Here is a 113,603-nt window from a genome sequence, read left to right as displayed (position 1 = left end):
GCGCTGCGGGCGGAGCATCTCGGTTAGTGGATGTCGCCAAAGCGGACTCGGGAACAGCGACACGCATACGCGCGTTGGAAAGCGTGTGACGGCCCTCTGTCCGGAATAGCGCAAAAACAAGCAATTGGAGCGGTTGCGTGATGCATTGCACCACGCCGGCGACGAGCTATGGCGTGCGCAATATGTCGGCGCCCGCCTGCTCATCGAACAGCACGGCGCAGCCGCATTGCAGCGCGACTTCACTCAGCGCATTCGCGACCGTTTCGTCGGCCGAGACGAAATCGCCGGTCAGCACCCGCAATTCCTCCACGGCCCTGGCCATCGAAACCAGCCGCCCCGCGGCGCGGTCGGTCGAGCAGGCGTTGACGACGCAAACCAGATCGATCATTTCAAAGTTGCCCATGCCAGCCTCCGCACGCGGCGCCCTTCGGCCCGTCAACGCGATTGTGAGCGACAATGTTCCGGCGGATCGCGACCTCGCTTGACAGAGAGCAACGTTTGTTCTCTTTATGTTCGATATTCTACAACGTGGCAAGGAACCGGGGATGGAGCCCACCATCCTGCATGCCGATCTCGACGCTTTCTATGCCTCGGTCGAGCAGCTTCTCGATCCGTCGCTGCGCGGCAAGCCGATCGCGGTCGGCGGCGGCGTCGTGCTCGCCGCCTCCTACGAGGCCCGGGCCTTCGGCGTGCGCGGCGGCATGCCGGGGCGCAAGGCGCGCGAGCTCTGCCCGCAGTTGATCTTCGTCGGCGGCAATTTCCGCGACTACCAGCGGCTCGGCGACGCCGCGATGAAGGTGCTCGACGATTTCACGCCGCTGGTCGAGCGCATTTCCATCGACGAGGCCTTCGCCGATGTCGCCGGTTGCACGCATCTGTTCGGACAGCCGCGGGAGATCGCCTCGACCATTCGCCGACGCGTGCGAAGCGAACTCGGCCTGCCGATCTCGATCGGCGTGGCGCGCACCAAGCACCTGGCCAAGATCGCCTCGCAGGTGGCCAAGCCCGACGGACTGGTGGTGGTCGAGCCCGGCACCGAGATCGCCTTCCTGCACGATTTGCCTGTCTCCCTGATGTGGGGCGTCGGCCCGGCGACCAAGGCGCGGCTGGCCGAGATCGGCATCGAGACCATCGGCGAACTGGCCAGGACGCACAGCGGCGCGCTGGCGCGGCTGCTCGGCCCCGCCGCCGGCGAAAAGCTCGCCGCTCTGTCGTGGAACCGCGACCCGCGCAAGTTGGAAACACATCGCCGCGCCCATTCGGCCGGTGCCCAGTCGGCGCTTGGCCGCAAGCCGGCACTGGAACGCGTCTACATCCCTGTCCTGCTGCATCTGGCCGACCGCGTCGCCAGCCGGCTGCGCGCCAAGGCGCGCCCCGGCCGCACGGTGACGGTGCGCGTGCGCTTCGCCGACCTCAGCGCCGTCACCCGCTCGATCACATCAGACCAGCCGATCTCGGCGACGGTGATGCTGGCCGAAATCGCGATAAACCTGGTGCGCGGCGTGCTTGCCGACCATCCCCATGACAGGACGATTTCACTGCTGGCGATCTCGGTCTCGCATCTGGAGGAAAGCGCCGAGCTGCAGCTCGAACTGCCGCTCGGCCTCGCCGACGAAAAGCGCCGCCCCGGCACCAAAAAGGGGCTCGCGCGCTTCGACGCCGACCGCGCCATCGACAAGATCCGCGAGCGCTTCGGCAAACGGGCCGTCGGCTACGGCACCGTGGCGCTGGAGGCCGCCCGCTCCGTGCCCGACGAATTCAGGGAATTGGCGCAGAAGGAGCTGTGAGCGGCTGGAGTAAGATGCCAGGCGTGGCTCCATCGCCGTCCGGCACCGCCGGGGTCCGCGATGTTAAAATACTATCGCACTGGCGCAGCGCGCTCGTCACAGAGAGGCTAAAATTTCATTGCGACGGCGGTCGCATCGCTGCGCCGCCGGCGCGACGCCATGGCGTTCTTCACACTCTGATGGCGCGCAGGAAATGCAGGCCGAGCCAGTTGAGCGGGCCGCCTTCGATGCGCTCGAACCCTGCTTCCGCCAGTGGTCCGCGAAGGTGGTCCAGGTCGAACTGGCCATGCCGGCCGTGCCTTGCCGACGCATGTCTGCGCTCGCTTACCGGCCCTGCATAGTCGATCAGCAACAGCCGTCCGCCCGGGGGCAGGACACGCGCTGCTTCGCGCAGGCAGAGGCCGCGCCTCGCCTCAGGCACCATGTGCAGCACGGTCGTGAAGGTAACCACATCGAAGCGCCCGTCCTCGAACGGCAGCTTGGCCGCATCGGAATGGTGAAACGGGATCTCGAGGCCCGCCCGGCTCGCCTTGCGACGAGCCGCGGCAAGCATCTTTTCGGAAACGTCGAGGCCAACCACCGATCCACCAGGTTGCACCCGGCGCCAGGCTGAAATCGCCTGCGTGCCGGTGCCGCATCCGACATCGAGCAATTGGAAACCCGGCGCCAAACCGGCCAGGTCGAGCAGATCTTCCCGATAGGCCCGGTCCCGCCCGCGCGTGAGGATGAGAAGCAACAGGTCATAGAGGCGCGGAAAGCCGATGCCCTTGTTTGCTTGCGGGCCGCCTGCGCCCTGGGCCCGAGCAATGTGCGCTTCGCTTCGCAGATGGTGCATGTCCGTCGTCCTTTCCTTCAACGGTGCCGGGACCGGCCAACGCCGTGACAGCGTCTGCCGAACTGGCGAAACTTCGAAACAATAAGTATGATAATGGACATGCTGTCCGGGATTTCGACGGACGATGCGGACGGAACATCCATTACCGGACAATCCGCATCCATCGTCCCGGAAAAGCTTGCCTGGAGAGCGCTCCAGGTGTGCGACCTGGCAACGGAGGGAGCATGCCACAAAGGATTGACCGGCGGGCCGCCCGAACGCGCAGGGCTCTTCACGAAGCGCTGCTGAGGCTCATGCTGCGCAAGGGCTACGAGGCCATCCTGGTCCAGGACATCATCGACGAAGCCGATGTCGGCCGCTCGACGTTCTACGCGCATTATACCGGCAAGGAGGACCTGCTGCGCAGCGGGTTCCAGAGGCTTCGGGAGGAACTCAAGGAAGCACAAGCGCAGGTGGACGCGAGCGCCCGGGTGCCGAACGATACGCTGAGCCTCAGCGGGACCATGTTCGAACACGCGGCCCGCTACGCCGACCACTACCGGACAATGATTGGCGGGCGGGGCGGCGCCGTGGCGGAGAACGAAATTCGCCAGGCCTTGTCAGAAATGGTGCGGCAAGAGCTGCCCCCTGTCCTCTACGGCGATTCCATTCCGCGCGACTTCGTCGTGCAATTCATCGTCGGCGCTTTCATCACGACCCTCAATTGGTGGTTCGAGCGCAAGCCGAAACTGCCGCCGTCTCAGATCGATTCCATGTTCCGGAGCCTGGTGCTGGACGGGCTCGCCTCCTCGGTGGGCGAGCGCCCGCGGACAGGTCGGCTTGCCGCGGATGGCGGCGCGGACTGACGGGCAAGCTGCGCCGCGACTTGATGAACATGGCCTAGCGGGCAAGATTCGGAAAATAGCTCTGCGGACCCCGATCTCGAATTGGATAATGCCGCGCTGTCCGCTCATGCACTTGCAAGGGATAGCGCTCTTGGCTGGCCCGCTTCGGCGCTGATCGTGCCATCGACAGGATCCGTGAGCGCTTGGGCAGGCACGCCGTCGGCTACGGCACCGTGGCGCTGGAGGCCGCCCGCTCCGTGCCCGACGAATTCAGGGAATTGGCGCAGAAGGAGCTGTGAGCAGGAACGGCTGCGCACGCCTACGGGCTTCAGAGCCGCGCCGTGCCGAAAACCCGATCCCAGAATATCGACGTCACGCCGAAATTGACGTTTTCGTCGACATGATGATGCAGCGCGTGGCGGCGCTTGAGCGTGTAGAGATAGCTCGGATGGGTGGGATGCCAGTGATGGATCATGTGGTGGATGCTGATGTACCAGAGGTAGCCCAGCATCAGCCCGCAGCTCGCCGCGCTGGCGACCGCGAAATCCGAGATCATCCATAGGGGCAAGAACGCGACAAGCGCATGCACGCCGAGGCTAAGCCAGGTCGGCGTGCCCACCGGACTGCGCTCCTCGACATGATGGCGGGCGTGCAGATCCCTGATCCAGGGAATGTGGTGAAGGACGAACCGGTGCATGACATATTCGATCAGCGTCCACAGGCACAGGCACGCCAGCGCTGTCGCCAGCCAGCCTGGCGCGCTCTCTTCGCCGGCCTCGATAAGCCCGGCCACCGCCAGCACGGCGATCGCCAGCGGGTAAACCACGAAGTCGCTGTAGTATCCAATGAGACCTAGTTCCATCGGAGCAAGCCTTCAACGCCGAAGCGATAGATTGCCGAACGCGCGGGCGGGGAGCACCGCGGATGCGCCTGACATAGCGTCGCAATCACCTCGCGCAAGGTCGGCGGCAACGATTTGGAAGCAGTCAGCCGGCTGTTGCCCCTCGAAACCAGCCTCGCAACGAGCTGAAAAATGGCGGAACGCAGCGCAGTCTCTCGATCGCCGTCAACAGCGCGGCACCGTCGGCGTGGCCGCGACGGCGTGCTTCACATTCGATGATGCAGGAAATGCTGAGCACGCCCTCACGCGAACCGCGCCGCTGTCCACGCCCCACCCGCCGCGTTGGACTCCACCGCCGCAGCCACGAACTTCACGCCCCGCGCGCCGTCGACCACATCGGGCACCTGCGCCGCCCGAGCCGCATCGACGGCAGCGCCCGAACGATGCGCGCGGATGATGTCGGCGGCGTCGCGGTAGAAATTGGCGAAGGCCTCGATATAGCCCTCGGGGTGGGCCGCCGGCATGCGCGACACGCGCCGGCTCTCTTCCGTAGACCCATGGCCGCCGCGCACCAGCGTGCGGGTTTCCTCGCCATATCTGGAGAAGCGCAGTTCTTCCGGCCGCGTGCCCGACCATTCGAGCCCGGCCTTGTCGCCATAGATGCGCACGGAGAGATCATTATAGTGGCCGGGCGACGTCTGGCTGGCCAGGATCGTCCCGCGTGCCCCGCCCGCCCAGCGCACCAGCACATGCGCGTTGTCGTCGAGCCGGCGTCCCGGCACGGCGGTGAACAGGTCGGCCGACACGGTCTCGGCCTCGCGGCCGCTGATGAAACTCGCCAGGTTGAACGCATGCACGCCGATATCGGCCAGCACGGCCGATTGTCCGGCGCGCGCCGGGTCGGTGCGCCATTCCGCCTGCTTCTGGCCGTCGGCGTCGATCGGCCTGGTCAGCCAGTCCTGGATATAGGCGCCGTGCACGGAGACGATGCGGCCGAGCTCGCCCGCCGCGACCATCTCGCGCGCCTGGCGCACCATGGCGTAGCCGGTGTTGTTGAGGGTGACGACGAAGCGGCGATTTTTCTCCCGCGCCAGCGCCACCAGGGCTTGCGCCTCGCCCAGCGTCGTCGACAGCGGCTTGTCGCAGATCACATCAATGCCGGCTTCGAGAAAGGCTGTCGCGACCGGCGCGTGCAGGTGGTTGGGCGTGACGATGACGACCGCCTCGATGCCGTCCGGGCGCGCCGCCTCCGTTTTTGCCATCATGCGATAATCGGCATAGCTGCGCTCCGGCGCGATGCCGATCTCGGCGGCCGAGGCGGCGGCGTTCTCGGGGTCGGACGACAGCGCCCCGGCCACCAGCGCAATCTGGTCGTCGAGCCGCATGGCGAGGCGATGCACGGCGCCGATGAAAGCGCCCTGCCCGCCCCCTACCATGCCGACCCTCAGACGCTGGCGCGTCGATCCGTCCGATGTTGCGTAGACCATGTTTTCTCCTCCTGCGGATCACCTGTCGCGTCGTCATCCTATGGCGAAGCAAGGAGCGAAGCGACGCGCCGAAGACCATAGGATCCATTCCGTGATCTCAAAGCGCTGCCACGGTACAGAATTTTGCTCCGCTGCATCCCTTCGATGGATGTCGCGGCATGGATCCCAGGGTCTCCGCGACGCCGCTGCGCGGCTGCTTCGCCCTGGGATGACGAAGTGGCGGAGGCTCCGGCCAATCGTCTACCGTCGCAGCGAACAATCCATAGCGCCAGCCGCAGCTCTTCAACCGTCATCACTCCACCGGCCCCTCCAATCGAACACGATTTCCAATTTCCATATTGTAAAACGATCGTATCGCGCTAGCCTGAAATCATGAGCGGGGCGCGCAAATCATCCGGACCGCCGGTTGCCGACGAGGCGGCGACCCGCAAGCGCGGGCGCTCGCTGGCGACGCTCGGCTACATCCAGCCGCGGACCTATGAGGAATTGCGCGCGGTGCTGTCCTCCGGCACGGTGCATTTCCCCAAGCGGCTGCGCCAGGTCGCCATCTTCCTCTGGCAGCATCCGAGCGACGTCGCGCTCGGCACCATCGCGCAGGTGGCCGCGCAAGCGGGCGTGCAGCCTTCGACGCTGGTGCGCTTCGCCCAGATCTTCGGCTATGCCGGCTTTTCCGATTTCCAGGGCTTGTTCAAGGACCATGTCAAGGCGTCGTGGCCGGAAGGGCGCGGCCAGGAACGCACGGCGCCCGAAGCCAATGCCGATCTGCATTTCCTGCGCGGCCTGGTCGGCGCCTCGCAGGCCTCGCTCGGCCGCATCGAAGCCGGCTTCGATATCGAGAGCTTCGAGAAAATGGTGGCGCTGCTTTCGGCCGCCGAGCTGATCTACGTCATCGGCTCCAAGCGCGCCTTTCCCGTCACCAGCTATCTCTCGCTGACGTTGTCGCAGCAAGGCGTGCGCAATGTGCTGGTCGACAATGTCGGCTCCACCGCGCTCGACCAGGTCGGCTGCATCGACAGACGCGATGTGGTGTTAGCGGTCTCCTTCAGCCCCTACAATTCGATCACGCCCGACCTCGTCGCGGTCGCCCATGAGCGGCGCGCGCGGATCGTCACCATCACCGACAGCACTTTTTCTCCGCTGGTCAAGTTCTCGGACACCTGGCTGGAAGTGGTGGAACAGGACTTCGCAGGCTTCCGCTCGCTGGCGGCGTCGCTCGCCGTCGGCATGGCTTTGGTCCATGGCGTCGTGGCCCAACGGGCAGAATGATTGCGCGATTGACTAACGGGAACTGACATTCCATATTTCCAGAAATAGAAACTTTGTTCCGGGAGGAGGAATGGAGCTTCAGCTCGACGGCAAGATGGTGCTGGTCACCGGCGCGACGCAAGGCATCGGCCGGGCGGTCGCCGAAACGCTGGCGCGTGCCGGCGCCGGCGGCCTGCTGATCACCGGCCGCGATGCGAAGCGCGGCGATGCGGTGGCGGCGGACTTGTCGGCCATGGGCACGCCCACCGCCTTCGTTGCCGCCGATCTCGCCGATCCGCAAGCCCCTGCCCTTGTGGCGCAGGCCTGCATCGACCACTTCGGTGGCATCGACGGCCTGGTCAACGCTGCCGGCCTGACCGACCGGGCCTCCTTCCTCGATGCGACCCCCGACGACTGGGCCTCGCTGTTTGCCGTCAATGCCCGCGCCCCTTTCTTCCTCATGCAGGCGGCGATTGCCGACATGCGGAAGCGGGGCCAGGGCGGCGCGATCGTCAACATCCTGTCGATCAATGCCCATTGCGGCTCGCCCGAGCTCGCCGTCTATTCCGCCACCAAGGGCGCGCTGGCGACACTGACCAGGAACGCTGCCAACGCCCACCGCTTCGACCGCATCCGCGTCAACGGCATCAATGTCGGCTGGACCGATACGCCCGCCGAGCGCGTCATGCAGGCCGAGACGCTCGGCCACGGCGCCGGCTGGCTCGATGCCGCCAACGCCGCGCAGCCCTTCGGCCGGCTGTTCTCGGCGGAGGATGTGGCCAGGCTCGCCGTCTTCCTTCTCTCCGACGCTGCGGGACCGATGACCGGCGCGCTGATCGACCAGGAACAGTGGGTGATTGGAGCCAACCGGTGAGCACAGCCGCGCCCGAGACGCTCGGTCCGGCCTTGCTCGGCCGCCTGCCGGCGACGGTGCAAAAGCCCGACTACGACCGTGCCTTGCTCCAGGCAGGCATGGCGCACCTCGGCGTCGGTGCCTTCCACCGCTGCCACCAGGCCGAATACACCGACGACCTCCTGGCGCGGAGCTTCGGCCGCTGGGGCGTGGTCGGCATCAACATCCGTCCGCCGGCGCTCGCCGATACGCTCGGCCGTCAGGACGGGCTCTACACCAGGCTCATCCGCCAGGATTCCCGTGTCGAGGCCCGCGTCATCGGCAGCATCGTGCGCGTTGTCGACAGCCAGGCGAGCGCCATGCCCGCGCTCGAAGTGCTCTCCTCCCCGGACATCGAATTCGTGACGCTGACCGTGACCGAAAAGGGCTACTGCCATATACCGGCCAGCGGCGCGCTCGACCTCGACCATCCCGACATCGTCCACGATCTCGCAAACCCGCTGACGCCGCGCAGCGTGCCCGGCATTCTGGCGCGGGCGCTGGAGCAACGCATGGCCGCGCACGGCCGGCCGCTGACGCTGCTCTCCTGCGACAACATCCCGGCGAACGGCACCATCCTGGAAAATGTCGTGCGGACTTTTGCCGAACGGCGCGGCAACGGCCTTGCCGGCTGGATCGCGGCCAATGCCGCCTTCCCCTGCGCCATGGTCGACCGCATCGTGCCCGCGAGCACGCAGGCCGATCTCGACGGTGTCGAGCAGCTTTTCGGCTACCGCGATGGAGCCGTCGTCGCCGGTGAGCCGTTCCGGCAATGGGTGATCGAACAGAAATTCGCAGGGTGCGCGCCGCACTGGGACCTGGTGGGGGCAACCTTCGTCGACGACGTCACGCCATTCGAGCATCTCAAGATGCGTGTGCTGAACGGCGCTCAGACGACGCTCAGCTATCTCGGCGTGCTGGCCGGCCTCGAACACACTTTCGACGCGATTGCGGACCCGCTGCTGTCAGCCTTCGTGCGCCGCATGCTCGTCGAGGAGACGCTGCCAACGTTGAAGCCGGTGCCGGGCATGGACCCGTCAGCCTATGTCGAGCAGAGCCTTGGCCGTCTGCAGAATACCGCGATCCGCCACCGCAATCACCAGATCGCCACCGACGGCTCGCAAAAGATCGTGCAGCGCCTGCTCAACCCGATCCGTGATCGGCTGCGCGAGGAAAAAAGCATTGCGCTGCTGTCGGTGTCCGTCGCCGGCTGGATGGCCTATCTGATCCAGGCTTCATCCCGGTTCGGCCGGCGCTGGCCGGTGTCGGACCCCTATGCCGGCAAGATTGCTGGCATAGCGGAGGCAAGCGGACGTGACGTCCCGGCGCTGGCCGCGGGCATCCTGGCGATCGACGCCATCTTCGATCCCGCCCTCGCGGCCAACGACATGTTTCGCAAGGCCGTCACATCGGCGCTCGACGGGCTGTTGTCGGACGATCCGATGGCAACCGTCAGGCATGCATGCGCGCAACCGGCAGATGAGCGGTTGAAGCAGCCGGCACGATCTGCATAGTAGGAATCGGTCGTGAATTCACGACCAGGGGAGGCACTATGAGGCTTGGACTGCTCACCGCACCGTTCGCGGAGACGCCGCTCGACGCGGTCGCCGACTGGGCAAGCTCGGCCGGCTTCGAGGCGCTGGAAATCGCCTGCTGGCCGAAAGCCTCGGGCGCCACCCGCCGCTATGCCGGTACAAGCCATATCGACGCCGCCGCGACCTCGCCGGCGCAAGCCAGGGACATCGCGGCAAACCTTGCCGGCAAGGGGCTGACCATTTCCGGTCTCGGCTACTATCCCAACCCGCTGCATCCCGATGCCGCCCACCGCAAGACGGTGATCGACCACCTGAAGCAGGTGATCGTGCTGGCCGCGAATATGGGCGTGCCCTTGGTCAACACCTTCTGCGGCGGTGATGCCTCGAAGACCGTCGACGTCAACTGGCAGCACGCGCTCGAGGTCTGGCCCGACATCGTCGCCCATGCGCGCGACCACGGCGTCAAGCTCGCTTTCGAGAACTGCCCGATGATCTTCAGCTATGACGAATGGCCGGGCGGCCACAACATCGCCTATTCGCCGCTGGTTTGGCGCCGCATTCTCGAAACCTGGGGCGGCGATGTCGGCATGAATTTCGATCCTTCGCACCTTGTCTGGCAGATGATCGACCAGGCCCGCTTCATCAGGGAATTCGGCCCCTACATGCTGCATGTCCACGCCAAGGACCTGATGATCGATCATGATGGTTTGTACGAGCGCGGAATCCTTTCGTCTGGCATAGGCTGGCAGGTGCCGCGCATGCCGGGGCTGGGCGATGTCGGCTGGAACGGCTTCTTCTCCGGCCTTTACCGTGCCGGCTATGACGGCCCGATCATCATCGAGCACGAGGACCGGTGGTTCGAGGGCAGCGACGATAAGGTCAAGCGCGGTTTCCTGCTCGCGCGGGACGTGTTGCGACCTTTCGTGAAATGACGGCGGAAAACTGAAACGGAAACTTGAATTACGCCACCTGAATCTCTTTCTGCGCGGCGCGGTGTAACGACTTGGAATTGAAATGAAAATCAAAGTGGAGGAAATCTGAAATGAAGAAATACCTGACCATGGCGCCGCTGCCCATTGTTCCACTCCTTGCCGGCGCTGCCTTGCTGGCCTCGATGGGCGCCTCGTCCGCCGAGGGCAAATACACGATCGGCATCTCCAACACCGTGCAGGGCAATGGCTGGCGCGAGGAGATGGTCTGCGCCATGAAGGCGCAGGCGCTGGCCTCCGGCGAAGTGACCAAGCTCAACATCGCCCACCGCAACACCGACGCCGCCGGGCAGCTCGAGGACATCCGCAACCTTATCAGCGCCAAGGTCGACGCCATCGTCGTCAATCCGGCTGATCCCGCCGGCATCAAGGCGGGGCTGGAGGAAGCCACCAAGGCCGGCATCGTTGTCGTCGCCGTCGACCAGGCGGTCACCGAACCCTCGGCCTACATCATCTCCAACAACCAGGAACAATATGCCTATCTCGGCGCCAAATGGCTGTTCCAGCAGATGGGCGGCAAGGGTGAGGTGTTTTACATGCGCGGCGCCGCCGGCGCCTCGGCCGACAGCGACCGCGACAAGGGCTTCAAGAAGGCGCTGGCCGAATTCCCCGACGTGAAGGTCGCACAGGAAGTGTTCACCGGCTGGCAGCAGGACCAGGCCAAGCAGCAGATGCTGTCCTTCCTCGCCACCGGCACGCCCTTCAACGGCGTGTGGACCTCGGGCATCGACAACGTCATCGTCGACGCGCTGGTGGAATCGCAGGCGCCGATGGTGCCGGTCGTCGGCGCCGACAATGCCGGTTTCGTCGGCCAGCTGAATTCGGTCAAGGACCTCGTCGGGGCAGCCGTGACCAATCCCGGCTCGATCGGCGGCGCCGGCGTGACGCTCGCGCTCCAGATCCTCGACGGCAAGAAGCCGGCGCAGCAGACCGTTCTGGTCGAGCCGCAGCTCTGGGAAAACGCCACCGAGGAAGGCAAGGCCAAGCTGAAAGCCGCCGCCGATCCGTCGCTCAGCCCGGAATGGCCGGTCTCGATCTCGATCCCGGACTGGACGACGTACACCAAGGAGCAGATCGTGGCCTGTAAGGGCCCGGGCGAGTAAGCTGGACGAGACGCCCTTCTTCCTTCTCCCTTGTGGGAGAAGGTGGATCGGCGCGCAGCGCCGAGACGGATGAGGGGTGTTCCAGCGCAGTGAGACGTTAGCGTTCCCTGGAGCACCCCTCATCCGACCTCGCTTCGCCAGGCCACCTTCTCCCACAAGAGAAGGGAAGGCCGCCGCCGGAACTGCCAATCTCTCCCCTTGAGGGGAGATGTCCGGCAGGACAGAGGGGGGCGCCGTAGAGCGCCAACTCACCCGAATTATCGGCTCTATAAAATTCTTGAACAGATTCACCCGAGAACAACACGTTTTGACATCAAACCCGTTGCCGAAAAGCCCCCTCCTCGACGCCTCCGGCGTCGCCAAGAATTACGGCGCGGTTGCCGCGCTGCGCGACGCGTCGCTGTCCGTGCTGCCGGGTGAGGTGCATGCCCTGATGGGCGCCAATGGCGCCGGCAAGTCAACGCTGGTGAAGATCCTGACCGGCGCGGTTCCTGCCTCGGCCGGGCGCGTCCTGATCCGTGGCGAGGCGCGCGACATACGCTCGCCCGCCGCCGCGCGCCGCGCTGGCCTTTTGCCGGTCTACCAGGAACCGTCGCTGATCCCCGATCTAGACATACTGTCCAATCTGCGGCTGACCGGTACGCCCGTCGAGCCGTTCCGTGCCTGGGTGCGCGAACTCGGCATATCAGACCTCGACCTGCGCGACACCGCGCGCGACATTCCGCTGGCGGTGCTGCGCGTGCTCGACCTGGCGCGGGCGCTCGCCGTCGAGCCCGACGTGCTGCTGCTCGACGAGATGACCGCGGCGCTCCCCGCCAATCTTGCCGAAAAGGTGCTGGAAGTCGTGCGTCGCCAGGGCGACAGCGGCCGCGCCGTGATCTTCATCTCGCACCGTTTCGTCGAGATCTCGGCGCTCTGCGACCGCGCCACCGTGCTGCGCGACGGCGCGACCGTCGGCGTTCTCGACATCGAGCCCGGCGTGGAGGAAAAGATCGTCGAGCTGATGCTCGGCGCCCGCATCGAGAAGACCAAGATGGCCGCACGCGCCGCCGGCCAGGCCGCCACGTCGGCCCCTGCCCGCCCGCGTCTCGCCGTGCGCAATCTGCGCGTCGGCACCAAGCTCAACGACGTCTCCTTCGATCTCGCCGATGGCGAGGTCGCCGGCGTCGTCGCGCTCGAAGGCCAGGGCCAAGATGAATTGTTCGCCGCCCTTGCCGGCTCGATCAAACCGTCCGGCGGCACCATCGAGGTCGACGCCCAGCCGGCGAAATTCACCCATCCGATCGACGCCATCCGCGCCGGCATCGCCTATGTGCCGGGCGACCGCTCCGAAGCCCTCGCCATGCAGCGCTCGGTGCGCGAGAACATCGCGCTGCCCTTCAGCGCCGCCTTGCGCAACTGGGGGCCGATCGCCATGCGCAAGGAGCGCGCCACGGTGGCGAGCGCCATCGCGCGCCTCCAGATCGACACCCGAGCACAAGGCGAGGTGCAGCGCCTGTCCGGCGGCAACCAGCAGAAAGTGACCATCGCCCGCTGGATCGCGGCGGATGCCCGCACCATCCTGTGCTTCGACCCGACGCGCGGCATCGATGTCGGCACCAAGCAGGAAATCTATAAATTGCTGCGTGAGCTCGCCGGCCACGGCAAGTCGGTGCTGTTCTACACCTCGGAACTCGAAGAGGTGCAGCGCGTCTGCGATCGCGTCATCGTCATCTTCGGCGGCCGCGTCGTCGATATCTTCCCGGTCGAGGAGGCGGACGAGCCGGCACTGATGCGCGCCGCCTACGGCCTGCGGCGCGGCGCCAAGGCCGATGTCGGCATCTTGGCGGACCCCACAGCAAATGCCCCCGATGCACCGGAGGCGACGCCATGAGCCATCTCCTGCGCCGCCAGGGCTGGGTCGCCGGCCTGTTCGGCCTCCTCATCGTGCTGTTCGTCGTCACCAAGCTGATCCAGCCTGGCTATGGCAGCGGCGATTTCGGCTCGCTGGCGCGGGCCGTCTTGCCCTACGCCTTTGCCGTGGCCGCGCAGACCGTCGTCGTCATCGCCGGCGGCATCGATCTGTCGGTCGCCGCCATGATGGCGCTGACCAGCGTCACTGCCGCCTCGATGATGGCCGGCGCCTCGGAAGAATACGCGCTGTTCGTGGTGCCTTTCGTGCTGGCCATGGGTTTTGTGCTTGGCGCACTCAACGGCCTGCTCATTGTCGTCACCCGCGTCCCCGACATCGTGGTGACGCTCGCCATGCTGTTCGTGCTGCAAGGGGCGGCCCTTCTGGTGCTTGGCGCGCCGGGCGGCGCCGCCGCCGAATGGCTGAAGGCGATGATTTCAGGCACCGTGCCGATACCGGGCCTGCCGCAGAGCATCGACGCCTGGCTGCCGAAGGCGCTGCTGGTGCTGATCATCTGTCTCTGTATCGTCTGGATACCGCTGAGGCGCTCGCGCCTCGGCCTGTCTATCTACGCCATCGGCTCGAGTGAGCTGGCAGCGTTCCGCAGCGGCGTGCCGGTCAAGCGCACCCGCATCATCGCCTATGCGCTGTCGGGCCTGTTCGCGGCCATGGGCGGCCTGGCGCTGACCATGAGCACCGGCATCGGCGCGCCCATTCCCGGCCCCTATCTGCTCGCCAGCGTCGCGGCCGTGGTGCTGGGCGGCGTGGCGCTGGGCGGTGGCAAGGGCGGCCTGCTCGGCCCCATCGTCGCCGTCTTCGTGCTGCGCCTGGTGCGCACCGACCTCACCCTGCTTGCCATCGACCCCAACGTCACCGCCATCATCGAGGGTTTGATCATGGTCGCCGTGGTGATGTTCGGCGCGTTTATTACGATGCGGGGGCGGCAGTCGTGAGTGGTGCCGTGAGGCTGACGGAGCTGGATGTTAGCGTTCCTTCGCGCCCCCCTCTGTCCTGCCGGACATCTCCCCCACAAGGGGGGAGATTGGCAGTTTCGGCGCCCCTCTCATTTCTGCAACGTCGGAGATTGGCGAAAGCCGCGATGACAGCCAATCTCCCCCCTCGTGGGGGAGATGTCCGGCAGGCCAGAGGGGCGCGCCGTAGAGCGCCATTCCTCCCCAGCCTCGGCACCGGCCCAACCCAAGCACGAGCCACCTCATGAGCACCACCGCGATCACCCCTGTCCCCCTCGGCCGCCGCGTCAAACGCTTCATGGCCGACCGGCCGCTGATCCCGCTGATCATCCTGCTGGTCATCCTGGTTGTGATCTTGCAGATCCTGCGCCCCGGCATCGTCAACGAGCGCTGGATCGCCAACACCGTCAAATTCGCCATCCCCTTGGCGATCCTTGCCGGCTGCCAGACCATGACGATGCTGACCGGCGGCATAGACCTTTCGGTCGGCACGGTGGCGACGATGAGCGCCTTCATCATGGCTACGCAAGCCGTCAACCAGGACCCGGCCGTGGCCTTCCTCCTGGCGATGATGCCGGCGGTGCTGATCGGCCTGGTCAACGGCATCGGCGTCGGCGTCTTCCGCGTCCACCCGCTGATCATGACGCTGGGCACCAGCCTGATCGGCACCGGCTTCCTGCAGGTCTATCAACGCACGGTGATCGCCTCGGGCGCCAAGATCCCCGATTTCCTCGCCTGGCTCGGCACCGGCGTGACCGCAGGGTTTCCCAACGCGCTGCTTCTGTTCGTCCCCGTCGCGGTGCTGATCGTCTTCGGCCTCAACCGCACCGGCTTCGGCCGCCTGCTCTATGCCGTCGGCGACAATGAGCGCGCGACCCGCCTTTCCGGCGTGCGCTACTGGCAGGTCATCACCGCGCTCTACGTTCTCTCCAGCCTGCTCGCCGGCATCACCGGCCTGCTCTATATCGGCTTGATCAAGGCACCTTCCCTGTCCCTTGCCGAACCGCTCGTGCTGCCCTCCGTGGCCGCCGCCGTCATCGGCGGCACCTCCATCTTCGGCGGCCGCGGCGGCTATGCCGGCACCATCATCGGTGCGCTGATCCTGACCGTGCTGACGACGCTGCTGACGATTTTACAGATGCCGGAGGGGGCAAGAAGGATCCTGTTCGGCCTGATCGTGCTGTTCGTGACCGCGGCCTATCTGAGGATCGTGGAGGAGCGGTAGGGAGGGGCCGCCGGCCCATCCCTCGAAAAGGCTAACGCAGTGACGGGGCTCACTTCACCGTGATGCTCATGCCGCTGAGATCGGCGTTGACTTGCAGCCCTACCTGCCTGCCCGTGAGCTCGAGCTGGGCGCCCTTGTCGTTGGTCATGACGATCACCTGGGCGCCCTTGCCGAGCGCGCCGCCGCCGCCGGCCGCGCCATAGACCCCCGTCACGTCCCGGGCGCGCTTGATATGACGCACAGTGCCCCGGAAATAGGTCTTGGAGGCACCGAAGGCGAGGCCGCCCGAGATGCCGCCGACCGAGATCGGATATCGGCGGCCGTGGAAGGTCAGCGTGCCCTCGCCTCCGGAGCCACCGACGAAGAAAGCCGCCTTGTAGATGGAGAAGCGGATCGTTCCGGTGTCGGCCTGCGCGGCACTGGCAAAGCCAACGCCCGCGGCGGTGATGACGGCAATCGCGACTGAACGAAATCTGGACGAAATATTCATGACGAAGCGCTCCTCAAGATTGCCGCCTACCGGCCGGGCCGGGACGTCGGCGTCGCATCGAAGTTCATGGCTAAACAGTCTCGCCCATCATTGGTTCCAAGTACACCGTCTCGCTCCGGCTGCGAGGAGACCGTCGCGAAACGGGCCCGGCGGCTGGCGAATTGTCCAGCGGCTGCTGGCGGCATCGCGGATTGAGCATGGGAGCACGGGAAGAGCCATGGCGCCGTCTGAAGCGGGCCTGGTGAAACCTTTTGATTTTTAGGCCGTTGTCGCCGTTACATCCGAGGCTAAACTCATGGCGAAATCGATCGACGGCGCCAAACGGCGCAAGGCAGAGAAGTCGCGCCGCCAGGAGAAGGCCTCGACTGTCGAAGCTGCGTCCGAGGTCGTCGGCGAGGCCGCGCCGCCGCCCGGCGCCATCGAACCCGGTCCGGAACTGACGCCGGAGGCGGCCGAGCAGGCGCGCAAGCGCTACCTGCTGAGGCGCTTCTGGATCAGCGCGCGCGGCTACTGGAGCCGGCGCGGCGACAAGTTGGCCTGGCCGTTCACGATCGGGCTCTTGATGCTGATATGCATCAATGTCGGCTTCCAGTATGGGATCAACATCTGGAACCGCTCTATCTTCGACGCCATCGAGAAACGCGACGCCCACACCGTCTATGTGCTCAGCGCCGTATTCCCGCCGCTCGTGGTCGGAAGCGCAAGCCTTGTCGTTACACAGGTCTATCTCCGCATGACGATCCAGCGCCGCTGGCGTTCCTGGCTCACCACGGCGACCATCGCGCGCTGGCTCGCAGGCGGCCGCTACTATCAACTGAACCTCGTGGGCGGCGACCACACGAACCCCGAGGCCCGAATCGCGGAGGATTTGCGGATTGCCACGGAATCGCCCGTCGATTTCATTTCCGGTGTGATCAACGCGTTTCTGTCGGCCTCGACCTTCATCCTGGTGCTGTGGACGATCGGCGGGGCGCTGACTTTGCCTATCGGAAGTGCGAGCGTCACCATTCCCGGCTTCCTCGTTGTCACCGCGGTGATCTATGCCGCCATCACCTCCACCTCGATGGTGGTCATTGGCCGCCATTTCGTGCGGCTCTCCGAGCAGAAGAACCAGGCGGAAGCCGATTTCCGCTACACGCTGACGCGCGTGCGCGAAAACGGCGAGAGCATCGCTTTGCTCGGCGGCGAGGAGGAGGAGCGCAGCGGCATCGAAAAGACGTTCGGCACGGTGCTCCGGCAATGGGCGCTGCTGACAGGCCAGCACATGCGCACCGCGCTGGTGTCGCAGGGGTCGAGCCTGTTTGCGCCGGTCGTGCCGATCCTGCTTTGCGCTCCAAAATTTCTCGAAGGCAGCATGACCCTTGGACAGGTCATGCAGGCTGCCTCCGCCTTTGCCATCGTGCAGGGCGCGTTCGGGTGGCTGGTCGACAACTACCCGCGTCTCGCCGATTGGAACGCCTCGGCACGGCGTATCGCCTCGCTGATGATGTCGCTCGACGGGCTGGAGCGCGCCGAGCAGAGCGATGCGCTGGGACGCATCAAGCACGGCGAAACCGAAGACGGTGCGATGCTCAGCCTGGACAATCTCTCGGTGTCGCTGGACGACGGCACCGGCGTGGTCAAGGAAACCGAGGTCGTGGTCGAGCCCGGCGAGCGGGTGCTGGTATCAGGCGAATCCGGTTCCGGCAAGAGCACGCTGGTGCGAGCCGTCGCGGGTCTGTGGCCGTGGGGTGGCGGCAGCGTCGATTTCCACCCCGGCAGGCGGCTGTTCATGTTGCCGCAACGTCCCTACATCCCTTCCGGGACGCTGCGGCGCGCAGTCGCCTATCCGGCCGCCGCCGACAACTGGACGCTGAAGAAGATCAACGCCGCCCTCGACAAGGTGGGGCTCGACTACCTGACCGGCAGGATCGAGGAAGACGCGCCTTGGGACCAGACCTTGTCGGGTGGCGAAAAGCAGCGCCTCGCATTCGCGCGCCTCCTGCTGCACCATCCCGACATCATCGTGCTGGATGAAGCGACGTCGGCCCTCGACGAGAAGAGCCAGGACAAGATGATGGAGACCGTCATCCATGAACTGCCGAAGGTGACGATCATAAGCGTCGCGCATCGCGCCGAGTTGGAGGCCTTCCACAGCCGCAAGATCACGCTGGAGCGGCGCGAGGGCGGCGCGAAGCTTGTCAGCGATATCGATCTTGGCCCGCGCAAGGGCAGACGGAACTTGCTCGGGCGCGCCCTGTGGGGCTCCGGCACTCCGGTCCAGAGGCCGCGTGATCTGGACTAAACCGACTTCGTCCCTCCTCAGCGCCCGCTCAGCCCCGCGACGCGATCGAGGGCGGCGCCGAGGCCTTTCAGAGAGACGGGGAAGCTGAGCTTGGTCTCGGCGTCGGTGATGACGTTGAGCGTCAAGACCCCGCCCGCCTTCAGCTTCTGCGCCAGCGCCCGGTCGATCGGAAACTGCGCCACGCATCCGTTCGGCAGGCAGGTACGGAACCGCAACTGGCCGAGGGGCGGCTGGTCGTCGATCTGGATCGTCACGCCTGGGTCGAACAGGATGCCGAACGGCAGAAGCAGGGTTCCGGTCAATCCAGCCTTCGGCCCCGTGCGCAGCTCCACCGCCAGCAGCCTCTGGCCGTTCTTCTGCGTCTGGTCCTGCGAAACCGAGCAGGCGCGTGCATTGTCCTGGATGGTGCAGGCCAGGCTCCAGTCCTGATAGGTCTCCTGGAGCGACGACGCGCCGTTTGGAAGCGTGGCCGCCTGCTGCTGTTGCGCACCCGCACTCGATGCGGCCAGGGCCGCCGCGCAGAGTGCGGCCGCCTTCAGAAGAACAAATCTGTCAAACAACGATTGCGACTTTCTCTTTCGGGTTTTTACGCGCATGGCCCCCGAAAACCGGTGCGATCTTCGGGACCCGCGGGCCACCGTCATCTGCCTCACGCAGGGTGCAAAAGCAATTCCAAAGCGCCTCGCCCGAATCCGTTTCGGCCGACGCGCTTCAGGTACAGACCCACTCGCGGATCTTGCATTCGGTTCCCGCCGCCTCGCAGGCATGCAGAGCGAGGTCTTCCGCGTCCTTGCGGGTCTCGGCGGAGTTCGCGCCCCACGGCGTCAGCCGGTCGGTCTGCTTCTTCTCGGCCACAGCCAGGGCGCCGCAGTGCTTGTAGGGAAAGCCCGTCTCGTCGTCGTCTGTCCAATGGCGGTGATTGCGGAATACCGTGACAACAGTGCAGCCCTTGCCGCCGGCGTTCTCGCAATATTTCATCGCGGCGTCCTTCGCCTCCTGGCGCTTGTCGGCGCCCCAGAAGAAGCCGTGCTTGGTATCAACGCTGGAATAGGCGATCGCCCCCCAGATGCCCTTTTCCTCCTTCGGCTCCGGCTCCGGCGGCGCCACAAGGTCGGCCGAGACAACCTGCCCGCTCCACAGCAGGGCCATGCACAAAACTGCCAGACGTCGCGATTTCATGGTCTGCAATCCTTTCCAGGAGCCCTCGCCCATTCGCCTATCCCGTGTCTCACTTCGACGCCGACGCGATGGAGATCACGACGCAGCTATTACCGGTCGGCAGCAGAAGCGCTTCACCCGAATTGCCGCCGAGCTCGTACACTTCGACCTGGCCGAGATGGTCGGTGATCTTGCTGCCTTGCGGAAGAACGGACGGGATCTCCGAACACGGGCTGGCGAACGGTGCCACCCGCACCATCGCGCCTTCGCAGCCGGAAGCGGTGGGCGATGCGAAAACCATGCCGGCGGCCGGTCCGCTGTATTTTTCCGTCGCATAATCCATGCCGACGAGGGCCTGCACGGCGTGCTTGTCGGCGGCCTGATCGTTCCACAAGGATTTGACGCTGTATTTCGAACCAGTCGTCAGGACCTGTCCGAGCACGGGGAAGATTGTCGAGCAGGCCTGAACGCCGGCCTGTTTGACATGTTCGAGGAAAGGTGAGTCCGGCAATGCGGGCGGCGCCGTCCCGGCCTGCGCGGCCGTCGGGGTGCCGACGAGGCCGGCGATCGCGGCATAGTTCGCCGCAGCGAAGCCGATGCCGATCATGGCCAGCCCCAGCAGCGAGAAGCCCAGGACGCGCGGCCACCGCCGCTGCGGCTCGGCGACCCTCTTGCGATCGGGCTCGACGATCCTCTTGCGGTCCGGCTCCACGCTCGGGCCGCGCGCTGGGGAGATGAACGGGTCTTGGTGGCTCACGGTGCTGCCTCGGTTATTTGACTGGCGCAAGGGCCTCGGACAGCCCCTTGAGCGTTGCGGTCACTGTAATCGTCTGGCCGTCGACGGTCTTGTAGGAAATCGCCGGCGTCGCTTTCTGCACTATCTCCTGGCGCATGATAGGCCCCACCGGCAGCATGCCGACGCAGACCATTTCGTTGCAGCCATTCAAGCGAACGCCGATCGGGTCGCGGCCGTCGAACTTCACCGATACCAGGCCGTCCCTCTTCGCGTTCGGCGCGGTGCGCAGGATCATGTAAGGCTTGCCGTCCTGCGTGGCGGCGAGCGACCAGCTGAAGGCCATCTTGCCGGCCCCGTCCTCGATCACCTGCGAGACGTTGCAGACCTTCTTGCGCGCCTTGAGGTTCTCGTCGCAGATCAGCGTCCAGTTCTCGAAGGGCCGGATGGTGCGCTGGTATTGGCCCATCTTCACCTCGGGCGGCACCACCACGTCGGACGGCTTGATCCTGTAGGGCGCGGTCGCTTGCGCGGCGGCCGGCCCGGCGGCGAGGGAAAGGCCGCCGGCAACCGCCAGGCAGGTCAGGAGGAAGAGCCGGGCATGATGGCTGGTTGCCCCGTTCATTCCCGCCTCAGTTCAACGTGAGGCTCAGGCCGGCGCCGACACCGACATTTCCGCCCGCCGCCGTGCCCGAGACATTGCCGCGGATACGGCCGTCCTCGCTGGTGTAGCCGGCGCCGAAGGCGAAGGCGCTCGCATCCCGCCAGAAGCCGCCGCCGACCGCCACGCTCAGCTTGCCGGGCCGGTCATCGTAGCGCAGCGAGGCAGCTGCAAGACCGATGGCCGCGGCCTGCCGCGCTTCGTCCCTGATGCCGCTGATGTCGGAGTTGAGCTGGCCGAGTTTCTGGTCGGTATAGTCGTTGGCCTGTTGCAGGGTCGTGGCCGCCACCTTGTCGGTATAGCTGTTGGATGTGCTGATAGCGGTGTCCAGGCCCTTGGTCAGCTGGTTGACATTGACCGCGTCGGTGCCGGCCACGCCGGGTCCGACATTGGAGATGACGACCGGCGCGTTGACGTCTCCGCCTTGCAGCGTGATGGTGTTCGTCTTGGCGCCGCCCTGCGTGTCATAGGTCACCGCATTCTGGTTGAGATTTCCGACGCCGGTTTGCAGGGCCTCGATCGCCTGGTTGGAGGCGAAGAGCTGTGAACCGTTGATCGCGTCGGTGCTGTCGGCGGCAATCCGTCCGGCTGCGACATTGGTGATCGTCCTCTCCGCGCCGGCATCGCCGACGCTGACTGTTCCGGTCGGCGTGGTGCCGGCAAAGGCGTAGGTCTTGCCGTTGATGACGGTGCTGGAGGTGCCGACGGCGGTCTGCGTCACCGAGCCGGAGCCGAGCGCCACATCATTGGCGTTGTTGGCCTGCGCGCCCTGGCCGAGCGCGACGGCGCCCGCCCCGGTAGCCGTAGAGCCATGGCCGGCGGCCAGGCTGTCGTTGCCGCTCGCCACGCTTTCGGGGCCGATCGCCACGGCGTCGGTCCCGCCGGCGATACTGTCGGCCAGCGACGAATTGGCGTGGAAGTACTTGATGCCGCCGCCATTGCTGATGGTGGTCAAGGCATTGTCGACCGCCGTGAGGCCGTCATAGACAGTCGTGTAGGTGTTGCCCTGGACGGTGTAGGTCGGACCGGTGATCGAGCCGTCGGGATTGAGCGTGGTGCTGCCGCCGAACAGGTTGGTCACGTTTTGCGACACGCCGCGCAGCTGCGAGACGTTGACGCCGTCGGTGTCGGCCGAGCCCGCCGCGACATTGGTGAGCTTGCGTTCAGCCCCGGCGCCGCCGATCGACACTTCGCCGACCGAGGTCTGCGGGGCGGTCAGTGCAAAAGCCGTGTAGCCGGCCTGCGCGCCGACCGAGGTGATGGACTGCGCGCCCAGCGCCACGCTGTTGATGAAGGTGCTTTGGGCGCCGGCGCCGAGCGCCACCGACTGGATGCCGGAGGCGAGCGAATTGGTGCCGAACGCCAGGCCGTCGGCCAGCATCACATGCGCGTTCTGGCCGATGGCCGTTCCGCCGGGCGCTGTCTGGTCGACGACGGCGCCGTTGCCGATGCCGATGCCGTTATCGCCGTTGACGACCGTGGTCGGACCGACCGCGACCGATTCCGCGCCGACCGCCAGCGAGTCGGCAGCCACCGAATTGGCATGGAAATACTTGGTCGAGGTCGCCGATACGGCAGCGATGGCGCCGGCGAGCTGGCGCACCGTCACCGCGTCCTGGTCCTGCGTGCCGTCGGCCACGTTGGTGATCTGGCGGTACGAAGTGGCGTTGCCGACCGACACCGCTCCGAGCAGCGCCTTGTCGGTGGTGTTGTACTGGATGAAGTTCGACGGGCCGGCGGGCAGTTGCCCGGTAGCCGGAGCAATCGGGCGATCGGAGAGCGAACCCGAGCCGAGCGCCACGCTGCCGTCGGTGCTGGCCAGGGTGTCGCGGCCAAGCGACAGCGCGCTGTCCCCGGTTGCGGTCGCCTGGTAGCCGACAGCCGTGGAGCCGACGCCCTGTGCGAAGGAATCGGTCTGCGCCAGGCCGGCTTCGTTGGTGCGGGCGTAGCGGATGCCGATGCCGTTGGCGTCGGTATAGGCGGTCGAGGTGTCGCCGGCGATGTTGTTGATCGTGTTGCCGAGATCGGTCACGCCAGTGCCGATATTGGCGATGTCGGTCGTGTTCTGCGTCACCTGCTGGTTGGTGGCGAAGAGCTGCGAGCCGTTGACCGCATCGGTCGAACCGCCGTTCAACTGTCCGGCGGCGACATTCTGGATCTGGCGTTCGGCGCCGGCCGAGCCGACCGAAAAGGCGCCGGCCGGCGTGCCGCCGGCGAAGGTGTAGTTGACGCCGCCGATCGTCGTGCCGCCGACATTGGTCGTCGCGCCCGACGTCGAATTCAGGCCGATCGCCACGTCGCCGGCATTGTTGGCTACCGCATTGGGGCCGACCGCGACGGAATCGGCTCCAAGAGCCTGCGAGTCCGGCAGGGCCGAGTTGGCGTGGAAATATTTGATGCCGCCTCCGACATTGATGTTGTTGAGCGTGGTGCCGATGGCGTCCACCGCCTGGTTGGTGGCGAAGAGTTGCGAGCCGTTAATCGCATCGGTCGAGAGCGCGCTGATCCGCCCCGCCGCCAGATTGGTGAGCGTGCGCTCCGCGCCGGGCGCCCCGATGCTGACTGTCGAGGTCGGGTTGATGCCCTGGAAGGCATAGGTCGTGCCGTTGACCACCCCACTGGCCGTGCCGACGGCCGTGGTGGTCACCGAGCCCGAGCCCAGCGCGACGTCGCCGGAGCTTGCCGCCGCCGTCGCGCCGTCGCCCAGCGCGACATTGCCGGCAAGGCCGGCGGCACCCGCTGTCGAGCCGTTGCCCAACGCCACCGAGCCTTGCCCGATCGCCTTGTTGTTGTTGCCGATGGCGACGGCGCCGGCCGCCATGTTCGCTGCCGTGGCGGTCGTCGTGCCGTCGCTGTTGGCGATGTTGTTGGCGCCGCCGGTGAAGGCGCCGGTACCGCTGGCGTAGCTCGGATCGCCGATCGAGACCGCGCCGTCGCCATAAGCGACGTTGTCGGCGCCGATGGCGACGGCCTTGCCGCCGCTTGCATTCGCCCTGGTGCCGATGGCGACGGCATCGGCGGAACTCGCAGTGGACTGGAGACCGACCGCGATGGCGTTGGTTGCGGACGCCGACACATCCGTGCCGATGCCGATGGCGCTCTGTGCGCTGGCCCCGGCTCCAAAGGTGCGCGCGCCGAGATAGATGGAGTTCACCCCGGACGCGCTCGCCGTATTGCCGATGGCGACGGCATTCGTGGCGCTGGTTACGGCGCCGATGCCGAGCGCGGTGCTGCCGATTCCGCTAGCCGTGGCGCTGACGCCGGCAGCGAGAGAATTATCGCCCGCGGCATTCGCTCCAGACCCGAATGCGGAAGCGTTTGCACCGCTGGCAGCGGCTGTGTTGCCGACGGCCGTACTAGCGTCGCCGCTCGCAATTGAGGTAGCGCCCATCGCGGTGGCGAACGCGCCGGAAGAGGTAGAATTGGTGCCGATGGCGATGCTGTTGGGCAAGGCCGTGTTGGCCTGAACGCCTGCAATCGCACCAAGGCCGAGCGCGATGGACTGGTTGCCCCACGCACTGGCCGTGGCGCCCATCGCCATGGCGCCCGTTCCCGTTGCCTTGCTCGCGCGTCCGATCGCGGTGGTGTCAACCTGGGACGCCAGCACATCAGTACCGATGGCGATGGCGCTCTCTTGAAGGGCGCCCCTTCCCGCAACAGTTCGGTTGCCAAGATTGATGGCGTTGATCGCGGTCGCGGTCGCCTGGAATCCAATGGCGATGGCATTCTGGTTGCTTGCGACGGCGCTGCTACCTTGGGCAAGCGAATCCACTCCGGATGCTGTTGCCCCATGCCCGAGCGCCGTCGCGCGCAGCCCGGTCGCCCGGGTGACATAGCCGATCGCTGTAGACTCCAATCCGTCGGCACGCGCGTTCAGGCCGAAGGCCGCCGCGCCCGCGGCTGCAACCGAGTTGACGCCAATGGAGCTTGCTGCGTCTCCGTTGGCATGGGCGTTCCCGCCTAACGCGAGGGCGTTGACGCCGGTCGCGCTCGCGAAAACACCTATGCCTATGGAATTGAGGCCATTGACACTCATCGAATAGCCGATGGCGATCGTGGCATCGCCCGTTGCGCTGTTGGAGGTGCCCAACGCCACGCTGTTCGCGCCATTCGACGTGGCACCGTTACCGATGGCGACGGCGTTGCCGCCTGTCGCCGAACCGCCGCCAGCCTGGTATTGTGCCTGGGCCGGCGTCGCGAGGCCGAGCGCGGCGAGCGCCGCCAGGCCGCCGATGATGCTGGTCGGGCTGGCGGAGGAGGCCAGGGCCGAACGCACACTGCCGCCGACGCCCAGCGTTCCCAGCCCCAGGCGCTTACGTCCCATGCCGAGCGCACGATGCGCCATGCGCAGCACCGCCATCAAGCGGCGCCGGGCCGAGCGGGAGCGAGGATCGGCATTCGCGATCCAGTGACTGGCGAAATGCACCGCACGACGCCGAACAAGAAGCGAGCCGTTCGAAATCTGGCCGCCCGAAATCTGGTTGTCGGTCATGGTTCCCTCTCCGCTGGCCGGCACGAAATGTCTGAGAATTCCGCTCGTCGGCAGGAAGACATGATTCCCGCTCGCGGTATTTCATGAAATTGCTGTCTTGTGAGAAAAGAGCCGAGCATATAGGCGGAGGTTAACGGCTCGTTACCTTAGCAGCTGCTTTAAAACAAAGAAATCAAATAATGACACAGAGCGGCTTCATCTAATCTTCGCGTTAAACTTGGTCAGCCGCGCCTGCATAGGCGTCACCTGCCGGTATTTCTTCATCATGGTGGTGAAGTGGCTCTGGCTCGAAAAACCGCTGAGATGGGCGATGTCGGCGATGGTCATGCGGCTGTCGGCAAGCAGCCGTTCCGCGAAATCCAGCCTGAGGTCGAGCACATATTGATGCGGCGGCATGCCGAACGTCTTGGAGAAGGCGCGCACGAAGTGATAGGATGAAAAACCGCAGACGGCGGCCATTTCGGCAAGCGCCAGCTTGCGCGAGAAGTTCTCGTTCAGGAACTCCTGCACCTTGCGCGCGCTGCGGACGGAAAGCCCGCCCTTCACGTCGAGCAGCGGCTGCCGCGCCGGATTGGTTCCGGAAACCGCTCCGGGGGGACCATCATCGCCCGGCATTTTTCGGCCTCCCGATATTTCCCAGATGAACTTCAACCCGAGGCCTCCCTCCCCGTTCCCCTGAAAAACAATTCGTGATTGATCGAAGCGGGCCCGCATCGCCAGCCCCGCTCATGTGATCGATCCGGCCGGTCGGCAAACAATACGCAAACTGAATGGCATTCCAAATGACTCCAGCAAAGCTTGGGGCACAGGTGGTGACGGACGTATTTTGAAAAACTCCGGAAGCCTTGTAGGAAATTCCGGTCTTGGATCGCCGGCCGGCAGGTGTTGCTACTTTGCCATGGTCGGGCTTTCAATTCTTGCGGAAAGCGCCACCAGTCCGCCTGGCGTCCTTCCCCTGTATCTCTTCATGGTCGCGGCCAGATGGCTCTGATCCGAAAATCCGGCAAGGTAGGCGACTTCGGCAATGGGCAACCCTCCGCCGGCCAGCAGCTTTTCCGCGAGGTCGAGCCGCAGGTTGATCAGATACCGATGCGGCGGCATGCCGAATGTCCTGGCGAACCTTGCTATGAAATGATTTGGCGAGACCCCCGCGACCGACGCGAGCTCGGCGACCATGACTTTCCGCGCGAAGTTCTGGTCGAGATACTCTCGCACGCGTCGGGCGCCAACGGCGGAGAGCCCGCCTCTCGGCGACGCGGCCCGCCTCTTGCGACCCGTGTAACTGCGCAGCAGATGTATCCCGAACACCGTCAGCAGCGAGTCCAGATAAAGCTCGTTCGGCGGCAGCCTGTCGGTCAATTCGGCAGTAATCATCTGGGCTATGTTGAGCGCCCTCAGGTCAACGGTGCCGAATGCAGGCGGCTCGAGCTCCACCTCCGGGAGGTCGAACTCATGGGTCGCCAGCTCGGACAGCGCCTCGGGAGAGATGGAAACGACGGCGTTCTCCCTGGTCTGCGACCAGGCCAGCGTGCTGTCGATTCCCGCTGGGTTGATGACGAGACAGCCGACCGGCGCATCGTACTGCGTGATCCTGTCACTGCCGAGCGAGGCTCTCAGTTTGCGTGCCGGCCTCAGCACAATTCCCGTGGAATGCTCCCTGGCCAGGAATTTCTGGGATCCAGGACTGCGGACGGAATAGATGACGCTGCCGCGGGCGGTGGCTCTTCTGGGACCAGCACTTTCCGGAATGATGTCTAGCACGTATCGAGCTGTCCGCTCTTGATCGACGCCCCGGGAATCGCCGCTTTCCCGAGCCCGGTCCGCATGTTTCATACGTGTCGCCTCAGCCGGCTTATCGCCGCTTGGTATCCCCTTCCCCTAACCCGGAATCAACGTAACGCACACGCCTCGAATTAGAAAGAACTTCCACGCGCAAAGAAAATTCTTTATTCGAGATAAGAAAGAAGAATTGACCGTCGAAGGAAGTTCAGCAGCATTTCTACCGTCAATAGCGAAGAGCCTTGACGGTTCTTCGCTTACGGTTTCGTCGCCCCAGGCGGAAGCCGGCAACGCATCGGTCACGAAGGAAGAGTTCACATGCGAGGCTGTGTCGGCCCCGTGGTTCGACAGCGTTGTTCGGCATCAGTGGCACGCAACGGAACGGCGCGGAGCCAGCCGTTCACGGCCGTCTATTGCGGGTCGCCGCGACCTTTCTCGTAAAGATCCCACGCGAGTTCCACAAAAGCCAGAAGCACATCATCCTTGTCCCAGCCGGCCGCGACAGCCGCCTCGACGATTTCGCCTACGAGAGGCAACAATTGGCGCTGGCAGGCAAGCGGGATGTCAGCCTCGGACTCATCCACTGGAGGTCCATCGAAGTTGAACGTCATCGTTTGGCGCTCCCCTCGCCATCAAACGAAAATGCTCCTCGTTCCCGACCAACGAAGTGCTATTCGCCAGACCTTATTTTTATACAATAAGTCCAACATTAAACATAACAGGCCAGGCCGCCAAGGGCGCGCAACACCGGATAAACCGTGTATCGACCGGCTGTCCTATTGACGCTAGGGAAGCGTTATTACACCACTGTCCAAGGCAAGCTGCCGAATGGACGCCCGTCGCCCGCGCCGTCATGCAGCACGAGCAGTTGGCCGGGTTCCGAGACGAACCAGGCGAACGAACCCCAGGCGAGTTGCGCAACGGTCTTCTTGAAGCCGGCGGATTGGCGATCCTGGTAGGCCGTGAGGAAGGCAATCTGTTTTCGCTCGAAACCAGCCGCGTCCGTCACGGCAAGGAGGGCATCGCGCCGGCGGTCCGTGATCGCGCCGTCGGTCGCCACCACTTCCACGAACAGGATCAGCGGCTCCTTGCGGCCAAGATCGGCCAGGATGATGTCGGGCAGGTTCCTGTCGGCCTCGATCTTGAGGCCGATCGCACTGGCGATGGCGTCGTCGCGCAGGACCACCTTGTTGCCGCTCTCGCTCAACCACAACATGGCAGGGGCGGCGAGAAACCGTTTGGCGAACACCTCGATGACGGCTTGCGCGATGACCGAACTCGGTCCCGGCGCCAAAAGCCTCGTGTCGCCGTTCGGAAACGTGACGCGGATGCCGGCGGTGTTGGCGACGGCGCCGGCGCGCATGATGGTCACGCGGGCCAGCGCGCCTTTGCTGAGATGCGTTTCCTGGAAGTCCGCGATGGCGGTTTCCAGCGCCTCGCCTTCCAGCGCCGGATCGAACAGGGCGGCAAACGCCGCTTTCAGCGCATAGCGGGGTTGACCCGATGTCGTCGGCAGATCTTCCCGGCGCAGCACCGCGCCGATCGCCACCAGCCCGTCGCGCAGCGTCTCGTCGCGGATGGGCTCGCGCGTATTGTCCGCGTACCAGCGCGATCCCGCAACGACGCCGTTCTTGCGCAGGACGGTTGCGGCGTAGGCATCCCGATCTACATCGTCCGCCAGCGCCGCCTGTTCGCGGGTCATGCGATAGACATGGACCGGGCCGAGAAACCGCCCCGAACCCTCGACGGCGCCGATATAGATGGCGGCGAACACGGTGCTGGCGGCCAGTTCCCGGATGCAGTAGGTGCGGTTCGGCGTGCCCTCCGGAAAGATCAGCGGCAGGCGCCCGGCGACAAGATCGCGCGTCGCATAGGGCGGCCGTGCCGTCATGCAGGCTCACCGTAGAGGCGGCGGCATTCCGCCTCGACCTCATCGCGCGCCGCACCGGCTGCGACGAGCTTCGCCAACGCCCTGGTGCTTTTGGGCGACGGCAGCGGCAGCGCTTCGAGCTCGAAGGCGGAAACGGCGACGCTGCCGCTGATGCAGCGGAAAAGATCGTCGGCGACACGGCTGTTTAAAAGCGCAGCCACGACTGCCGCCGGCACCTTCGTGCTGCCGGTCGCGCGGACCATGTTGAGGTGGTTTTCGACGACGACGCCGCCATGCGCATCGATGAATTCCTGGCGAAGTTCGGCGGCGATCAGGCGCCGGGCCTGTTCCTTGGCGGTCGTGCGCTGCACCAGGACGCAGGGCTCCTCGACAAGCAGCCAGCCGTCGCCAGCCTCCAGCTTGAAATAAGGGGCGTGGTTCTTCTTGCGCGCGCGATAGGCGAACTGGCCGTCGGAGGTGACGGCTTCCGCCCAGATCAGCGGATGCACGCCTTTGCCGCCGGCACGGTCGCGCAACTGGCCCTTGAAGCGGTTCCAGACCAGCGGGCCGGTCGAGACCCCATAGCCCCAATCGGCAAGCCGATGCGTCATCGTCTCGGCCCGGGCGATGAGCCGGCTGTGCTCCGGCGTGCGCGGCGCAAGCCAGGGCATGGCGCGGTCGGATGGCAAGCCTATCGTGCCGTTGCGGACAATTTTGGCCTCGGTTTCGGAGGCCACGGTCAGGTAGTGGATCTGCGCGCGCCGCGGCTCGGCGCCGCTGACATAGACGGCAAGCAGCGTCTCCTGCAGCACATCCTCGAAAACCCCGCGTCGCGCATGCACGAAGTCGATGGCGACGGGTGGCGCCTGCCTGGCGAGCAGGCCGCGCAGGGCCGAGTAGTACTGGCCGCCGAGAAAGCTTGTCGGCGTCAGAAAGGCGATCAGGCCGCCCGGCTTCGTCCAGCGCAGCGCCGCATCGGTGAAAACGCCGTAGAGGTTGGCGTGCCCGTAAAGGCTGCGCGCATAGCGCTCCCGCAACTGCGACGGCAGCGACACCCGTCCGTAGGGCGGATTGCCGACAACGAGATCGAAGACGGGTTCCGGATCGGCCTCGAGCGTGTTGCACGCCGTCACGATGGCGGGCGCAGCGCGGCCGGCCTTGGTCGCGACATCGGCGAGAGCGATCTCCAGGGCGCCCTGCGCGAGCCTGGCCGCGTGCGGGTCCAGCTCGAAACCGGCAAGCCTGGTGCCGACATGGCTGAGCGCGAAGGCGGGCTCGCAATCGCCGAGCGCGGCGACCATGCGGTGCGCGGCATGGAACAGGAACGTCCCGCCGCCGGCGGCCGGATCGAGAACCCGTGCGGTGCGCCAGTCGAGGCCTTCTTCTTCAGCCTGGTCGAGAAGGCGGTTGACCAGCGCCGGCGGCGTGTAGAAGGCGCCGCGCTCGCCTCGCTCCCTGGTCGGCAGCAGGACCGGATAGAGGCTCGTGACGAGATGCAGCGCTTCGAGGATCGGCAGCCTTGCGGCGGTTTCTCCGATGCTGTGTGCAAGTGCCGATGCCGGCTCGTCCAACGGCTCCGTGTCGAAGGCGAGCGAGGGGCAAATCGCCGGCGAAATGCCGAGGGCCGCCGACAAGGCCGCCAGCGCGCGCCGGGTCAGCGAAACCGCATAGGCTTCGCGGTCGCACTCGTTGATCGTCTCGCACCATGCGCGTGCCAGAAGGCGAGCCTTCGACAGCTCAGCGCGCGCCGCTGCCAACGCATCAACCACCGAGCGCAAGACGGCAGGCAATTTCGACCCGCGAATCTGTGAAATTTTTCCCATCGCCCTCAACCGTACCGCGCAAGACTCACCGATGCGATAGAGTATCACATGTTCTCGTTATGTTCCAGTGAAAAACCGCAACCATGCCGCGCGCATGCATCGTTCACAGCGCCAGGCTGCCCTGCTCCGTCTCCTCGGCGTTGGGCTCGCCCGGCGCCGCATTGGGATCGCCCGGCGCCGTCGCCCAGGCGAGTTCCACCAGCGTCACGGTGCGGCGGCCGGTGCCGTCGAGCTGGCAAACGATCAGGCCCTGCTCCTCGATATAGGTGAGCAGGCGCCGGGCGCGGCGCATGGAGTGCGAGCCATAGGCGCGGGCGATCGCGGCGTCGCTCGGGCAGGGCCAGCCCTCCTTTGCCGCGCGGGCGATCATCATGAACACGCCCTGCATGTCCTCGGGCAGCAGCGAGGCGCGCACCGAGACGTCGCGCCACGCATCGCCCTCGGCCATATCGGAGCCGACGCCGGCGCGGGCGCGCGTCAGCATGCGGCGGAACTCCTGCAGGTCTGGCACGACCGACGCCAGGCCCTCGATGCGGCAGCGCACCACGAACTCCTGGTAGAGCACGCCGATGACGCGGAAGCCCGCGTCGGGCTCCGCCAGTATGGCGCGCAGGATGCGGTCCATCCGCTCGCGCCGCTCCGCCAGGTCCTCGGCGCTGGGCGCCGGCTCGGCCGGTTCGGGGCGGATCTCCAGCGCCGCCGACTTCGCCGCCATCAGCTGGTCGAGCAGATCCGGCGATGCCGCCTGGCGTCGCGGCCGGACAGCCTCAGGCGGCGGCGCGGCCAGGATGATCGCGCGTGCATCCTCCAGCGCTGCCTCCGGCAATGGCATCAGGCGCGGCGTGCCGTTGCGCGGGCTCGTATCGGTCGGGCCGATGCGCAGGCCGAGCGGACGGCGCGAAAGCGCTGGCCCAAGCGCCATGAAATGTCCGCGCTCCAGGTCGCGAAAAGCCTCCGCCTGGCGCCGCTCCATGCCAAGCAGGTCGGCCGCGCGCGCCATGTCGATGTCGAGGAAGGTGCGGCCCATGAGGAAGTTGGAGGCCTCGGCCGCGACGTTCTTGGCCAGCTTGGCCAACCGCTGCGTGGCGATGATGCCGGCAAGCCCGCGCTTGCGGCCGCGGCACATCAGATTGGTCATGGCGCCGAGCGAAAGCTTTCTCGCTTCGTCGGAAACCTCGCCGGCCACCGCCGGCGCGAAAAGCTGTGCCTCGTCCACCACCACCAGCATCGGATACCAATGGTCGCGCGCGACCTCAAACAGACCGCCGAGGAAGGCGGCGGCGCGCCGCATCTGGTTCTCGGCGTCGAGCCCTTCGAGGTTGAGCACCGTGGAGACGCGGTGGATGCGCGCCCGCTCGCCGGCGCTCTGCAACCCGCGCTCGGTATGCTCCTCGGCATCGATCACCAGATGGCCGAAGCGTTCGCCCAGCGACACGAAGTCGCCTTCGGGGTCGATGATGGTCTGCTGCACCCAGGGCGCGCTCTGCTCCAGCAGCCGGCGCAACAAATGAGACTTGCCGGAGCCCGAATTGCCCTGCACCAAAAGCCGCGTCGCCAGCAGTTCCTCAAGGTCCAGCGCTGCCGGCGCGCCGGCGGTCGTCTGTCCCATCTCGATCGCAACGGTCATGTCAGACTCAGCCGCTCCTTCGCAGAGGGACTTATCAACCCGATTGCAACGCGTCGAGCGCCGATGGCCGGCAGTTGGGCGTTGCGCACAGTTGTGCGAATACTGCCTGCCGGATGCGAATATCGGACCGGGGGAACGATTGCAGGACAAGCGCGCAATCGTTTTGGATGGACGTGAAAACAAGCAGTTGAAGCGGAATCGCGATTCAAACCCTGAAGCCTCGTCGACCGCTCTCGCTTCGTCTCACGCGGGCATCACTGTCCGGGGACCGGCGCCAATGCGGGCGCGTCCAGCCCCTGGAACGGATCGCGCCAGGCCTCGATCTCTTCGAGCCGGCGGTACCAGCGCTCGATCCCGGGATAATCGCCGAGCGGCAAGCGGGCGGCGTCGTTGAAGGGCAGGAACGTCGCCATGCGGAAATCGGCATAGGAGACCGAAGTCCCCGCCAGCCATGGCCGCCGGCCAAGTGCCGCCTCGAGGATCGGCGCCGTCCTGTGGAACTGTTCCAGTCCCTCCGCGACCTTTTCCGCGTCGATCGGACCGATGCCGTAGCGCTGCTTGGTGCCGCGCTCGAAATGCACGATGTCGCAGGCCCTGACGAACTCCTCCTTGCCCCAGCTCAGCCAACGGATCATCTCGGGTTCGTCGTCGCCCGCGCGCCAGAAATCCGAACCCATGTCGCGCGAAAGCCGGCAGGCTATGGCGTCCGCTTCCCAGAGGCTCCCTCCCGGCCAGGCCAGCAAGGGCAGGGAAAGGTTGGGATTGAGCGGACGGAACCGCTCCGCCTGCCCCGGCGCCATGGGCGAAGCGAATTCGAACGCGACCTTCGCCCCGAGGTGACGGGCCACCGCGACTCCCAGGCGCGGATTGGGGTTGCGGCTGAAGAACAGTTTCATCCCCGCGTCCGCCCCGTGCGGTTTCGGCCCGACCTTGTCACTCGCCATCGCCTCGCTCCTTTGTTGCGGCATGCACGCCAAGGACGGATAGAGCCCATCGAATCCGACAATGCGGTCGCGACCGCAAGAACGGGTTTTTGCGAAAAGTCCGGGTTGACCGCTTCCGGACGCGAGGCGACTATCCCTCCCGAAGCACGGCAATGGATCTCGAGGAGGATGAGCGATGGATGAGCCCGACCGCTGGCGCCACATGTCAAGCGCGCCCAAGGACGGCAGCCGGATCCTCGTCACGGTCCGGCCGTCCGAGCAGGGGCCGGCGGAAGTCGACCTCGCCTATTGGTCGGACGGCGACCAGTTCGGCGAAGAAGGCTGGCGCGCATCGGACTCCTCGCCCGGCCGCATCGTCGAATACGCCGAGCCCGAGCTGAAATGCTGGATGCCGATGCCCTCGGCCAACCTCGCCCGCGCCTCCATGCCCTCGCCCTGGGAAGGCGACGACGCCCAGCAGCTGGACGGCTCGGGGATTTGAGGCGCTGAAGCTGCTGATCTCCTGAGACGCCGGCGTAGAGTAAAAACCTTGGTGACCTCAGAACAAGAACGCCGCCGTGGCAGGGTTCGGCCCGACGCGGCCGTCGGCTGAATCCATGCCGCGGATGGCTTTCAGGTCCTGCGCGTCCAGTTCGAAATCGAAGACGTCGAAATTGGCTGATATGCGGTCCTGGTGGACCGATTTCGGGATGACGATCAGCCCTTCCTGGAGATGCCAGCGGATCATCGTCTGCGCCGCGGACTTGCGGTGCTTTGCGGCGATGCCTGCTATGGTCGGATCGCCGAGCAGCCTCCCGCTGCCGAGCGGGCTCCAGCTTTCGGTGTGGATGTTGTGCCGGGCATGGAATTCCCTGATCTCGCGCTGCTGGAAGCGCGGATGCAGCTCGATCTGGTTGACGGCGGGCGTGACGCCGGTTTCGCCGATGATGCGCTCCAGGTGATCCCGGTTGAAATTCGACACGCCGACAGACTTGATCCGGCCGGCTTTCTGCAGCTCGACCAGCGTCTGCCAGGCCTCGACATATTTGTCCTGGCTGGGCACCGGCCAGTGGATGAGGAACAGGTCGATCTGTTCGATGCCGAGCTTGTCCATCGTATCCTCGAAAGCGCGCAATGCGGCATCGCGCTGGTGCGCGCCGTTGCGCAGCTTCGAGGTGATGAACAGCTCGCCTCTCGGCACGCCCGCGCTCCGGATCGCCTCCCCGACGCCCTTCTCGTTCTGGTAGCCTTCGGCGGTGTCGATCAGCCTGTAGCCGGCCTTGATCCCCCAGCCCACCACCTTGGCGGTGATAGCCGGATCGACTTGCCACACGCCAAGGCCGAGCCGGGGAATGGTCGAGCCGTCGTTCAACGAAATCTGTTCAGGCATGGTCTGGTCCTCTGCGAAGATGGTCCAGCCTATCTAGGCCCGGCATCGGGCAACGGCCAGTCGGCGGCGGACAAATTGCCGAATGTGTGATCGACACAGGCGATGCTCCTGTCGCTTTGTCCGCAGGCGTCGGCATTTGAGCTCACCGCAAGGATCAGTCCTCATTTCGGCCGGCGCACGGTCCTCACCACGCCGCCCGGGCCGCCGCCGCAGAAGAAGCGGTCGCCGCCGTCGGATTCGAGCCCCGATACGCCCTTGCCGGGCGGCATGTCGAGCCGTTCCAGCACATCTCCGGTCTCCGGGTCGACACGTCGCACATCGCTCTGGTCGCCTTCCCAGGTGCCGTGCCATAGCTCGCCGTCGACCCAGGTCACGCCGGTGACGAAGCGGTTGGATTCGATGACGCGCAGGATCGCCCCGGTCTCGGGATCGATCTGGTGGATCTTGCGCTGGCGGTTCTGCCCCACCCACAACGTGCCCTCGGCCCAGGTGAGGCCGGAATCGCCGCCGCCGCCGGGCGCCGGAATGGTGGACAGCACCGTGCCGGTGTCGAGATCGATCTTCTGGATCCGGTCCTTGGCGAGCTGGTAGAGGTACTGGCCGTCATAGGCCGTCCCGGCATGCGCGGCGACATCGATCGAGCGCACCGCCTGCCCGCTCTCCGGGTCGAAGGCGGTGAGCCCCTTGCCCGAGGCAAACCAGACGTTCCGCCCATCGAAGCTCACCCCATGCACGCTGTCCACGCCCGCAAAGGGGCCGTATTCGCGCAGGATCTCGGCCGCTGCATGTTTCATGTCCTTCATCCTCGCCTTTGATCGTGTGATCCGTTTCTAGCCGTTCGGCAACGGCGCCGGGAGTAACAAGGTGGTCGTGAAACCCGCCACCGGCGGTGTCATCCAGCGGCGCGCCCGGCCGTGACCGAACCATTGCACCTTGCCGGTCTCGGCAAGCTGTTCAAGCGCGCGCTGCACGCTGCGCTGGCTGGATGCGAGCGCCAGCGCCAGCGCCGAGCTCGACCAGGCTTCGCCGTCGGCGAGGAAGGCGAGCACCGCCGCATGCCGCTCCTCGATCGGCCGCGCCAGCACCACCACCTCGCCGCCCCCTTTCGGCGCCAGCGAAAAACCGCGTTTCGTCGCCTGGATGCTGGCCAGCCCGCGAAGCTCGGCGCGCAGCCGGCCGATCTCGACCCGCAGCCTGGCGCGATGCGACTCGTCGGCGTGCCTGCCGCCGAAGGCTCTGGCGATGAGCGCCGCACGCGGCATGTCGCCGGGCCAGGCCTCGGCCAACGCGCGCGCCAGCGCAAACAGCACCGGGCGTGTCGCCAGCGAGGCCAGCGCCTCCTGCCTGCGCACGACATGACGAAGAGCGTCGACCACCAGCGCTTCCGATGCCTGCAAGGCCTCGACCTCCTCGAGCAGCAGCGGACGCTGCTGGCCGTTCGCGATCAGTCGCGCCGCGGGCGTTGCCAGCGCCCGGAACGCGCTGTCGACCTCGGCCATCAGTCCGGGAATGCCGGACCGCCATGCGGCGTGCCGCGCCCGCTCGAGTGCCGCGCGCGCGGTCTTCGTCCTGAGGCGCCGCATGGCGATGCCGGCCACGACCAGCTCGTGCGCGGCCCGCGAAGCCGGCGGAAACGGCGTCGCATCGAGCCCGGCCAGCACCTTCTCGGCCTCGTCGAGGCGGCCGATCAGCAACAGGAACCGCACTTCCAGGTGCCGCGCATGCGCGGCGTTCAGCCGGTCGCCTTGCCTTTCCAGCGTCGCCCGCGCCGCATCGAGCGCCTTGGCCGGCCAGCCGAGGTCGCGCGAAACCAGCGCGATCTCGGCTTCGGCGACGACGCACCTGGCGCGCGCCACCGCTTCCCTGGGTCCGAAGGCGCGCCCCGCGCGCCGCAGCAGCGCCCTGGCTCGGTCGAGATCGCCAAGCTGCGCCATGGCGATGCCGCGCAGCGCCAGCGCTGGTGCGTCCTCGCGCAGTGCCACGCGGTCGAGCGCGCCGAGCGGATCGCCCGCCGCCAGCAACAGACCCGCAGCCGTGATCAGCGAATCCATTCAAAATCCCGCCATGGCGAATCCCGCCATACTTGTAACTCTCACCGTCCCGCTGTCCGGCGCTATGTCAGTCCCGTCACATCAAACCGGAACAGCGAGGCAAAAGCCATGACCAAGCAGATGCACACACCGCCGATCGTTTCCCAGCAAGCATGGGAGGCGGCGCGCCAGCAGTTGCTCGTAAAGGAGAAGGCGACGCTCCGCGCCAAGGATGCGTTGGCCGCCGAGCGCCGCCGCATGCCCTGGATGGCCGTCGAGAAGGATTACACATTCGAAGGACCCAATGGAAAGGCGAGCCTGCTCGACCTGTTCGAGGGCCGCCGCCAGCTGATCGTCTACCGCGCCTTCTTCGAGCCGGGTGTGTATGGCTGGCCTGATCACGCCTGCCGCGGCTGCTCGCTGGGCGCCGACCAGGTCTCCAACCTCGCCCATCTCAACGCCCGCGATACCACGCTGGCCTATGCCTCGCGCGCGCCGCAGGCCGACATTGCGCGGCTGAAGAAGCGGATGGGCTGGGCAATGCCCTGGTACACCATCACCGACAGCTTCGACAAAGATTTTGGCGTCGACGAATGGCACGGCCACAACGTCTTCATCCGCGACGGGGACCGCATCTTCCGCACCTATCTGATTAATAACCGCGGCGACGAGGCGATGGGCACCGTCTGGAGCTACCTCGACGCCACGCCGCTCGGCCGCCAGGAGGTCTGGGAGGACTCGCCCGAAGGCTATCCGCAGACCCCGACCTACAAATGGTGGAACTGGAGCGACAATTACGACGCCGACGCCGCGCCGGACAGGAAATGGGACGAAGTGTCTGCTGCCGGCGAGGCGGCGTTCCGCAACAAAGACGCCCAGTAGAGCCTGGCTAGAGCGCCCGGCTCCGCGCAAGCACGGCCGGACGCTCTTCGCAAGGCGGCAGCTTTCCCAGAACTGCTGCAGCTTTCCGGGCTCGCGCCAATGCGCAACCGAGGAGAAAGACATGAGCGACATCCATACAGGCGCCCGCCCCTGTCCCGATCAGGACGCGGCCCGCCTCGGCATCGCCGACTGGCTTTGTCTCGCCGCGGCGCCGACCTTCGCCCTGATGGCGCTGCTGGCCGGCATCTTCGGCGGTGATGCGACGATGCTGTGCATGGGCACGCCCTCGCCGCTCACCGGCATGCCGGCCATGTACCTGCTGATGAGCGCCTTTCATCTGGCGCCGTGGCTGCGCGTGATTTCCAACAGGCAGGCGGGCCGGGAGAAAGCCAAGCGCTTGGAGAAAACGCTGCAAAAACAGGGCACTGCGCAAGCAGTTTGAATCGCAACCCCGTCAAGGAGAAGACCATGACACAGACGAGCGAGACGCACGGTCCCGACACACGGGAGCCGATCGAGGCGGAGCCGACACGGCGCGGCGACGAGCCGTCGCAACCCGCCAAGGGCTGCCCCTGGTGCACGCCCGAAAAGACCTGACGCTTCGACGGCGCTGGCGCGCCGCCCAAGGCGGAAATGACGCCGGCCATTCGCTCTGCTCATCCCCGCCAAGCGCGCTGGCTTTTACGTCGCGATGTCGTTGACAGGCAGCAATGGCGCGGGAAGATCGACCTCGCCGAGCCAAGTCCGCATTTCGATCTCGATGTCGCGGCAGATCTGCGAAATCGGCACATCGTTGGCGTTGCCCTCGAAAGGGTTGGCGCTGCTCTCGCCGACCTGGTCGAGAGACATGTATGCCCAGCCCAGCAGCGTGCTGAACGGGATCGTCAGCCAGATCGCGATCGAGCCCAGCGCGCCGCCGAATTTGCCCATCTCCGCGAAGACCGGAACGACGCCGAACGGCAACAGCGTGCAAAAGATCATCACGAACATGGAACTGACGATGGCGTATTGGCGGGGATAGGGATTATTCTTGATGCGGTCGCAGCGCGCCTGCTGGTCGTGGAAGTCGCGGATGAGTTTCGTCAGTTCGACATAGATCTGCGGAGGAATTTTGGCGTCCTTGAACAACCCGTTGACCTGCACCGATTGCATTTCGAGCAAGGCGATTGCCGGCCGGGGCGATTTCAGGACGCCCCCGGTCTGCTCGGCCAACAACGGCCGCAATTCGTCGGCAATCAAGCCCGTATCCTCCTGGACATGGTAACGCCGCCGGTATTCGACATTGGCGGCCCGCGCCATGGATTCCCATGGCATCGGCCGCCGCAGCGCGAAACGCAGCGCCGTCATCCAGGCGATGTGGCGATAGATGAGTTGCTTCGCCGTCGGGGCGTCGGTGAAGTCCCTGCAGAAATTGGACCACAACCGGCTGCTGGCCGTGATTTGCGCAAAAGCCTGCAGCGCCTCACCGCTGCGGGTGAACACCTGCGAATTCTTGAAACCGGCAACCAGTGACACCGTGGTGCCGAGCACCAGCACGACAGACCACGGCACCGAGAACCCGGCAAGGCCGGGAAGGCGGTAGGCCGCAACAGCCAGTCCGCTCACCACCACCATGTAGATGACGCTGCGCCGCGACCAGAGCGCGAAATCCATCACCTTGTAGGAACGGCCTACATACATAAGATGCCCCCAAATCGCGGACGTGCCCGCCAGCCGCGGGCCAGTCTCCAGTCGCCCTCACCTAGCCTTGACGGCGCCGAACCGCAATCCGTCCATCAGCAGCCCGACCAGCCGGCGCGATCGATCGCGCCAATCCGGAGTGTCGGGCGCCGAATAGATGCCGCCCAGCGCGTGCAGCACGTCGGACGCGTCGACATCGCCGCGGATGGTGCCGTCGGCCACCGCCGCCTCGACAAGTTGCCGCAAGGCCTGCGACACCCTGCCGGATGTGTCTGAAAACAGCCTCGAATTGGTAGTGAGCAGGATGCGCAGGCTGGTCGCCAGGCCGCGCTTGGTGGCGATATAGTCGACGAAGCGCCGCATCCATTCCTCCAGCGCGACATCCGAGGGATGTTTTGCCGCCAGTTCGCCGGCGGCCGCGCACAGTCCCTCTACCTCACGGCGGTAGACCACCTCGACCAGGTGCTCCCGTGTCGGGAAATGCCGGTAGAGCGTGCCTATGCCGACGCCTGCGCGGCGCGCGATCTCCTCCAGCGAGGCATCGATCCCGCGCTCGGCGAAGACCGAGGCCGCCACCTCGACCAGCCGGTCGCGGTTGCGCTGCGCGTCGGCGCGCAACGGCTTGGCCTCTGCGGTCTTCCGATCGGGGATGGCGGACGGCTCTGCGGCCAATTTTTTCTCCACTGTCGAAATATGGGGCTTGAACCCCATCGGGTCAGCCCCCACGTAATAAACGGAGGCGCCTCCGTTTTAGTGGAGCACCTTTATCATATAATCAGGGGAACCGGTATGTCACGTGCTGAAAGCTTGCAAGCCAAAGCCGATTTCCGCTGGAGAGTGGCCGTGACCGCAAAGCTGCCAATCTCACCTGTTGCGAGGGAGATCGCCGTCTCCGCCGCTCCGCCTCCTCGATTGGCCTTGCCCTTCCCCGCCCCGACACCACTTCATTTCCCTCAGCGTCAAGCAACTGGAGCCAGACGCCCATGACGAACACCACAATCCCCGTCCATCTCGATATCAACGGCCAGCCGCATACGCTGGACCTCGAACCGCGCGTCACGCTGCTCGACGCCTTGCGCGACCGCCTCGGCCTGACAGGCACCAAGAAGGGCTGCGACCACGGTCAGTGCGGCGCCTGCACGGTGCATGTCGACGGCGAGCGCGTGCTGGCTTGCCTGACGCTGGCGGCACAGGCCGAAGGCCGCGCCGTCACCACCATAGAGGGGCTTGCACGGGAGGGCGAACTGCATCCCGTGCAGGCTGCCTTCCTCGATCAGGACGCCTTCCAGTGCGGCTATTGCACATCTGGCCAGATCATGTCGGCGGTCGCCTGCATCCGCGAAGGCCATGCCGGCTCCGATGACGAGATCCGCGAATACATGGCCGGCAATCTCTGCCGCTGCGGCGCCTATCCGCACATCGTCGCTGCCGTGCGACAGGCAGCGCTGGAGGTAGCGTCATGAGGGATTTTTCCTATCTTCGCGCCACCTCGGTCGACGCCGCACGCCGGGCGGCCGCCCTGCCCGGCGCCATGCTGCTGGCCGGCGGCACGACGCTGATCGACCTCGCCAAATGCGGCCTCGCCGAGCCCGACAGCCTGGTCGACATCACTCATCTCAAGGGGCTGGACACAATCGAGATCGACGAGCGCGGCGCGGTCATCGGCGCGCTCGCCAGGATGAGCCATGTCGCCGACCACGCTGGCATCAAGGGCGGCTTTCCCGCCGTCTCGGAGGCGCTGTGGCAGGCGGCATCGGCGCAGCTCCGCAACATGGCGACCGTCGGCGGCAATCTGATGCAGCGCACGCGCTGCCCCTATTTCCGCGATCCCTCGAATTTTGCCGCCTGCAACAAGCGCGAGCCCGGCAGCGGCTGTTCGGCGATCGGCGGCGTCACCAGGGGCCATGCGGTGCTCGGCACCACCGAGGCCTGCATCGCCACGTATCCCGGCGACCTCGCCACCGCGCTCGTCGCCTTCGATGCGGTGGTCCATCTCGGCGAACGCCGCGTCTTGGTCGACGACTTTTTCCTGCTGCCCGGCACCACGCCTCACAAGGAACACGCGATCGAACCGGGCGAGATGATTACCGCCATCGAAATCCCCGGATCCGCCGCCGCCCGCCGCTCGACCTACGTGAAGGTCCGCGACCGGCAGTCTTACGAGTTCGCCGCCGCCAGTGCCGCCGTCGGCCTCGAACTCGAGGCCGACGAGCGCACCGTCCGCGACCTGCGCGTCGCGCTCGGCAGCGTTGCCACCAAACCCTGGCGGGCGCGCGCCGTGGAAGAGGCGCTGAAAGGCAAGGCGCTGGAGCCTGAGGCTGTCCGCGCGGCCAGCCTGCTCGCCATCGAGGGCGCCGTCGACCATGGCGCCAACCACTACAAGATCGAGCTCGCGCCGCGCGTCGTCGCGCGCGCCATCCTCAAACTGGGAGAAGCGGCATGACCGTTCACATCGCAAGACATGGCGACGCCTCCGACGGCGTGCTGGCACAAGCCGTCGGCGGCCGGCTGTCGCGCGTCGACGGCCCGGCCAAGATCACCGGCGCGGCCAAATACGCCGTCGAACAGCAGCTCGAAGGCCTGGCCTATGCCGTACTGGTCGACAGCACGATCGCGTCCGGCAAGGTGCGCGCCATCGATACGGCGCAGGCTGAGGCGGCGCCCGGCGTGCTGCAAGTGCTGACGCCGGACACCATCATCGCCTTGAAAACCGCGTCGGACTGGTTCGGCACGCCTCCGCCCGGCAAGCCTTATTGCCCGCTGGCGCGCGACATCAGCTTTTCGGGCCAGCATGTCGCCGCCGTGGTCGCCGAAACCTTCGAGCAGGCGGTCGCGGCAGCGGCACTGGTCAAGGTCGACTATGACGAAACGCCGGCCATCGTCGACCTCAACGATGTCAAGGCCGGCGACGGCATACCGATCGACGCCATGACCAAGGAATGGGGCGACGCGCAGGATGCCTTTGCGTCCGCCCCGGTCCGGATCTGCGCCGCCTACAACACGCCGCGCGAATACCAGGCGCCGATTGAGCCGCACGGCCTGATCGCGCGCTGGGAGGGCGACCGGCTCACTGTTTGGGAGCCGAGCCAGTGGCTCGACGGCATGGCGCGCACCTATGCCGAATGGTTCGGTGTGCCGTTCGAGAATGTGCGGCTGGTCTCGCCCTATATTGGCGGCGGCTTCGGCTCCAAGGCTCTGGCGCTCGGCCATGGCGCGGTTGCGGCGTGTGCAGCCAAAATGCTCGGCCGGCCGGTGCGCCTGGTGATGACGCGCCCGCAGACCTTCACCGGCTATGGCGGCCGCGCCGCGACGCGCCAGACGGTGGCGCTCGGCGCCGACGCGGAAGGAAAAATCCAGTCGATCGTGCATCGCGGCGTCAACGAGACATCGATCGATGGCATGTGGGTCGAGCCATTGGCCTCGGTTACCTCGATCATGTACGCGACGCCGAACTTTTCGTCTCGGCAGAACGTCGTGCGGGTAAATTCCGTGGTGCCGGGCGCCATGCGCGCGCCGGGCGAGAACCCTTCGGCCTTCGGCATCGAAAGCGCCATCGACGAGCTCGCCTACGAGGTCGGCATCGACCCGTTGGAAATCCGGCTGCGGAACTATGCCGAGCAGGACCCGGAAGTGAAAAAAGCTTGGTCCACCAGACAGTTGCGCGAGGCTTTTGCCACAGGCGCCGAGCGCTTCGGCTGGGCCAGGCGCACACCGGAGCCGCGTTCGATGCGCGACGGCAACCAGCTGATCGGCTGGGGCGTGGCCGCCGGCACCTATCCGGTGCGGCGCGCCTATGGCGAGGCGATCGTGCGCATCCTGGCCGACGGCTCGGTCGAGGTCGAAAGCTCCTCGATCGACATGGGCCAGGGCACCTACACCATCCTGGCGCAGACGGCGGCCGAGACGGTCGGCGTGCCGGCCGACGACGTCGTGGTGAAGCTGGGCGATTCCCGCTTTCCCCGCGCCGGCGTCGCCGGCGGCTCGCGCCTGGCCGGCGTCATGACCGGTGCCGTCTACAAGGCCGCCACCTCGGCGCTCGACCAGCTTGTCGGGCTGGCGATCAGCGACCCGCGCTCGCCCTTCCATGCGCTGCAGGCCAACACGCTGGTCGTCGCCAATGGCCGCATCACCGCGCCGCGCGGTGATGGCCCCGATGTCTCGATCGCCGAGCTCCTCAAAAGCGTCGGCCGCGACCGGATCGAGGCGACAGGCGACACCATGCCGGCCAATTCGAGCGCCGAGGACCGCTACAAGAACTACACCACCATCGCCATGGCGCTGCCGCACACCGAAGGCGACTATTCCCGTCACTCCTGGTGCGCGCATTTCATTGAGGTGCGGGTCGACGAGGATTTCGGCACGGTGCGCGTCTCGCGCGTCGTGTCGGCGCTGGATTCGGGACGGCTCTACAATCCGAAGCTGGCGGAAAGCCAATGGAAGGGCGGCATCATCATGGGTATCGGCCAGGCGTTGCTGGAAGAAGGCATCATCGACCGCCGCCACGGCCGCATCGTCAACAACAACCTCGCCGACTATCTGGTGCCGACCAATGCCGACATCCCGGATATCGAGGTGATCTCGGTCGGCATCCCCGACCCGCACTCCTCGGTGCTCGGCGGCAAGGGCGTCGGCGAACTGCCCATCGTCGGCGTGGCGCCGGCGATCGCCAACGCGGTGTTCCACGCGACGGGGAAGCGCGTCCGCGATTTGCCGATCACGCTGGAGAAGCTGATCTGAGGTTCGGAGCTGCCAATCTCCTCCCGGAGGGGGTTGGCAGCTCGACCGCTAACGGCCACAGATAAGAAAAAACGCAGGTCTTTGGGTTCAGCCCTGTTAACCCTCACAATTGACACAGTACTAACATGTCGTAAATAAAGGAGGTGGCTTGGAGTAGATCTGGGATCGCACCAATTGGCTGCACCGGGGGGCAGACTCATGATGTGTGTTCAGAACTCGGCCGGTCATTGGACCGGGCTGGCTTTAACGAATTCGGCCCCACGCGACAGCCTGCGCTCGCAGGCGAGCCAGCTTGCGCTGCGAGCCGCCATCGGTATCGCCGCCGCTGCGTGCGCGAGCCTGTTGACGCCGGGACAGGCCTGGGCGGATTGCCTCGTCGGCGCCGTCACTGTCCAATGCGACACTACCTCCACCACCAACACGACGTCTCCCGCCAACGCACCCAATGATCGTGCCTATCAGGGCTTGTTAGGCGTGCCGCTCGACGTGACCGTCGATGCGGGAACGACGATAAGCGGGAATGGCCTAGCGGTTTCCAACCTCGGCCCCGGTGGCGTAACCGTTACCAACAATGGCACAATCAGCGTCGATGCCGGCAACGCGCCGACCGCAGGCGGCACGGCGGCCCTGTCGGTCTTTGGGGCCGGCGGCACGATTACCTACACGGGCGGGAGCATCACCAACAATGGCACCGGCAACGCGTTCGACGTGACGCAGACCGGGGGTGTCGGCTTGATAGACATTAACGCCTCCGGCAATATCTTTTCGGCGGCAGGCGAAGGCATCACCGTCCGCGACGTCGCGACCAACACCGGCATTTCGGTGATTACCAACAATGTCACCGCGCTGACGGCGGGCAAGGACGGCATCGACGTCCAGTCCATCTCGCTGACTGGCAACATCACCGAGGTCGCCAATGGCAACATCACGGCGGGCAATGCCGGCATGGTAGCGGGGCTCCTCAACGTTGGGGCGAGCGGCAACATCGACGTGACCGCCAACGGCTCGATAGACGCCCGCTTCGGCATCGACGCCGAGAACTTCGGCTCGGGCTCGACCAAGGTGACCACGGTCGGCCCTGTCACTGCGACCGGCGGCAACGGCATCTTCGCGCGGTCTGCCGGCGGGGCCGTCACGGTGACCGCGGGCGACGTGACGTCCACCGGCAACACCGCCATCATCGCCCGACAGACCAATGCATCTGGTGCAGGCGCGATCGACGTGACCGTGGGCAACGTCTCGGGCACGACCGGCATCGAGGCGACCAACAGCGGCACGGGCGCGATTATCGTCACCGCCAATGGCACGGTCACCGGCACGCTCGCCGAAGGCATCAAGGCGACCGGTAACGGCGCGGTGGGCGTAGTGGTCGCCAATACGGTGACCGGCGCCACGGCCGGCCTGATGCTGACCGGCGGCACGGGTGGCTCGGGCGACATTAGCGTCACCGGCGCCGGCGGGTTCGTCGGCGGCACCGGCAACGCGGCGACCATCCAGAACGACGGCGCGGGCACGGTCACGGTCGACATCTCTGGCGCGAGCAGCTCGACTGGCGGCGAAGGCATCACCGTGCGCGACACGGCGGCCGGCGGCAACATCAGCGTCACCACTGGCGCGGTGACCGCACTCACCGCGGGCAAGGATGCCATCGACGCCCAGAGCCAGTCGTTGACCGGCAATGTCACGGAGGTCGCCAACGGCGACATCAAGGCGGGCAATGCCGGCATGGTGGCGGGGCTCCTCAACGTTGGGGCGAGCGGCAACATCGACGTGACCGCCAACGGCTCGATAGACGCCCGCTTCGGCATCGACGCCGAGAACTTCGGCTCGGGCTCGACCACGGTGACCACGGTCGGCCCTGTCACTGCGACCGGCGGCAACGGCATCTTCGCGCGGTCTGCCGGCGGCGCCGTCACGGTGACCGCGGGCGACGTGACGTCCACCGGCAACACCGCCATCATCGCCCGACAGACCAAGGCAACTGGTGCAGGCGCGATCGACGTGACCGTGGGCAACGTCTCGGGCACGACCGGCATCGAGGCGACCAACAGCGGCACGGGCGCGATTATCGTCACCGCCAATGGCACGGTCACCGGCACGCTCGCCGAGGGCATCAAGGCGACCGGTAACGGCGCGGTCGGCGTAGTGGTCGCCAATACGGTGACCGGCGCCACGGCCGGCCTGACGCTGACCGGCGGCACGGGTGGCTCGGGCGACATTAGCGTCACCGGCGCCGGCGGGTTCGTCGGCGGCACCGGCAACGCGGCGACCATCCAGAACGACGGCGCGGGCACGGTCACGGTCGACATCTCTGGCGCGAGCAGCTCGACTGGCGGCGAAGGCATCACCGTGCGCGACACGGCGGCCGGCGGCAACATCAGCGTCACCACTGGCGCGGTGACCGCACTCACCGCGGGCAAGGATGCCATCGACGCCCAGAGCCAGTCGTTGACCGGCAATGTCACGGAGGTCGCCAACGGCGACATCAAGGCGGGCAATGCCGGCATGGTGGCGGGGCTCCTCAACGTTGGGGCGAGCGGCAACATCGACGTGACCGCCAACGGCTCGATCGACGCCCGCTTCGGCATCGACGCCGAGAACTTCGGCTCGGGCTCGACCAAGGTGACCACGGTCGGCCCTGTCACTGCGACCGGCGGCAACGGCATCTTCGCGCGGTCTGCCGGCGGGGCCGTCACGGTGACCGCGGGCGACGTGACGTCCACCGGCAACACCGCCATCATCGCCCGACAGACCAAGGCAACTGGTGCAGGCGCGATCGACGTGACCGTGGGCAACGTCTCGGGCACGACCGGCATCGAGGCGACCAACAGCGGCACGGGCGCGATCGCCGTCACCGCCAATGGCACGGTCGAGGGCGACATTGCCGCGATTTCGGCGCAATCGAACAGCGGCCATGCAATCGGGATCACCCTTTCCGGCGCGACGCGAAACAGTGCGCAAACGGCTGCGGCGCTGGCCATCGCTAGCTCTGGTGGCGCCACGACAGTCACCAATGGCGGTGCGCTGACCGGCCGGGTGGAGCTTGGTGATTACGCTGACCTGTTGATCAACAACGCCACCTGGACGACGGGCGGGACCAACCTGTTCGGCGCCGGCATCGACAGAGTCACGAATGCAGCCGCGGCCTCTCTCATTACCGCCAGCAATGGCGCGACGATCGAGACAACCACCTTCAATGGACTCGAGTTGTTGTCGAATGCCGGACGGCTCACCATGCAGGACGGCGGCGCGGGCGACCGCACCCTGGTTTCGGGCAATGTGACTCTGGCGGCCGGCTCGACCTATGCCATCGACATCAACGCGGCTCAGTCAGATCTGCTTCATGTCACCGGCGTCGCCGATATCACTGGCTCGACGCTCTCGGTCAACATGCAGGGCGGCCTATTGTCCGGTGCCCGCTACACGGTGCTGACCGCCGATGGCGGGCTGACTGGCGCGTTCGCCGATGTGACGGGGACCGCGTTCCTGTCGGTGACGGAAGCCTATGACTCTAACAATGCCTATCTCGATGTGGTGCAGGCAAAGTCCTTCCCCTCGGTCGGCTTGACACCCAATCAGATCGCCACCGGCGGCGGTGCCGAAAGCCTGGGGGCGGGCAATCCACTCTATGATGCCATCGTGGTGCTGCCGACGGCTGCTGCCGCCCAGGACGCCTTCGACCAGCTTTCCGGCGAAATCCATGCCTCGGCCAGGGGCATGCTGCTTGAAGACAGCCGCTTCGTCCGCGACGCCGCCAGCAATCGCATTGCTGCCGCCTTTGGCGATGGCGGCGCGGCGGCGCTGCCGGTCATGGCCTATGGCGAGGGTGGACCGGAAATGGTGGCGGCCGATACCGACCGCTTCGCCGTCTGGGGCCAGGTGTTCGGTTCGTGGAGCAACACCGGCGGCGACGGCAATGCCGCCGCCTTCGATCGCTCGACCGGCGGCCTGCTGGCCGGCGCCGATACTTTGGTCGGCGGCTGGCGTGTCGGCCTCATCGGCGGCTACGGCCATTCCTCCTTCGATGCCGACGACCGCGATTCATCAGGCAAGAGCGACAGCTATCATCTCGGTCTCTATGGCGGCACCAACTGGGGAGCCATCGCTTTCCGCAGCGGCGCGGCTTATAGCTGGAGCAGCATCTCGACCAGGCGCTCGGTTGCTTTCAACGGCTTTGCCGATCAATTGTCGGCCGACTACGATGCCGGCACCGCGCAAGTGTTCGGCGAACTTGCCTATAAGGCCGAAACCGGCAGCAGCTTCCACTTCGAGCCCTTCGCCAACCTCGCCTATGTCAGCGTGCACACCGACGGCTTCACCGAAACGGGTGGTGCCGCGGCGTTGACCAGCGCCAGCACAAGAACCGACGCCACCTTCACCACGCTCGGCCTTCGCGGCGCCACCGACTTCGCGCTTGGCGGCATCGATGCCACCGCCCGCGGCATGCTCGGCTGGCGTCACGCCTTCGGCGATGTCACGCCGACCTCCGCCTTCGCCTTCGCCGGCGGCGATCAATTCACCATCGCCGGCGTGCCGATCGCTCGGGATGCCGCGGTGATCGAGGCCGGCCTCGATCTCAACATGTCGGCCAATGCGACGCTCGGCCTGTCCTATACCGGCCAGTTCGGCAGTGGCACGGTGGACCAGGGCGCGAAGGTCGATCTGGGCGTGAAGTTCTGAACGACGATGGAGAAACCGGGTTTGCAGCACGAACCTGCACGTTGATCCGCCCCTACTCCGGCGACGGCACCGGCGGCCTCGACGTCAGCGCGGTGCCTGCGGCCGCGACGATGACGGCGGCGATGCCGGCCAGTTGCGGCGCGGTCAGGCTCTCATGCAGGAACAGGAAGCCGGCCAGCGCGCCGAGCCCTGGCTCCAGGCAGGTCAGCGTGCCGTAGATGCGGGCCGGCATCCGGGTCAGCGCCACCATCTCCAGAAAGAACGGCAGCGCGCTCGAGAACAGGCCGACGAGCAAGGCACTGACCAGGATCGACGGCGCGAGCAGGCCCGCTCCCGCCTGCGCCACGCCGAAAGGCAGCACCAGCACCGCGGCGATCGCCATGCCGTAGGCGGTGGTGCGGGTGCCGAGCTCCGCGCCCGCCTTCTGCGCCAGCACGATGTAGAGCGCCCAGAAGCCGCCGGCCGCCAGCGCCAGCATCACCCCGGTCGGATCGAGCGGCTGGAGCGAACGGATGAAGGGCGACAACAGCACGATGCCGGCCAGCGCCAGCGCGATCCAGGCAAAATCGCTGGCGCGCCGCGAGGTCAGCGTCGCCACCAGCAGCGGTCCCGAAAACTCCAGCGCCACCGCGACGCCGAGCGGTATCGTGGCGAGCGCGGCGTAGAACAGGAGATTGAGCGCGGCGAGCGTCACGCCATAGGCGACCAGCCACGGCATGGTGGCGCGCGAAGGCCGCATCTGCCAGGGCCGCAGCACGGCGATCAGCATCAGCGCGCCGACGACCAGCCTCAGCGTCGTCGTGCCCTGCGCGCCGATCACCGGAAACAGGCTCTTGGCGAAAGTAGCGCCGATCTGGATCGACACCATGGCGCCCAACAGCGCCATCACGGGCAAAGGCGCCGCTTCACGACCGACAACCGGCGTCGATGTCACTTGATCCGTCCTCCGTGCGCCATCAGGCAACGCTGCGCCATGGGAGATAGGGCGAACCGGCCCGTCCGTCGTGAGGCAGGGCCGGCATCTCGATGGGGCAAGAAAGGGCCACGGACGAGCCGGCCGCCCTCAGATGCGGCCGTTGCGCGCGTTCGGCAGTCTCGTGATCGCTGTCAGGACCAGCAGCGCGGCGCCGCCCAGAAATGCCATCGCCACCAGCGACCAGGCAATGCCGACATGGACGATGGCAAAGGCCAGCGCAAAGGGCGCGACGGCCGAGACGAGCAGCCGGGCCGATGTGACGCGCCCCTGCAGCCGGCCATAGTCCGCACTGCCGAACAATGTCAGCGGCAGGGCGCCGATGACGATGCTGAAAAGCCCGTTGCCCATGCCGAACACGACGGCGAAAACCATCCCGCCTGCGACGGAAGGCGCCGTGCAGTTCAGCACGACGACCCCGCTCGTCATCAGGCCGGCCGAGATGATGGCCAGCGTCAATGACGGCAGGTTGACGCCGAAGATCATGTTGATGAAGCGGCTCAACACCTGTGAGGGCCCGAACAGCGTTCCGACGATGGCGGCGGTCGCCCCAAGCCAAGTCCGGAAAGCAGCGGCACCATATGCACCAGGACAGCGGCGCCAAGCAGGTTCTGCAGCGAAAAGGCGATGACCATCAGCGCGAAGCCGAGCGGCCGCGCCGAGGCCGGAAGCGATCCCTGGACATGCCGTGGCGGCTCGGTCGCCGAGCGCCTGCTCTTGGCCAGCCCATGCGAGAGCCAGGCGTGCAGCGGCAGGCAGACGAGCAGGTTCAGCCCCGCGAAGACGAGATAGACGCTCCGCCATGACATCTGTGCGTGCAGGGCCGAGGTGATCGGCCAGAACACGGTCGATGCGAAGCCGGCAATGAGGGTGAGATAAGTGATGCTGCGTTGCGCCGCGCGCGGCCTTATCTGCACAAGCAGCGCGAAAGCGGCGCCGTACTGGACCAGGTTCGATGCCACTTCCAGCACGATCAGCGCCGCCACGAAGGCCCCGGCCGCCGGCGCGTAGGCACAGGCGGCGAGCGCAGCCGCGGCAAGGATCGAGCCGGCGGTCATGATCTTGCCGGCGCCGAAGCGGTCGATCCAGTTTCCGAGCCAGGGCGCCGTCAGGCCGCCAACCAGCAGAGCCGCCGAGAGCGCGCCGAAAATCCATTCGGTCGGCCAGTCCAGATCCCTGGCCATATCGGCGGCGAGAATGCTGAAACTGTAGTACAGCGTGCCGTAGCCGACGATCTGGGTTACGCCGAGGGCGGCAATGGCGGCCAGCGGCGAGCGCTCCGGGACGTCGAGATCGGAAAGGCTTCGATCACTTGATGCCACGGTCATGGATCACCACCTCGCCATCTTCCTTGGTGAAGCGGGCCACCGGATGGTCGAGCAGGTCGAGCACGAGCTCGGACGGACGGCACAGCCGCGTCCCCTTGGGCGTCTCGACGATCGGCCGGTTGATCAGGATCGGATGCCTCAGCATGGCGTCGATCAGCTGTTCATCGGTCCATTTGGCGTCACCCAGGCCGAGTTCGGCATAGGGCGTACCCTTTTCGCGCAGCAGGGCGCGCGCGGGAATTCCCATGGCGGCGATCAGCTGGCGCAAGCGGTCCCGGCCGGGCGGATGTTTCAGATACTCGATGATGTCAGGCTTCTCGCCGCTCGCCTGGATCATGGCTAGCGTGTTGCGCGAGGTGCCGCAGTCGGGATTGTGGTAGATCGTGACGGTCATGGCTTGGTCTCGACGGCAAGAAGTTGGATTTCGGACCGCCACTTCGGCGCCGGGATGATCGCCGAGGCTGTCGGCGCGACGATCACTGAACCGGTCCCTTCACATCGGCGGGGCAGCAGCTTGCGGCCAACGCCGAAGCGCGGATCTCCAGCCGGCCGGAACAGCAATCCTCCATCAGGAAACGGATGAGGCCGCTCAACGCGTCATATTCGGCGCTGTAGACCATGGAGCGCGAATCGCGCCGCACGCTGATCAGCCCTGCCCGCTCAAGCTCCTTCAGGTGGAAGCTCACATTCGAGGCCGAGACCTCGACTTTTTCGGCGATGGCGCCGGCGGCAATGCCGTCCGGACCGGCAATCACCAGATGCCGCAGGATGCGCAGGCGCGTTTCTTGCGAAAGGGCCGCAAAGGCGGAAAGGGCTTGACGTTCATTCATCTTTCAATAATCCTAAAAATGTTGAAACAAGGATTACCGCACATGCTCGTTTCTGACAACCGGGAATTTGAACCCGCCGACGTCGTTGATCCCGACGACATCACCATCGCTGGCTTGCTGGAGTTTCTGGCGGGCTACGAGGACCGGCCGCTGGTGTTCTTCTACGACGGCCGGCCGGTGCGGCCTGGCTACCACGTCACCGAAGTGAAGGCCGGCCAGTTCGCTGCGCTGGACTGCGGTGCAAACCCGGAATCCTGGGCCGAGATCTTCGTGCAGCTCTGGGACGTCGAGGAGGACCGCACGCATATGCCGGCCGGGAAATTCTCGGCGATCATCCGCAAGGTGACGGAGCATGTCGGCCTCGACCATTCCGCCAAGCTCACTTTCGAAGTCAGCGACGGCGTGCGCCCGATGCAGCTCTACCGCGCCGCGCCCCCCCGGCTCGCCGGTGATGCGGTGCATGTCGAGCTTTCACCACGGCCGGCAAGCTGCAAGCCGCGTGACCGCTGGTTGGAGGAAGAGAGGAAAGCCAAGGCCTGTTGCGGATCTTCGGCCGGACCGCAACCTTGCTGCGGCTAAGCAATTACAGGAAAATGTGTACGGTTTTCCCAGGAAAAGCGCGTAGCGCTTTCCCTTGGGAATTGCGTCAAATCAAAGAGTTAGAGCGGTTCGCCGTTTCCGTGAAACGGTGAACTGATCTAGCGTTTCGCAGCCAAGCAGATCGCTTGGCGCCGTCTTGACTGCCAAGACGGCTTTCCGTTCTTTCAGTTCAGCGATTTGCGCGGCAGCGCGGCGCGGGGTGGCGTTGCTCGTTCCTCCGCTGCAAGGCAGCGAGCGCGGAACGCTGCCAACAGCGGGACCTGAGGCCGGGCGAAATGAGCTACGGCGTGGCGCGGAGATTCCTGCGGATACGTCGCCTGCCCGTTCCACGGGCTTTCTCCGCCACCACGGCGGCGATGTCGACCACGTCGGCCTCGCGCGATCTGCCGTTGGTGGCCTTGTGGAGCCGCTCGTAAGGCAGCAATTCCTTGATCCGCGCATTGAGCGACACGATTTCAGCTTTGAGGTCCTCGCATTCCTGCCTCTGGACATCCAGCTGTATCTGTTCCGATGCTTGTTGCAGCGCGAGCTGCGAAAGATTGGCGTTCGCTTTCGAAAGGCTCGTCTTGTCGTTTTCGTTCTCGTCGGTGAGCGAGGACAACTTTTGATCGGCGATTTTCTTTTCGGCCAGGGTGTCGTTCAAGTCGGTCTTGAGCCTGGCGATCTCGGCTGCGGCCTCGCTGTTCTCGTGCGAGGCCCGCTCCAGCCGTGATTGCAGGTCCTGGATCTCGGAACGCAATCCGCGCATTTCCGTCTGGCTGCGCGCGAGTTCAGCTTGTCTGTCGCTTTCCATCATGCTGGCCGCTTCGGTCATTTCCGATAGCTTTGCCTGGGCAGTCTCAAGTGACTTCTGGAGCCGCATCTCCTCCTTCTCGCTCTTGCCGAGCGCGGCCAGCAGTTCGGCAAGCCGCGCTGCTTCGCTGGCATGGATCGTCGAGAGCTCGTCGAGCCTGTGGCGCGTCTGGGTTTCCCGCTTCAGCGCCTTGTCGAGCTCGATCGACAGGCTGACATGTTTTTCCCGCAGCATCTTGCTCTCGCGCAGGCGCCTGTTGGCCTCGACCGCCCTGGCCGTCAGCCGCTTGGCGATGTCGCCGAACTCCGCGTCGCGTTTTGCGCTCGCATTGGCCGTCTCGGCAAGTTCCAGCCTGGCCGCTGCGAGCGCTGCGCGAAGCGCCTCCCTGTCCTGGACCAAGCTTGTCTCGCGCTGTTGCAGCAATTCGCAGGCGCTTTCACGCTCGCGCAGCTTTCTTGCCGTGTCGCGCAGCTTTTCCGACAGCGTTCTTTGTTCCGCGATCAGGTCGCCGTTTGCGAGTTCCAGTTCGTTGGCGCGAAGAATGTCGGTGTGGAGGATGTTGAGGAATTCGCGCGTCAAATGGTGCGAGGTCGCGATCTCCGACAGTTTGCCGTTGATCTCATCCAGATAATCCCTGGCGTCATGGAACATCCCTTCGAAGGCACTCAATGCCGCCATCCGGGTCTGGGTATGGGGCGTCAGTCGTGGCGCGGTTTCGGTGGCGTCGGCGTTGCCCGCACCGTCCGGATTATCCGCACCATCCGCATCTGCCGCATTGGCCTCGGGTGCCGAGGCCTCGGCTCCTGGCGCGGAATCCGGGATATAGCCGCTGTCTGGCGGCGCGTCATATTCGGTATCGAGGCTGGCATCCAGAGCATCCGCCAGATCGGCCTGCAGCTCCTGGAGTGCATCATCTACGTCTTCGGCACGCTTGATCAGACCCTTGAAATTCATAACGAATGCCCTTTACGCATACCCCATTCAGTATTTAATAATTGGCTAATATGTATGCTTACATCCACTGATTGCGCAGGGGAAGCCCCCCATTAGGGGGAGCGTAAAGTTGAACATTTGGGGTTGGGATGCGGCGGGCGACCAGTGCCGCGGCCGTCTTTCTGCAGAATTGACGCACCCAATCTCTGGGTGAAATCTGAATGCGGAAGATCCTGGCTCCTCCTTCCCTCGTGGAAGGTAGGACCGAGGGCGCTGGCGCTGGAGGATGCTCGTCCTGGAGCGCCGCGCGCCAACTCCGCCCGCTGCTTGCAGCGACCCTCCCCTCGAGGGGAGGGTAAAAATCAGCCCGCCATGGCCAGGGGCACGGCGCTTTTGTTGGGGATCTGGATGTCGATTTCCAGCGTCGACATGGTCTCGCCGCGGTCCATCGAGATTTGCAGATAGTCCTGGTCGATCTGCACGTGCTTGGCGATGACGGCCATGATCTCCTCGCGCAGCACCGAGACGAGATCGGGCTGGCCACGGCTGCGGCGTTCGTAGGCGAGCAGCACCTGCAGCCGCTCACGCGCCACGGGCGCGCTGGAGCGCCGCTTGAAGAGGTCGAGAATGTTCATGCCGCCCTCCTTCCGAGCAGCCTGTCGAGGAAGCCCTTGCGCTCGAAGGGGACCACGACCGGCAGGTCTTCGCCTTCCAGCCGCCGCGCCGCTTCGATATAGGCCTTGGCGGCGGCGTTCAGCGGATCGCTCAGCGTCACCGGCGAACCGAGATTGGAGGCTCTGAGCACATCCTGGCTCTCCGGGATGATGCCGAGCAGCGGCACCGACAGGATTTCCAGCACGTCGTCGATTGACAGCATCTCGCCGCGAGCCGCGCGGCCGGCATCGTAACGCGTCACCAGCACGTGCTTGGCGATTTGCTCGCCCTGCTCGGCGCGCATGGTGCGAGCGTCGAGCAGACCGATGATGCGGTCGGAATCGCGCACCGACGACACTTCCGGATTGGTGACGATGACCGCCTCGTCGGCGAAGCGCATGGCGAGCTGCGCGCCGCGTTCGATGCCGGCCGGACTGTCGCAGAACACATAGTCGAACACCGAGCGCAGCTTCTCGATCACCTCGCCGACGCCTTCTTCGGTCAGCGCGTCCTTGTCGCGCGTCTGCGAGGCCGGCAGCAGGAACAGCGTGTCGACGCGCTTGTCGCGGATCAGCGCCTGCGAGAGCTTGGCCGTGCCCTGGATGACATTGACGAGGTCGAACACCACGCGCCGCTCGGCGCCCATGATCAGGTCGAGGTTGCGCAGGCCGACGTCGAAATCGACCAGCGCCACTTTCTTGCCGGTCCTGGCGACCGCGGCCCCCAATGCGGCCGTCGAGGTCGTCTTGCCGACACCTCCCTTGCCTGAGGTGACCACCACTACCTTGCCCATGAAAAAAGCCTCCGTCGCCTGATGTTGTCGTTTGTTATTGCTCCGTGCGTCGCACGGCTGTTGTTGGAACCTGCCATCATCCCACGCGAAACCGGTCCCAACCTTGCGCATGCGGCGGCGTTCTGTTCGCCCTTGTGCGAAACGAAAACCGTGGAGCGGGCGGGCGACTGCATCCCTGCCCCCTAATTCAGCGGCACGACGCGCAGCACGTCGTTTTCGAGAAACGCCTGCACCGCCTTGCCGCGCGAGGCGCCTTCCATGTCCTCCGCCGTGGTGTACCAGCCGTCGATGGCGAGCAGTTCGGCCTCGTTCCTGCGGCAGAAAATGCGCGCCGAAATATTGCCTTCCGAGCCCGCAATGGCGCGGCCGCGCAGCGTGCCGTAGACATGGATCGAGCCCGCCGCGATGATCTCGGAACCGGAAGCGACCGAGCCCAGCACGATGACGTCGCCATGCGGATGGAAGATCGACTGGCCCGAGCGGAGCGGCGACTTGACCATCAGCGTGCCGGCCGGCACCGCCGCGTCCGCCGCGCCGGGTTCCTGCCCAACCTTGGCCGCCTTGCCCTTTCCAGCCTCGGCCTTGTCCTCGTCGGGTTTTTTGGCATCCTTGCCGCGTTCCGCGACCGTCGCCTCGGCCTTGCCGGCGTCATTCGCAGCGTCCGCCTTGCTCTTGCGGCCGGGCTGCGAAAGCAGGCCATCCGTCGTGGCCTCCTTGGCGCCGGTGAGCAGCGGCGGCAGTTCGGGCCCGAGCGAGGCCCCGTCGAGCTCGATGGCATAGACCCGGATGCCGCGCGCGCCGAGCGAGCCGACCAGCGCCGCGATGTATTCAGCCCCGGGCTTCAGCGTGTTGAGATCGAGCACCACCGGCCGCCCTGAAAAATAGCCCGGCGAATTGCCGATCCAGTGATCGAGCCCCTCCAGCCACCCATCAATCGGCGCCTCCGGAGTGAGCGTGAAAGCGACGAAGGAACGGGCGCGAAAGCGAATGGATTTGGTCTCAACAGGGGCGGCAAAGGTCACGGCCAGCGAATCCTTACTCAATGGTTAAAGGGTGCCGGGGGAATGGTTAACAAATGGTTAATAAAGACGGCTGGCACCTTGGAAGCCGCCAGAAATTGGAGGGTCGGCTAACCGCCAGTTGCGGATGCCGGCTGACAACACGCGGAATGTGTTGGTAGCGCCGAAGGCTCCCGGCCCGCTTTTAGCGTCAGCAAGCGGATCACCGCTGTTCAATCGACAAGCTAGATCTCAAAATGCGCCATGACGGCCACAGCGGGGCCACCGCCAGCGACCACCGATCCCCTCCCGAAAGGCGCGCGCAGGTTGACAATCCTTGGGTTGATGCAACATCCTGCCGATCTTTGACCGGGAGGTAGTATGACTGTTTCGATCAACCGTCGCGTCTTTTCCGTCTGCGCGGGTACGTTGGCGCTGGCTGCGGCAGGGTTTTCGCCGGCGCGCGCGCAGCAGGCTTTTTTCCGTATCGGCACCGGCGGCACCTCCGGAACCTACTATCCGGTGGGCGGGCTGATCGCCAACGCGATCTCGGCGACGGGGTCGGCCGGCGTCGAGGGCCTGGTTGCCAGCGCCACGTCCTCCAACGGTTCGGTGGCCAACATCAGCGCCATCCAGTCGGGCGCTTCCGAATCGGGCTTCACGCAATCCGACGTCGCCTACTGGGCGCATTCGGGCACCGGCCTCTACGAGGGCAAGCCCAAGGTGGAGGATCTGCGCCTCATTGCGACGCTCTATCCCGAAACCATCCATCTGGTCGCGCGTGCCGACGCCGGCATCAAGACGGTGGCGGATCTGAAGGGCAAGCGCGTCTCCCTCGACGAGCCGGGTTCCGGCACCATCGTTGATGCGCGCCTGGTGCTCGGCGCCTACGGTCTAACGGAGAAGGACGTAAAGCCCGAATATCTCAAGCCCGGCCCGGCCGGCGAGCGCCTGCAGGACGGCGCCATGGACGCCTATTTCTTCGTCGGCGGCTATCCGACCGGTGCCATCGTGGAGCTTGCCAGCACCAACAACATCACGCTGGTGCCGATCACCGGCCCCGAGGCCGACAAGCTCCTGTCCGAACAGAAGTTCTTCTCGACCGACATCGTGCCCGCGGGCACCTACAAGAATGTCGGCGAGACCAAGACCATTTCGGTCGCCGCGCAATGGGTGACCAGCGCCAAGCAGAGCGATGACCTCATCTACAAGATCGCCAAGTCGCTCTACAGCGACGAGACCCAGAAGGCGCTGCAGGCTGGTCATGCCAAGGGCAAGCTGATCACGCTCCAGAACGCGGTCACCAGCGCCGGCATTCCGTTCCATCCGGGCGCGGAGAAATTCTACAAGGAAGTTGGCGCCCTGAAATAGCGGCCACCCGACAGACTGGCGACAACGAGGCGGAAGGCGTGCTTTCCGCCTCGTTTGTCTGGGGATTCAGGATACGGAACAGGCTATGAGCGACGACGACAAGATCAGGCTTTCCGGCATGGAGTTCGACGAGGAAAAGGCTCGCGAACTGGAGGAGAAATTCGACTCCGAGATCCGGTTCCGGCCGCTGACCCGGGCCGCCGGCTGGCTGGTCGGCTTCCTTCTGGTGGCCTTGTCGCTGTTTCACTATTACACGGCTGGATTCGGCTTGCTGCAGGAGATGCTGCACCGGGGCATCCACCTGTCGATGGTGCTGTCGCTGATCTTCCTCGTCTTCCCTCTGGTGAAGAAGGGCTACGGACAGCCCGCCCAATCCAGCCTTCTGCGGCCGCTCGGCATACCGGTTTTCGACTGGCTGCTGGCGCTTGCCGCGGTGGTTGCGGTCCTGCACGTGCCGATGATCCCGCTCGACGATCTTGCCTTCCGCGTCGGCAACCCCACGACGACGGACGTCGTGCTCGGCCTGATTCTCATTCTGCTCCTGCTGGAGGCGACGCGCCGGTCCGTCGGCATACCGCTGCCCATCATCGCCATCCTTTTCATGGCTTATGCGCTGTTCGGCCCCTATATGCCGAGCATCCTGGTGCATCCCGGCGCGTCCGTCTCCCAGCTTGTCGACCACCTCTACCTGACGACGCAAGGCATCTACGGCATCGCGCTCGGCGTCGTCGCCACCTACGTTTTCCATTTCGTGCTGTTTGGCGTCTTCGCCACCCGCATCGGTCTCGGCCAGCTCTTTCTCGACTGCGCGGCATGGGTCGCCGGCCGCTACGCCGGCGGTCCGGCCAAGGTATCGATCTTCGGCTCGGCCCTGTTCGGCATGATCTCTGGCTCGTCGGTCGCCAACACCGTCACCGTCGGCTCGCTGACCATCCCGGCGATGATCCGTCTCGGCTACAAGAAGCATTTCGCCGCCGCGGTGGAGGCGGCCTCCTCCACCGGCGGGCAGGTGACGCCGCCGATCATGGGAGCCGCCGCCTTCCTGATGATCGAGTTCCTCGAACTGCCCTACACGACCATCATCCTGGCAGCGATAGTGCCGGCCTTCATGCACTTCTTCGGCGTGTTCATGCAGGTGCATTTCGAGGCCAAGCGCACCGGCTTGCGCGGCCTGCGGCCGGACGAGATGCCCGACGTGGTCGAGGCATTGAAACGGGACTGGCCGACCATCATCCCGCTCGTCGTCCTGATCGGCGTGCTTCTTGCGGGTTATACGCCCTATATGGCTGCCTTCTGGGGCATTACCCTGTGCATCCTGGTCGGCCTGTTTAACCCGCGCCGGCGCATGTCTGTCGCCGACATCGTGGTGTGCCTGCGCGACGGCGCCAAGTATGCGCTCGCCGTCGGCGCTGCCGCCGCCACGGTCGGCATCGTCGTCGGCGTCGTCACCCTGACCGGCGTCGGCTTCAAGCTGTCCTACATCGTCACGTCGACGGCAGGCCATCTGTCGCTGCTGTTCGGCACCTTTATCCCCGAGGCGATCTTCTCGACGCACGCGCTGACCCTTTTGTTCACGCTGATCATGACCGGCGTGGTCTGCATCCTGATGGGTTGCGGCATCCCGACGACCGCGAACTACATCATCATGGTAACGATTGCCGCACCGGCACTGGTGATGCTCGGCACCGAGCCGATCGTCGCCCACTTCTTCGTCTTCTATTATGGCCTGCTGGCTGACATCACGCCGCCGGTTGCGCTGGCTGCCTACGCTGCCGCCGGCATGGCGGGAGCTGATCCATTCAAGACCGGCAACACTGCCTTTCGGCTCGGGCTCGGCAAGGCGCTGGTGCCCTTTGTCTTTGTCTTCTCGCCGTCGCTTCTGCTGGTGACGAAAGATTTCACCTGGCCGAACTTCTTCCTGGCCTTCTTCGGCTGCGTGCTCGGCATCACTTGCCTTGGCGCCGCCCTGTCGCGCTACCTGCTCGTGCGCACCCGGCCATGGGAAAACGTGTTGCTGGTGTTGGCTGCCCTGCTTCTGGTGGCGCCCGAACTCTATTCGTCCCTACTCGGCCTGGTGCTGACCATTCCCGTCATCTTGCGCCATTGGAGTGCGCGCAACGTCGAAGAGGCGCGACCAGCTTGATCAGCGCGGCCCCAACGCTCCTGCCCGAGAACTCAAACGGGCCGGGAACGTTAGGGGGACCTGACGCGAACCGCCAGGATCGGTTCTGCGGGCGAAATGTTCCCCGAGAGCTGACAGACGGCTTTCGACATCAGAAGACGGCAGCCGGAGTTTCAAGTCATTGTGGGTCGGTGACGAAAGGCATGATGTCCACGCCGTCTCCCGGGAAGACGGTGAAATGCGGGTGGCTTTCGAACAGGCGGGCGGCGGCACCGATTGTATCGGCCTCGACGACAATGTAGCCGCAGAAAGGGTTCACGGCGTCTGCGATCCCATCCTTGGTGACGCGCGTCGTCCTGCCGACCATGCCGCCGCGATCGGGGAAAGATGCGGCATTTCTCTCCTCCCAGTCCGTCCACTGCTGTAGGCCGACGCGATCAATCGCATCTTGCTCGGGCTTGGGCAGGCTGCGAAAGCGGGCAAGGTCTTCGGGCTTCATGGTGTAGACGGCAAGAAAGCGGGGCATGTGACGGTCTTCGTGCTGACAGAAACGCATGCGAGCCTAGACTCCCGGTTGGCCGAAGTCACTAAGCACTACCACCCTCTAAGTGCCCCACCTATTGTTCCGGCGCATGGCCGAGGTGGAGCTGACGATCTGACGTCGGTGTTCCCCTGATATTTCATCCGTTTTGGTTTAAGGGCAAACTGTTCCGAGTGACTTTGCAGTTGCTGTTGAAATGCCCTTCGGACTGCGGCTCACACAACGAGATAACCGCGCGCCGGTTCAGCTGATCCAAGCCCTCAATGCCGTTTGAAATACTGCACCTCCCGCCCATGCCTCGCCGCCGCCTCGCGCGTATCGAACGTGCCTAGGTTCCGTCGCTTGCCCGTCTTCTCATCCTTCTTGCGCGAATAAAGCCGATATTTTCCGTCCTTGAGTTTGCGGATCATTTGGCCTCTCCCTGACCGGGATTTCGCCGCCGCTTGCCCTTCAGCCCGAGTGCTGCCTGTTCGATCGCGGCGCGGTCGTTGCCCAGCCTGTCGATCAGGTCCTGTGCCTGCTTGCCTGATATGCCGGTGCGCATGGCCAGCTCCTCGACCGTAAGCACGTCGGTGCTGGCGATCTCGCGCGGCGGCGCATTGCCTGCCGCCATCGACAGCTCCCTGTCGATCTCGGCCTCGGCCCGATGCCAGTGCTGCTCGGGGTCGCCCCCGCCTTCGCGCTCCCAGATCCGATAGGCGCGCTCCTGGATTTTCCCATGCCGTTGGTCGTCGCCCATTTCTCAAATCCTCCGTTGGGTAGCATCTGAACGCCGCCCGCGTCCGAATGATCCAAAGAATTTGCGCTATCGCCGAGCTGGGTCGCTGGAGGATAGGACGATGCAAGGCAGAGCCCGACGCTGTGCAAAATAAGCCAGGCGGCGGGCCCGCCCGCCGCCTGGCTGCCGGCCGTGGCGCCGGCTTTGTTGTCAGCGTCCCCAGATGCCCTGACCATAGTCCTGTGCAGGCATGTCGGAGTTCGAGTTTGCCCCCATTGCGCTGTCAGCGATGCTGTTTGTGACGCTCGGGACAGCCGCCTTGGCACCGCCCGACATCATCGCATGGGTGGTTGGATAGCTGCTTGCGGCAGGGATGAAGTCGGAGCCAAAGTGGTCGCTGCCGGCAAAAGCCATGCCGGAGGCGAACAATAACGAGGCAACGGTCAATACGATCTTCTTCATTTCGGTTTTCCATCTTTTGAAGTTGACATTTGGCCCCAACGCGTCGCCCGCCCGCGTTCATGGGACCGTGTTTGTTGTTTCAGGCGAAACCGGCCAACCGTGATCCCCCTGGATCTTGCAGTGACAGGTCGTTCAGCGCACGACCGTCTCGGTTCGTCGTTGCGCTGTTGGCGGCTTGATAAGGGCGTGGTGTTTGTGCGGGCGTGGTAGGCGGCGTGGTAAAAACCGCTGCAAGAGTGGAATTTTGCGTGGAATGCGGCCGGAAAGCGCGACGCCCGCTATTGGCATTGCCGCCTCGGCCCGCCGGAATAGGGCTGGTAGCTGTTGTCTTCCGGGCGGTAGGAGCGGTAGCGGCTGAAGCAGGAGGCGACATGGTCGTCATCCCCGGCGGCCGCATAGGCGCCCGCGTCGGCGCCGTTTTCCTCGACGTAACTGGCCTCGGCGGCGGGCGGCGCGGCACGGTCGGCGTCGAGATAGGGCGAGATGCAGGGGCGCTGCTGCCCGCTATAGGACATGTAGCTGTTGTCCTGCGGCCGGTAGGAGCGGTAGCGGCTCGCGCACCAGGCGACATGCGGCTGCGGCAGTTCGGCCGTGGCGAGCGTGATGGCGCCGGTGGCAGCGGGGTCGGTCTCCCCGGCCTGGCGCTTGGGCTCGATACTAGCGGGCGCGGGCTGCTCGGCCGGCAGGCGCTCGAGATTCTGCGCCGCTTTGTCCACCGGCCGCGCCGTTTTGGTCCAAAGCTCCGCGATGCTGACGGTGGCCGGTGCCTGGCGCGGCGGGTTCGCGGTGATCAGCCAGACGGCGAAGGCCAGACCGCTACCGAACACCGCAAGGGTCAAAACGAAACCGCAGGCCAATCCCAACAATGCTTTCACGCCACGCTCCTTGAGCCCCTGCTAAAGCAATGCGGGGGGTCAAGGCTGGTTCCAGCGAAGCGCGGGAAATAGGCGCGGCCAGCCGGGCGAGTGCGAGGGCGGCGCCGTTCAAACCAGCGGCTTCACGTCCACTGGCAATTGGTTCTCCACTGTGGGCGGCGCGGCCGGCATGTCCTCGCCGCTCCGGCGCTGCCGCAGATAGAGCGTCAACAGCCTGTCCAGCGAGACCCTGCCGGCGCCGGCAACGGCCAGCACGAACATGCCGCCCGATATCGCCAGGTCCTTTTCGAAATGCAGCAGTTCGTTCTGGCTGGCGAAATTGGTGTGGAACAGCATGGCCGTTGCCAAGCAGAACAGGCTGAGCGCGATGGCGCCAAGCCGCGTCAGCAGGCCTGACGCGATGGAGAGCCCTGCCCCCAGTTGCAACGCGACGGTAGCGACAAACAGCGGCAGGTTGACACCAAGCGCTGCCATCGCTCTGGCGGCGGCGTCGAAATGGGTGGCCAGCGTGGCGCCCTCATGCAAAAAGATGAGAGACAGAAGCAGGCGTCCGGCAAGCAGGCCCACGTCCCCGACATGGTATTTAGCGGCAAGATCCTGCAGCTTCGCGGAGCGTTCGATCAATGTCATGGTCAGCCTCCGATCTTTTTGGCACGGGCAGGCGCCAAAGCGCCTGATGTTGAAAAGGCCGGAGCCGGCGCGAGGGAGAGGATGCCGGCTCCGGCAAAGCGCACCAGCCACGAGCGCCCAATGGTGGTGGACGAAGGGGCGAGCTCGGTGCCAATGCCCCACTCCGTTTCGGCTTCTCCGAGCCAGCTCTCCCATTCCGAGAGAGGAAAGGGCCTACTTCGTCACCTTTGTGTCGATGGCCTGCCGGAGGTCGGAAAGCTCGTCGCACCCGGCCGGGCACAACTTCCGCAGCGAGGCCAGCTGCTCCTTGGCCTTGTTCATATCGCCGGTCTCGACATAGAGCTCGCCCAGATATTCGCGGGCGGCCCTGTGGTCGGGCTTCAGCTCCAGCGCCTTGGTGTAGTAGGTGAGCGCGGTCTTGTAGTCGCCGGTCTTGCGCAGGGTGAAGCCGAGCAGGTTGTAGACGTCCGCCTGCTGCGTGTCCTGCGCCAGATCGCGCAGCTCAGCCAATGCGCCGGAATAGTCCTTGGCATCGATCTTGGCCTTGACGGCAGTGAGATCCGGCGCGTCGGCGCCTTCTATGTCGTCGACCGCATAGGCCGGCATGATTGTCGCGACCGGAAGCACCGTCAGCACGGCAATGGCGCCGAGCAGGCCGAACAGGGCATGTCTGCCCGACTGGGCATTTCTGCTCAAAAGGGATCGTTTCATTGTCTTTCTCGCTTGCGTTGGAAGCTCGTGCTCAGATCTGGACCGGAGTAAATCCGTATGCCTTGCCGTCCCTGACGAAGGTGCCGGTGCCCGGGAACGGGAAGTGCGACCCGGAAATGCGGATATTGTCCGATATCACCCGGTCGATGATCTTGTGGCGCGTGGCGATTGCCGTCGGTCCGTCCTGGTCGTAAGCGCCCTGCCACTCTGGATGCGGCGCCAGCAGCGCCGGCACATACATGGTGTCGGCCGAGATCATGATCTGCTCGTCGCCGGAGTTGGCCAGGTAGACAGAATGGCCTGGTGTGTGGCCGGGCGCGGCGATGATCTGGATGCCCGGCGTGACCTCGGCGCCGTCCTCGACCAGCTTCCAGTTCTTCCATTTCGGAAAGTTCTCAGCGATGCGCTTGCCCGCCGGCTTGCGGCCCTCGGGCAGCTTGGCCAGCCGGCTTGGGTCGGTCCACCACTTATATTCGGTGGCGTTGACGATGAGCTCGGCATTGGGGAACACCGGCGCGCTGGTGCCCTTTTCCATCAGGCCCCAGACATGGTCGGGGTGGAAATGCGAGATCATGACGGTGTCGATCGCCTTGTAGTCGATGCCGGCCGCGGCCATGTTGGCCGGCAGATGCGTGGCATTGGCCTGCCACTGGCCGACGCCCGAGCCGGCATCCATCATGATCAGCTTGCCGCCCATCTTGAGCACAACGACAGTGAGCGGGATGGGCATGAAGTCGGTGGTCAGCCCCGCTTTGGCGAGTGCTGCCTTGGTGTCCTCGACCGAGACATCCTTGATGAAGGCCGGGTCGTGCGGCTTGCGCCAGATGCCGTCATAGATGGCGGTGATCTCGATATCGCCGACGTTGTATCTGTAGAAGCCGACGGCGGGCTCCACCGGAGCTTGCGCGAAGGCCGGACGGATGAATTCAAGCTTGCCGGCAAGGCCGAAGGCGGCGGCAACGGCGGTGCCAAGCACTGTGCGGCGTGTCATGGTGAACATGGTGATCTCCTGTTCGAGGTGGCGGCTAAAGTCGCGAATGGCCAAAGTCCTGGAAGGAATGACGAAGAGAGGCCGGTGCCCGTCGGAGGGCCGGCCCGGCTCCATGAATTCAGCGACCCCAGAGGCTGTCGTTGTTGTGCCTGGTGATGATGTCCTGCACCGACCCCTGGCTCGGCCCCGTCTTTATCTTGGTGTCGACGCCATTGGGGCGTGCGGTGTAGGCGATCGAGCCGGTGGCATTGGTGTCGACCGGAGCGACCAGCTGGTTGGCGTTGTTGGCGCCATGATCGCTGCCGGCGAAGGCAGCGCTCGAGGCAAGCATCATGGCAGCCACGCTGAGAGCGAGCTTGGTCATTTCTGTAGGTCCTTGTTTCGTTTCCTCGGCGCGGGCCGTCAGATTAGCCCCGCTATAGTGAAGACCCTGCTGCCCCGCGCTTTATTCCCGGGCGCGATGAGATTCTTTTGAGGGAGAGAAATCAGGGGCTCGGCGGCGACAGGACTGAAGTCCTCGCCCACGAATATTAGCGAGAGGAACCAGGCTGGGAATGCCGCAGCCTTCCGGCACGCCGACCGCGTGCACGCACGAAAGGCGCAGGCGCAGCGCGCCGGCGCCTCTGATGATACGCCGAGTCCGTTCTGGTTACGGACAGGTCTTCTTGCCGCAGACCGCGATGCAGATCGCCGGGTTCGAACAGGTGTAGGTTTTTCTGGAGCTGGTCCCGGACGAAGACCCGCTGCTTGAGGCGGCGATCTGCCCGGACGCGCCCTTGGACAAGTCCAGCGCCTTCATGTCGGGATCGCGCGCGGCGATCTTGCCGCATGTTTCGCTGCCGCAGACCGCCCTGCAGATTGCCGGATTCATGCATTTGTAGGCCGCGAAGACCTCGGTCGGAAGAATTGCGCAGAAAACCGTAATGCCCAGTATCAAACTTTTCGCCGCACGCATTTTTACCTCCAGGGCCAGCTTTCCGATGTCACGAAGGCCTGGCCGCTCGCCCCCGCTCCCGCGCATGCCGTTGCACCCGCGTCCGCCGGCGCGACCATGCCCGCGCCGGGACAAAGGCGTATCGCACTGGCGGCACAGGCAAGTGGCACTGACGGAACAGGGGACCGACTTGCCATGCGTGAGCGGCCGCATGCGTCTCATGGCGCGCGGCCGGCGCGCACCTCCGATGGGGTCATGCGATAGCGGGACCGGAATTGCCGGTAGAAGGTCGATGGTTCGACCAGCCCCGCCTCGAAAGCCAGGTCGGCGATCGGCCTTGCCGAAAAAAGCGGGCTGGCGAGCTGCCGGTGGACCCGCTCCAGCCGTCTTTGCATGACATAGTCGGAAAAGCCCTGCCCCTCTTCGGCGAAAAGGCGCCTGATGTAGCGCGGGCTGAGCCCCAGCCCCCGGCCCGCCGTCTCGGCGGAGAGGCGCGCTCGATGCAGGTTCTCTTCGATATAACGCTTGATGGCATGCATGCGGGCGGCGCGAACGCCGCGACCGGCGACCACCTTGTCGACCTCGCGGTTGGCGCCGACCGCCGCGGCGAAGAGATCGGCAATGTGCTGGGCGGCCAGCGGCGCCAGACCGGGGCTGATCGCCCCACGCGCCACCGCCTCGATATAGGCCAGCAGAAGCCGCGCTTCAGGCGTGCCGGGATTGATGGCATCCGGCCTGAGACCGCCGACATGACGAAGGAGAGGAGTGAGCGTCGACCGGGCAAATCGGGCGCAGATCGTCCAATCGCCGTTCTGCGCCCTCGCTCGCCAGCTCCGGTCCATCGGCATGATGCAGGGCGCGCCGGGCGAGGTCTCAACCGCCTCGTGCCGTGCGGTATCGAAACGCCACCCGCCCGCGATCCAGGACACCACCACGTCGTCATTGGCGTCCTGCTGGAGCGCGGCCGTGCGTTCCCAGGCCATGGGCGCGACCTGCCCGTGGGCCACGCTCACCCCTGGCAGGATGATGGTGGAGGCGCTCAGCCGCAACTCGCCGCGTTCGAGGGGCGCAAGGTCCAGCCGCATGCAGATGCGGCCATAGAACTCGCGCACGGCAGCTTCGCGCTCTCGGGCCGCGATCGCGTCCGTGGACAGAACTATGATGGTGTCCTGGTCGGCCACCTGCGTTTGATCCCCGCTCAGAACCTCAGGGGGTGCCGCCGATGGCGGGCGCCGTTTGCTGCCTCCCCGCCCTGGACCGTGTCGAAAGCCATGAACCCCTCCAGTGCCCTCGACGCGGTGCGAGCCTTCGGCCGCTTTTCGCTCGGGCGGCGGCAGAATTTCAAGACTTATGTGAGGGCTCCGCGCAAATGTGGCATGAGGCGCAAGGAATGTGGCCGCTGGTGCAACCGATCGGGGAAATCGCCTCGGAAAGCACGGGAAGGCTCTTCACATGCCTGCTGATCGGACACCGCTTGTCCATTGATTCATTTGCCTTTCGGCCGGCACGCCGCCTCTATCGCAGTTCGCGGATCCAGTGCCACATGGTGCGGTTCTCGCCATGGCCGAGGGACTGGCTGCGCCCTTGGGCGGCGTGTGCCCGCATCTCCCGCGGGGTCATGTCGAAGGAGCGGCGGAAGGCGCGCACGAAGCTCTTGCGGTGACCGAAACCATAGCGACCGGCGATCTCGGCAATGCTTTCGTGCCGGCGGCCGGGATCGGCGAGCTCGGCGCGGCAGCGGCGCAGCCTCTCCTCCTGGATATATCTGGAAAGACCGCCATGAGGCTCGAAGAGGTAATAGAGCTTGCGCATGGAGATGCCGAACATGGCGGCGATGGCCTCGGCGGTGAGGTGCCGGCTGCGGATATGCGCGTCGATGTGGCGACGGATCTCGCCAGTAAGCGCCAGGTGGACCGAAGCGGCGTTCTCCTCCGCCACAGCCGAATTCACGGCCGCGGCGGCGAGTTCCAGCGTCGGCCCGATCACCGCCTCGGCGTCCTGATGGCTCATTGCGGGCGCGGCGCCATAGAGGCCCACAAGATGCCCGCGCAACAGCGCCGCCAACGGCGCGTTGCCGGAAATGACGCGCATATTGTGCTCGTCCGGCGCCTTCAGGAATGGCGCCAGCAGGCGGCGCGGCATGGTCAGGTTGAGGCTGTCGAAATCGGAGGTGCCCGTCGACTGGGCCTGTGCCAGGTCGGCCACGATCAGGTCCCCGGATGAGGCCTTTTCATTCGATGCGCCATCGCGCCGTCCATGGCTTCCGCGCAGGCAGACCTGCACAGTGATGTGATCGAGGCCGTCGCGGCCGATCCGGGCGCGAGAGCGATCGAAGCTTTGCGCGATGCATCCATACGAGGTGAGGACGATCTCGCCGAAGTGAAAGGCATCGGCGTGGAAATGAAACCGCTCATCGCCCGCGTTGCGCAGGCGAACGTCGTAGAGCAGGCCGATATTCTCCTGCCACAACGCAACGGCTTGCCGGGGCGCGAGGCCCACCGTGTCCAGCACGCAGCGCCGAACCCCGGCGTCGACGAATTGCCTTTGCGGCACAACGCTTTGACTGCTGTCTGCTGCTGCCACCCGCCATGCCCCGCAATCCGCGAATCGCTCACAATATGCATTTATCCCGGGGCGCGACAACGCCTGATTGCACGGTCGCCCGCCGGGAATGTCGGCTCAGAGCTGGCTCACCACTTCGATGTATTCCCTCACCTCTCCATCCTGCCCACGAATGCGCCAGTTGCCGCCGTCGCGGTCTTCCACATAATCCGGCCCGATCGGCACCTTGCCGCCACCGTCGGGCAGGTCAAGCACGTAGACCGGATTGCAGATGCCGGACAGGCGCGCGCGCAGCGCGCCCACCAGCGCCTGGCCTTCGGCGATCGTGGTGCGGCGGTGCGCCATGCCGCGCGCGAGGTCGCCATGGTGGAGGTAGTAGGGCTTTACCCCCAGGCGGTACATCAGCTCGCGGCAGAGTTCTTCCTGCACCTCGACAGTGTCGTTGACGCCCTTGAGGAGGACGCTCTGGTTGAGCAGCACGAAACCCGCCTGCCGCAAGCCGCGGCAGGCCGCCTCGGTCGCATCGGTGATCTCGCGCGGATGGTTGAAATGGGTGACGACCGTGATCATCAGCCGGCCCTGCAAGGCAGCGATCAGCCCTGGCGTGATGCGTGAAGGCAGCACGACCGGCACGCGGGTGTGGATGCGCATCAGCCGCACATGCGCGATCGCCTCGATGCGGGCGCGGATTTCGCTGAGCGCCTTGTCGGGCAGCGAGAGCGGATCGCCGCCAGTCAGGATCACCTCGCGGATTTCGGGGTGGGAAGCGATATAGGCGAGCGCCGGCCCCAGGGCTTCGCGCGGATAGCCGCGTCCGATCGAGGTCAGGGACTCCTTGCGGAAGCAGAAGCGGCAATAGACCGCGCATTGATAGGTGGGAAACAGCAGCACCCGGTCGGCATGGCGATGCGTCAGCCTAGGAACCGGGCTGAAGGCGTGGTCGCCGATCGGGTCGTCGAGCTCGCCTTCGCCGGTCACCAGCTCGTCGGGAGACGGGATGACCTGCGCCCGGATAGGATCGGCGGGGTCTTCCCAGTCGATCAGGTCGAGATAGGATTTGGGGATGCGCACCTTGTGGCGGGAGGCTGCTTCCTGGGCCGCCGCGCGTTCGCCCGGCGACAGCGGCAGCACGGCCAGATCGCGCACATGGCGCACGCCGGCGCGGATGTCGTCCTGCCAGGCGGTGTCGGCATCGGAAACGGGCTCAGCTTCGGCCGTCGTCGCATCGTGGAGCTGTGTGGTCATGGCGTTCTCGGGATTTTTAGCGGACCTATCGGCCGGATGGCCTGCCGGGTCAACCGCCTTGCGCCGGCCTTCCCCGTGTAGCAAGGAGGGTCTGTGCTCTCGAAAATGCCGCGGAGAAGACTCCGATGGAATCGCAGAAGCGGAAGCGGGACAGAACTTGGGAACGCCGACCATGACGACCATTTACGAATTCGCGGTTGTCGAGGGCCAGGAATGGGTGCTTCCGGTCGACGAGGCCTACTACGAGGTCTTCTCCGCCCTTGACGGAACACCCCTCGAGAACTGGGACCCACCGGTCATGCGGCGCGTGTCGGAAGGCGACCCCCTGTATTCGGACTTCCCCTGGCTTGGCGAGCATGCACCGCTTTTGCGCAAGCCTGCCGTCGATGCACTGGAGGCATATCTGCTGCCCTATGGCCAGCTGATCCCGTTGCGCGGGGAAGAGGTCTGGCTCTTCAACGCGACCACCGTAATCGATGCGCTGGACGAGGAGCGGTCGGGAATCGTCTATTTCGATGACGGCGCCATTCTCGCGATCGAGCGATACGAATTCGACGCGGACAAGATCGGCACCGCCGAAATTTTCAAGCTGCCGATGCGCGCGTCCCCGGTGTTCGTCAACGACACATTCGTCAATCGCGTGCACGACGCCGGACTGCGGGCGGTATCGTTCAAACCCACGTGGCGCCGCATCGATGCGTGACCTTTGACGACCTGCGATGCCAACTAGATCAGGTTCTGTCCGCCATCGATGCGGATCGTCTCGCCAGTCGTGAATTCGCTTTCCATGAGGTAGAGATAGGCAGGGGCGACGTCGGCGGGCGTAGCGACCTTCCTCGCGGGCAGGCGGGCGGCCATACCGGCGAAAAAACCGGATTTGGCCTCACCGACGAGTTCGTCCCACATCGGCGTGTCGACCCATCCCGGCGACACGATGTTGACGCGCGTCGGGGCCAGCTCCAACGCCAGAGCCCGGGCGAAATAGCTGAATGAACCGGCGATCGCGGAAACGACCGAGCCTCCGGGGACCGGCGGGCGGTCCTTGTTGATGCCTGAGGTGAAGGTCATGGACCCTCCGGCTTTCAGCGTGCGCACGCCATGTTTGGCGAGCATCACGGCGCCGATCAGCTTGTTGTCGACGAAGCGCCGCACGAAGTCCATATCGGTCTGGCCGATCGGGTCGTTGGGCGGCGGCGTGCCGGCCGTCGAGACGAGGTGGTCGAAGGCACCGGTTTCGTCGAATATTCGGGCAATGTCCGCCTCATCAGTCATATCAGCGGAAAGGCTTCGCACGCGACCGCCCGCGCCGAGCATCCGTTCCGCGGCCTTGAGCTTTTCGCCCGAGCGGCCGACGATCACCAGCTCCGCGCCGCGCTCCAGCGCGGCTGCCGCTACGCCGAGCCCTATGCCGGAACTGCCTCCGACGACAATAATTCTCTTGCCCTTGAGCGATGCCATGGGAACCTCCGTCTTCAGGATGGACTGCTGGATTACGCCTTGCCGGCGTGGGCCGCCTCGATGTCGGCGACAATGATCTTGCTCATCTTGTACATCGCCTGCCGCGCCCGCCCCGCCTTGTCGCGGTCCGGGTCGTTCATCAGGCCCAGTGCCGCTTGCGGGATCACCTGCCAGTAGACGCCGAATTTGTCCCTCAGCCAGCCGCAAGGCTTTTCAGCGCCGCCGCCCGCCGTCAGCGCGTTCCAGTAATAATCTGTCTCGGCCTGGTCCTTGGTCTCGATGTAGAGCGAGATCCGCTCATTGAAGGGCGGCATCGAGCCGGCATTGAGCGCGGTGAAGCGCTGGCCCTCGAGCTCGAAGTCGAAGATCGCGTGCGGCACCGTTTTGTTCGTGCCGCCGACGAAGTCGGTGAACTCGATCGCTTCAAGCGCTCGACCATTCTTGAACACAGACAGATAGAAGTCGCGCGCCTCTTCGGCGTTGAGATTGAACCAGAGGAAGGGGTGAACGGTAGCCATGCTGCTCTCGTGAGGTTTGATCACAAATCCTGCGAGCATTCTGTCCAGCATGCGCTGGACAGACAATCCAAACTTTGGCAAGGATTTGTGATCAAACCTCACAGATTGGCCATGATCCGCAGACTTCCCCCACTCAACGCGCTGCCGGCCTTCGAGGCCGCCGCTCGGCATTTGAATTTCTCCAGGGCAGCCGACGAGCTCAACGTCACGCACGGCGCCGTCAGCCGGGCGATCAAGCACCTTGAGGAACAGCTCGGCGTGCTTTTGTTTGAACGCGCGACGCGCTCGGTGCGCCTCACCGCCGTCGGCGAACCCTATGCGAGGGCGGTCCACGAGATGCTCGACCAGCTCGCGGCCGCCACCCAATCGGCGACCGCCGCCCATTCGGGCTCGACATTGAACGTCTCCACCTCCGACGGCTTCGCGGGAAAATGGCTGGTGCCGCGGCTCTATCGCTTTCATCGCGCGCACGGCGACATCGACGTCAGGATTTCGACGACCGGCAGGTTGACCAATTTCCTTGGCGACGGCATCGACGTCGCCATCCGCTATGGCGCGGGAAACTATCCGGGGCTCACATCGGAATTCCTCACTGGCGAGGAGGTGTTTCCGGTGTGCAGCCCGAGGCTCATGCAGGGCGCCTGGCCCCTGGAGAAGCCCGACGATCTCAGGCACCACACGCTGATCCATGATGGTTTCCCGATCGGCTGGGCGGCCTGGCTGTCCAGCGCGGGAGTGGAAGGCGTGGATCCGCGGAGCGGGATTACCTTCGATTCCGCCACTTTCGCGGTCGAGTCGGCCGTGCAAGGCGAAGGCGTGGTGCTTGGCCGGACCATGCTCGTTGCGGCCGACCTCGCCACCGGAAGGCTTGTCCGCCCTTTCGGCCACGCGCTGAAATCGGTTTCCAGCTTCTACCTAGTCTACCCTCCGGACGCGGTCCGCCGGCGCAAGGTGAAGGCTTTTCGCGATTGGCTCTTTTCGGAAATGACGGCGCAGCGTGCCACGGCCGTTTCCGGAGAGTAGCCTCTGCGCTAGCTCCTTAGTCCCGGTGCCTCCTGCCCGGTGCGCTCGACATATTCGGTGTAGCCGCCACCATAGGTATGGATGCCTTCCGGCGTTAGTTCCAGCACGCGGTTGGACAGCGCCGCCAGGAAATGGCGGTCGTGCGAGACGAACAGCATGGTGCCCTCATACTGCGACAGCGCCTCGATCAGCATCTGCTTGGTGGCGATGTCGAGATGGTTGGTCGGCTCATCCAGCACCAGGAGGTTGGGCGGATCGAACAGCATCAGCGCCATCACCAGCCGCGCCTTTTCGCCGCCCGAAAGCACCCGGCACTTCTTCTCGATCTCGTCACCGGAAAAACCGAAGCAGCCGGCGAGTGCCCGAAGCGGCGCCTGGCCGGCCTGCGGAAAATTGTCCTCCAGCGTCTGGAACACGGTGCGCTCGCCGTCGAGCAGTTCCATGGCATGCTGGGCGAAATAGCCCATCTTGACGCTCGGACCGCGCGCCACCGAGCCCTGGTCGGGATCGGACGCGCCGGCCACCAATTTCAACAGCGTCGACTTGCCGGCGCCATTGACGCCCATGATGCACCAGCGCTCGCGGCGGCGCACCTGGAAGTCCAGCCCCTCATAGATCGAGCGCCTGCCATAGGCCTTGTGCACGTTCTTTAGCGTCACCACGTCCTCGCCGCAGCGCGGCGCCGGCTGGAACTCGAAATTCACCGTCTGCCGGCGCTTGGGCGGCTCGACACGGTCGATCTTGTCGAGCTTCTTCACCCGGCTCTGCACCTGCGCGGCATGGGAAGCGCGCGCCTTGAACCGTTCGATAAAGGCGATCTCCTTGGCCAGCATCGCCTGCTGGCGCTCGAACTGCGCCTGCTGCTGCTTGTCCGCGATCGCGCGCTGCTGCTGGTAGAATTCGTAATTGCCGGAATAGGCGGTAAGCGACCCGCCGTCGATCTCCACCACCTTGTTGACGATGCGGTTCATGAACTCGCGGTCGTGCGAGGTCATCAGGAGCGCGCCGTCATAATTCTTCAGGAACTGCTCCAGCCAGATCAGGCTTTCCAGGTCCAGATGGTTCGACGGTTCGTCGAGCAGCATGGCGTCGGGCCGCATCAGCAGAATGCGCGCCAGCGCCACGCGCATCTTCCAGCCGCCGGAGAGTTTTCCGACGTCGCCATCCATCATCTCCTGCGAAAAGCCAAGACCGTCGAGCACTTCCCTCGCACGGCCGTCGAGCGCATAGCCGTCGAGCTCCTCGAAGCGGTGCTGCGCCTCGCCATAACGCTCGATGATCTCGTCCATCCGGTCCGCCTGCTCGGGATCGGCCATCGCCGCTTCCAGCGCCGCCATCTCGGCCGCCACTTCGCTCACCGGCCCGGCGCCGTTCATCACTTCGGCCACCGCGCTGCGGCCGTCCATGTCGCCGACATCCTGGCTGAAATAGCCGATGGTGACGCCGCGATCGACCTGCACCTGGCCCTCGTCGGGCTGCTCCTGCCCCGTGATCATGCGAAACAAGGTCGTCTTGCCGGCGCCGTTGGGGCCGACGAGGCCGACCTTCTCGCCCTTCTGCAAGGCGGCCGAGGCCTCGATGAAGACAAGCTGACGGCCGTTCTGCTTGCTGATGCTTTCCAGTCTGATCATGAGTGGTCCGGGATGATGATGTAAGGGAATTGTCCCGGCCCATACGCGAATGACAGCGGCGGGGAAAGAGGCGGAAGCGCCGCAGCGGACGCAGCGCCCCTTTCCCACAGCGGAGAAGAGAGAAGCGGCGCTGCCATAAGCATTACCTGGACGGCGGCCACGCGGCGAAGAACCAGGTCGAGGCGGCCGCGCACAAGCACGTCAATCATCTCAAGAAGCACCGCAAGCACACCCGCAAGCACATCGCTAGAAAGCACGCCGTCAGGAAGCCCAAGGCTGCGGCTTGATCTTCTCAAGCCCGAACAAGGAGATGGAGCGGCATCTTGATTCTCTTTGATCGCTTCTCTTCCTGACGTCCTCCCGCAAAAAGGCCGCCACGCGAAAAAAGCATGGCAGCTTTTCTTAGGCGGCAGCGCCATCGCGGCTTTCCGTTATGGCCTATCCATCGGATATTCCGATGACGCTATCGGCTTCTTCCGTTTCCATCGCCTGCACCTGTCAGTCAATTCCCTGCCATCGATCATCAAGACAAGGGCTGCGGACATGGACATTTCCAACACAAAAACCCTCATCGTCGGCGGCGGCTCCGGCATGGGCCTGGCACTGGCGCGGCATTGCCTTGATGCCGGCGCCGGCGTGATCATCGCGGGGCGCAGCGCGGACAAGCTGCACCATGCCCGCGAGACGCTGGGCAACCCCGCCACGCTGGACACCATTGTGGCCGACATCACCCGCGAGGACGAGGTCGCCGCCCTGTTCGAGCGGATCGGCCAGCTCGACCATATCGTCAGCACCGCCGCCGACATCGAGGGTGCCTATCAACTGTTGCCCGCGCTGGACCTCAAGGCTGCGCAAAGGGTAGTTGAAAGCAAGCTCTACGGACCGCTGCTGCTCGCAAAGCATGGTGCGCCCCGGCTGTCATCGACGGGCTCCATCACCTTCACCTCGGGCATTGCCGCCTACAGGCCGGCGGCGCGCGGCTCGGTCGTAGCCGCCGTCAACGCGGCCCTGGAAGGGTTGGTGCGGGCGCTGGCGGTCGAACTCGCGCCGATCCGTGTCAACGCTGTGTCGCCGGGCTGGGTCGACACCTCGATCTGGGCTTATGTTGCCGGCGATCGGAAAGACGAGATGCTCAATGCCATGGCAGAGCGGCTGCCCGCCGGCCGGGTCGGTCGGCCCGACGACATCGCCTCGGCCATCGGCTTCCTGATGCGCAATGGTTTTACGACAGGGACGACGTTGCATGTCGAGGGCGGGCATCGGCTGGTTTGACCGGCGCGAAGCTCCCGCCTGCGGCCGTCAGCAGCAACTTCAGGGCTGGCGGTTGCACGCGCCTGCGCCGCCAGATCATGGCGAGCGCAACCGTGCGGGCCGCGCCTGGCCACGGCATTTCAATGAGTTCGCCCCGCTCCAGCGCCTCGGCCACGGCCATATGCGGCACCAGCGCAAAACCGGCACCCGCCGCCACCAGGCCGGCGATGGTGCCGATGCTGCCGACTTCGCACGCCGGCTTCGGCGCCGCGAGGCCTGCCTCGGTGAAGGCGGTATCGAACAGGTGCCGGTAGACGCATCCGGGCTCGGTGGCGACAAAATTCATCGCGGCAAGCCCGGCGAGTTCCTCCCGCACTTCCTCCTGCCCTGGAGGGCCGACCAGCACCAGGGGTTCAGCCGATACGGTTCGCCTCGCCAGCCGTTCATCGCGCTTGAAGGCATCGCCGCGGTCAAAGCAGAAGGCCACATCGATTTCGCCGTCGCCGAGCTTGCGCAACAGCTCACCGCTGCCGGCGACCGTCAAGCGAAAGGCAATGTCGGGGTGGGTGGCCTGAAACCGCGCGAGCCAGTGTGCAAGCCTGGTCGAAGCGATCGTCTCCAGAGCGCCGATCGTCAGCGAGCCGCTTACCTGCCCAGCACCTGCCTGAACGGCGGCGCGCGCCTCGTCAGCCAGCATCAGCAACTCTTCCGCGTAAGGCTGCAAGGTTCGGCCCGCTGGCGTGAGATCCAGACCAGTGCGCGAGCGCACGAACAGCGCGGTCCCGAGGTCGGCCTCGAGCGTCTGCATCTGGTCGCTGACGCTCGACTGCGCCAGATGGACTTCTCGTGCGGCACGCGTGATATTGCGGCTACGCGCCACCGCCAGGAATGTCTTGAGCAATCTGGGATGCATCAGGCGGCTGATATCACTGCAACTGCGGCTTCTTCAGGAAACTGCCGCGATCGGCGGATTTGACGCGCAGCCAGGTTTCGCGGCCGTCGCGCAGGACCCGCATCGGTATCTCGGCGCCGGCCGAACCGCTGTCCCACAGCTTGCGATAGAAATCGGCCAGCCCATCGACCGCGCCGTCGCGTATATCGGAGATGACGTCGCCCTCGCGCAGGCCCGCCTTGGCGGCTGGGCCGCCTTCGGTCACGCTCATCACCACCACCCGGCCGTCGCTTTCGGCCGAGAGGGCGCCGAGCCATGGCCGTGGCGGCCGCGCCACCTGGCCGCGCGTCAGGAGATCGTCGAGGATCGGCGGCAACAGGTCGATCGGCACCACCATGTTGATATCGGCGACCTCGCCGTTGCGGCTCATCTGCAGGCGCAGCGACCCGACGCCGAGCAGCGCGCCCTTTGCATCGAACAGCGCGGCGCCGCCCCAGGAAGGATGCGCCGGCGCGATGAAGATCGCTTCCTCGAGCAGATATTCCCAATAGCCGGCGAATTCCTGCTTGGTGACGATCCTGGCCTGAACCGACTGGCCGATGCCGTCGGCGAGCACCACGCTGTCCCCGATCCTGGCCCTGCCGGCGTCGCCCAGCGCCACCGCCGGCAGGCCAAGCGGCGCCAGCGCCTGAACCAGGCCAAAGCCCGATTCCTGGTCGTAGGCCAGCGCATGCGCCGGCACGACGCGGCCGTCATGGGTGGTAAGCCACACCTCTTCCGCCTCGGTGATGAGATAGCCGATGGTCAGCACCAGCCCATTGTCGCGGATAACGACGCCGCTGCCTTCGCGCAGCGTGCCCAATGCCCCGGCAGTGAAGGCATCGTCTGGAATGGTGGCGCGCACCGCCACGACGGAGCGTCTGTTGGGATTGATGGGCATGCTCTTGTCCTGGACGGGCTTGGGGATCACGTTCCTATAGGTATGGCAGGCGAACCAAGGCGCAAGGGGTTGGGGGGCATCCCCTCTATCCTTTCGAAACCCGAAGGGAAGATGAGCGGCATGGTCATTGACAATAGTTCAACGCAAGTTGAACTTTCCCGTTTGCAGCCCTAGCTGTAGGTGCAACTGCCAGTCCCGTTTCTAACCTGTCTCTCCCCCACAATACGAGGCCCTGCGATGACCGAATACACTCCGCCGAAAGTATGGACCTGGAATAAGCCGAGCGGCGGCGCCTTCGCCAGCATCAACCGCCCGATCGCCGGCCCGACGCATGACAAGGTGCTGCCGGTGGGCAAGCACCCGTTGCAGCTCTATTCGCTGGCGACGCCGAACGGCGTCAAGGTGACGATCATGCTGGAGGAATTGCTGGCGCTTGGCCACAAGGGCGCCGAATACGACGCCTGGCTGATCAGGATCAACGATGGCGACCAGTTCGGCAGCGGCTTCGTCGAGGTCAATCCGAACTCCAAGATCCCCGCACTGATGGACCGCAGCGGCGCCACGCCCATCCGCGTCTTCGAGTCCGGTTCGATCCTCACCTATCTCGCCGAAAAGTTCGGCGAGTTCCTGCCGACCGACCAGCCGGCGCGCGCCGAGACACTGTCCTGGCTGTTCTGGCAGATGGGCTCGGCCCCTTATCTCGGCGGCGGCTTCGGCCATTTCTATGCCTACGCGCCGACCAAGATCGAATATGCCATCGACCGCTTTGCCATGGAAACCAAGCGCCAGCTCGACGTGCTCGACCGCCGCCTGGCCGAGACCGAATATCTTTCCGGCGCCGGCTACTCGATCGCCGACATGGCGGTCTGGCCCTGGTATGGCGGACTGGCGCTCGGCCGCATGTATAATGATTCCGGCGAGTTCCTTTCGGTGCAGGACTATAAGAACGTGCAGCGCTGGGCGAAGGCGATCGACGAGCGCCCCGCGGTCAAGCGTGGACGCATGGTCAACCGCGCCTTCGGCGACCCCACGATGCAGCTGCACGAACGCCACGACGCCAGCGACTTCGACACGAACACGCAGGACAAGCTCGCGGCTGAGTGAGCTGCGAGGGCGGGCAGCGGCGCTGCCCGCCTCCCCCGTGGCGTCCGATTTTTGCGAAAGCATCGATGACGGCAATGTCTCACTTGAGGGTGAGACGTGGGCCGCCCCGCCAAGTTCGAACAGCCCGGATCCCGATCCGCTCGGGCGCCTTCGAAACCGGTCGCCCAACTTCGATGACGGGTGCCTCCGGCAGGTCATGTAGAAATCTGTTGCGCGAATGCCAACCCTGGCGCAACCTCCTGCCAGCAGATTGGCATGAACGAGAAAAACGATCTGCGACCCGGCGTCTTTGCCGCGCAAGGGTATTGCTTGGGGTTATCGCAGCGCCAGACGTCCTTTCGGGGCGCACGCTGCCTTGGTCGGGGGAACAAAATGACGCTCACGCTCATCGGGGCCGGTTTCGGCCGCACCGGCACATGGTCGACCTTTGCCGCGCTGAACAGGCTCGGCCTGCCCTGCTACCACATGCAGGAAGTGATCATGAACAAGGCCAACAAGGGCCATCTCGACTTCTGGCGCAAGGTGGCCAACAGCCCGCCCGGCACGCAGCAGGACTGGGGCCGGGTGTTCGGCAATTACAAGGCGACGGTCGACAATCCCGGCTGCTGCGTGTGGCGCGAACTGATGGCGGCCTATCCCGACGCCAAGGTGCTGCTCACCTTGCACCCGCGCGGCGCGGAAGCCTGGTACGAGAGCACCATCGATACGATCTATTTCACCGAGAATGTCTGGCAGTTCAAGATCCTGGAATGGCTGACGCCATTCGGCCGGAAATTCGGCGACATGTCGCGGAAGCTGATCTGGGGCCGTACACTTGCCGGGGTCATGGGAGACCGCGACAAGGCCGTGGCGCGCTACAACGCCTATGTCGAGGAGGTGAAGGCGGCGGTGCCGCCGGAAAAGCTGCTGGTGTTCAAGGTCAGCGAAGGCTGGGCTCCGCTCTGCCATTTCCTCGACGTAGCGCAACCGAACGAGCCCTTCCCCAACCTCAACGACCGCGAGACCATCAAGAAGATCATCGCCGACATCATCAAGGGCTCCTACATCATGTTGGGGTTGAGCCTGGCGGCGGTTGTGGCGGTAATCGCGGCGCTGTGGTGGTGGCTGGGGTAGTTGGGGCGGACGCTTCCGCGCCGTGCCAAGAAGGGCGGCACTCCAAAACAGGGGCGTCGCGGCCCATGACTTGAAGAAGGCGGGATCACGCGGTCAACCGCATCAACTGGCGCCGCCGTCCGAAGAACGCCGTACCCGAATTTCAATACGCCGGCGTTCCCGGATATCGCCACCGTGGCTGCCATCAGAGATGATGTCCCCCGGCATTACGAGCTGTGCCGCAGACAACGGAATGATCTTGACACCGCCCAGCCGTCCCGTCCGGATCAATGCGTTCGCTACCGCGATAGCACGTGAAAGCCCCAGCCCCGCATTGTCGGCCGGCGTCAAATCGCTGATAGCGCTGGCGCCGTTCATCGCCGAGATCGCAGCCGCGTCGAGGTTGGACGGCTTGGCCGGATTGATTTTCTGCTCATCCGTATGGCCGACGATCTCGACGACATCGACTTTGTAGCGTGTCAGCAAAGACAGCACGTCGTCCGTGACCTTGGTCTGTAAACGCGCCCGGAACGCGTCGGTGAGCGCGGCGCTGCCACGTTCAAATGTATAGCCGTCGTCGCTCAACGTTATCATCGGCGGCCACTGCATCGACGATTCAGCGTCCGCGCTCCTGTCGTTGGAGGCCGAGAGCGTCTTTTCAAGTCGGTCCAGCAGACGGGGGTCGGCGGCTTTGGCTTCGCTGATTTCGAGTAGCAATTTCCGCAGCGTCGGGTCTGACGTCGGCGCGGCATCGATGCCCTTTTCCGCAAGCCCGTCGATCACCGCTTTGGCCGCAACAAGCTCGGTCCAGTTGGCTGGCGGCAAAGGAAGCGCCGCTTTTGGAAACAGCGCCTGCAGGCGCGCCAGTTCGGCACGCATGTCGGCAAGCTGGCCCACCGTGATGTCCAGGTTCGCGGAAGCTTGCAGCTCGGCGATCCTCTCATCTTTTCGCTGTGCGATGCTGGCCGATACCAGCAGGAGACAGAAAAGCAGAAGGAGGAGAAGCTCGGCCATTGTGAGCCCAAGCACCACGCCTCGGCGATGGCCGCGTTCCCCTTCGGCGATAAGCGAGGAAGGCATCTTCATTGATATCGTCCCACACTGACCATGCGACGCGCTTTAGCCGCCACGCCAGAGCCGTCTGAATAGACCCTGCCGCGCCGGCGCCCGATCATAAGCCTCAAATGTCGCCGCAAGTTTGTCGAGCACATCGCTGGCCCGAAGCGCTTCCGCCGTGGACTGTTCGAGCCCACGCCGAAGCTCCGCCACATCGCCAAGGCGGGAAGAGAAATCGCTCATGGCGGTTTCGATCGCCCGCTGCAAACCGGCCACGACCGGCTCCAGCCGAACCTCGATGACCTTGTCGGGTGTCGACATGCCAGCGAGCTTGTCGGCCACCGACTGCGTCGCGGTCGCAATCTGCGTACTGGCGCTGGTCAGGATGGCGTTGATGTCGTGAACTGCCTTGGCTGTCTGGTCGATGCCGCCCCGCAGCTCCTTGGTGTCTATTCCGTTCTGGATCGCCAGCGAGGATACCCTGATGTGCTCGGAAGCCTCTTTGGCGAGCAAGTCCAGCGACTGGACCAGGGATTTCGCCGAGGTTTCCACTTGCGTTCGTATCTCGTGATAGCCCTCTTGCAGCATCTGCTGGTTGGAGCGCTGGAAATGGTTCATCTCGCTCAGGATGCCATCGAGTTCCCGGCGCACCTTGCGGGACGCTTCTGCAAGCTCGAGACGTGACACGCGTTCCACTTCCATGGGGTCGCGCCGGAGCTGATTGAAGACGATGCGAAATGCAATGCCGGCGATGGTGGAGGCAACTGCGATGCCGAAATTGCGCACGATCTCGTCGACCGCGCCACCGCCTCCATACTGGTAAAGCGAAACGGCGAGGCTGGTGAGCGTGAAGATGAAGCCCATATAGTAGAAGTTGTCGCCGGTTTGGTCGTCGCGCAGCCGGAGCCCGCGCGCGATCATGATCATCGCCGCGTAGCCCGTCATCAGCGCGATCGGCACGAAGGTAACGACGAATGCCGACACGGAAAGCGATTTGGCCACGACGATGTAGGCGGCGCCCAGGCCGGTAAAAACGATAAAGACTATTGGCGCCGCAGCGTCCTGCTGCCGGCTGGCCACGCGCGGCCGTCTCACCCTTCAACTCCCTGCAACGACTTGGCAGAGCTGAAAACGCCGTGATTGTAGTCAATCCACTGCTGCCAGAATGCCATCAACGCGACGCTGTCGACGGGCGACTTCGCCCGGCGTATGAGCCAGATCGACACATCGCTGCCGGCGAGATCCGTAGCGAAGCGGTTTGCCGCGGGCGACTTTTTGAAGGCATCGAAATCTGTGACGCCGCGGTAGTGAGAGAAGAATTCGGTATTCTCGAACATGTCCGAAACGACAATCAGCCGCGAGGGGATCGCACGCGCTTTCTGGGCGACCAGATGGCTGACGGCTATCGACTGAATGCCGGCCATGATCGGCGAGCTGTCGGCTTTGTTTGCCTCGACCGCTTTCTCAAGCGCAACCAGCAGCGGCTGGCCGAATCCCGCTTGCCAACGCTCTCGCGCCAGCGCCGCATTGCCGGTGAAAGCACTGAGATCGCCGCCATTGCCGGGGTTGCACAGCGAGAAGAGTTCTTTCGTATAGGGTGCCGCTGATGTAAGGGCCCTGATCTCGAGCAAGCCACCGCGCTGGATGCCGGAGGCGGTATCGCGCAGCAGGGTCTGGATGTTCAGTTTGGTGACGTCGGCGATTGCATCCGTGGTATCGATCAGGATGATGGTTTGCGACGCAGCTCCGACAACCGGGCAAAGCCGATCGTCAAGTTCGACGAGTTGCGAGCGCGCCGAAACATAGACGTAGGTAAAGCCTATCGCGGCGGCAATGAGCCCGAGCGCGAATAGAATAATCCAGCCCCAGCTGACAAGGTCGGAAGGCGAGCGCCGGGACCGTCGACCGCTCATTGGGCTTCAGGCACCAGCACATCCAGCTCGCGATACTGCTTCAACGCAGCCTCGAACTGTTCACCCAGGCCGACCAGCATCTTGTCGAGGTCGCCTTGCGCATCCTTGATGGAAGCCTGCAATTCGTCGCTGTTCCATTCCCCGTCGCGGAAATACTGAACGCCGATCCGGCCGAGTTGGTATGGCCGCGAAAAGCGCTCCGGCGCGGGTGTCGTGCGTACAGCGATATTGGCGTCCCTGTAGATTCGGAACAGGCTGTTTGCGGCACGTTCAAGCTGAGTTTGGTGGGCGTCGAACAGCCCAACCAACCGAGAGCGATGCGCCACGATCGCATCGTGTTCTGTCCGCTGCTTGCTGAGATCGGCGCGCGCATCGGCGAGTTCATCCTCGTAGCCACTGCGGACGTCGGAAAGCTCGCCGATCAGGCCTTGCCGCTTGTTTCGATAATTTGCCCGCGCCTCGTCAAGCCGGTGATCAACCGTGGCGTAGCCTGGATAGGTGTCACGCATGCTGAGCCCATCGATCAGGGCAAAGAGTGAAAACATCACCCCGAGGAAGAAGAGTATCCAGGAGCGAAATTCGTTCAGTGCGAATGGCGCGCTTAGCAAGCGTCGCATCACCTCGTCGCCATTGGTCGCGATCGTTCCGGCAACCTCGCGGTAATGCGCCAGACCAAGATTGATGGCAATCGCTGCGCCGATATAGGCGGCGATGGCGAGAATGCCGACAAACTTACGGAAAATCGAGCGATGCGCGATTTCGCGCACGCCATAGAGGGCGAACATCAGCGCGACGCCGACATTGAGGATCGCGAAGATCAGCGCCTCGACGATGCCGCCGACCAGCCCGAGCTCGTTTCGCTTTGCAAGCAGTTCGCCATTGATGACGAGCTCTGCCATCACCAGCGCCACCACAAAGAGCCATTTCAACGTGGTACCGATGGCCGTGGTCTTCTTGCAGGGCCGGCGAAGCCCGTTCTGATCCTTGAAATCACGATGCCAGGACTCTGCCTCCTTCAGATCGCGCCGCAGCCCATGCAGATCATCGATCCCCATCTGCAATTCGGCTTTCAGGTCGGAGAGACCAGCCGTGGATGCCGCTTTTATATTGGCAAAGCGCGATTCAAAGTCGAGATCGATGAGACGCTGCCTGAACCCCGCAAGTTGGTTCTCCAGATGATCGTGGGATTGTTTCTGGGCGGCTCCGACCAATTCGATGATATCGTTTTCAACGGCATCGTAAGGGAGGTCATCGCTTTGAGGCAGATTCTCCCTGCCCCGCTTCTCGCCTTTCTCCGCAAGCCGCATATCCGTTGCAATGCGCTGGACGTCAATGTCGGGGAATGACTCTGTCGTCGGCCTATAGGCATGCGGCGGCCGCAACAGCCGTTGCTTGAGCTTTTCCAGTGACCCGAACATTCCACCCCACGTACACTCTTCCGACCACCCGGATCGAGGCTAGCGGTAAGCTTCGGATTCTTCAACGAGTTTCGCCCAAATCGAAACTCGAGCTGAAATATCTCTCGCGGATGCACGGCATCTGCAATTCCGCCGGAATGACTGTCTCTTGCTAGGGAGCCGTATTGTACTTCACACCGTTTACTGCATGGTCGCTGTTGCTGACCAAACGCCGCACTCTCGATCGCACGGCGAAGCTCTTGCCCTACCCAGCCAGCTTCCCATCCTTGGCGATTTCCCTCCCTCCGCGATACACCGTGCGCTCCTTCGATACCGCCACGACTGCCTCGGGCACATGCTCGGCCCTCAGCGTCACGAAATCCGCCTTGGCGCCGAGGCAATTCCGTAACCTTCAAGTCCGAGCGCCTTGGCCCGCCGCAACAGGTGGAAACAGTTTCAAGGGGACCGCGAAGATCCGGCCCGAACAAGGCGATAGTCGCACATCTTGAATCGGCACGACAGGCCTGCTTCCTGGCTCGTTCACTCCGGCGTGCCGGGGAACAGCGCCAGCGCATCACCGCCGGCTAGTAGCGAGGGGTGCGGTCGTAGCCGCCTGTCGGCACCGTATCGTCGGCAGCGAAGCCGACCGTATCGCTGTCGAAATGGCGGGCTGAAGCCCGACTACAGGGCAGGACAGAGCGGGAGAATGCAAGAGACCTGGCATCCCGCGCCGTCAACGGCCGCCCCTCACCCCAACTCCACCCACACCGGCGCGTGGTCGCTGGCGCCGTCCTCACCGCGCACGTCGCGGTCGATGCCGGCAGCCTTGAGCTTGCGGGCGAGCTTCTTCGACAGGAGGATATGATCGAGCCGCAAGCCCGCATCGCGCGGCCAGCGGTTCCGCCGGTAATCCCAGAAGGTGTAGAGCGTCTCCTTGGGGTAGACCTTGCGCAGTGCGTCCGTCCAGCCTTGCTCGATGAGCGCCGCAAAGGCTGCCCGGCTTTCCGGTTGTACCAGCGCGTTATCGTCGTAGGAGCGCGTGGCATAGATATCGCGCGGCTCGGGCACGATGTTGTAGTCGCCCGCCAGCACCACCGGCAGCCCGGTGTCGAGCAGTTGTGCCGCATGCGCAGCGAACCTGTCATGCCAGGCGAGCTTGTACTGGAATTTCGGCCCCGGCTGCGGGTTGCCGTTCGGCGCGTACAGGCAGCCGATGACGATACCGTTCACCGCCGCCTCGATGTAGCGGCTCTGCCTGTCGGCACCGTCGCCGGGCAGCACGTCCCGCGTCAGGACAGGCTCGGCGCCCCGCGCCAGTATGGCGACGCCGTTCCAGGTCGGCTCCCCCGTCCACACCGCGCCGTAGCCGGCATCGGCCAGGGCAGTGCGCGGAAACTGCATATCGCGCGCCTTCAACTCCTGCAGGCAGACGACATCGGGGCTTGCCGCCGCCAGCCACGCCAGAAGGTTCTCGAGCCGGCTGTTGATATTATTGATGTTGAAGGAGGCGATCTTCATCTGGAAAAACCGGAGACACCTTTCGCTTCGTCATCCTCGGGCTTGACCCGAGGATCCATGCCGTGACTGCAGCCGAAGAATGCGACCTGTCAGAATTCCGCACCGTCGCAACACTCGCAGATCACGGCATGGATCCTAGGGTCTGCGCGCGTCGCTTCGCTCCTTGCTCCGCCTAGGATGACGAAGGCGGTGGTTGCGCCGCCCAAGTCTTCACCGTCTCCGCAACCGTCTTCAGATGGTCGGCGGTCGAAAACCCCGAAATGCCCTTTCGCGGCTTCAGGTCGTGATCGCCATCCTCCAGCCAATGCACCTCGATGGCGTCGGAAAGGCCGTAGGTCGCGACCTCGTCCCTGGTGCCGAACTCGTCGCGCGTGCCTTGGAAGATCAGTGTCGGCGTCTTCAGCCCTGCCAGATGCTTGGTCCGCAACTGCTCGGGCTTGCCGGGCGGGTGGAAGGGATAGCCGAGGCAAACCAGCCCCGAAATCTCGCCCTTGGCGAACATCTCATCCGCCACCATCGAGGCGACGCGTCCGCCCATCGACTTGCCGCCGATGATGAGCGTTCCGGTGACGCCTTTCGCCCGGAGATCCGCGATCGCCTTGACGTATTCCGGGTTCACCGTCTCGGCGCGTGGCGGCGGCTTGCGGTGGCCGTAGCGGCGGGCAGCCATATAGTGGAACTCGAACCGCGCGACCTGAAAGCCCACTGCCGCCAGAGCCTTGGCGGTAGCGGTCATCGATGGAGAATCCATCGACGCGCCGGCGCCATGCGCGAGCAGGATGGTGGTTGGGGCGGTGTCGTGGCCGTCGAAGAGGAAGCTGGTCATGGGGCGGCCTTTCCACAAAGGCCGAGTTCCTTGGCGTCCCCCTGCTCAAGCGCGCCCATAAATCCCCTCACCCCGCCGACTTCGCCAACTGCATATCCACGAACTGCACGCCCTTGGCCGCAACTCCAGCCCACTCCGACTCCGCGTCGAGCTCCAGATACCGCGCCCACAGCCGCCGCGCTTCCAGCAAATTGCCGGCGTCGAATTCGAGCCGGGCGAGATTGAAAACCGGATCGGCGTAATTGCTGTCCAGCGCGATCGCCTTCCGCAAGTGCCTTCGTGCCGACGCCGGCTTGCCCTCCTCGCTCATCAGCCCGGCGAGATTGAACCAGGCCTCGACGAAAGCCGGATCGAGCTTGATCGCGCGCGCATAGTCATGGGCCGCTTCCGCCGGATGGCCGCCGGCGCGCAGGCAGTTGGCGCGATTGAAGGCGGCGATCGCGTCGCCTGGATCGATGGCAAGGCAGCGCTGGTAGAGCGCGGCGGCACCATCATGGTCGCCGTCCTGCTCCGCCGCTTCGGCCTCGGCGAACAGCTCTTCCAGCGGATCGTCGTCGGAGGCGCCGAGATCGAACAGCAATTGCCCGTCGAGCTCGCTCTCGCCGCCATCCAGATAGATCGCATCGGGCCGCCCGAATGCCGAGCCGACCGCGAGCGACTTGGCGGTGAGCGAAGCCACCGGGCCGGAACGGTGCACCGAGCGCGCGATAGCGCCCCATGTCGCGCCACCGGCGACCAGCCCGGCATATTTGCGCGCCAGGATCAGGTCGCAGAAGGAATAGGGTTCCGAGTCATGTTCGAAGGCATCGAACAGCGACAGGAGATCGAGGTCGGCGCCGGACAGCCGCGACTGATCGATCAGCGATTGCCGCGACAGCGAGGAGGCCTCGGGCACCTTCATCAGTCCGAGCAGGCGCAGAAAACCGTTCTCGCTGAGCAATGCACGCCCGGCGCCGCGCTCGGCGGCGACGCGGCGTTCGATGTCGGCATCGCCGGTCTTGGTGAGCCCGGCCTTGACCAGCAGACCGCGACCGAACACGACATGCGTGGTGCGCCGGGTGACGCCGCGCCTGAGTTCGCCATGCTGGCGCGCGACCTCGCGCGCCGCCAGCCTGAGCGGAAAGGCCGCCAGCGCACCGATCGTGCCGAATATGGCGCCGGCCGGTGCCGTCACTTCTTGCTCTTGCCGACCGCCTTCAGCAGGTTGGCTTTCAGCGGATTCTCAGCAGTGCCGCCCGCGGCCGCCTTGGCCTTGGCGGCGGGCTTCTCGTCGGCCTTGCTCTTTGACTTGGCCGGCGGCTTCGACTGCGACTGCGACAGGCTCGCCTTCAGCGCATCCATCAAATTGATGACGTTGCCGCGCTCGGGTGCCGCCGCGATGATGGGCTTGTGGCCCTTCAGCTTCTCGCGGATCATCGCCATCAGCGCGATCTCGTAGCGGTCCTCGTAGTTCTTCGGATCGAAGGTGGTTTCCTTCTGCTTGATCAGCGCTTCGGCGAGCTGCAGCATTTCAGGATCCGGGTTGCCGGCCGGGATGTTGCCGAAATATTCAGCCGTGCCGCGCACTTCGTTCGGGTTCCTCAACGTGCACACGAACATGCCGTTTTCGCGCGCGCCGATCGTCACCACGCGCTCGCGGCTGGACAGGACCAGTCGGGCGATCGCCAGCTTGCCGGATTTGCGCATGGCTTCGCGCAACACGGCGAAAGTCTCCTCCGCCATCGCGCCGTCCGGTGCCATGTAATAGGGCGCGTCCTGGTAGATGACGTCGACCTCGTCCTCGTCGACGAAGGCCTCGATGTTCATCGTGTGGTTGGATTCGATGCGCACCGCGTCGAGGTCGCTATCGTCGATGATGATGTACTGCTTGTCCTCGTACTCGTAGCCCTTGACCAGGTCGGAACGCTCGACCAGTCCGAGTTCCGGATCGACCGGCTTCATGTTGATGCGGTTGTGGGTCTTCTTGTGCAACTGGTTGAACGAGATGCGCTCGCTGGCGCTGGTGGCGGGGTATAGCCGCACCGGACAGCTCACCAGACTGAGCTTGAGGTAACCTTTCCAACTTGCCCTGGGCGCCATGATGAACTCCTACGCGGCCATGCACTGCAACTATCGCAGCGCTTTCGTCCGAAGGACGAACAAGGCTGCGCAAATCCTACACCGACCCCGCACCTTACCGGCAAATCCTGACGAAATGTTTTAGGACGCCGGAAGGGCCACGAGCAGAGAATAATTCAAATTGTCAAAAGCGTCGATGGACTTGGGTTTCCTCGCCCCGCGAAGCGGGGGAGAGGAAACCAATCTATTTGAACGTAGGCAAATCCCGAGCAAACTCGTCGATCTCAGCCCACGGATCGCCCGATGTTTCCAAGAGTCCCGGCAGCGACGCATAGTTCAGGTCCTGCGGCGCGTCGATCGTCTCCAGATCCGCCCAACTCACCGGCGTCGAGGCCGGCAGGTTGGTGCGGGCGCGCAGCGAATAGGGCGCGGCGGAGGTGTGGCCGCGCGCGTTGCGGTGATAGTCGATGAAGATGCGCTTCTTGCGGTTGTCCTTGCCCATTGTGGTGGTGAAGGTGTCGGGCGCGCTTGCCGCCAGATGCGTGGAAATCGCGCTGGTCGCCTGGTGCAGCGTCTTCCAGTTCTGCCTGGCGGTCACCGGCACGGTGATATGGATGCCCTTGCCGCCCGAGGTTTTGGCGAAAGGCACCAGCCCCAGCCCCTCCAGTTCGCCCTTGATGTGCACCGCCGCCTCGACCACTTCGCGCCAGGAGATCCCTTCGCCCGGATCGAGATCGAAGACGATCTGGTCGGGCCTGTCGAGGCTGGTGCGATGCGTACCCCAGGTGTGGAACTCGACGACGCCGAACTGCGCCAGCGCCAGATAGCCCTTGGCGCCTTCGACCGAGAGATAAGATTTGGTCTCGCCCTCGGAATTGGTCGCCTGGAACGTCACCACGGAGGGCGGCATGCCGGTGAAGGCGTGGCGCTGGAAGAAGCAGTCCTTCGGCAGGCCGGTCGGGCAGCGCACCAGCGACACCGGGCGCCCGAGAATATGCGGCAGCATGAAATCGCCGACCAGCGCGTAGTAGACGGCGATGTCGAGCTTGGTCGGCCCGGTCTTGCCGAACAGCCGCCTGGTCGGGTTGGTGACCCAGATCGTGGCGAGGTCGGCCTCAGCGATCAGCCGCTTGCGCTTGGCCGAAACCGGCGTCGAGAGGCCGACATCCCTGAGGCCGCGAAACACCGCATGGCGCAGAGCATTGTCCGCCGTGCGGTTGGCGTAGTGGATGTGCGCCGAGAACAGCGGCTTCACCCAATGCATCTCGCGCATGATTTCGCGCGGCGCGCCTTCGGGCGCCATGGCACCTGATGTGAGCGGCTCCAGCCGGGCGAGAAGATCGGCTGCGGTCTCGGCGTCGAAGCCGGTGCCGACCTTGCCGCGATAGTGAAGCTCGCCGTCCTCGAATTCGGCAAGGCCAAGCGCCGCCAGCCCCTCGGCTGCATCCGAAACCGTGTAGCCGGCGATGACGAAATCGCCGGTTTGCAGCGCCTTGGTCTTGGTCCAGCTCTTCGTGCGGCCGCTCTGGTAGGCCGCGGTTGCGCGCTTGGAGACGACGCCTTCCAGGCCGAACTCCGTCGCCTGGTCGTATAGCCCCTGCCCGGAACCCTCGACATGGTCGGAGAACTGGATCGCGGAATTGGCGCCGAGGCCGGCGAGCAGTTCGGCCAGCAGCGCCTTGCGCCTCTCCAGCGGCGCCTTGCGCAGATCCCAGCCGTCGAGATGGAGGAGATCGAAGGCGTAGAAATGCAGCTTGCTGCCGGCGCCCTCCGCCAGCGCGTCCTGCAGGAGCGCGAAACGGGAAATGCCCTTGCCGTCGAGCACGACGATCTCGCCGTCGATGATGGCCTCCCGGCACGGCAGTTTGGCGAAGGCATGCGGCAGATCGCCATAACGCTTGGTCCAGTCGATGCCGCCGCGGGTGATCAGCCTGAGCTCGCCATCGGCCAGATGCGCCATGGTGCGGTAGCCGTCGAACTTGATCTCGTGCAGCCAGGTCTCGCCGGTGCGGTCGCCAGGATCGTCACCGCCCGGCGGTTTCGGCACCTGTGTCGCCAGCTGCGGCTCTATGCGGGCGGCGGGCGAGGCCTTGACCGCGCCGGGCAAGGCGCCGGGCTTCAGCGTGCCAGGCCTCGGCGCAGCCTTGGCCAGCTTCGGCGGCGCCACGAGCTCCTCGATACGGCGGCCGGATTTCACGCTCTCCGGCCGTGTTTCCAGGATATCAAGCGTGGGATTGGAGGCGAGGTCGCGCTCCTTGAACAGAAGCCAGTTCTTCTTGCCCTCATCCTCGCCGGGCTTCGGCTTCAGCCTGGTCAACATCCAGCCGCCATTGAGCTTTTTGCCGGCCAGCCGGAACTTGAAGGCGCCGGTGCGCAAGCCCTTCTCGACATCCTCCATCGGCGCCCAGCTGCCCGTGTCCCAGACGATCATCGGCCCGCCGCCATACTCGCCTTCGGGAATGACGCCCTCGAAGTCGATATATTCGAGCGGATGGTCCTCGGTCTCGACCGCCAGCCTTTTGTCGGCCGGATTGAGCGAGGGTCCGCGCGGCACCGCCCAGCTCTTCAGCACGCCGCCGACCTCCAGGCGCAGATCGTAGTGGTCCGCCGTGGCATGGTGCTTGTGGACGACGAAGCGGTTGCCCTCCTCGGCGATCAACCCACCCGCCGGTTCCGGCGTCTTCGAGAATTCGCGCCTGGCGCGGTAAGGTTTGAGCTTGGAGGGCGTCATGGCATCGACCGCCGCAAGCCAGCCAATTGCAACAACAGAGCGCCATGCCTGCTCGAACGGTCCGATGCGGCATGTATCAGGGTGACTAGCCGAAACGTCGCTGCCAACCAGTCACCACGCTCAATCGTCGGCCGCCGGCGTCAGTTCGAGCTCAGCGGGCGACAGGCCCTGCCGCAGCTGGCTCAAGCGGAATTCGTCGACCCAGTAGGCCTCGCCATCGACCAGCACGCGCGCCCTATAGGTGCCGCCTGAAAAACTCTGCGCGGTGATGTAGACCTTGTGGCGGTCGAGCGCCTTGCGCACCGCGGCGCGCTTGGAGTTCTGGCTGTTCACGGCACTGGACATGCGCTTCGCCCTCGGTCGCCCTGACACGGAACTCGACCGCTCTTCGCGGTCCGGCGACTGGCCCCAAGGATGGCGGAGAGCGGCGCGGGTGTCAATTTCCTCGCCGCGGCGGCTTCCCTGCAAGACGCAAGCATAGCCGACGGCATCGGCTCGATTATGTCCGCGAACCTGCGGGCTGGAACAATATGACATCTTGTTTGGCATATGCGGCGAGGCGGCGCGGCGCTTCTGCTTTCCGCATTGTTAACCTCGGCGCGCCTAGGAATAGGGCGGGCTCCGGACGCGGCGCCAATGCGTCAGAGCGGCGCGGGGATGGTGCGGCCATCCAGGAGAACGAGGTTCATGACCGCTTCCGTACGAAGCAATGACTGTGAAGTGGCTGTTGTCGGCGCCGGACCTTTCGGACTTGGCGTCGCCACGGCGCTCAGGGCAGCTGATGTAGACGTGCTTGCCTTTGGCAGCCCGATGGGCTTTTGGCGCGAGAACATGCCTCGGGGCATGCGGCTTCGCTCGCCCTGGCGCGCAACCTTTATCGGCAACCCGAACGGCCCGCTGTCCCTCGATTCCTACGCCAGCGGCCAGCGCGTCCAATTGCGCGAGCCATTGCTGCGGCAAGATTTCGTCGACTATGGAATGTGGGTTCAGGCTCAGGCGATTCCGGATCTCGACACGCGCATGGTGAGCCGTGTCGAACGGACCAATGCGGGATTCCGGCTGATCCTTGCCGACGGCGATGCGGTTCGCGCCGGGCGTGTGGTCGTCGCCATGGGCCTGAAGAACCAGGAACTGGTGCCCGCCGCCTTCACCGGCCTGCCCTCCGAACTGGTCAGCCACACCAGCGCGCACATTGGATTCGAAGCCTTTGCCGGCAAGCATGTCGCCGTTGTCGGACGCGGACAGAGCGCCTGCGAATCCGCCGTCCTGCTGAGAAAGGCGGGAGCCGACGTCGAACTCGTCTGCCGGGGCGACATCCATTGGCTGGGCGCGCCGTCCAGCAGCCGGGGCCGCAATGTGCTCGGCGCCGCCGAGGAACTCCTGGCGTCGCCCTCGCGCGTCGGTCCCTTCCCGTTGTCCTGGCTGATCGAGGCGCCGGGTCTCGTGCATGGTTTGCCGGCGGCGGCACGACGCTGGGTCAATGCGCGTGGCCTCAGGGCCGGCGCGTCGGGCTGGCTGCTGCCGGACTTCGGCGGCATCAAGGTCAAGGCCGGCCGCATGATCGTCGGCGCCTCCGCCAGCAACTCCGGAATAGACTTGCGGTTCGAGAACGGGTCGACCGCTTATGATCACGTCCTGCTCGCGACCGGCTATCGCATAGACATCGGCAAGCTTGGGCTCTTCGCCCCCGACTTCCTCGACGCGATTGCCTGCCGCGACGGATCGCCGATCCTTTCCGCGGGGCTGGAATCGAACATTCCCGGCCTGCATTTTGTCGGCGCCGGCGCGGTCGCGAGTTTTGGCCCGTTGATGCGTTTCACCGCCGCCACCCCGTATGCGGCGCGGGCCGTCACCCGTTTCATACGCGGCGCGAGAAGCAAGGGCCAGAACGCGCGACGCTCCACCGTGAGACTGGGCGAAGCCTCGCTGCCCGCCGGCCCGAAGCCGCGTTGAGGGTCGCCGGCCGCGCCATGTATCAGCGCGATCAGGCGGGGCTCTCGCCTCTCAAAGCGGAAGAGCTGGGCAACCGGCCGTGCCGGACAACATGTGAGGGTGGAGGCTTGGCGACGTCAGGCGCAGTGTTTCTTGGTGGTGCGCACGGCACGCTTGCCCTGGCGCGCAGCCTTGGCGCCCAAAAAGTGCCCCTAACCTACATCACCAATGATTCGCCGCTGCCAGGCTGGTCGCGATTTGTCGAAGTCACCATCCGCTGGCCCGGCCCAACCGATGAGCGGGCGCTGCCGTTTCTGCTGGAAGTGGCGCGTAAACACCGTCTGGAGGGATGCCTCCTGATCCCGGCCGCCGATCCCGAGGTTCGTCTGGTATCGGAGAACCTCGCCGCCCTGTCGGCGCTCTACAGGATCGTGCTGCCTTCCTGGGAGGCGCTGCAATGGGTCTGCGACAAGCCGTTCCTCTACAGGCGGGCAACCGAGTTGGGCTTGTCCATTCCAAGGACCTATGACATTGCATCCCTTGCGCAGGCTTCGTCCCAGGACGTGGCCTTTCCGGTCGTTCTCAAGCCCCACATGGGCGGCGGCAACACCCGCATCGCAAGGGCCAAGGTCGTCCAGGCCGACGACAGGGCCTCGTTTCTTGCCGCCTATCAAGACGCGGCCGAACAGATCGGCGGCCAAAACGTCGTCGTGCAGGAGCGCGTGCCAGGTGGGGGAGAAAGCCAATTCTCTTACGCCGCGCTCTGGAACGAGGGCAAGCCGATCGCGGAGTTCACCGCGCGCCGCTCGCGGCAATATCCGGTCGACTTCGGCTATACCAGCACCTTCGTCGAGATCGTCGACGAGCCCCGCGCCGTCGCCGCCGCGCGCACATTGCTGTCGTCGATCGGCCATAGCGGCCTGGTCGAGGTCGAATTCAAGCACGATTGTCGCGACGGCAGGCTCAAGCTTCTCGACGTCAATCCGCGCCCCTGGTCCTGGTTCGGACTTTGCGCGCCTGCTGGCGTCGACCTGGGCGCGATGCTGTGGGAAACAGTGAACGGCCGGGCCACCGCGGCCGCTAGCGCTCGCCCGGGAACGGCATGGATGTATCTTGCCCGCGACGCTGTTTCATCCGTGACGCTGATGTGGCGCGGCAGCCTCGGCATCGCGGCCTATCTCAACTCGTTCGCGACGGTTCGATCCTGGGCGGCGTTCGCCTCAAACGATCTGTTGCCGGGGCTGATCGAGCTGCCGCTGACGGCATGGCGGGTGCTGACGAAACGGCTGCTGAACCCGACCGGCCGCCGGCGCTGACAAAATCGCCCTTTATGATGGCCGGTAGTCGAAGATCGCGTAGTCGATGGTCCGCACCGCGTCGAGGAAACGCGGCATGGGCGGCGTCACGCGTTGCTGGAAAGACCCGGCATCGCGGATAGCGGGCTTCGCCCAGTCGATGGCCCTGTGGCTCGAACTGCCGTAAACGACGAGGCAGGGCCGCTTGTGCCGTTCCAGCGACGCCATGAGATTGCCCAGCACGATTTCGCACACATCCCTGGAAAAGGGATTGTAGAAATAGACCAGCAGCGGCGTCGGCGGGAACTCATACGTCGCGGCATCCGCTTCGATGACCGCAATCTCGCGGCATTTCTGGGCCGGGCTCTTGTATAGCTCGATATTGCGCCGGGCGATGGCGACGAGCTCCCGCGCGAACTCCACACCGACAATCGCGGCGAACGGGTAGTGCGACGCCAGCAGGAGCGTGCGCGACTTGCCCGAACCGATATCGATGAAAGTGTAGTCTGCGAGATCGTCCGTCAGCCTGTCCATGATGAAGGCGAAGGATCTGGGCGACGTGCAGACGCATTCATTGCCCTGGTCCCGGTGCGGCCCGACGACATCGAGCGCGTCGAGCCGGATCGAACCCGCCGTGTCGACGCCATTGTCGCGATCCCACTGGCGCGCCAGCCGGTCGGCAACGAGATGGCGGATGTTGCGTGCGACGAAGCGGCCGCTGTCACCGAGGCCATGCCGCCGCACGAGCCGGAACGGTTCGAGGATTCCTTGCTGCCGGACGAACCGCAGCGCCTTTGCGATGCGCCCCCTCGATCGGTCCTGCAAATCGATGCTGTGCGTTTCACGGTTCATTGCATATCGGCTCGGTTGCCTGTCAGCGCAGGCGGCGCAGGCCGCGCACCAGGCCTTGGCCGGCCTTGAGCAGCCGCGGTTTGGAGCGAATGAAAAGCTCGATCCGGCAGCGCAGCGAAATGTAGGCGGTGGCGCCCCATCCCCGCAGTGTCATCGACTGGCACAGTTCGGCCAGGACCGAACTGGTGGCGCCGATGTGCTCCTTATAGCCCTGGCTGCCGACCGAAAGGTCGAAATAGTCGAACCCGTGCCCGCGCCCCCACATCATCAGCTTGCCAAATGTCGTCAGTCCCGGCGGGGCAACGGCATTCTGGTCGATCCCGAGCAACAGGGTATGGAGCGTGCCTTTCCTGACCAGTACATAGATGACGGCGAGCCAGGCTTCCCCTCCGCGCAATCCGAAGATGCGCACCGAGCCGTCGGAAAGGCCATGCAGCGCGGCATCTCGGTAGAAGTCGACGACAGGTTCCTGCGTCAAAAGATCGAAACGGCCGAGCTCACGAAACCGCTTCAGCCGCAGCTCGAGGAGCGTGTCAAAGAGCGTTTCCGTCAGCGCCGGCGTGTCGGCCTCGACCAGGCTCAGGCCGCCGAGCTTTTCGAGGCGGCGGCAATGCTTGTGAAAGCTCTTGGCGAAGGAGGGCCTACAGATGCGCTTGATGAGCGTTTCCGGTTCGCCGTGCAGGATAAGGCCGGAGGTGATCTGAAGGGAATCGTGCGCCGCCGAAAGCAGCGCCAGAGGATTGGCGACTCGTTGGATCTGTTGCGGGATTCCCAAGATATGGATGCGATCCGCCGGTGGCAGCACGGCGCGGACTGCCGCCCATGCGGCGTCGGCGCCTTGCCTGCTCCACGCCCTGTCATCCGCCAGCAGCGGTGCCGAATAATCGCAGACCCCGCAGCTCAGCCATTCGATCACGGAGTGGCCCAGCGCCCGGCGCCGCATCAGCGGCAAAAGCATGACCGGCGCGCCCGTGGCGGCGTCGTTGACCTCGACGACAAGCAGTTCCGCGCCTTTGGGCATCAGCCGTTTGGCGATCCCCTCGACCCACGCATAATGCTGATGCGCGGTGCACACGCCATCGGCCTGAAACCGCAGCCAGAGCGGCTTTACAGTGTCGAGGCCGGTGTGCAGCCGGGCTTTGAAGCGCGCGGCTGTACCGGCCCTGGCGGCAGTCCGGGACAATAACCCGTCGGATAGATCCGTCTTGGGAGCCGTTCCCGTGGCTTGCCACATGCTTCTCCTGTCCTCCCGGCCGGCCATCAACATCGTCCACGCAAGCAGTGTAAACCCCGCCAACTCCGGACCGCCTCGGACAGCCGTGCGTTGGAGCGCACGAAAGCCACGGTTGCGGACTAATGGCAGCGCTTGCGATACCCCCGCATCGTAAACCACGGCAAAGTTCGGTCAGGACCAGACCTTTGGCGCCCATTTATGTTCGTTGGTTTCGCCTACCGGCCGACGGCCGAAATAGTCTAACCTTTGCCCGCGTGCACAGCTCGTCGACCTGCCATGAGGCCCGGTGAGACGTTGGGCACTTGCGCTCAGGTCGACCGCTAGCATCAAAGCATGAACGGTGCGTTGATGGATAATCAGAAATTGCACCGATCAGTCGTGCCATGTTGGGTCGTTCGCGGAGACCACGCCGACGGCAAACGGCAGGCCTCCTCGTGGAGCGCCTTCTGCCATGGTCTCTGCTACCGTTTTACCGGGGCGAACGGGACTGACCGCCGCCATCCGCCCAACCAGCTGTCGCGCTGCTGGTCCGGGTGCTCGATGTTCCATATGCGGTGACGCGCGAAATACCATGATGCGGCAAGGACGAAGATTTCGGAGACCGCGGAACCCAACAGCGACCACGGCGGAGGCGCAATTGCCAGCAGGATTGCGATCAGCGCCAGCCCGACGATTGCGCCACCAGTCGTGATGAACGCGACGGTCCGGAAATCGCCGAGGATCTCAAGGATGATGCGAGGCATGACATAAAGCATGACCGGGATGAAATTCGCGATCACGAAAAGTCCGATGAATCCGACCGAGGCATCCTGGAGGGCCTGGGATTTTATCATCGGCAGGACGAATAGGATGGCACATCCATAGACGAGGCCACCGATCCCCATGACCAGCGACCAGATCTTCGCTTGCGCCCAGACACGGCTTGTTTCGTTGTTGCGCATCAGCTTCGCCAGCTCCGGCTGCGTCATGTTGAAGAGAGCAAGGCTGATGATGCGCAGTGGGGCAAACAGCACGAGGACCGCCGCCAGCGGTGCGTAAGCGGCGGGTCCGGCAATGCCCGCGACCAGCAGGGCCAGGCATTGACCCTGGATGTTTGTGGTGGTCGCGCTGAACGCCGACCAGCGCAGCTGCGGCCAGAGCCTTGTATAGCGGCGGCGCGTCGGCATGCGGAAGCTGATGCGAGGTGTGCGGCGCGCCAGCCGAACCAGGACGACGATGCCGAGCAGATTTGCGGCCGCAAGCGCATAGAACACGGTTTGCAGCGCGTCCTTCCCCAGCCACATGGTCAGTCCGGTCAGGATGATGCCGGTGATCGTGAAAGCGGCGTCGCTGATGGAGACGATCACCTGCTGGCGCCGAGCGAACAATGCCGTGCGCATGTGGCTGCGCAGCGACCATGCGCCGACGAAGCAGCCGGCGGCGATGCCGCTCGGATCGCCCAGCAGATGCATCAGGATCGCCGTGCCGACCGCCATCAGCAGCGACACCACCAGCGCCGCGGTCCCGAAGGCCACGTCATGGGCATCGACACCGGCGCTGTTGGTGCTCTTGCCCATCCATATCGAAGCGGGGACGGCGGTGAGCGAGCGGATGTACGACAGGCCGACGCCGCCCATCACCATGCCGATGGCGAAGAGACCGTAACCTTGCGCCGACAGTATGTGCAGCAGCGCGATGTTGAGGGCAAAGTGAAAGCCGCTCTGCATCGCCTCGCCGCCGACCATCAGCACGAGGCGCCGCGCCAGATGGACCGGGAATTTCACGGCCGGGTCTCCGCCTGGCGAGCGGTTGCCGGCCTGCCCGGCCTCGCTATCGTCACTTTCAACTTGTCGGCGGCGATCGCGGCGATCGCCGCAGCTGCGACCGTTTCGCTGAAGACGGTCTCGTAGCGCGCGCGGCCGGCGGCAACAAAACCACGCCAGGTGTCGGGCCGCAGGATGATCGCCTGCAATTTCGCGGCAAGGGCGGCGGCGTTATTAGGCGGAACATGCCAGCCGGTCTCGCCGTCGCTGACCACCTCGACCAGCCCGCCGATCGCCGACACCAGTGGCGGCCGGCCATAGGCCATCGCCTCGATAGCGACGCGGCCCAGGGATTCCGGGCGCCGCGACGGAACGGTGACGATGTCGGCCCAGCGGTAGTGTTGCGAGGGGTCTGGTATGAACGGCAGCACGCTGACGCGATCGGCCAATCCCATGGTGTTCACCAGCTCGGCCAAGGCCAGTTCGCGCTCGGTGCTTTCGAAAGCGCCGCCCACCAACCGCACTTCGATGCGCGAGCGCAATTCCGGCGGCATCGAGGCGACCGCCTCGAGCAGCACTTCCTGGCCCTTGATCCTGTTGATGCGGCCGAGCAGCAGCACCCGCAACGGCCGGCTGCCGTCATAGCTCATCGGCTCGGCCGCCGGCGGGCCGGCAACGCCATTATAGACCACATGCGTGCGTGAACGGCCGGCAATGCCGAAGGCCGCGCGCGTCGCGCGTGAATTGAAGATCAGGTCGGCATGGCTCCAGCGCATCAAAGCGACCAGGATCGTGCGCATGAAACCTTCGGGAATCTCGTGGATATGCAGGACAGCCTTGTGAGGCAGCAGGCGGGCGGCCAGCGCATAGTCGGCCACGATCGAGGTGTTGACATAGACCAGGTCGCAGTGCCTGAGGCGTCGCCATGCCCGCCATACGGCCACCGGCAAACGCGCCATCTCGATGGTCGCGAGGCGCAGGATGGCTTGGCGCCGCAGCACCCAGAGCGGCTCGAAGACGATCCGGCTGGCATGCGGTTCGAGGATCTGCACGATCGGCCCGCTGCGCGGCAGCACGACTTCGATGTCGGCGGACGGAAACGCGGCGCGCAGGGCTGCGACGCTCTCCGCGAAGCTTCGGTCGGAGCCATAGAGTTCGTAGCCCTGATGAACGCAGGCAATCCGCATCTTAATATCCCGCCAGGTTCATACCCATCCTGCATCGCGCGAGGCAGATGGCTGCCGAAGCCCAGGAGCAAGGATCATGCCCGGTCCGCTTTCCCGGGCCGTTTGGCCGAGGAACCCCGGCAACGCCTCGTTTCGACACAGATACGCCTGGAAAGTTGACCGATAATGAAACAACTCCGGCGTTTGGTAAGAATTTTTTACGACGTTCTGCGACAGTTGCTCCCACTCTTGCCCGGCTGGAAGTTGCAGGGTGGGTTCTGGTGCAGTGAACATTCCGGAAAGTCCCGTCGGCCATGACATCAAAGCCCTCCATCCTGATCCTGGGAACGCGCGGCATACCCGCAGCCCATGGCGGTTTTGAAACCTTCGCCGAGAAGCTGGCGCTTTTCCTCGCCGGACGCGGCTGGAGGGTCGGCGTTTACTGCCAGGACGAGGTCGATCAGGTCGAGCACAGGGTGCGCAGCGAAACCTGGCGCGGCATCGAACTCATCCACATTCAGGTCGCCTCGAAAGGTCCGCGCGCGACGCTGGAATTCGACTGGCAATGCGTGCGCGATGCCGTGCGGCGGCCCGGCGTGTGCCTCGTGCTGGGTTACAATGGCGCGCTTTTCCTGACTTGGCTCAGGCTGATGCGGCGCAAGATCATGACCAACATGGACGGCATCGAATGGCGCCGCCCCAAATGGGGCCTGGCGGCGCGAAGCTGGTTCTGGCTCAACGAATGGATCGGCGCCTGGACCTCGCATCGCCTCGTCGCCGATCATCCTGTCATCGCCGATCATTTGGCGACACGCCGGCCGCGCAGCGCGATCGTCACCATCCCCTATGGCGGCGATCCGGTAACGACGGCGCCGGAGGCACCGGTCAGGGCGCTCGGGCTCGAACCTGGAAAGTACCTGATCTCGATCGCGCGCATCGAGCCCGACAACAACATCCTGCCGATCGTCGAAGCCTTTTGCAGCAAAAAGCGCGACATCAAGCTGGTGGTGCTTGGAACGCTCTCGGATGAAATCCCCTATCACGCCGCCATTCGCAAGGCCGCGAACGGCTCGGTGGTTCTGCCCGGGGCCATCTATGACCAGGCGACAGTGAAGGCGCTGCGGTACCACGCGCGCGCCTATATGCATGGCCACACGGTCGGCGGCACCAACCCGTCATTGGTCGAGGCGCTGGCGGCCGGCAACATGGTGATCGCCCATGACAATCCCTACAACAGGTGGACCGCGGGCGCCGCCGCCCTCTATTTCACCGACACCGGCACTTGCGCCGGCCGGATCGATCGGGCCATCGAAGACGACGCCCTGGTCGAGAGTTGCGGTGAGGCCGCCAGGGCGCGCGCCCGCGAAGCCTTCCGCTGGGAAGACGTGCTGCTGGCCTATGAGAATGAAGCCTTTCGGCTGCTCGGCGTCGTCGCCGGGGAGGTCGTCCCGGTCGACCATCCCTCGCACGCATGACGACGTGGTCGCGCCGGCGGGTTCTCGGAGCGGCGCTGTCCACGGCTGCGTTGTTCGCGCCGCTTTCTCCCGTGTCGTCCAGCCTGGCCGCCACCGGCGAATGGCGCTTCCGGCGCGGCGTCAACGCCTTCCCCTGGTTTTCGCTGACCCGCGAATTCCCCGCACCCCGTACCGACTACGACTGGCCTCCATTCCAGCAGCGGCCGGTCCCGACGGCGGCCGATCTGCGCCGGCTGCGCGCGACGGGTCTCGATTTCATCCGCCTGCCGGTCGATCCCGGCCCGTTCCTGGCCGGCGATGCCGGCACGCATGGCCGCTTGCTGGCGATGCTCGATCGGGCCGTCACCGCCGCCCTCGACGCCGACCTCGGCATCATCGTCAACGTACAGGCCAATAGCGCCACCCACTATTGGAATCCGGACCGCATGGTCTCCAGCACCGCCGCGCCCGCCTTCGATCTCTATAGGGTCCTGATCGGCGAGCTCGCCGGCCGGCTGGCGCGGTTTCCATCGGGCAAGGTCGCGCTGGAGCCGGTCAACGAGCCGCAGCAATCCTGCGAGTCCAACGTCTGGTCTCAGGTCCAGCTCGCGCTCCTGACCGAAGCCAGGGCATCGTCCGCTACCCTGCCGCTGGTCGTGACCGGCGGCTGCGGCTCTATGGTGAGCGGGCTGACCGCGCTCGATCCGGCGCCGCTCTCGCCCTTCGAACCGATCCTGTTCACCTTCCATTTCTACGAACCCTATCTGTTCAGCCACCAGGGCGCGCCCTGGATGGACGAACCCGTCTACCGCTCGCTCAACAACGTGCCGTGGCCCGCCTCGGCCGGCTCGCTCGAGGCGACGCTGGCTTCGGTGCGGGCGCGCATGGCCAAGGACAACGAAACGTCCGAAGCGGACAAGAAAGCCGCCTACGCGGAAACCGAGCGCGCGCTGAAGGTCTATTTTGACGCCCAGCCCGACCGCTGGTTCATCGACAAATATCTCAGCCAGGCGCGCGATTGGGCCGATAGCCATGACATCGCGCCCGAACGCATCATCATGGGCGAGTTCGGCGCGCTGCGCACCGACGCCCGCTATGTCGCCGGGCCCAATCCCGACCGCACCCGCTACATCGCCGACGTCAGGCAAAGCGCCGAGTCGTTCGGCTTTGCCTGGGCCTTCTGGGCCCTGTTCGATGGCATGGGGATGATGGACGACACAACCCGGGCGCTGGACCCCGCTATCGTCGAGGCGCTCGGGCTGACGATGCCGGGATAGGTGGCTTCCTCCTTTCTTCGTCATCCTAGGGCGAAGCAGGAGCAAAGCGACGCAGCGCAGACCCCTAGGATCCATGCCGCGACACCACGGCGCCGTAGCGGTGCAAAGCAATAGCGCGTGGAGGTAGCGCTTCTCCTTTGACCCCTGCCCACCGGGACGAGACGCGCGAGACGCAGGGTCCGGACCGTGGTATCCTTCATATCCGTCACGGCATGGATCCTAGGGTCTCCGCGACGGAGCTATGCTCCTGCTACGCCCTAGGATGACGAAGAAGCGAGGGCCTGTCGCTAGCCACCAACGTTGAGAATTCATGCATGTCGCGAGGCCGCTTTACTCCCGCCCGTGCCGGCCGGTACAGCACCAGCGCCAGCACCACGAATTTGGTCAGCAGCGTCGTCTTGGAGGCGAGGGTCTCGGAGGTGTTGAGCAGGATCAGCCAGCCCAGCATGGGCAGCCAGATGCCGGGATGGCAGCGGCGTGCCACCTCATGCATGAACAGCACGAAGCCGAACAGCATAAGCAGGGTAAAGAAGGCGCCCTGATAGAGCACCATGCGTATGATCGGGTTCTCGATGCCTTGTTCCAGGCCGTTGATGCGGCGCATGCTTTCGATCAGATCGATATCAGGCCCCACGATCAGGTCGCCCAGCCCCAGATTCTTGAAGAGGTCGAACATTTCGACGCGGGCATTGGCGCTGCCGCTGTCGGACACGAAGCGTTCCAGCAGCGCGTCGAAGAAGCCGTAGGAAAAGAGAAGGGCGACCGCCACCGGCAGCAGCGTGGCGAGCAGGACCGCAAGGGCCGCGCCCAGCAGGCTGACGCGTCCATGCCGCAGATAGGCCACGCCGCTGAAAAGCAGATAGATGCCGCCGAGCACGAGCGTCGTCACCATCGCCGAGCGTCCGCCGAAGGCGACCAGCGCCGCGGTTTGCAGGCCGATCAGCGCAAGCCGCAGCGGCATCGACAGCGACCGTGAGCCGGAGAGCAGCGCCAGCACATAGACCGCGGTGATCGTCGCATTGGCCAGCGGATGGCCCTGAAGCGCGGTCGAGCGCAGGTCGGTGAACACCTCACCGTCGAGCCTATAGGGAAACACCAGCGTTTTGGTCGCGAACTCGAACAGCGCCAGCAGCGCATTCGCCGACATCACCGCGTGAACGACCGTCTGCAGCCGCGCGAAGGTCCGGTCGTCGTCCTCGGCCAGCATCAGCACCAGCAGCGCCGCCGCCACGAACGTATCGACCATGCCCGCCATGCCCGGGCGATGCCTGACGACGACCACCACCAGGAGCACGACCGAGATGACCGCCATCAGCGCACTGGCCGGCCGCCGGTCGGCAACGGCAGCCATATAGCCGACCGGATTGCCGAACGTGCATGAACGCCAGGCAAACACCAGCACCAGGAGATAGGTCGACGGATGGATCTTGGTGGCCGGACTGCCGAGCAGGCCGTCGTAATTGTAGCCCACCAGCCATAGCATGCCGCCGGAAACGGCGAACAGCACCGCCACCATGACGACCAGGCCGAAGCGGGTCACCCAGTCGACGGAACCGCCGGCGCGGGATGCGGCGGCGGCTTGACCCGGCGCGGCCCAGCCGGCTGCCGGGCTGGCGGGCCGGACGGCGGCCATGTCAGGCCGCCTCGTCGACCAGCAAGGCGCCGGTCGGCAACCGCCCCATGACGGAAATGGCCTGCGAGGCCGCCGCTACATCGCGCATCGGCGTCGAGTTCAGCGTGGCGACGAGCAGGATTTCGTCGGCCATCGCTACCAGCGGCGAGGTATTGAGATTGTCGGCCAGCGCGCCGCCATCGATGACGACGAGTTCGAAGTTGCGGCCCGCCTGGGCCAACATCTGCTGGGCAAAATAGACGCCCTGCGCTTCCTGGAAGACGGCCTTTGACCGGCCCCTGCCCAAAAGCGCGACATTGCTGCCGGGCGTATACTGGCTCAACGCCTCGATGCCGTATTCGCCGCGCAGCACGTCGAGCACGCCCGGCTGCTGATCTTTCTGGCCGCCGCCGGCATTGGTATCGATGAACAGGATACGGCCGCCCCGGGCGGCCGCGGCATTGGCCAGCAAGCGCGCCACCCTGCCGCGATGCGCGGCGTCCTCGGGCGGCGACGTCACCAATATGGACGGCACCAGCGGCCAGTCCGGCGGGCGCCGGCCCGACGAGAACATGCGCCTCAGCGCCAGCCCCACAACCGCGTCCGTCTTCTGGCTGGCCGCGGCGGCCGTGCCGCCGAAAGGCCACCAGCGACGCGCGTTGCCCGATTTTGCCGGCACGACGCCAAGCACCGGCGCGTCGATGGCCGATTGCATCTGCGCGCTGGAAAGCACCGTGGGCGAGGAATATTCCGCGATCAGCGCCAGGCCGGTGCCGAGCCCCAGGCCGCCGAAGAGCGCGCCCAGGACAAGCAGCGACAGCGGCGGCCAGCTCTTCTTCAGGGCCGGCATGGCGCTGGAGATGATCCGCGCATTGGTGCTGTCGACATTGATCTGCTCGCGCGTCTCCTGCACACGCTGCAGATAGTTGGCATAGACGGAGCGGACGGCCTCGAGATCGCGCTGCAGCTCGCGCAGCCTGACCGAAGCCTGGTCCGTATCGAGCGACTTGGCCTTCATGCCGGCGACCTTGGCCTCCAGCGCCTGCTGGTTGGCCAGCGCCCGCTCGTAGTCGGTCTCGGCAGCCGCCCCGATGCGGCCGAGCTCTCGCGCGATCAGCGCACGCGTGTCGCGCAGTTGCTGCTGCGCCGCGATCATCGAGGGATGGCGTGGCCCAAGTTCCGTGCCGAACTGCGATACCTTGTCGACAAGCGTCGCCTCCTGCGCCCTGAGGCTCGAAATCACCGAGGAGCGCATCGCTTCCGAGGTCGCGTCCGGCGCACCGCCCGACCTGCGCAACTGGTCGACCTGCGCCTTCAGCGCCGCGGTGCGGCTTTGCGCCGCCGAAAGCTGCGTATTGAGCTCGGTCAGTTCCTGGTCGCTGACCAGATTGCCCGCCGCCATCACCATGTTGTTGGCGGACCTGTAGGCCTCGACGGCATTCTCGGCCTGCTGGACGCGCTTGCGCTGCTCATCCAGTCGCGCGGCGATGGCGTCCGAAGCGTCCTTGGCCATCCGCGCGCGTGAGCTCGCCTGATCCGCCAGATAGGCCTGCGCGATCGCATTGGCCAGCATCGCCGACTTCTCGGCGTTCTTGGTCGTGACAATCACCTCGATGACCAGCACCTTGTCCGCTCGCCGCACCGCCAGGCGGGCGCGCAACGCATCGAGCGTCTTGGCCGTCTTGTCGGCTTCGCCCGACCCCGAGCCCAGCAATCCGCCGAGTAAGCGTCCCAGCATGCCCTGCCCGTTGAATTCAGGATCCTCGGTCAGGTTGGTCGCCTTGATGGCCCTGAGCAGCACCCCCGTCGACTGGACGACGCTGACCTGGCTTTCCACACGGGTTATGCCGCCGTCGGGCGGCACCTGGCTCGGATTGACGTCGTTGCTGACCACCTGCAGGTCTTGCGGATCGATGATGATTTCCGCCGCCGAGCTGTAGAGCGCCGGCGTCAAAAGCCCATAGAGCAGTGCGCCGAGGGTCAGCAGCGCGGTGATGGCAAAGATGAGGAAACGGCGGCGCACCAGTATGCGCTTCACGTCGCCCAGCTCGACGGTCGAGGCCGGGTAGGACGGCGCCAACGGCACCGCTTCGGGCGCGTATTGCATCGCCTCCGGAGCGTATTGTTGCGGCAACGAGAGCAGGGATGATTGCAAGGGTCGCTCCGACAACACTCCATGCGCCTGCAAAGATCAAATTGCGGCTTTGTCTTAGCTATGCTTCCAACTGTTAAAACACTGTTAATTATATTGAGAGCTCTTGTGATTTTTGGCACGGAGTTTGCCTAGAAGAGGCACGGGTGTTGGAACGGCGCGGGCAACGGGGAAACGACATGGAATGGGGCAACGCTTCATTCGTCCGGCCGTTTCCCGCGTCCAAACACTGGCCCAATATCGAACATCACAACGATGAGGATGCGACATGCAGGTGAGCCTGCGCCTGGACAGCGAATGCCTTCGTGCCTTCCACCTGACGCTGCTGGAGCGCTTGGCGGCGCTGGCGCATGTCGAGGTCTCCGTCGATCTCAGGCCGGCCGAGGGCGCCATACCACCCAGCGCCGCGGCGCTGTTTCAGCTGGAGACGGCCATCCATGGTCTGCCCGCGAACGGGCTGGCCAAACGCCTGCCGCTTTCGGCGCTCGCGCCCTATCGGGCGCCGCCGGTGGGGCCCGATCTGGTGATCGACCTCTGCGGCGACGTGCAGCGCGAAGGAACGCGCGTCTGGCGCGTGACCTATGACGGCGCCGCGGGCGAAGCGGCCCTGCTGGCGCTGATCCTCGATGGGCGAACGCCGATTGCCCGCATCGCGGAAAACGGCACGAACATCGCCGAAGGCCGCCTGGGCACCGAATATGGCGGCATCGCGCTTGCCTCGTTCCAGGATATGCTGGCGCGCACCGCGAGCCTGATCCTGGCGGCGATGACCGGCGCGGCGCGGCACGCTCTCCCTATCCTGCCGGAGCCGGCGCACGGCAATGCCGCGCCCGCCATGCCGTCCGCCGCCAAGCTTGGCGTCAGGGCCGGCAAAACGCTGGCGCGGCGCGTCGTCCAGAAGATCTATCATCTCTGCTACAACGCCCCGCACTGGAAGGTCGGCTGGCGGCAAACGCAGGGGCAGGACCTGCTCGACCTGCGCGCGCATCCGGCAACGGGCTGGCAGGTGCTGCCCGACGACGGCAGCCGCTTCTATGCCGACCCGTTCCCGATCCTGCATCAGGGCAAGGTGACCCTGTTCGTCGAGGACTATATCCACTGTCTGGGCAGGGCCATCATCTCCGCCGTGCCGTTCGGCCCGTCGGGGCCGATCGGCCGCCCGGAACCGGTGCTCGACCTGCCCTATCACCTGTCCTATCCGTTCGTCTTCGAGCGCGACGGCGAAGTCTGGATGATGCCGGAGAGCTGCGCCAACCGCACGGTCGACCTCTACCGTGCCACCGCCTTCCCTGGTGGCTGGGTCAAGGAAGCGACGCTGCTGTCAGATATCGTCGCCAGCGACGCCACCCTGGTCGAGCATGGCGGGCGATGGTGGCTGTTCGCCACCGTCAGGGACGGCGGCGGGGCGTTTTCCGATGCGCTGCATCTGTGGTCGGCGCCGGACTTTCGCGGGCCGTGGACGCCGCACCCCAAGAACCCCGTGCTGATCGACATCGCCTCGGCGCGGCCGGCGGGCCGCATGGTACAACGCGGGGGCCAATTGCTGCGCCCCGTGCAGGACTGCCGCAGGAGCTATGGCGCGGCGCTCGGCATTGCACGCATTGTTCACCTCGATTTGGACGGCATGAGCCAGGTTGTCGAGACCATCTTGACGCCTGGCGCGCTATGGAGCGGACGCAAGCTGCACACGCTCAACGAGGCGGGGGGCCTTGAATTCATCGACGGTTCCGCGATTGCACCGCGCTGGAAGCAAAGGAACGGCGGGCGCTGACGACCTGCGCATAAGGTCGATACGGCCCTCCGGCAAAAAGCCCCCGCCAGTCAAGGCCGGCGGGGTGAGGCTCTGGAGTAAGCCGGAATCGGTCCGGCATGGATCAACGTATGGCGCGAAGGTTGGTTGCGGCGCCAGAAGCGCATTCCCTTTTCCTTTTTTTGGGCCCTTGTGCAAGAACGGCCCCTTGCCCCAGCCGCAATCCCGCCTTTCTTGTCGCGAAATTTTCCTCCTCTGGATGCAGTTGTAAGTCGTTTAATCCGGGATAGATTGCGTGCAGAAGGGCGCCAGACGATCGCGCCGGGAGGAATTCACCATGTCCGACAGCGCCTTGCCGCTGGTCATCAGCGCGCCCGAACCACGCACGCTCGACCTCATCTTCACGCCGCCGCAGCTGGCGCGCTTCAAGGCGAAATATCGCATCGTCGAGACGACGCCGGACGGCGTGGCGAACCTGCCGGCCGATGTGCTGGCCGAGGCCCGCTACATCGTCGGCCAGCCGCCGATCGCGGCCGAGACGCTGGAGAAGATGAAGGCGCTGCGCTGCGTCTTCAATGTCGAGAGCAACCTCATCGACAACATGCCTTATGAGACGCTGTTCGCGCGCGGCATCCATGTCGTCACCACCGGCCTGGTGTTCGCCGAGCCGGTGGCCGAGCTCGGTCTTGCCATGGCGCTCAACCTCGCCCGCGGCATCGTCGATGCCGACCTCGCCTTCCGTGAGGGCAAGGAATTATGGGGCGGCGACGGCAACCGGACGGCGCGGCTTTTGTCCGGCGCCGATGTCGGCATCATCGGCTTCGGCGATCTCGGCCGCGCGCTGAACCGGCTGCTGTCGGGTTTCCGCACCAGGACAAAAGTCTTCGATCCCTGGCTGCCGCCGTCGATCCTCATCGACAATGGCGTCGAGCCGGCCTCGATGGACGAGGTGCTGTCCGCCAGCGACTTCGTCTTCGTCGTCGCCTCGGTGACCAGCGAGAATCAGGGCTTCCTCGGCGCCGACGCCTTCGCCAGGATGCGCAAAGGCGCGGCCTTCATCCTGCTCAGCCGCGCCGGCGTGGTCGACTTCCCCGCTTTGATGGCAGCGGTGAAGAGCGGCCATATCCTCGCCGCCAGCGACGTCTTCCCCGAAGAACCGCTGGCGCGGGACCACCCGGTGCGCGCCTTGCCCGGCTTCCTGCGCTCGGCCCACCGCGCCGGCGCGCTCGATATCGCCTTCAAGCGCATGGGCGACATGGTGCTGGAGGACATGGACCTGATCGATCGCGGCCTGCCGCCGCTGCGCTCCAAGCGCGCCGAGCGCGAAACGGTCTCGCGCATGCGCTCCAAGCCGGTGGACAGGAACTGACGGGTGGCTGGGTCCGCTCAAATCGGCGGGCCTCCGCATCGCCTTCGCGTCGCTTGACAAAAGCATGGCCAGCGACGACCCTCGACCGGCCCATCGGGGAGAAATCGACGCGCAACGCCTATGAAAGCTGAGACTCGGCAAACGGCAGGGGGTCGTCGGCGGTAACGGCGCAGCCGGCGCGCCCAGGGCCAATCGGTCCGGCCGGCCAAGCGGTCCGGTTTTCTTTTTTCGCCATGGCAAGGCGGCAAGAGCGGCCCTTGCCATGAGGCTGTCGAAAACGCGACGGAGCGCGATGCTCAACACGATCGATTATGGCGGCAAGGAAGCCGATATCGTCCACGCGCTGGAGGAAGACATCATCTTCGGCAGGCTGGCGCCCGGCGCGCGCCTGGTCGAGGACGTGCTGCTCGCCCGCTTCCCGGTGTCGCGCCATACCATCCGACAGGCGCTCTACCAGCTCGAAAGGCTAGGCGTCGTCACGCGCGAGCGCAACAAGGGCGCCATGGTGCGGCGGCTGTCGCCCGACGAGGTGCGGCAGATCTACGAGGTGCGCGAGATGCTGCAGCGCCAGGCGGCGCTGATGATCCGCCTTCCCGCGAGCGACGCGCTGATCGAAGAGCTGACGCAGATCCTCCGCATCTATAACGGCCATGTCGAGAGCGGCTATCTGCGCGGCATCCACGAGGCCAATGACCGTTTCCATCTCACCATGTTCTCGGCCTGCGGCAATGCCTATCTGGTGGCCTCGATCGAGCATTACATGCGCCTCAGCCTGCCGGTGCGGGCCAATTCGCTGGCCGACAGGGAAAAGCTCGACGTCTCGCGCCAGCACCACGCAATGATGATCGAGGCGCTCAAGCGCCGGGACAATTGGGTGCTGGCGCAGCTCTGCGTCGACCATTTGCAGCCCAGCAAGGCGTTCTATCTCCAGGAGATCGAGAGCGGCGACGCCGGCTGAAACCGGGCCGGCAGAAGGCTCCGGCAGCGGATGCGCGAATCCGGCCGTTGCAATCTAACGATGAGCCAAACGAAGAAAAAAGCGGAAAGTTTCGCGGGCGTTGAAGAATATATTTCTTCAGACCGACCGTCGGCGGGCATGGCGAACCGGAACTTTCCTCCGAACCTTCCGTTTCTTTGAAGATCGTTGCTTCGACGGTCGAAGAGCAACAGGGAAGGATCCTATCATGAACATCAAGATGATCTGCGTCGGCGCGATGACGCTTTCGATGCTCGCGGGCTCGGCCCTCGCCGCCGCGAACAAGGGCACGTCGGCACTTGACGACCCGGCCAAGATGCAGCCCTTCTACACCGACTCCAGTATGAAGAAGATGCGCAGCAGCGACGAGTTCACGAAGGCGTGGAAAGCGCTCACTCCGGAAGACCAGAAGATGATGATGACGGCCTGCGACGATGAGGCCAAGGACGCCAACGCCGCCAACAGCCATCCGGAGTTCTGCAGCAGCGTCAAGGCGAATGGCGGCAGCAAATAGACCGGCGGCGAGCAGGCTTTTATAGCCCATTCTGAAAACAGCCCCGTCCCCGGGGGTGTTGTCATGCGCCGATGCGCCGGCCGGTTTCGGCGTCGAACAGATGCGCGCAGGCGCGGTCGATCTCGATGCGCACCGGCTGGCCCTGCTTGAGCGCGAGCCGCTCGCGGAAAAGGCAGTCTATCTCCTCCCCGCCGCAGTCGACCTTGGCGAATATCTCCGAGCCGGTCGCTTCCAGCAGCGTGACGCTGCCCGGCGTACCTTGGCTGCCGGCGCGAATGTGTTCGGGGCGGATGCCGTAGACCAACTCCCCGCCCGGGACCTGCGCCGGGTGAAGCGGCGCCGGCAGCGGCAGGGTCAGCCCACCTGCGCTGCGGAAGATGCCTTCCTCGATGCGGCCGCGAATGAAGTTCATGGCAGGCGAGCCGATGAAGCCGGCGACGAAGAGATTGGCCGGCCGGTCATAGAGGTCGAGCGGCGCGCCGACCTGCTCGACCAGGCCATCATGCAGCACCACGATCTTGTCCGCCATGGTCATGGCCGATCTGAACGCCAGGATACTCGCACGCGCCCGTCCCAGCGCGTGACAGCCCTGGAACGCGCGAAAGCGTCTTTGTTTGCCGGCGTCAGCTTTTCGGCCCGCCAGCGTCCTTTTTCCTGCTATGTTGCATTGCGAAAAATTTGTTGCATTGCGATACGATCCACCCCGGTCGACAATGGCCACGGGTTGGGCTTGCACGAAGGATTTGCCGTGGCAGCATCGTTCCGACCCGATATCGAGGGAATGCGCGCACTGGCGGTAGCCGGTGTTGTCGCCTATCATTTCGGTCTCACAGCACTGCCCGGCGGCTTTGCGGGCGTCGACATCTTCTTCGTCATCTCCGGCTATCTCATCACAAGACACCTTTTGCAGGAGATCGGCGAGAGCGGCCGGCTGAACCTGTGGCGCTTCTATGCCCGCCGCGCCCGGCGGTTGCTGCCGGCCTCGCTGTTCGTCATCCTCGCCACGCTGCTCGCCGGCGCCTTCATCCTGTCGCCGGAGGAACAGGCGCTCTATTCGAAGGGCGCGATGTTTGCCTCGGCCTATATGATTAATTTGTGGCTGATCCGCTGGTCGTTCGACTATTTCGCCTCCGATGCCGCCAACAACCCGTTCATCCATTTCTGGTCGCTGTCTGTCGAGGAGCAGTTCTACCTCGCATGGCCGGCGCTGCTCATTCTTGCCGCCTGGCTGCGGCCGGGCCGGCGCGCGGCTATCGTGGTCATCGGCGTCACCGGCCTGGTCTCGTTCGCCGTCTGCGCCTGGCTGACCTACGTCTCGCCGCCCTGGGCTTTCTATTTCTCGCCGCTGCGGGCCTGGGAGTTCGCCGCCGGCGGGCTTGCCACCATGGTGCCGGCAAATTTCCTGCGGCACCACCCGCAGCTGCGCGCCGCGCAGGGCTGGCTCGGCCTGGCGCTGATCGTGCCGGCCTATCTGCTGCTGGACGAGGCGCTGCCCTTCCCCGGCCTGCTGGCGCTGCTGCCGGTCGTCGGCACGGTGCTGCTGCTGGTCAGCGGGGCAGGCGAGCGCCAAATCGGCACGGAAACCGGCAAGCCGGCCGCCAGCCCCGCTTCTCTCTTGTCGCTGCCGCCCATGCAATGGATCGGCAAGCTCTCCTACTCGCTCTATCTCTGGCACTGGCCGGTCATCGTCTATGCGAGAATGGTCACCGCGGAGCTTTCCGGGCTGGACAGGTTTGCCTGCCTGGCACTAACGCTGATGCTCTCCATCTTCACCTATCACGTCGTCGAAAACCCCGTTCGCCGCAACGGTTGGCTGATGGCGAGCGCCGCCCGCGCGCTCGTGCCCGCGGCGCTGCTGACCGGCGCCGGCGTGGTCGCGGCCTATGCCAACGCCAAGTTTGCCGTTCACGAACTCGATCCGGAGCAGCGCGTCATCGCCCAAAGTGCGGCGCGTCCATCCACCGCGCGCGCCAGGGGCGGCTGCGTGCTCGACTACGAGACTGTCACCCCGAAGCCCTGCGTGTTCGGCGCCAAGGATGCGAAAGGCGCGATCGCGCTGTTTGGCGATTCACATGCCGACCACTGGTCGACGCCGCTGATCGAGGCAGCCGAAAAGCGCGATTACCGGGTGGTTACCTGGCTCAAATCCTCGTGCCGGGCGTCCCGGCTGTCGACATGGTCGAGCAAGCTGAAGCGCGACTACGCCGAATGCGACCAGTGGCGCGAGCAGTCGATCAAGGAGATCCTGGCGCTGAGGCCGGCCCTGGTGGTGATCTCGGAAATCGCCCTGACCAGTTCGCGCAAGATGGCCGCCGGCAAGGATGAGCCCGACAACCAGGACGCGGAGTGGAAGGCTGGCCTGCGTTCGACACTGGAAACGTTCAGCAAGGCCGGGCTGAAGGTCGCCTTCATCCGCGACGTGCCCTTCAACGACGAGCAGGTTGACACCTGCGTGGCGCGTGCGCTGTGGCGCGGCGACACGCCCTCGCTCTGCGACCAGACGCGCGCCTATGCCGCCAACGACGCCATGGCCGCGGTGGAGCGCGACGTCGTGCGCAGCATTCCGAACGCCCGCTATGTCGATATGACCGACCAGTTCTGCAACCAGACCACCTGCCATGTCTTCATCGGCGGCAAGATCGCCTTCCGTGACCGCCACCATCTGGCGACCGCTTTCGCCGAGACGCTGGAGAAGCCGCTGGAGAAGGCGCTGTTCTAAGGCATTAGCTTCCCCTTCTCCCTTGTGGGAGAAGGTGTCGCCGCAGGCGACGGATGAGGGGTGCTCCAGAAAACACCGACGTCTCACTTCGTCCAACACCCCTCATCCGTCTCGGCGCTACGCGCCGATCCACCTTCTCCCACGAGGGGCCTGTTGCGCAATATTGCGGGCGGCTTGTTGTGAGGATTGAGGGCGGCCATTTTTGTTGCTTTGGAGGCTTTTC

The 113,603-nt window shown here is 65.1% G+C and carries 101 protein-coding genes and 3 pseudogenes (1 of these 104 running past the window's edge); 37 read left to right on the top strand and 67 right to left on the bottom strand.

Annotation, left to right across the window (positions count from 1 at the left end; genetic code table 11):
* Nucleotides 1-27, top strand: partial view of a winged helix-turn-helix transcriptional regulator gene (locus LB532_RS05555; RefSeq protein ID WP_140642831.1) — the 3' end only. It extends 390 nt beyond the left edge of the window; the window shows 27 of its 417 coding nt (coding positions 391-417); its start codon lies off the left edge, out of view; it ends in the stop codon at nucleotides 25-27.
* Nucleotides 28-166: 139 nt separating this feature from the next.
* Here LB532_RS05555 and LB532_RS05550 read toward each other — a convergent pair whose 3' ends face one another.
* Nucleotides 167-403 (bottom strand): hypothetical protein, encoded by a 237-nt coding sequence (locus LB532_RS05550; protein ID WP_140552234.1) that lies wholly within the window; start codon nucleotides 401-403, stop codon nucleotides 167-169.
* Between the two features lie 142 nt (nucleotides 404-545).
* Between LB532_RS05550 and dinB the strand changes: the two genes are divergently transcribed.
* A complete protein-coding gene (gene dinB / locus LB532_RS05545) occupies nucleotides 546-1,787 on the top strand; it encodes a DNA polymerase IV (protein WP_140642830.1) in 1,242 nt (413 codons plus the stop codon).
* Nucleotides 1,788-1,956: 169 nt separating this feature from the next.
* On the opposite strand, the gene LB532_RS05540 is transcribed toward dinB, so the two are convergent.
* The gene (locus LB532_RS05540) at nucleotides 1,957-2,622 is read right to left on the bottom strand and encodes a class I SAM-dependent methyltransferase (protein WP_140642828.1); all 666 of its coding nucleotides are present in this window, start codon (nucleotides 2,620-2,622) and stop codon (nucleotides 1,957-1,959) included.
* A gap of 224 nt (nucleotides 2,623-2,846) precedes the next feature.
* Here LB532_RS05540 and LB532_RS05535 point away from each other — a divergent pair, with 224 nt between their 5' ends.
* Nucleotides 2,847-3,467, top strand: coding sequence for a TetR/AcrR family transcriptional regulator (locus tag LB532_RS05535; protein ID WP_140642827.1), 621 nt, complete (start codon nucleotides 2,847-2,849; stop codon nucleotides 3,465-3,467).
* A 307-nt stretch (nucleotides 3,468-3,774) separates the two neighbouring features.
* On the opposite strand, the gene LB532_RS05530 is transcribed toward LB532_RS05535, so the two are convergent.
* Complete coding sequence (locus LB532_RS05530) at nucleotides 3,775-4,308, bottom strand: sterol desaturase family protein (protein ID WP_140642826.1); 534 nt, start codon at nucleotides 4,306-4,308, stop codon at nucleotides 3,775-3,777.
* Nucleotides 4,309-4,589: 281 nt separating this feature from the next.
* Nucleotides 4,590-5,774 (bottom strand): Gfo/Idh/MocA family protein, encoded by a 1,185-nt coding sequence (locus LB532_RS05525; protein ID WP_140642824.1) that lies wholly within the window; start codon nucleotides 5,772-5,774, stop codon nucleotides 4,590-4,592.
* 372 nt (nucleotides 5,775-6,146) lie between these two features.
* Here LB532_RS05525 and LB532_RS05520 point away from each other — a divergent pair, with 372 nt between their 5' ends.
* The 8 genes from LB532_RS05520 to LB532_RS05485 all read left to right on the top strand — a co-directional run bounded on the left by LB532_RS05520 (nucleotide 6,147) and on the right by LB532_RS05485 (nucleotide 15,625).
* A complete protein-coding gene (locus LB532_RS05520) occupies nucleotides 6,147-7,040 on the top strand; it encodes a MurR/RpiR family transcriptional regulator (RefSeq protein ID WP_140642822.1) in 894 nt (297 codons plus the stop codon).
* A gap of 70 nt (nucleotides 7,041-7,110) precedes the next feature.
* Nucleotides 7,111-7,893, top strand: coding sequence for an SDR family oxidoreductase (locus LB532_RS05515; protein WP_140642820.1), 783 nt, complete (start codon nucleotides 7,111-7,113; stop codon nucleotides 7,891-7,893).
* A complete protein-coding gene (locus tag LB532_RS05510) occupies nucleotides 7,890-9,425 on the top strand; it encodes a mannitol dehydrogenase family protein (protein WP_140642819.1) in 1,536 nt (511 codons plus the stop codon). Before LB532_RS05515 ends, LB532_RS05510 begins: the two co-directional genes overlap by 4 nt.
* Before the next feature lie 38 nt (nucleotides 9,426-9,463).
* Nucleotides 9,464-10,378: a sugar phosphate isomerase/epimerase family protein gene (locus LB532_RS05505; RefSeq protein WP_140642817.1), complete on the top strand. Its 915-nt coding sequence runs from the start codon at nucleotides 9,464-9,466 to the stop codon at nucleotides 10,376-10,378.
* A gap of 110 nt (nucleotides 10,379-10,488) precedes the next feature.
* Entirely contained in the window at nucleotides 10,489-11,538 is a 1,050-nt protein-coding gene (locus LB532_RS05500) for an ABC transporter substrate-binding protein (RefSeq protein ID WP_140642815.1), read from the top strand.
* Between the two features lie 322 nt (nucleotides 11,539-11,860).
* Nucleotides 11,861-13,411: a sugar ABC transporter ATP-binding protein gene (locus tag LB532_RS05495; RefSeq protein ID WP_140642814.1), complete on the top strand. Its 1,551-nt coding sequence runs from the start codon at nucleotides 11,861-11,863 to the stop codon at nucleotides 13,409-13,411.
* A complete protein-coding gene (locus tag LB532_RS05490; RefSeq protein ID WP_140642812.1) occupies nucleotides 13,408-14,382 on the top strand; it encodes an ABC transporter permease in 975 nt (324 codons plus the stop codon). The genes LB532_RS05495 and LB532_RS05490 overlap by 4 nt, the downstream gene beginning before the upstream one ends.
* A gap of 262 nt (nucleotides 14,383-14,644) precedes the next feature.
* The gene (locus LB532_RS05485) at nucleotides 14,645-15,625 is read left to right on the top strand and encodes an ABC transporter permease (RefSeq protein WP_140642810.1); all 981 of its coding nucleotides are present in this window, start codon (nucleotides 14,645-14,647) and stop codon (nucleotides 15,623-15,625) included.
* A 49-nt stretch (nucleotides 15,626-15,674) separates the two neighbouring features.
* Here the strand turns inward: LB532_RS05485 and LB532_RS05480 are convergent, their stop codons facing one another.
* Nucleotides 15,675-16,115, bottom strand: a complete 441-nt coding sequence (locus LB532_RS05480; protein WP_140642809.1) for a hypothetical protein — start codon at nucleotides 16,113-16,115, stop codon at nucleotides 15,675-15,677.
* 295 nt (nucleotides 16,116-16,410) lie between these two features.
* On the opposite strand from LB532_RS05480, the gene LB532_RS05475 reads away from it, so the two are divergent.
* Nucleotides 16,411-18,399 carry an ABC transporter ATP-binding protein/permease gene (locus tag LB532_RS05475; RefSeq protein ID WP_140642808.1) on the top strand — a complete coding sequence of 663 codons (1,989 nt, stop codon included), beginning with the start codon at nucleotides 16,411-16,413 and terminating at the stop codon, nucleotides 18,397-18,399.
* Nucleotides 18,400-18,416: 17 nt separating this feature from the next.
* On the opposite strand, the gene LB532_RS05470 is transcribed toward LB532_RS05475, so the two are convergent.
* The 12 genes from LB532_RS05470 to LB532_RS05415 form a co-directional block, all read right to left on the bottom strand.
* Nucleotides 18,417-18,959: an invasion associated locus B family protein gene (locus LB532_RS05470; protein ID WP_411908872.1), complete on the bottom strand. Its 543-nt coding sequence runs from the start codon at nucleotides 18,957-18,959 to the stop codon at nucleotides 18,417-18,419.
* 151 nt (nucleotides 18,960-19,110) lie between these two features.
* The gene (locus LB532_RS05465; protein ID WP_140642806.1) at nucleotides 19,111-19,578 is read right to left on the bottom strand and encodes a DUF4189 domain-containing protein; all 468 of its coding nucleotides are present in this window, start codon (nucleotides 19,576-19,578) and stop codon (nucleotides 19,111-19,113) included.
* Nucleotides 19,579-19,627: 49 nt separating this feature from the next.
* Nucleotides 19,628-20,314, bottom strand: a complete 687-nt coding sequence (locus LB532_RS05460; protein ID WP_140642805.1) for a hypothetical protein — start codon at nucleotides 20,312-20,314, stop codon at nucleotides 19,628-19,630.
* A gap of 13 nt (nucleotides 20,315-20,327) precedes the next feature.
* On the bottom strand, nucleotides 20,328-20,915 hold the full coding sequence (locus LB532_RS05455) for an invasion associated locus B family protein (protein WP_140642804.1): 588 nt from the start codon (nucleotides 20,913-20,915) through the stop codon (nucleotides 20,328-20,330).
* A gap of 7 nt (nucleotides 20,916-20,922) precedes the next feature.
* On the bottom strand, nucleotides 20,923-25,443 hold the full coding sequence (locus tag LB532_RS05450) for a YadA-like family protein (RefSeq protein WP_140642803.1): 4,521 nt from the start codon (nucleotides 25,441-25,443) through the stop codon (nucleotides 20,923-20,925).
* A 195-nt stretch (nucleotides 25,444-25,638) separates the two neighbouring features.
* A complete protein-coding gene (locus LB532_RS05445; protein ID WP_224556439.1) occupies nucleotides 25,639-26,058 on the bottom strand; it encodes a helix-turn-helix domain-containing protein in 420 nt (139 codons plus the stop codon).
* A 273-nt stretch (nucleotides 26,059-26,331) separates the two neighbouring features.
* The gene (locus LB532_RS05440) at nucleotides 26,332-27,204 is read right to left on the bottom strand and encodes a helix-turn-helix domain-containing protein (RefSeq protein ID WP_224556438.1); all 873 of its coding nucleotides are present in this window, start codon (nucleotides 27,202-27,204) and stop codon (nucleotides 26,332-26,334) included.
* 428 nt (nucleotides 27,205-27,632) lie between these two features.
* Nucleotides 27,633-27,833, bottom strand: coding sequence for a hypothetical protein (locus LB532_RS05435; protein WP_140642799.1), 201 nt, complete (start codon nucleotides 27,831-27,833; stop codon nucleotides 27,633-27,635).
* Nucleotides 27,834-28,021: 188 nt separating this feature from the next.
* Entirely contained in the window at nucleotides 28,022-29,113 is a 1,092-nt protein-coding gene (locus tag LB532_RS05430) for a BsuBI/PstI family type II restriction endonuclease (protein WP_140642798.1), read from the bottom strand.
* Nucleotides 29,110-30,882, bottom strand: coding sequence for a class I SAM-dependent DNA methyltransferase (locus LB532_RS05425; RefSeq protein ID WP_224556437.1), 1,773 nt, complete (start codon nucleotides 30,880-30,882; stop codon nucleotides 29,110-29,112). Before LB532_RS05425 ends, LB532_RS05430 begins: the two co-directional genes overlap by 4 nt.
* A gap of 136 nt (nucleotides 30,883-31,018) precedes the next feature.
* A complete protein-coding gene (locus LB532_RS05420; RefSeq protein ID WP_140642796.1) occupies nucleotides 31,019-32,542 on the bottom strand; it encodes an ATP-binding protein in 1,524 nt (507 codons plus the stop codon).
* Between the two features lie 254 nt (nucleotides 32,543-32,796).
* Nucleotides 32,797-33,438 carry a glutathione S-transferase family protein gene (locus tag LB532_RS05415; protein ID WP_224556634.1) on the bottom strand — a complete coding sequence of 214 codons (642 nt, stop codon included), beginning with the start codon at nucleotides 33,436-33,438 and terminating at the stop codon, nucleotides 32,797-32,799.
* A 223-nt stretch (nucleotides 33,439-33,661) separates the two neighbouring features.
* Here LB532_RS05415 and LB532_RS05410 point away from each other — a divergent pair, with 223 nt between their 5' ends.
* Nucleotides 33,662-33,967 carry a hypothetical protein gene (locus LB532_RS05410; RefSeq protein WP_140500102.1) on the top strand — a complete coding sequence of 102 codons (306 nt, stop codon included), beginning with the start codon at nucleotides 33,662-33,664 and terminating at the stop codon, nucleotides 33,965-33,967.
* Between the two features lie 57 nt (nucleotides 33,968-34,024).
* Here LB532_RS05410 and LB532_RS05405 read toward each other — a convergent pair whose 3' ends face one another.
* The 3 genes from LB532_RS05405 to LB532_RS05395 form a co-directional block, all read right to left on the bottom strand.
* The gene (locus LB532_RS05405; RefSeq protein WP_140642795.1) at nucleotides 34,025-34,855 is read right to left on the bottom strand and encodes an aldo/keto reductase; all 831 of its coding nucleotides are present in this window, start codon (nucleotides 34,853-34,855) and stop codon (nucleotides 34,025-34,027) included.
* 161 nt (nucleotides 34,856-35,016) lie between these two features.
* A complete protein-coding gene (locus LB532_RS05400) occupies nucleotides 35,017-35,649 on the bottom strand; it encodes a PQQ-binding-like beta-propeller repeat protein (RefSeq protein WP_140642794.1) in 633 nt (210 codons plus the stop codon).
* A gap of 36 nt (nucleotides 35,650-35,685) precedes the next feature.
* The gene (locus LB532_RS05395; RefSeq protein WP_140642792.1) at nucleotides 35,686-36,906 is read right to left on the bottom strand and encodes a helix-turn-helix domain-containing protein; all 1,221 of its coding nucleotides are present in this window, start codon (nucleotides 36,904-36,906) and stop codon (nucleotides 35,686-35,688) included.
* 108 nt (nucleotides 36,907-37,014) lie between these two features.
* On the opposite strand from LB532_RS05395, the gene LB532_RS05390 reads away from it, so the two are divergent.
* The 3 genes from LB532_RS05390 (at nucleotide 37,015) to LB532_RS30035 (ending at nucleotide 38,364) form a co-directional block, all read left to right on the top strand.
* Nucleotides 37,015-37,767, top strand: a complete 753-nt coding sequence (locus tag LB532_RS05390) for a DUF899 domain-containing protein (protein WP_140642791.1) — start codon at nucleotides 37,015-37,017, stop codon at nucleotides 37,765-37,767.
* Nucleotides 37,768-37,888: 121 nt separating this feature from the next.
* A complete protein-coding gene (locus LB532_RS05385; RefSeq protein WP_140642789.1) occupies nucleotides 37,889-38,209 on the top strand; it encodes a hypothetical protein in 321 nt (106 codons plus the stop codon).
* 26 nt (nucleotides 38,210-38,235) lie between these two features.
* Nucleotides 38,236-38,364 carry a hypothetical protein gene (locus LB532_RS30035; protein ID WP_263487670.1) on the top strand — a complete coding sequence of 43 codons (129 nt, stop codon included), beginning with the start codon at nucleotides 38,236-38,238 and terminating at the stop codon, nucleotides 38,362-38,364.
* An 84-nt stretch (nucleotides 38,365-38,448) separates the two neighbouring features.
* Here the strand turns inward: LB532_RS30035 and LB532_RS05380 are convergent, their stop codons facing one another.
* Both LB532_RS05380 and LB532_RS05375 read right to left on the bottom strand, forming a co-directional pair.
* A complete protein-coding gene (locus tag LB532_RS05380; protein WP_140642787.1) occupies nucleotides 38,449-39,447 on the bottom strand; it encodes a bestrophin family protein in 999 nt (332 codons plus the stop codon).
* A 57-nt stretch (nucleotides 39,448-39,504) separates the two neighbouring features.
* Nucleotides 39,505-40,119 carry a TetR/AcrR family transcriptional regulator gene (locus LB532_RS05375; protein ID WP_140642785.1) on the bottom strand — a complete coding sequence of 205 codons (615 nt, stop codon included), beginning with the start codon at nucleotides 40,117-40,119 and terminating at the stop codon, nucleotides 39,505-39,507.
* A gap of 311 nt (nucleotides 40,120-40,430) precedes the next feature.
* On the opposite strand from LB532_RS05375, the gene LB532_RS05370 reads away from it, so the two are divergent.
* The 4 genes from LB532_RS05370 (at nucleotide 40,431) to LB532_RS05355 (ending at nucleotide 48,864) form a co-directional block, all read left to right on the top strand.
* A complete protein-coding gene (locus tag LB532_RS05370) occupies nucleotides 40,431-40,910 on the top strand; it encodes a (2Fe-2S)-binding protein (RefSeq protein WP_140642784.1) in 480 nt (159 codons plus the stop codon).
* Complete coding sequence (locus LB532_RS05365; protein WP_140642783.1) at nucleotides 40,907-41,890, top strand: FAD binding domain-containing protein; 984 nt, start codon at nucleotides 40,907-40,909, stop codon at nucleotides 41,888-41,890. The genes LB532_RS05370 and LB532_RS05365 overlap by 4 nt, the downstream gene beginning before the upstream one ends.
* Nucleotides 41,887-44,184 carry a xanthine dehydrogenase family protein molybdopterin-binding subunit gene (locus LB532_RS05360; RefSeq protein WP_140642781.1) on the top strand — a complete coding sequence of 766 codons (2,298 nt, stop codon included), beginning with the start codon at nucleotides 41,887-41,889 and terminating at the stop codon, nucleotides 44,182-44,184. The genes LB532_RS05365 and LB532_RS05360 overlap by 4 nt, the downstream gene beginning before the upstream one ends.
* 201 nt (nucleotides 44,185-44,385) lie before the next feature.
* Nucleotides 44,386-48,864 (top strand): autotransporter outer membrane beta-barrel domain-containing protein, encoded by a 4,479-nt coding sequence (locus tag LB532_RS05355; protein WP_224556436.1) that lies wholly within the window; start codon nucleotides 44,386-44,388, stop codon nucleotides 48,862-48,864.
* 52 nt (nucleotides 48,865-48,916) lie between these two features.
* Here LB532_RS05355 and LB532_RS05350 read toward each other — a convergent pair whose 3' ends face one another.
* The 4 genes and pseudogenes from LB532_RS05350 to LB532_RS05335 all read right to left on the bottom strand — a co-directional run bounded on the left by LB532_RS05350 (nucleotide 48,917) and on the right by LB532_RS05335 (nucleotide 51,995).
* A complete protein-coding gene (locus tag LB532_RS05350; RefSeq protein WP_140642778.1) occupies nucleotides 48,917-49,798 on the bottom strand; it encodes an EamA family transporter in 882 nt (293 codons plus the stop codon).
* 129 nt (nucleotides 49,799-49,927) lie between these two features.
* Nucleotides 49,928-51,165 (bottom strand): annotated as a pseudogene (arsK, locus tag LB532_RS05345) (arsenite efflux MFS transporter ArsK).
* A complete protein-coding gene (arsC, locus tag LB532_RS05340) occupies nucleotides 51,146-51,559 on the bottom strand; it encodes an arsenate reductase (glutaredoxin) (RefSeq protein ID WP_140642776.1) in 414 nt (137 codons plus the stop codon). Before arsC ends, arsK begins: the two are co-directional and overlap by 20 nt.
* 82 nt (nucleotides 51,560-51,641) lie before the next feature.
* Nucleotides 51,642-51,995 carry an ArsR/SmtB family transcription factor gene (locus LB532_RS05335; protein WP_140642774.1) on the bottom strand — a complete coding sequence of 118 codons (354 nt, stop codon included), beginning with the start codon at nucleotides 51,993-51,995 and terminating at the stop codon, nucleotides 51,642-51,644.
* Between the two features lie 42 nt (nucleotides 51,996-52,037).
* Here LB532_RS05335 and LB532_RS05330 point away from each other — a divergent pair, with 42 nt between their 5' ends.
* Entirely contained in the window at nucleotides 52,038-52,574 is a 537-nt protein-coding gene (locus tag LB532_RS05330; RefSeq protein WP_140642772.1) for a DUF6428 family protein, read from the top strand.
* Nucleotides 52,575-52,875: 301 nt separating this feature from the next.
* Here LB532_RS05330 and LB532_RS05325 read toward each other — a convergent pair whose 3' ends face one another.
* The 4 genes from LB532_RS05325 to minC all read right to left on the bottom strand — a co-directional run bounded on the left by LB532_RS05325 (nucleotide 52,876) and on the right by minC (nucleotide 56,790).
* Nucleotides 52,876-54,342 carry a hypothetical protein gene (locus tag LB532_RS05325; protein ID WP_140642771.1) on the bottom strand — a complete coding sequence of 489 codons (1,467 nt, stop codon included), beginning with the start codon at nucleotides 54,340-54,342 and terminating at the stop codon, nucleotides 52,876-52,878.
* Nucleotides 54,343-54,683: 341 nt separating this feature from the next.
* Nucleotides 54,684-54,956, bottom strand: coding sequence for a cell division topological specificity factor MinE (minE, locus tag LB532_RS05320; protein ID WP_140500137.1), 273 nt, complete (start codon nucleotides 54,954-54,956; stop codon nucleotides 54,684-54,686).
* A complete protein-coding gene (gene minD / locus LB532_RS05315) occupies nucleotides 54,953-55,768 on the bottom strand; it encodes a septum site-determining protein MinD (RefSeq protein WP_140500139.1) in 816 nt (271 codons plus the stop codon). The genes minE and minD overlap by 4 nt, the downstream gene beginning before the upstream one ends.
* Nucleotides 55,769-55,950: 182 nt before the next feature.
* Nucleotides 55,951-56,790: a septum site-determining protein MinC gene (minC, locus tag LB532_RS05310; RefSeq protein ID WP_140642769.1), complete on the bottom strand. Its 840-nt coding sequence runs from the start codon at nucleotides 56,788-56,790 to the stop codon at nucleotides 55,951-55,953.
* 357 nt (nucleotides 56,791-57,147) lie between these two features.
* Between minC and LB532_RS05305 the strand changes: the two genes are divergently transcribed.
* Nucleotides 57,148-58,137, top strand: a complete 990-nt coding sequence (locus LB532_RS05305; RefSeq protein WP_140642767.1) for a TAXI family TRAP transporter solute-binding subunit — start codon at nucleotides 57,148-57,150, stop codon at nucleotides 58,135-58,137.
* An 85-nt stretch (nucleotides 58,138-58,222) separates the two neighbouring features.
* The gene (locus LB532_RS05300; protein WP_140642766.1) at nucleotides 58,223-60,280 is read left to right on the top strand and encodes a TRAP transporter permease; all 2,058 of its coding nucleotides are present in this window, start codon (nucleotides 58,223-58,225) and stop codon (nucleotides 60,278-60,280) included.
* 157 nt (nucleotides 60,281-60,437) lie between these two features.
* Here the strand turns inward: LB532_RS05300 and LB532_RS05295 are convergent, their stop codons facing one another.
* From LB532_RS05295 to LB532_RS05235, 13 genes are all read right to left on the bottom strand, one after another.
* Nucleotides 60,438-60,785, bottom strand: a complete 348-nt coding sequence (locus LB532_RS05295; RefSeq protein ID WP_140642764.1) for a hypothetical protein — start codon at nucleotides 60,783-60,785, stop codon at nucleotides 60,438-60,440.
* Between the two features lie 275 nt (nucleotides 60,786-61,060).
* Nucleotides 61,061-61,210 (bottom strand): hypothetical protein, encoded by a 150-nt coding sequence (locus tag LB532_RS05290; protein WP_140642762.1) that lies wholly within the window; start codon nucleotides 61,208-61,210, stop codon nucleotides 61,061-61,063.
* Nucleotides 61,207-61,539, bottom strand: a complete 333-nt coding sequence (locus LB532_RS05285; RefSeq protein WP_140552283.1) for a DUF2934 domain-containing protein — start codon at nucleotides 61,537-61,539, stop codon at nucleotides 61,207-61,209. Before LB532_RS05285 ends, LB532_RS05290 begins: the two co-directional genes overlap by 4 nt.
* 189 nt (nucleotides 61,540-61,728) lie before the next feature.
* Nucleotides 61,729-61,980, bottom strand: a complete 252-nt coding sequence (locus tag LB532_RS05280) for a hypothetical protein (protein WP_140642760.1) — start codon at nucleotides 61,978-61,980, stop codon at nucleotides 61,729-61,731.
* Nucleotides 61,981-62,258: 278 nt separating this feature from the next.
* A complete protein-coding gene (locus tag LB532_RS05275) occupies nucleotides 62,259-62,855 on the bottom strand; it encodes a BA14K family protein (RefSeq protein ID WP_140642759.1) in 597 nt (198 codons plus the stop codon).
* A gap of 108 nt (nucleotides 62,856-62,963) precedes the next feature.
* Nucleotides 62,964-63,485 carry a DoxX family protein gene (locus tag LB532_RS05270; RefSeq protein WP_140642758.1) on the bottom strand — a complete coding sequence of 174 codons (522 nt, stop codon included), beginning with the start codon at nucleotides 63,483-63,485 and terminating at the stop codon, nucleotides 62,964-62,966.
* Nucleotides 63,486-63,698: 213 nt separating this feature from the next.
* Nucleotides 63,699-64,196 (bottom strand): tetratricopeptide repeat protein, encoded by a 498-nt coding sequence (locus LB532_RS05265; RefSeq protein WP_140642756.1) that lies wholly within the window; start codon nucleotides 64,194-64,196, stop codon nucleotides 63,699-63,701.
* Between the two features lie 31 nt (nucleotides 64,197-64,227).
* Nucleotides 64,228-65,196: an MBL fold metallo-hydrolase gene (locus LB532_RS05260; protein ID WP_140642755.1), complete on the bottom strand. Its 969-nt coding sequence runs from the start codon at nucleotides 65,194-65,196 to the stop codon at nucleotides 64,228-64,230.
* 109 nt (nucleotides 65,197-65,305) lie between these two features.
* The gene (locus LB532_RS05255; protein WP_140642753.1) at nucleotides 65,306-65,551 is read right to left on the bottom strand and encodes a DUF680 domain-containing protein; all 246 of its coding nucleotides are present in this window, start codon (nucleotides 65,549-65,551) and stop codon (nucleotides 65,306-65,308) included.
* Nucleotides 65,552-65,836: 285 nt separating this feature from the next.
* A complete protein-coding gene (locus LB532_RS05250; RefSeq protein ID WP_140642751.1) occupies nucleotides 65,837-66,334 on the bottom strand; it encodes a hypothetical protein in 498 nt (165 codons plus the stop codon).
* 5 nt (nucleotides 66,335-66,339) lie between these two features.
* Nucleotides 66,340-67,302, bottom strand: a complete 963-nt coding sequence (locus LB532_RS30180; protein WP_140642749.1) for a helix-turn-helix transcriptional regulator — start codon at nucleotides 67,300-67,302, stop codon at nucleotides 66,340-66,342.
* Nucleotides 67,303-67,636: 334 nt separating this feature from the next.
* On the bottom strand, nucleotides 67,637-68,704 hold the full coding sequence (locus LB532_RS05240; RefSeq protein WP_224556435.1) for a helix-turn-helix domain-containing protein: 1,068 nt from the start codon (nucleotides 68,702-68,704) through the stop codon (nucleotides 67,637-67,639).
* 96 nt (nucleotides 68,705-68,800) lie between these two features.
* Entirely contained in the window at nucleotides 68,801-69,928 is a 1,128-nt protein-coding gene (locus LB532_RS05235; RefSeq protein WP_140642745.1) for a KamA family radical SAM protein, read from the bottom strand.
* Nucleotides 69,929-70,085: 157 nt separating this feature from the next.
* Here LB532_RS05235 and LB532_RS05230 point away from each other — a divergent pair, with 157 nt between their 5' ends.
* Nucleotides 70,086-70,631: an imm11 family protein gene (locus LB532_RS05230; protein ID WP_224556434.1), complete on the top strand. Its 546-nt coding sequence runs from the start codon at nucleotides 70,086-70,088 to the stop codon at nucleotides 70,629-70,631.
* 23 nt (nucleotides 70,632-70,654) lie between these two features.
* On the opposite strand, the gene LB532_RS05225 is transcribed toward LB532_RS05230, so the two are convergent.
* Nucleotides 70,655-71,386, bottom strand: a complete 732-nt coding sequence (locus LB532_RS05225) for an SDR family oxidoreductase (RefSeq protein WP_140642743.1) — start codon at nucleotides 71,384-71,386, stop codon at nucleotides 70,655-70,657.
* 32 nt (nucleotides 71,387-71,418) lie between these two features.
* A complete protein-coding gene (locus LB532_RS05220) occupies nucleotides 71,419-71,904 on the bottom strand; it encodes a VOC family protein (protein ID WP_140642741.1) in 486 nt (161 codons plus the stop codon).
* 111 nt (nucleotides 71,905-72,015) lie between these two features.
* On the opposite strand from LB532_RS05220, the gene gcvA reads away from it, so the two are divergent.
* The gene (gene gcvA, locus LB532_RS05215; protein WP_140642739.1) at nucleotides 72,016-72,927 is read left to right on the top strand and encodes a transcriptional regulator GcvA; all 912 of its coding nucleotides are present in this window, start codon (nucleotides 72,016-72,018) and stop codon (nucleotides 72,925-72,927) included.
* An 8-nt stretch (nucleotides 72,928-72,935) separates the two neighbouring features.
* On the opposite strand, the gene LB532_RS05210 is transcribed toward gcvA, so the two are convergent.
* Both LB532_RS05210 and LB532_RS05205 read right to left on the bottom strand, forming a co-directional pair.
* Nucleotides 72,936-74,558, bottom strand: coding sequence for an ABC-F family ATP-binding cassette domain-containing protein (locus LB532_RS05210; protein WP_140642738.1), 1,623 nt, complete (start codon nucleotides 74,556-74,558; stop codon nucleotides 72,936-72,938).
* Entirely contained in the window at nucleotides 74,555-74,977 is a 423-nt protein-coding gene (locus tag LB532_RS05205) for a hypothetical protein (RefSeq protein WP_140642736.1), read from the bottom strand. The genes LB532_RS05210 and LB532_RS05205 overlap by 4 nt, the downstream gene beginning before the upstream one ends.
* A 124-nt stretch (nucleotides 74,978-75,101) precedes the next feature.
* Here LB532_RS05205 and LB532_RS05200 point away from each other — a divergent pair, with 124 nt between their 5' ends.
* Complete coding sequence (locus LB532_RS05200; protein WP_140642734.1) at nucleotides 75,102-75,830, top strand: SDR family oxidoreductase; 729 nt, start codon at nucleotides 75,102-75,104, stop codon at nucleotides 75,828-75,830.
* Here LB532_RS05200 and LB532_RS05195 read toward each other — a convergent pair.
* A complete protein-coding gene (locus tag LB532_RS05195) occupies nucleotides 75,781-76,722 on the bottom strand; it encodes a LysR family transcriptional regulator (RefSeq protein ID WP_140642733.1) in 942 nt (313 codons plus the stop codon). The two genes, LB532_RS05200 and LB532_RS05195, sit on opposite strands and share 50 nt — an antisense overlap.
* 13 nt (nucleotides 76,723-76,735) lie before the next feature.
* Nucleotides 76,736-77,641 carry a S1C family serine protease gene (locus LB532_RS05190; protein ID WP_140552302.1) on the bottom strand — a complete coding sequence of 302 codons (906 nt, stop codon included), beginning with the start codon at nucleotides 77,639-77,641 and terminating at the stop codon, nucleotides 76,736-76,738.
* A 237-nt stretch (nucleotides 77,642-77,878) separates the two neighbouring features.
* Between LB532_RS05190 and yghU the strand changes: the two genes are divergently transcribed.
* Together yghU and LB532_RS05180 are read left to right on the top strand one after the other, a co-directional pair.
* The gene (gene yghU / locus LB532_RS05185; protein WP_140642731.1) at nucleotides 77,879-78,745 is read left to right on the top strand and encodes a glutathione-dependent disulfide-bond oxidoreductase; all 867 of its coding nucleotides are present in this window, start codon (nucleotides 77,879-77,881) and stop codon (nucleotides 78,743-78,745) included.
* Nucleotides 78,746-79,117: 372 nt separating this feature from the next.
* Nucleotides 79,118-79,858 (top strand): sulfotransferase family protein, encoded by a 741-nt coding sequence (locus LB532_RS05180; protein WP_140642730.1) that lies wholly within the window; start codon nucleotides 79,118-79,120, stop codon nucleotides 79,856-79,858.
* A 102-nt stretch (nucleotides 79,859-79,960) separates the two neighbouring features.
* Here LB532_RS05180 and LB532_RS05175 read toward each other — a convergent pair whose 3' ends face one another.
* The 11 genes and pseudogenes from LB532_RS05175 to LB532_RS05125 form a co-directional block, all read right to left on the bottom strand.
* The gene (locus LB532_RS05175; protein WP_140642729.1) at nucleotides 79,961-80,923 is read right to left on the bottom strand and encodes an OmpA family protein; all 963 of its coding nucleotides are present in this window, start codon (nucleotides 80,921-80,923) and stop codon (nucleotides 79,961-79,963) included.
* A 33-nt stretch (nucleotides 80,924-80,956) separates the two neighbouring features.
* Entirely contained in the window at nucleotides 80,957-81,988 is a 1,032-nt protein-coding gene (locus LB532_RS05170) for a hypothetical protein (RefSeq protein ID WP_140642727.1), read from the bottom strand.
* On the bottom strand, nucleotides 81,985-82,806 hold the full coding sequence (locus LB532_RS05165; protein WP_140642726.1) for a hypothetical protein: 822 nt from the start codon (nucleotides 82,804-82,806) through the stop codon (nucleotides 81,985-81,987). The genes LB532_RS05170 and LB532_RS05165 overlap by 4 nt, the downstream gene beginning before the upstream one ends.
* The gene (locus LB532_RS05160; protein WP_140642724.1) at nucleotides 82,803-84,188 is read right to left on the bottom strand and encodes a hypothetical protein; all 1,386 of its coding nucleotides are present in this window, start codon (nucleotides 84,186-84,188) and stop codon (nucleotides 82,803-82,805) included. Before LB532_RS05160 ends, LB532_RS05165 begins: the two co-directional genes overlap by 4 nt.
* Nucleotides 84,189-84,468: 280 nt before the next feature.
* Nucleotides 84,469-84,635: pseudogene (locus LB532_RS05155) on the bottom strand (metal-dependent hydrolase); the annotation flags it as partial.
* A 315-nt stretch (nucleotides 84,636-84,950) separates the two neighbouring features.
* The gene (locus LB532_RS05150; protein WP_140642723.1) at nucleotides 84,951-85,721 is read right to left on the bottom strand and encodes an exodeoxyribonuclease III; all 771 of its coding nucleotides are present in this window, start codon (nucleotides 85,719-85,721) and stop codon (nucleotides 84,951-84,953) included.
* 172 nt (nucleotides 85,722-85,893) lie between these two features.
* Entirely contained in the window at nucleotides 85,894-86,547 is a 654-nt protein-coding gene (locus tag LB532_RS05145; protein ID WP_140642722.1) for an alpha/beta fold hydrolase, read from the bottom strand.
* A 67-nt stretch (nucleotides 86,548-86,614) separates the two neighbouring features.
* Entirely contained in the window at nucleotides 86,615-87,721 is a 1,107-nt protein-coding gene (locus LB532_RS05140) for a tetratricopeptide repeat protein (protein ID WP_140642720.1), read from the bottom strand.
* A complete protein-coding gene (locus LB532_RS05135; protein ID WP_140642719.1) occupies nucleotides 87,718-88,626 on the bottom strand; it encodes a Ku protein in 909 nt (302 codons plus the stop codon). Before LB532_RS05135 ends, LB532_RS05140 begins: the two co-directional genes overlap by 4 nt.
* A gap of 223 nt (nucleotides 88,627-88,849) precedes the next feature.
* On the bottom strand, nucleotides 88,850-91,336 hold the full coding sequence (ligD, locus tag LB532_RS05130; protein ID WP_140642718.1) for a DNA ligase D: 2,487 nt from the start codon (nucleotides 91,334-91,336) through the stop codon (nucleotides 88,850-88,852).
* Between the two features lie 120 nt (nucleotides 91,337-91,456).
* Complete coding sequence (locus tag LB532_RS05125) at nucleotides 91,457-91,681, bottom strand: hypothetical protein (RefSeq protein ID WP_140499061.1); 225 nt, start codon at nucleotides 91,679-91,681, stop codon at nucleotides 91,457-91,459.
* Nucleotides 91,682-92,023: 342 nt separating this feature from the next.
* Here LB532_RS05125 and LB532_RS05120 point away from each other — a divergent pair, with 342 nt between their 5' ends.
* Complete coding sequence (locus tag LB532_RS05120; RefSeq protein WP_140642717.1) at nucleotides 92,024-93,289, top strand: NAD(P)-binding domain-containing protein; 1,266 nt, start codon at nucleotides 92,024-92,026, stop codon at nucleotides 93,287-93,289.
* Nucleotides 93,290-93,396: 107 nt separating this feature from the next.
* Nucleotides 93,397-94,584: an ATP-grasp domain-containing protein gene (locus LB532_RS05115; RefSeq protein ID WP_140642716.1), complete on the top strand. Its 1,188-nt coding sequence runs from the start codon at nucleotides 93,397-93,399 to the stop codon at nucleotides 94,582-94,584.
* Nucleotides 94,585-94,596: 12 nt separating this feature from the next.
* Here the strand turns inward: LB532_RS05115 and LB532_RS05110 are convergent, their stop codons facing one another.
* From LB532_RS05110 to LB532_RS05095, 4 genes are all read right to left on the bottom strand, one after another.
* Entirely contained in the window at nucleotides 94,597-95,415 is an 819-nt protein-coding gene (locus tag LB532_RS05110) for a class I SAM-dependent methyltransferase (RefSeq protein ID WP_140642715.1), read from the bottom strand.
* A 22-nt stretch (nucleotides 95,416-95,437) separates the two neighbouring features.
* Nucleotides 95,438-96,649 carry a GNAT family N-acetyltransferase gene (locus LB532_RS05105; protein WP_140642713.1) on the bottom strand — a complete coding sequence of 404 codons (1,212 nt, stop codon included), beginning with the start codon at nucleotides 96,647-96,649 and terminating at the stop codon, nucleotides 95,438-95,440.
* A 461-nt stretch (nucleotides 96,650-97,110) separates the two neighbouring features.
* Nucleotides 97,111-98,412: a hypothetical protein gene (locus LB532_RS05100; RefSeq protein WP_181169475.1), complete on the bottom strand. Its 1,302-nt coding sequence runs from the start codon at nucleotides 98,410-98,412 to the stop codon at nucleotides 97,111-97,113.
* Nucleotides 98,409-99,578, bottom strand: a complete 1,170-nt coding sequence (locus LB532_RS05095; RefSeq protein WP_140642712.1) for a glycosyltransferase family 4 protein — start codon at nucleotides 99,576-99,578, stop codon at nucleotides 98,409-98,411. Before LB532_RS05095 ends, LB532_RS05100 begins: the two co-directional genes overlap by 4 nt.
* Before the next feature lie 293 nt (nucleotides 99,579-99,871).
* Between LB532_RS05095 and LB532_RS05090 the strand changes: the two genes are divergently transcribed.
* On the top strand, nucleotides 99,872-101,032 hold the full coding sequence (locus LB532_RS05090; protein ID WP_140642711.1) for a DUF1972 domain-containing protein: 1,161 nt from the start codon (nucleotides 99,872-99,874) through the stop codon (nucleotides 101,030-101,032).
* Complete coding sequence (locus tag LB532_RS05085; RefSeq protein WP_224556432.1) at nucleotides 101,029-102,288, top strand: glycoside hydrolase family 5 protein; 1,260 nt, start codon at nucleotides 101,029-101,031, stop codon at nucleotides 102,286-102,288. Before LB532_RS05090 ends, LB532_RS05085 begins: the two co-directional genes overlap by 4 nt.
* 250 nt (nucleotides 102,289-102,538) lie before the next feature.
* Here LB532_RS05085 and LB532_RS05080 read toward each other — a convergent pair whose 3' ends face one another.
* Nucleotides 102,539-103,921, bottom strand: a complete 1,383-nt coding sequence (locus tag LB532_RS05080; protein ID WP_210239923.1) for a VpsF family polysaccharide biosynthesis protein — start codon at nucleotides 103,919-103,921, stop codon at nucleotides 102,539-102,541.
* Between the two features lies 1 nt (nucleotide 103,922).
* Nucleotides 103,923-106,055: a GumC family protein gene (locus LB532_RS05075; protein WP_140642709.1), complete on the bottom strand. Its 2,133-nt coding sequence runs from the start codon at nucleotides 106,053-106,055 to the stop codon at nucleotides 103,923-103,925.
* Nucleotides 106,056-106,320: 265 nt separating this feature from the next.
* Here LB532_RS05075 and LB532_RS05070 point away from each other — a divergent pair, with 265 nt between their 5' ends.
* From LB532_RS05070 to LB532_RS05055, 4 genes are all read left to right on the top strand, one after another.
* The gene (locus LB532_RS05070; protein ID WP_140642708.1) at nucleotides 106,321-107,823 is read left to right on the top strand and encodes a formyl transferase; all 1,503 of its coding nucleotides are present in this window, start codon (nucleotides 106,321-106,323) and stop codon (nucleotides 107,821-107,823) included.
* 316 nt (nucleotides 107,824-108,139) lie between these two features.
* A complete protein-coding gene (locus tag LB532_RS05065) occupies nucleotides 108,140-109,171 on the top strand; it encodes a hydroxyacid dehydrogenase (protein WP_140642706.1) in 1,032 nt (343 codons plus the stop codon).
* A 292-nt stretch (nucleotides 109,172-109,463) separates the two neighbouring features.
* On the top strand, nucleotides 109,464-110,129 hold the full coding sequence (locus tag LB532_RS05060; RefSeq protein WP_140642705.1) for a GntR family transcriptional regulator: 666 nt from the start codon (nucleotides 109,464-109,466) through the stop codon (nucleotides 110,127-110,129).
* A 226-nt stretch (nucleotides 110,130-110,355) separates the two neighbouring features.
* Nucleotides 110,356-110,661, top strand: coding sequence for a hypothetical protein (locus LB532_RS05055; RefSeq protein WP_140499097.1), 306 nt, complete (start codon nucleotides 110,356-110,358; stop codon nucleotides 110,659-110,661).
* Nucleotides 110,662-110,722: 61 nt separating this feature from the next.
* On the opposite strand, the pseudogene LB532_RS05050 reads toward LB532_RS05055, so the two are convergent.
* Nucleotides 110,723-111,199, bottom strand: a pseudogene (locus LB532_RS05050) (TOBE domain-containing protein); the annotation flags it as partial.
* Between the two features lie 210 nt (nucleotides 111,200-111,409).
* Here LB532_RS05050 and LB532_RS05045 point away from each other — a divergent pair.
* Nucleotides 111,410-113,380 carry an acyltransferase family protein gene (locus tag LB532_RS05045; protein ID WP_140642704.1) on the top strand — a complete coding sequence of 657 codons (1,971 nt, stop codon included), beginning with the start codon at nucleotides 111,410-111,412 and terminating at the stop codon, nucleotides 113,378-113,380.
* Nucleotides 113,381-113,603: the final 223 nt, after the last annotated feature.

Origin of the sequence: Mesorhizobium sp. ESP-6-2, assembly GCF_020164675.1 — a bacterium.
Classification (GTDB): Bacteria; Pseudomonadota; Alphaproteobacteria; order Rhizobiales; family Rhizobiaceae; genus Mesorhizobium.
This window is presented reverse-complemented; position numbering and strand designations above follow the sequence as displayed.

What these genes read in the sequence shown, in the direction of transcription:
- LB532_RS05165 (WP_140642726.1), bottom strand. Translation starts at nt 82,806, where the DNA reads ATGAGCGGTCGACGGTCCCGGCGCTCGCCTTCCGACCTTGTCAGCTGG.
- LB532_RS05540 (WP_140642828.1), bottom strand. Translation starts at nt 2,622, where the DNA reads ATGCACCATCTGCGAAGCGAAGCGCACATTGCTCGGGCCCAGGGCGCA.
- LB532_RS05465 (WP_140642806.1), bottom strand. Translation starts at nt 19,578, where the DNA reads ATGAAATCGCGACGTCTGGCAGTTTTGTGCATGGCCCTGCTGTGGAGC.
- LB532_RS05270 (WP_140642758.1), bottom strand. Translation starts at nt 63,485, where the DNA reads ATGACATTGATCGAACGCTCCGCGAAGCTGCAGGATCTTGCCGCTAAA.
- LB532_RS05260 (WP_140642755.1), bottom strand. Translation starts at nt 65,196, where the DNA reads ATGTTCACCATGACACGCCGCACAGTGCTTGGCACCGCCGTTGCCGCC.
- arsC (WP_140642776.1), bottom strand. Translation starts at nt 51,559, where the DNA reads ATGACCGTCACGATCTACCACAATCCCGACTGCGGCACCTCGCGCAAC.
- LB532_RS05395 (WP_140642792.1), bottom strand. Translation starts at nt 36,906, where the DNA reads ATGGATTCGCTGATCACGGCTGCGGGTCTGTTGCTGGCGGCGGGCGAT.
- LB532_RS05360 (WP_140642781.1), top strand. Translation starts at nt 41,887, where the DNA reads ATGACCGTTCACATCGCAAGACATGGCGACGCCTCCGACGGCGTGCTG.
- LB532_RS05420 (WP_140642796.1), bottom strand. Translation starts at nt 32,542, where the DNA reads ATGACCGTTGCGATCGAGATGGGACAGACGACCGCCGGCGCGCCGGCA.
- dinB (WP_140642830.1), top strand. Translation starts at nt 546, where the DNA reads ATGGAGCCCACCATCCTGCATGCCGATCTCGACGCTTTCTATGCCTCG.
- LB532_RS05490 (WP_140642812.1), top strand. Translation starts at nt 13,408, where the DNA reads ATGAGCCATCTCCTGCGCCGCCAGGGCTGGGTCGCCGGCCTGTTCGGC.
- LB532_RS05485 (WP_140642810.1), top strand. Translation starts at nt 14,645, where the DNA reads ATGAGCACCACCGCGATCACCCCTGTCCCCCTCGGCCGCCGCGTCAAA.
- LB532_RS05080 (WP_210239923.1), bottom strand. Translation starts at nt 103,921, where the DNA reads ATGGCCGCCGTCCGGCCCGCCAGCCCGGCAGCCGGCTGGGCCGCGCCG.
- LB532_RS05385 (WP_140642789.1), top strand. Translation starts at nt 37,889, where the DNA reads ATGAGCGACATCCATACAGGCGCCCGCCCCTGTCCCGATCAGGACGCG.
- LB532_RS05085 (WP_224556432.1), top strand. Translation starts at nt 101,029, where the DNA reads ATGACGACGTGGTCGCGCCGGCGGGTTCTCGGAGCGGCGCTGTCCACG.
- LB532_RS05300 (WP_140642766.1), top strand. Translation starts at nt 58,223, where the DNA reads ATGAGCGACGACGACAAGATCAGGCTTTCCGGCATGGAGTTCGACGAG.
- LB532_RS05525 (WP_140642824.1), bottom strand. Translation starts at nt 5,774, where the DNA reads ATGGTCTACGCAACATCGGACGGATCGACGCGCCAGCGTCTGAGGGTC.
- LB532_RS05410 (WP_140500102.1), top strand. Translation starts at nt 33,662, where the DNA reads ATGGATGAGCCCGACCGCTGGCGCCACATGTCAAGCGCGCCCAAGGAC.
- LB532_RS05225 (WP_140642743.1), bottom strand. Translation starts at nt 71,386, where the DNA reads ATGGCATCGCTCAAGGGCAAGAGAATTATTGTCGTCGGAGGCAGTTCC.
- LB532_RS05065 (WP_140642706.1), top strand. Translation starts at nt 108,140, where the DNA reads ATGTCCGACAGCGCCTTGCCGCTGGTCATCAGCGCGCCCGAACCACGC.
- LB532_RS05505 (WP_140642817.1), top strand. Translation starts at nt 9,464, where the DNA reads ATGAGGCTTGGACTGCTCACCGCACCGTTCGCGGAGACGCCGCTCGAC.
- LB532_RS05450 (WP_140642803.1), bottom strand. Translation starts at nt 25,443, where the DNA reads ATGACCGACAACCAGATTTCGGGCGGCCAGATTTCGAACGGCTCGCTT.
- LB532_RS05370 (WP_140642784.1), top strand. Translation starts at nt 40,431, where the DNA reads ATGACGAACACCACAATCCCCGTCCATCTCGATATCAACGGCCAGCCG.
- LB532_RS05135 (WP_140642719.1), bottom strand. Translation starts at nt 88,626, where the DNA reads ATGGCGCCCAGGGCAAGTTGGAAAGGTTACCTCAAGCTCAGTCTGGTG.
- LB532_RS05480 (WP_140642809.1), bottom strand. Translation starts at nt 16,115, where the DNA reads ATGAATATTTCGTCCAGATTTCGTTCAGTCGCGATTGCCGTCATCACC.
- LB532_RS05290 (WP_140642762.1), bottom strand. Translation starts at nt 61,210, where the DNA reads ATGATCCGCAAACTCAAGGACGGAAAATATCGGCTTTATTCGCGCAAG.
- LB532_RS05550 (WP_140552234.1), bottom strand. Translation starts at nt 403, where the DNA reads ATGGGCAACTTTGAAATGATCGATCTGGTTTGCGTCGTCAACGCCTGC.
- LB532_RS05435 (WP_140642799.1), bottom strand. Translation starts at nt 27,833, where the DNA reads ATGACGTTCAACTTCGATGGACCTCCAGTGGATGAGTCCGAGGCTGAC.
- LB532_RS05220 (WP_140642741.1), bottom strand. Translation starts at nt 71,904, where the DNA reads ATGGCTACCGTTCACCCCTTCCTCTGGTTCAATCTCAACGCCGAAGAG.
- LB532_RS05335 (WP_140642774.1), bottom strand. Translation starts at nt 51,995, where the DNA reads ATGAATGAACGTCAAGCCCTTTCCGCCTTTGCGGCCCTTTCGCAAGAA.
- LB532_RS05210 (WP_140642738.1), bottom strand. Translation starts at nt 74,558, where the DNA reads ATGATCAGACTGGAAAGCATCAGCAAGCAGAACGGCCGTCAGCTTGTC.
- LB532_RS05060 (WP_140642705.1), top strand. Translation starts at nt 109,464, where the DNA reads ATGCTCAACACGATCGATTATGGCGGCAAGGAAGCCGATATCGTCCAC.
- LB532_RS05415 (WP_224556634.1), bottom strand. Translation starts at nt 33,438, where the DNA reads ATGAAACTGTTCTTCAGCCGCAACCCCAATCCGCGCCTGGGAGTCGCG.
- LB532_RS05305 (WP_140642767.1), top strand. Translation starts at nt 57,148, where the DNA reads ATGACTGTTTCGATCAACCGTCGCGTCTTTTCCGTCTGCGCGGGTACG.
- LB532_RS05195 (WP_140642733.1), bottom strand. Translation starts at nt 76,722, where the DNA reads ATGCATCCCAGATTGCTCAAGACATTCCTGGCGGTGGCGCGTAGCCGC.
- LB532_RS05250 (WP_140642751.1), bottom strand. Translation starts at nt 66,334, where the DNA reads ATGCGGCCGCTCACGCATGGCAAGTCGGTCCCCTGTTCCGTCAGTGCC.
- LB532_RS05500 (WP_140642815.1), top strand. Translation starts at nt 10,489, where the DNA reads ATGAAGAAATACCTGACCATGGCGCCGCTGCCCATTGTTCCACTCCTT.
- gcvA (WP_140642739.1), top strand. Translation starts at nt 72,016, where the DNA reads ATGATCCGCAGACTTCCCCCACTCAACGCGCTGCCGGCCTTCGAGGCC.
- LB532_RS05520 (WP_140642822.1), top strand. Translation starts at nt 6,147, where the DNA reads ATGAGCGGGGCGCGCAAATCATCCGGACCGCCGGTTGCCGACGAGGCG.
- LB532_RS05265 (WP_140642756.1), bottom strand. Translation starts at nt 64,196, where the DNA reads ATGAAACGATCCCTTTTGAGCAGAAATGCCCAGTCGGGCAGACATGCC.
- minE (WP_140500137.1), bottom strand. Translation starts at nt 54,956, where the DNA reads ATGAACATTCTCGACCTCTTCAAGCGGCGCTCCAGCGCGCCCGTGGCG.
- LB532_RS05295 (WP_140642764.1), bottom strand. Translation starts at nt 60,785, where the DNA reads ATGCCCCGCTTTCTTGCCGTCTACACCATGAAGCCCGAAGACCTTGCC.
- LB532_RS05445 (WP_224556439.1), bottom strand. Translation starts at nt 26,058, where the DNA reads ATGCCGGGCGATGATGGTCCCCCCGGAGCGGTTTCCGGAACCAATCCG.
- LB532_RS30035 (WP_263487670.1), top strand. Translation starts at nt 38,236, where the DNA reads ATGACACAGACGAGCGAGACGCACGGTCCCGACACACGGGAGCCGATC.
- LB532_RS05105 (WP_140642713.1), bottom strand. Translation starts at nt 96,649, where the DNA reads ATGTGGCAAGCCACGGGAACGGCTCCCAAGACGGATCTATCCGACGGG.
- LB532_RS05405 (WP_140642795.1), bottom strand. Translation starts at nt 34,855, where the DNA reads ATGCCTGAACAGATTTCGTTGAACGACGGCTCGACCATTCCCCGGCTC.
- LB532_RS05235 (WP_140642745.1), bottom strand. Translation starts at nt 69,928, where the DNA reads ATGACCACACAGCTCCACGATGCGACGACGGCCGAAGCTGAGCCCGTT.
- LB532_RS05365 (WP_140642783.1), top strand. Translation starts at nt 40,907, where the DNA reads ATGAGGGATTTTTCCTATCTTCGCGCCACCTCGGTCGACGCCGCACGC.
- LB532_RS05095 (WP_140642712.1), bottom strand. Translation starts at nt 99,578, where the DNA reads ATGCGGATTGCCTGCGTTCATCAGGGCTACGAACTCTATGGCTCCGAC.
- LB532_RS05200 (WP_140642734.1), top strand. Translation starts at nt 75,102, where the DNA reads ATGGACATTTCCAACACAAAAACCCTCATCGTCGGCGGCGGCTCCGGC.
- LB532_RS05515 (WP_140642820.1), top strand. Translation starts at nt 7,111, where the DNA reads ATGGAGCTTCAGCTCGACGGCAAGATGGTGCTGGTCACCGGCGCGACG.
- LB532_RS05530 (WP_140642826.1), bottom strand. Translation starts at nt 4,308, where the DNA reads ATGGAACTAGGTCTCATTGGATACTACAGCGACTTCGTGGTTTACCCG.
- LB532_RS05285 (WP_140552283.1), bottom strand. Translation starts at nt 61,539, where the DNA reads ATGGGCGACGACCAACGGCATGGGAAAATCCAGGAGCGCGCCTATCGG.
- LB532_RS05145 (WP_140642722.1), bottom strand. Translation starts at nt 86,547, where the DNA reads ATGACCAGCTTCCTCTTCGACGGCCACGACACCGCCCCAACCACCATC.
- LB532_RS05355 (WP_224556436.1), top strand. Translation starts at nt 44,386, where the DNA reads ATGTGTGTTCAGAACTCGGCCGGTCATTGGACCGGGCTGGCTTTAACG.
- ligD (WP_140642718.1), bottom strand. Translation starts at nt 91,336, where the DNA reads ATGACGCCCTCCAAGCTCAAACCTTACCGCGCCAGGCGCGAATTCTCG.
- LB532_RS05535 (WP_140642827.1), top strand. Translation starts at nt 2,847, where the DNA reads ATGCCACAAAGGATTGACCGGCGGGCCGCCCGAACGCGCAGGGCTCTT.
- LB532_RS05125 (WP_140499061.1), bottom strand. Translation starts at nt 91,681, where the DNA reads ATGTCCAGTGCCGTGAACAGCCAGAACTCCAAGCGCGCCGCGGTGCGC.
- LB532_RS05070 (WP_140642708.1), top strand. Translation starts at nt 106,321, where the DNA reads ATGCAGGTGAGCCTGCGCCTGGACAGCGAATGCCTTCGTGCCTTCCAC.
- LB532_RS05205 (WP_140642736.1), bottom strand. Translation starts at nt 74,977, where the DNA reads ATGGCGCTGCCGCCTAAGAAAAGCTGCCATGCTTTTTTCGCGTGGCGG.
- minD (WP_140500139.1), bottom strand. Translation starts at nt 55,768, where the DNA reads ATGGGCAAGGTAGTGGTGGTCACCTCAGGCAAGGGAGGTGTCGGCAAG.
- LB532_RS05190 (WP_140552302.1), bottom strand. Translation starts at nt 77,641, where the DNA reads ATGCCCATCAATCCCAACAGACGCTCCGTCGTGGCGGTGCGCGCCACC.
- LB532_RS05455 (WP_140642804.1), bottom strand. Translation starts at nt 20,915, where the DNA reads ATGAACGGGGCAACCAGCCATCATGCCCGGCTCTTCCTCCTGACCTGC.
- LB532_RS05120 (WP_140642717.1), top strand. Translation starts at nt 92,024, where the DNA reads ATGACCGCTTCCGTACGAAGCAATGACTGTGAAGTGGCTGTTGTCGGC.
- LB532_RS05475 (WP_140642808.1), top strand. Translation starts at nt 16,411, where the DNA reads ATGGCGAAATCGATCGACGGCGCCAAACGGCGCAAGGCAGAGAAGTCG.
- LB532_RS05325 (WP_140642771.1), bottom strand. Translation starts at nt 54,342, where the DNA reads ATGAATTTCAAGGGTCTGATCAAGCGTGCCGAAGACGTAGATGATGCA.
- LB532_RS05430 (WP_140642798.1), bottom strand. Translation starts at nt 29,113, where the DNA reads ATGACGGCACGGCCGCCCTATGCGACGCGCGATCTTGTCGCCGGGCGC.
- LB532_RS05330 (WP_140642772.1), top strand. Translation starts at nt 52,038, where the DNA reads ATGCTCGTTTCTGACAACCGGGAATTTGAACCCGCCGACGTCGTTGAT.
- LB532_RS05090 (WP_140642711.1), top strand. Translation starts at nt 99,872, where the DNA reads ATGACATCAAAGCCCTCCATCCTGATCCTGGGAACGCGCGGCATACCC.
- yghU (WP_140642731.1), top strand. Translation starts at nt 77,879, where the DNA reads ATGACCGAATACACTCCGCCGAAAGTATGGACCTGGAATAAGCCGAGC.
- LB532_RS05380 (WP_140642787.1), bottom strand. Translation starts at nt 39,447, where the DNA reads ATGTATGTAGGCCGTTCCTACAAGGTGATGGATTTCGCGCTCTGGTCG.
- LB532_RS05280 (WP_140642760.1), bottom strand. Translation starts at nt 61,980, where the DNA reads ATGAAGAAGATCGTATTGACCGTTGCCTCGTTATTGTTCGCCTCCGGC.
- LB532_RS05255 (WP_140642753.1), bottom strand. Translation starts at nt 65,551, where the DNA reads ATGACCAAGCTCGCTCTCAGCGTGGCTGCCATGATGCTTGCCTCGAGC.
- LB532_RS05150 (WP_140642723.1), bottom strand. Translation starts at nt 85,721, where the DNA reads ATGAAGATCGCCTCCTTCAACATCAATAATATCAACAGCCGGCTCGAG.
- LB532_RS05055 (WP_140499097.1), top strand. Translation starts at nt 110,356, where the DNA reads ATGAACATCAAGATGATCTGCGTCGGCGCGATGACGCTTTCGATGCTC.
- LB532_RS05400 (WP_140642794.1), bottom strand. Translation starts at nt 35,649, where the DNA reads ATGAAACATGCAGCGGCCGAGATCCTGCGCGAATACGGCCCCTTTGCG.
- LB532_RS05175 (WP_140642729.1), bottom strand. Translation starts at nt 80,923, where the DNA reads ATGAAGATGCCTTCCTCGCTTATCGCCGAAGGGGAACGCGGCCATCGC.
- LB532_RS05390 (WP_140642791.1), top strand. Translation starts at nt 37,015, where the DNA reads ATGACCAAGCAGATGCACACACCGCCGATCGTTTCCCAGCAAGCATGG.
- LB532_RS05180 (WP_140642730.1), top strand. Translation starts at nt 79,118, where the DNA reads ATGACGCTCACGCTCATCGGGGCCGGTTTCGGCCGCACCGGCACATGG.
- LB532_RS05110 (WP_140642715.1), bottom strand. Translation starts at nt 95,415, where the DNA reads ATGAACCGTGAAACGCACAGCATCGATTTGCAGGACCGATCGAGGGGG.